This window comes from Tardiphaga sp. P9-11, from assembly GCF_008329525.1.
In the GTDB taxonomy this organism is placed as follows: Bacteria; Pseudomonadota; Alphaproteobacteria; order Rhizobiales; family Xanthobacteraceae; genus Tardiphaga.
On record NZ_NPKQ01000005.1, the window covers coordinates 1 to 113171 of the forward strand.

Sequence of the window (113171 nt, forward strand, 5' to 3'; positions counted from 1 at the left end):
TGGTACTATGGCTTAAGCCCTGGGAGAGTAGGTCGCTGCCAGGCCTGCAAAGGACAAAGTTATCCTCAATTACGATATCTCAAACAAAACGCCGCGCTCTCATGAGCGCGGCGTTTTGCGTTTGTGCAACTCTCAGTGCTGCGTCTCCCCCAGCACGGCGATCTGTCTGGAAAATACTACCGCTATCGCTGAACTATCCTGTCGATCGAGCGACTTACCGAGGACATCTACCAACAGGACCTCGGGATGAATCTGACCTTTCGTTGCGCTATCGCTCTGACATTCACCGCGACCGCCTTCTGCGTCTCGTTGCCTGCCAGCGAAGTTGCCCTCGCGCAGGCGTCCAGGCAGCAGGCACCCGCTGCGAAGCAACTGGCGCTGACTGAAAAGCAGATCGTGGCGCTACTGGCGGCCCAGAAAGATCTTGATGGATTCGTCGCCGCTGCCGGGTCGAACGCTGCGGTTCTCGCGCAGGTTAACGATGTCGCGAAGAAACACGGCTTCGCAAACTATGGCGACTACACGATCACGCTCGACAATATCGGTCTCGTCATGGCGGGCATCGATCCGACGACGAAGACCTATGTAGGTCCCGCTGCCGTGATCAAGCAGAAGATTGCCGCTGTTCAGGCGGACAAGAGCCTGTCGGCTGAAGACAAAAAAGAAGCGTTGGAGGAACTCAATGCCCGGATGGCATCGCCGCTGCCAGCGGTCGAGAACAAGGGAAATATCGACCTCGCCATCAAGCATTACGACAAACTCGCCGTCGCGCTGAAGGACGAATGACCCGGCGCGGAACGCCGCGTGCTGAAGAACTGGTGCATTCTCGCCCCCGCCAGGGTGCGAGCCAGATGGAAAGCCAGGTTCGCTGGCTCAAGATCCGATCGGCTGTTGCGATCATTCAGCCACGATTCAGCTGCAGCATTCCATCCTCTGCCAACCGGGCTCGTTGAACCGGATTCGCTCCGCGATCGACATTCACCGGTCGCACCAATTTGCCGAGGAGATCTTCATGCGTTCCATCCTTCGCCCTGCCATCGCCGCCCTGACCATCGCAGGCCTTGCGACGATTCCCGTCGCCGGCGCCGCATACGCGCAGGCGCAGAAACAGCCGGCCGTGAAACAGACCCCGCCCACGCCGGCACCCACTGCAGCACCCGCGCAAAATGCGCCGGCGCCAAAGCAGATTGCTCTGACGGACAAGCAGATCGAGCAGGTGCTGGCCGCGCAGAAGGATCTCGACGCGGTTACCGCCAAGCTGCCGCAGCAGGCGCCCGACAAGCCCGATCCCAAGGTGGTCGCGCAGCTCGATGACGTCGCCAAGAAAAACGGCTTTGCGAATTACGGCGATTACAACGACGTTGTCGAAAACATCATGCTGGTGCTGGGTGGCTTCGATCCGCAGACCAAGAAATATGTTGGCCCGGAAGCGGTCTTCAAGCAGCAGATCGCGGCCGTGCAGGCGGACAAGAAAATGCCGGCCAAGGACAAGAAGGCCGCGCTTGCCGATCTCAATGCCGCGCTAAAATCACCGCCGCCGGCGGTCGAGAACAAGGGCAATATCGACCTCGTTGAGAAATATTACGACAAGCTGGCCGCATCGATGCAGAACGACGAATAAGTCCGCCATTGCGATCGCATGGTCTGGATTTTTGAAGATCGGGGCTGCCAACGCGGCCCCGATTGTCATTGGAAGCCAAACCAGAGCTACGAAATAACGCCTTGGCGTCCCCCGAATTGTTGTCTAAGCCCTCGTTATTCCGGCTTTCACGAGCCTTTCACTGACGCGGGAGACCGACATGTCGAATCCGAAAGAAGTTCCCGCCCTCCCGCTGAAGGGCTACAGCCTGTTGGACTTCCAGCCTGATCCGACCGTGGTCGGCATCTCCTTCGACACCGAGGCGGGTGTGTTCATGTTCGTGGCCACCAAGGAAATCCTCGACGCTCTCGGCCAGGCCTTCATCCACAAGGCCGCCTCCATGCCGTCGCGCGAGCAGAGCTGAGACAAAGCTGTTCGCCATTTCCGGAAACGGGTGGCGAACAGGTCTGGATCGTCGCAAACTGCGGCAACCTCATCGCATGTCATCGCGGGTGATGGAGGCTTCTCATGACCGACGTTCAATATACATTGTTCGACACTGCCATTGGCCGCTGCGGAATCGCCTGGGCCAATCGCGGTATCATCGCCGTGCAACTGCCGCAGCCGGACGAAAAACAGACGCGCGTGCGCATCAAGCAGCGCCACGCCGATATCGTCGAAGCCGCACCGCCGCCGGCAGTGCAGGCCGCCATCGACGGCATCGTTGAATTGATGAACGGTAAGCCGGTTGATCTTCTGGAGATCGATCTCGATCTCTCCGACGTCCCCGAATTCAATCGCAACGTCTATGCGATCGCGCGCCAGATTCCGCCAGGTGCGACGCTGACTTATGGCGATATCGCCAAGAAGCTCGGCGGCGTCGAGCTGTCACGCAATGTCGGTCAGGCGATGGGGCAGAATCCGTGTCCGGTGATCGTGCCGTGTCACCGGGTGCTCGCCGCGGGCGGCAAGCCGGGTGGATTTTCGGCCAATGGCGGCGTCGAGACCAAGCTCAGGATGCTCGCCATCGAGGGCGCGTATGTGAATCACACGCCCTCGCTGTTCGATTAGGCCCGCCGCAAGAATGCCGTAGGTCCGACGCAGGATTTTCGCAAGCTGACGTGAAATTGCGTCAGGCCGCTTTTCGATCCTAACCCTTTGGCGGAACGGAGATCTTGACCGATTCCCGCTGCAGCATCTTGTTGTGGAAGGCGTCGAGTTTCGGAAACGCCTTGCGCCATCCACAATCCGGGAAGCGGAAGTCGGCATAGCCGAGCACGCAGACGAGCGCGATCTGCGCCGCATCCAGCGGACGCGTCAGGATGTCCGGATGATTTTCGAAGCGCGTGAGGCCCTCCCATGCACGATCCCACTGATCGTCATACCAAGCTTGCCACAGGAGTTCCTTCGGACGCACGCCGACTTCGTAGCGGCATAGCAGCATCGCGTCCGTCATGCCTTGCAGCATCGAATGCTCGCTCTTCACTTTCCAGCGCGCCGGACCCGAGGCCGGGATCAGCTTGTTGCCGCCGGCGAGCTCGTCGAGATATTCGGTGATGACGTAGGAATCGACGATGACATTGCCATCGTCGAGGATCAGCGCGGGTAGTTTCCTGACCGGGCTGATGTCATGGGAATAAGCCTCGTTCTTCTGCGTCGGCGCGACTGAAGCCGCCACCAGTTCGATCTTGTCGATCAGTCCGAGTTCGATCGCCGCTATACGCACCTTGCGTGCGAAGGGCGAACCCGGGGAGAAAGTGAGCTTCATGTTCAGTGTCTTTCATGAATGAAAAAGCGCGGACACGCCCCTGCATGTCCGCGCGAGATGAAGGGCGCTTAAGCCGCAACCACTTTCTGCTTCTGCTCGCCAAGCTTCTCGATGCCGAGCGTCATGACGTCGCCGACTTCGAGGAACTTCGGCGGCTTCATGCCGAGGCCGACGCCGGGCGGCGTGCCTGTGGTGATGATGTCGCCGGGCATCAGCGTCATCATGCCGGATAGATAGGACACAATCTGCGGCACATTGAAGATCATGGTCGCGGTCGAGCCGGTCTGGCAGCGCTTGCCGTTGACGTCGAGATACATGCTGAGCTTTTGCACGTCGCCGACTTCATCTGATGTGACCAGCCACGGGCCGAGCGGGCCGAACGTGTCGTGCGACTTGCCCTTGGTCCACTGGCCGCCGCGCTCGATCTGGAAGAAACGCTCGGAGACGTCGTTGCACACGCTGTAGCCTGCGACATGCTTGAGCGCGTCGGCTTCGGTCACGTATTTGGCTTTGGTGCCGATGATGATGGCGAGTTCGACTTCCCAGTCGAGCTTGGTGGAGCCGCGTGGCTTCTCCACGTCGTCATTCGGGCCGCACAGGCTGTTGAGAGCCTTCATGAAGACGATCGGCTCCGACGGAATCGGCATATTCGATTCAGCGGCGTGGTCGGCATAGTTCAGGCCGATGGCAATGAATTTCGGTTTGCCGCCAACGGGCGAGCCAATGCGCGGCGAGCCGCTTACGGCAGGCAGCGACGCCGGATCGAGCGCAGCGAGCTTGGCGAGATTGGCGGGAGCGAATGCGTCGTCAGCCAGATCCTTGATCTGTCCGGAGAGGTCGCGCAGCTTGCCGTCCTTATCGATCAGTCCCGGCTTTTCGCTGCCGAACGCGCCGTATCTTACGAGCTTCATTGTCGTCTCCCTTGGGGCTTGTCTGAAGGGTTGTGGAACAGGGCGCGAGGAAATTCAACCGCGGTACGGAAAGGTCAGAGCCGCAAAAACTAGTGCTGCAGTGCGGTAAATTTAAAGGCGTCTCCCTCGCGTATAATGCGCCCGGCGCCGAAGTGACCGCCGATCACCAGCGTCGGCGTATCCGCGAACCGCGAGAACAATGCGCGCCGTGATACGGCAGATTGCACCTGGTCGGAATCCGCCGTCGATGACCAGTCGAGATGCGCCATCTGTACCGGGTGATGCGCGGCATCGCCGGTCAGCAGCGCTTCCTCGCCTGCGGACTTGATGTGCACACTCATATGGCCGGGGCTGTGGCCCGGTGTCGGGATCAGCGTGATCTCATCCGAGAGCTGCGCGTCGCTGGCAACGAGATCCATCAGCCCGGCATCGGCGATCGGCTTCACGGAATCGTTGAACACGGCGAGATGCGCCGCTGTATCGCTATGGGCCTTCCAGCAATCATATTCGTTCCGGCCGAACACATAGCGTGCGTTCGGGAATGTCGGCACCCATTGGCCGTCGACCAGTTTCGTGTTCCAGCCGACATGATCGACATGCAGATGGGTGCACAGCACCGTGTCGATGCTTTCGGGCGCGAAGCCGGCTGCCGTCATGTTTTCGAGGAATGGCGTGTGCAGGTTATTCCAGGTCGGCACCGAGCGGTCCTGCTTGTCATTGCCGAGACAGGTATCGACGATGATCCTTTGCGTCGGCGTTTCCACGATCAGCGCATGGATCGACATTTTCAGCCGGCCTTCAGGGGATGCGAATTCCGGCATCAACCACGGCAGCGCCTGGACGTCATCGGGGCCGACCTGCGGGAGAATGAAGCGCGTGCTGCCAATCGTCTGGCCTTCGATGATCTGCGTGATCCTGACCTTGCCGACCGTCCATTGCATCAGGCGTTCATCCTACTGTTTTTTGGGGCTGGAAGATGCGGGTTTCCGGCGTGGCGCGCAATGGATCATCTTGCGGAGCTGCGCGTTGTCTGAGTGGAACACCAGGCCCTGCAGCAAGGAGCGTGCGATGCCAGAACTCGCGATTTCATCCGAGAAAGTGGGCTTTCTGATCGAGAAGGCGCGGCAGTTCGATGCCAAGGATATCGCCTCGGATCCCGATTCCGGCTCCAACGGCGCCGATGACGATATGATCGATGTGCTTGAGGACAATGGCGAGGATCCCGTGGCGCGGGAAATCGCGGGCTTCATCAGCGCGCTCACCGAGGACGAGCAGATCGATCTCGTCGCCCTGATGCGGCTGGGCCGCGGCGACGGCACCATCGAGGAATGGAGCGATTTGCGCCGCGAAGCCGCCGAAGGCCGTAATGGCCGCACCGCGCGCTATCTGCTGGGCGAGCCGTTGCTCGGCGATCTGCTCGCGGAAGGGCTGGAAGAATTCGGCGTGGATTGGTCAAGCGAACGCACCACGCCCGTCCACTGATGACGTCGCGCAAAGAAAAGGCGATCGGCCGCGAAGCCGATCGCCTTTTTGCGTCTTGAGATATCGCCGCTTACATCGTGCCGGGGAAAGCGCCGCCGTCGAGCACGATGTTCTGGCCGGTGATGAAGCCGGACTTCGCGCTGCAAAGCCACGCGCAGGCCTGACCGAATTCATCGGCATCGCCGAAGCGACCCGCCGGGTTTTCCGCTGCGCGCTTGGCCAGGATCTCGTCGATCGACAGGCCCGTGGCCTTGACCTGGCCGGCGGCAACGCCCTTCAGGCGATCGGTGTTGAACGGGCCGGGCAGCAGGCCGTTGATAGTGACATTCGCACGCACCGTCTTGCGCGACAGGCCGGCGATGAAGCCGGTGAGGCCGCTGCGCGCGCCGTTTGACAGGCCTAGCACGTCGATCGGTGCCTTCACGGCGGCCGAGGTGATGTTGACGATACGGCCGAACTTGCGCTCCATCATGCCGTCCACCGTCGCCTTGATCAGCTCGATCGGCGTCAGCATGTTGGCGTCGATAGCCTTGATCCAGTCGTCGCGGGTCCAGTTACGGAAATCGCCGGGTGGCGGGCCGCCGGCATTGTTGATGAGGATGTCGATCTGGCCGGCTGCCTTCAGCGCGGCTTCGCGGCCTTCGACCGTGGTGATGTCGCCGACGACTTCGGTGACCTCGACGCCCGGATAGGCCTTGCGGATATTGGCAGCGGCTGCCGCCAGCGCGTCGCCGCCCCGTGCGGTCATCGTGACATGCACGCCTTCTGCCGCCAGCGCTTCGGCGCAGCCACGGCCTAGGCCCTTGCTGGATGCGCACACCAGCGCGCGGCGGCCTTTGATTCCAAGATCCACGATATCACTCCTGACGTTGTCGAGATGGCGAAGAGAAGAAAGAGGCGGCCAGTCTAGCCCCTTGGATGCGGCCTGATAAGGGCGCTGATGTCAGAGCCGGTGCGCGCGTTTCCATTGCTCGATGGTAACGGTCACGTCCGGCGGCAGCGATTTGACGCCCTTCTGACCGGCCAACGACAGCAGCGGCCTCAAATGCGAGCCGGTCATATAGGCCGGCTGCATATTAGCCGGCACCAGCTGGTCGAAGATCAGCACCAATGTCACCGCGATCAGGCCGACGCGGACGGCCCCGAGCAGCGCGCCGCCGAGGCGGTCGCCGATTCCGATCTCGTGGCCGATCATGTCATTGATCGCCACGCGCAACAGCGAGCCGAGCACGATGCCGGACACCAGGAAGATCGCGAAGAACAGCAGTGAGTTCTGCGTGGTCGGGGCGCTCGCGCTGCCCGACAGTTGCGGCGCGATCAGCCCGGTGATCCAAACCGCCATCGGCATCGCGACCAGATAGCCCAGGATGGTGACCGCGCTGCGCAGCAGGCCGGCGCGGAAGCCGATGACCATGGCGATGATCAGGCCGACATAAACGACGACATCGAAACTGTTCATCGCGGCTTCGTCCCCATGTGGCAATTCCGCGTCAAAGAAATCGGCGGAGCGCGCCGGTTTGCGATCGCGGCAAGGCCGGGTATCACTAGGGCAAAATCAAAGGGAAATGCCATGTCTGCTAATGCGATGTCCGGGATATTCGACGTCAGTAAAGAAACCATCCTCATCACCGGAGCCTCGCAGGGCCTCGGCCGACAATTTGCGCGCGTGCTGTCCGCGCATGGCGCAGCTGTGGTGCTCGCAGCGCGGCAGATGGGCAAGCTGGAGAGCCTGCAGAAGGAAATCACGGACAAGGGAGGCCGCGCCGTCGCGGTGTCAATGGACGTCACCGACAATGCCTCGATCGCACAGGCGTTCGATGCCGCTGAAGCTGCGCTCGGGCCGGTCAGCGTGCTGATCAACAATGCCGGCATCGCGGTGGAGAAGATGGCCATCGATCAGACTGAGGCGGATTGGGACGCGGTGATCGGGGCCAATCTCAAGGGCGCCTATTTTGCGGCGACCGAAGCCGCGCGCCGCATGATCGCGCATAAAGTGGAAGGCAATATCGTCAATATCGCTTCGGTCCTCGGATTCGGGTTGACCAAGGCGGTGTCGCCTTATGCGATCTCCAAGGCCGGCATCGTGCAGGCGACCAGGGCACTGGCGCTGGAACTCGCCGCGCACCGCATTCGCGTCAATGCGCTGGCGCCAGGCTATATCGATACCGACATCAACCACGCCGCTTGGGACACGCCGGTAGGCGAGAAGCTGGTCAAGCGCATCGCGCAGCGCCGGGTCGGTCATGAATCCGACCTTGACGGTGCCATCCTGCTGCTGGCCTCGCAGGCCTCGCGTTACATGACCGGCAGCACCGTGACCGTCGATGGCGGCTTTCTGCTGAACTAGGGTGCCAGAGCCCGTCCAGCAGGCCTGAAAAGCCGTTTTCGGCGGTTGCATCCGTGCCGCGCCGGGTTGTGCCGACACAGGGCAGACTGGCGCGTTGCCGCACCGTCATAAAAGCGCAAAAAGATCGTCGCTGCCCCTTTCCAAAGCAGGCGGGCATTGGTACATACCCCTCGCACCGAGGGCTTTGCCCCGGTTGCCTTCTCAGGAAGCCTCCGGACTGGGATCGATCGACGCCTTGGCGTTGGCCGACTTCGTTTCGTTCTCCGGTTTTCCGAAAGGTTTGGCGCGGGGTGGAGCAGCCCGGTAGCTCGTCAGGCTCATAACCTGAAGGTCATAGGTTCAAATCCTATCCCCGCAACCAAACATTCTAAAAGAAATCAAAGGGTTGGACGCTAGTCCGACCCTTTCTTTTTGATCAAAACCCCTCAAGACGACCCAGTGACCTGCCGGGGCTTTTTGGAACAAGCTTTGTGAACAACTGAGCTTGGAAAAAAGTTTTGGGGATGCCGAAAAGGACGTTCACGACAGAGCAGATCGCGCTGCTGCTGCGCCAGATCGAAGTATTGATGTCGCAAGGCAAGGCAACGCCTGTCGCGAAGCGAGTATTTTGCCGCCTACCCTGTCGATCGGCAATTGAATGCGGCGCCTTAACCATATCGCTCGCTGGCAAAGTCGTGAACAGGCTGCACTTTTCGATCGGGGCAGGATGTGAGACCTTGGAATCGTGAAAAGGTCCGTTGTCCTTCGCTGTCTGCTCGCGCTGCTCGTAGTGTCCAGTCTGGTCACCGCGCCCTTGGCTGCGCCTGCCGCCGCTTCAGTGATGGCCGCCACGCAGATGGGCGATATGGCGGCGGACATGCCGTGCTGTCCGGACATGGCGGGCGACACGGCCCCTCACAAGAATGACTGCAAGGACTGCCCGTTGATGACGGTCTGCATCCTCAAGAGCATGCAGGGTGTCCCGGTTGCCGTTGAACGATCCCTGTTTGCTCCGGACATTTCGACCTTGATGGCGCCTTTCAGCGATGCCGTGGCGGACAGCCTCGGTTCCTCGCCTCCCGCGCGACCTCCTCGAAGCTTGGTGTAGCGGCTCACGCCGTTGTTGCCGCATGGCCATAGGCCTGCGGCGATACGCATGCCGCCGTCTGGCGGACCCCAAGCTTAAGAGGAAGATTCCAAATGAAGACGATCACATCCGCGCGCGCCATGACGGCTGCGTTCACCGGCCTTGCGATGGCTGGCCTTATCTCGACCGTTCGTGCCGACGTCAAGGACTACGAGTTCCAGCTCGTCGAACCTGCTGTCACCGTCGGACCGCAAGCCGTGTTCACAGTGCGGCTGCTCAACAAGAAGACCAACAAGGCCGTGCCTGATGCGGTGGTGTTCGCCACCCGTCTCGACATGGCGCCTGATGGCATGGGCGAAATGGTGACCAAGGTCACGCCGGTAAAGGGCGCCGAACCCGGCGTCTACAAGTTCACGGCCAATGTAAGCATGGCCGGTCGCTGGCAGCTGTCGCTCGGCGCCAAGGTGCAGGGTGAGACTGGCACCGTCGAAAATAAACTCGTTATCCCGGCGCAGAAATGAAACGCGTCTCTGTGACGATGGGCGTCCTCGCCGCCGTGACGGCGGCAGGGATCGGAGGGCTTTGGCTTACGCGACCTGACTTGCTGCCATTCTCCTCAAAGAAAATGGAGATGGAGCACCAGGTCCGTGCAGGCCAGCGGCCGCTCTACTATCAAGACCCCGATGGCAAACCTGCGTATGCGCTGGATGCCAGGTCGACGGCAGGTGGCCGTGCTTATCGGCCGGTCTATTCCAGCGAAGATAAAGTGAGTTTTGATACTGGCGAGGAGAGTGAGGTCCCTCAGGCCAGTAAAATCAAGTTCTACCGCAACCCGATGGGGCTGGCGGACACTTCGCCGGTGCCGAAGAAGGATTCGATGGGGATGGATTACATCCCCGTCTATGAGGGCGACGCCGCGGACGATGGTTCGGTCAGGCTGACGCTCGGCAAGCTCCAGCGCTCGGGTGTGAAATCCGTCGTCGCCGGGATGCGCGTCATCCGTACGGTGATCCGCGCACCGGGGACCATCCAGCTCGACGAGCGGCGCGTGTCGGTGATCTCGATGCGCTCGGAAAGTTGGCTGCAGAAAGTATCCGACGTCACCACCGGCAGCCATGTACGCAAGGGCGAGCCGCTGATGGAAATCTACAGTCCGGCCATCACGTCAGCCGCCGCGGAATATCTGGCGGTCAGAGGTTCGGGGTCCGTCAGCGATACGTTGAATGCGGGGGCACGCCAGCGGCTGATGAACCTCAACGTGCCGGAATCTGCCTTGGCCGCAATTGAAAAGGGAAAGGCTGCGCCTTTGGCGATCGCCTGGACCGCGCCACGGGACGGCATCGTGCTTGAACGCAATGCCACCGAGGGCATGCGGGTCGGACCAGGTGATGTGCTGTTTCGGCTGGCCGATACTTCCGTCGTGTGGACGATGATTGATGTGGCGGAGCGCGATTTGTCACTCGTCAAGGCAGGGCAGGCTGCGACGATGAGCGCCCGTGGTTTTCCGGGCCGGACTTTCGAGGGAAAGGTTGCGGTGGTCTATCCGCAACTGAACAAGGAAACGCGTACGGTTCGTGTTCGCATCGAATTGCCGAATGCTGACCTCGCACTGCTGCCGGACATGTATGTCGATGCCGAGATCGATGTCGGCAGTGGTCAAGCGGTGCTTGCCGTGCCCGACTCGGCGGTGCTGGATTCCGGCGAGCGGCAGGCCGTGTTCGTCGACAAGGGCAACGGCAGGCTTGAACCGCGACCGGTGAAACTCGGCGCGCGGGGAGGGGGCTATACCGAGATCCGTGATGGCGTCGTCGATGGCGAGGCGGTGGTCACTTCCGCCAATTTCCTGATCGATGCGGAAAGCAACATCAATGCAGCGCTGAAAGGCTACTCTGACGCAGGAAGCCAGCCATGATCGCGCGCCTGATCGCATGGTCCTCGCGAAACATCATGCTGGTGATGGTCGGCGTCGTGTTCGCCGTCGCCGGCGGTCTGTACGCGCTTCGCCATCTTCCACTTGATGCGATTCCCGACCTCTCCGACACCCAGGTCATTGTCTACACCGAATATCCGGGGCAGGCGCCGCAGGTGGTCGAGGACCAGGTCACCTATCCATTGACCACGGCGATGCTGACGGTGCCCAAGTCGAAGGTCGTCCGTGGGTTCTCGTTTTTTGGCGTGTCGTTCGTCTACATCATCTTCGAAGATGGCACTGATATCTATTGGGCGCGGTCGCGCGTGCTGGAGTTCCTCAACGGTGCGGCGACACGTTTGCCAGCGGGCGTCACTCCCTCGTTAGGGCCGGACGCTACAGGCGTGGGTTGGATCTACCAGTATGCCCTCAAGTCAAAAGACCTGAGTCTCGCCGACACCAGGACCTTACAGGACTGGACCATGCGTTTTGGGTTGGCCAAGGCGGAGGGCGTTGCGGAAGTCGCGCCGGTGGGTGGCTTCGTCCGCCAGTACAACGTGATCCTAGATCCCCAGCGCATGCGTGACCTCGGCATCACCATGCAGAAAGTGCGCGAGGCTATCCGCGCCAGCAACGCAGACGTCGGTGGTCGCACCGTCGAGCTCTCCGAGTTCGAATATGTCATCCGCGGTCGTGGTTACCTCAGGGGTATCGGCGACATCGGCGACGTGGTCCTGAAAAGTAATAGCGGCACGCCGGTGCTGGTGCGTGATATTGCGCGCGTGGAGCCCGGCCCCGATGAGCGGCGCGGCATCGCCGAGCTTAACGGAGAAGGGGAGGTCGCCAGTGGCATCGTGTTGCAGCGTTTCGGCGCCAACGCGTTGGATGTCATTGAGAGCGTCAAGAAGCGGATCGCGGAGCTTGCGGGCAGTCTTCCGGCATCGGTTGAGATCATCCCGGTCTATGACCGTTCAGGGCTGATCAATGCTGCCATCGAGACCTTGAAGAGCACGCTGTTCGAGGAAAGCGTGGTCGTCGCGCTGGTGTGCATTGTCTTCCTGCTGCATGTCCGCAGTGCGCTGGTGGCTATCCTGATGCTGCCGGTGGGTGTGCTGATGGCGTTTGGTGCCATGAAGATGTTGGGGCTGGGCTCCAACATCATGAGTCTCGGCGGAATCGCGATCGCCATCGGTGCGATGGTGGATGCGGCAATCGTCATGATCGAGAACGCGCATAAGCACCTGGAGCGAGCCGGGCCGGACAAGAACCGGGTGGAGGTGTTGATCGAGGCTGCGTCCGAAGTGGGGCCAGCCCTGTTTTTCAGTCTGTTGATTATCACCGTGTCCTTCCTGCCGATCTTCACCCTGGAATCCCAAGAAGGACGACTGTTCAGTCCGCTGGCTTTCACCAAGACGTTTGCCATGGCCGCGGCTGCGATTCTGTCGATCACGCTGGTACCAGCGCTGATGATCATCTTTGTCAGGGGGCGGATCGTTCCCGAGCACAAGAACCCCATCAACCGCTTTCTGATCTGGGTCTATCGGCCGCTGATCAGGGGAGTATTGCAAGCCAAGGCATTGGTGATCGTCGCTGCGCTGGCGGTCCTGGTCGTGAGTGTCTGGCCCGCCCGCCAACTGGGCTCCGAGTTCATGCCCAACCTCAATGAAGGCACGTTGATGTACATGCCGACGACGTTGCCGGGCATTTCGGTGACGAAGGCGGCAGAACTGATGCAGATGCAGGACCGCATCATCAAGTCATTCCCTGAAGTCGAGACGGTCTTCGGCAAGGCGGGGCGCGCGGCGACCGCGACCGATCCCGCGCCAAGCGAAATGTTCGAGACCATCATTGCATTGAAGCCCAAGGAAACATGGCGGCCGGGCGTGACCATCGACAGCCTCACAGCAAAAATGGACAAGGCGTTGCAGTTTCCCGGGGTGTCCAATGCGTGGACCATGCCGATCAAGGCACGCATCGACATGCTCTCGACGGGCATCCGCACACCGGTGGGCGTAAAGGTGATGGGGACTGACCTCGCAAGCATGGAGAAGACCGCCCGTCAGGTAGAGACGGTGCTCAAGGCGGTGCCCGGGACCTCGTCCGCCTATGCCGAGCGCGTAACCGGTGGTTATTATCTCGACATCATTCCCGACCGGGCGGCGATGGCGCGTTACGGCATCATGATCCAGGACGTGCAGGATATCATCGGCATGGCACTGGGCGGGCAGACCGTGACCACGACGGTGGAAGGTCGCCAGCGTTTCGGTGTGAATGTGCGCTACCCCCGTGACCTGCGTGGCGATCCTCAGACCATAGCGCGTGACGTGCTGGTGCCGATGCCTTCCGGCGGCGCGGTGCCGCTGGGCGAGATTACCAAAGTCAGCCTCGCGCGAGGGCCATCGTCCATTCGCACCGAGAACGGCCAGCTCGCGGTTTATATCTATGTCGATGTCCGCGATCGCGACATTGGCAGCTATGTGGCCGACGCCCAGGCGGCGGTAAAGGCCAGCGTGGTGTTTCCTCCAGGCACATACGTCACGTGGAGTGGACAGTATGAATATCTGGAGCGTGCCACGGCCCGGCTCAAGGTGGTGGTGCCACTCACGCTGCTGATCATCTTCCTGCTGCTTTACCTGAACTTCCGTTCTCTGACCGACACACTCATCGTGATGCTCTCACTACCGTTCGCCTTGGTTGGTGGGCTCTGGCTGATGTGGTGGCTTGGGTTCAATCTCTCCGTTGCGGTGGTCGTGGGGTTCATAGCGCTCGCGGGTGTCGCGGCAGAAACGGGGGTGGTCATGTTGATCTACCTCAACCACGCCCTGGAGGAGGTGAGGGCTGAGCGACTGGCTGCGAGCAAGCCCTTTACGGAGGAAGATCTCTACAGGGCCATCATGCTGGGCGCCGTCGAACGGGTGCGACCGAAGATGATGACCGTGGTGGCGATCATGGCGGGGCTGCTTCCCATCATGTGGAGCACAGGCACCGGTTCGGAAATCATGCAGCGGATTGCCGTGCCGATGATTGGCGGAATGGTGTCGTCCACCATTCTCACCCTGGTCGTGATTCCTGCCATTTATGCCGTGGTGAAGGTCGGCATGGCACGACGTTCCCCAGCAATTCATGCGGCAGCGGCTGCTCACATTGAGCGGTAAAGCTCCTGGTGGACTACACCGACCTGTCGGGGCGTTCCGAATACTCGATCCAAGTTTGCCGGCGAAGATCTCGCAGGTTTATTGGCGGATTGTCGTGGTGGTGCGCTGGCCGTTCTCGGTGCTCGACCGGCCACGGCGACGCAGCACGTAGAGCGTGCCGAGGGCAGGGCGCCCGGCTTCGAGGCGTAGCTCTGAATTATTCTTGCTCACGATTTCGAAGCCTTTTGCGGCGCAGGCCTCGAAATATGTCTCGCTATGCGCGAACCGGCCCGACGTGAGTAACGCGAAGTCGCCGTTTTCTACGCGCTCGATGCTCGCGGCGAAAAGACCACCCGCGGGCAGCACCCGAGCGATCAGCTCAAAGAGCTCGTCCAGCCGGCCGAGATAGATCAGAAGATCGGCGGCGAAGACGAGATCGAAGCTGCGTGGGCTGTCCGCGAGATAGCTCGTGACGTCGGCCTTGATGAGGTCGTGATAGGCATTCCGCCCTGCCGCAACTGCGAGCATCTTCTCCGACAGGTCGATGCCGGTCAGTCGTGCGGCGAATTGTCGGAGCGGCTCGGCTGCGAGCCCGGTGCCACAGCCGAGATCAAGGATGGTCGCGAGTGTCGGCCGGCAGGATGCGACCATATCGGCGAGTTGCTGTGGCACCTTGTAGCCGAGAACATCGACCAGCTTGCTGTCGAAGCCCTCGGCGAATTCGTCGAAATGCGCTTCGACATAGGCCGCCGGTGCGCGGTCATGACTCTGTCCGCCAACGGCATCCAGCAAGTAGCGCTGGACAGGATCGTCCGGCTGGGTTTCCAGCCGCAGGCGCCCGACAGTGGCTGCGGCATCGTGCATGCCATAGGCGCTGAATAACGCGAATGCGGTGCGCAAGACCTCGTCCAGGGACTCGCTCTCTTGTCCTGCAAGCGTCGGGTAGCGGGCGATGGCGCCTCGAATGTCGCCGTCCAGCATCGCGGCAAAGGTCCGTGCACGGGCGTAGAGACGCAGCGTCACGCCTTCCAGCGGCACAAAGCCGTTTGCCGCTGCCAAGGCATCGGCGCTCTCGCCGAAACGGCCGGCCATGTAGAACGCCTGTCCGAGGCAGAGATGCGTGACCGCGTCGAGGCCGCCCCAGGACAGCGCGTGTTGCAGATGGGCGATGGCCTGTTCGGGACGGCGGGAGCCGAGATACAGCACGCCCAGGCCGAGATGCGCGTCGCCGAGCGCGGGATCGCGGGACAAAACCTGCAGATAGGCCGTTTCCGCATCGTCGATGCGCTGCAGCCGGTAGGCAAGACTCGCATATTGCAGCCGTGTCGCGGCGTGATCCGGATCGATAGCAAGTGCGCGCAGTGCACATGTTTCCGCCAGTTCGTCGCGGCCGCTGAGTTGGTAGTCCGTCGCAAGGTCACGCCAGGCGACAATATCGGCCGGCATCAGTGCAAGCGCAGCCAGCAGCGCGTCGATGGCGATGTCGCTCTGGCCATGCGCGCGGTTGATCGCTGCAAACTGCCGCAGCGCAGAATTGGTGCTGTCGGATTGTTCCATCAGCAGCGCAAACACCGCATGCTCCATGGCCCAGCGATCGATCTGATCGGCGGCATACTGGGTATCGGGGACTGTGAGCGTGATCGAGTTCATCGAGGCGGTCGGGAAATCTTGATCCGGAGTCGTGCGCTATCTTGCTTCTGCTCAATGTGCGTCGCGAAAACAAGGTGGCGATTGTATCGCAGAGGTTGTGTTTCTGCTACCAGGTTGCGCGATGCGTAGTCGTCTAAGGTCGCATCATCTGATCTGTTGCCGCCGGTTCCAATCCGTATAAGCTGTCCTGAAAGCAAGACGACTACTGGGCGGAAATAAGATGGAGAGGGCGCGGTGAAATCACCCGTCGTAAAGCGATCGATCGTCGTCGCCGGACACAAGACGAGCGTCAGCCTCGAAGAGGCATTCTGGACGGCGCTGAAAGAGATCGCCGGCATGCGCCGGATCACGATGTCGCAGCTCGTCGGCGAGATCGACAAGAACCGCCAGCAGAATAACCTCTCCTCGGCGATCAGGCTTTACGCGCTGGCCCATTACCAGGCCCTCGTCCCGCAGCCCGCGTCGTCATAGGCGCTCGGCAAGCCTTGCGGCGGACCGGCTGGCGGCAAGGCGCATCTGCGCCTACATTCGGATCAGCCACTTCCACACTAGCCAGGGCCTCTGCATGACCGTTCACCACCGCAATATCTCCGCCCCCATCGATTCCGTGAAGCTCGACCGTCTGGCCGAAGTCGCCGTGAAAGTCGGGCTGCAACTGGCGCCGGGACAGGATTTGCTGCTGACCGGCCCGGCCGCAGCGTTGCCGCTGGTGCGCAAGATCGCCGAACACGCCTACAAAGCCGGCGCAGGCCTGGTGACGCCGTTCTTCTCCGATGAAGAGATGACGCTGGCGCGCTATCGCTACGGCCATGATCTGTCGTTCGACCGCGCCGCCGGCTGGCTCTATGAGGGCATGGCCAAGGCGCTCGGCAACAACACCGCACGCCTCGCCATCGTCGGCGATAATCCGATGCTGCTGTCCAACGAAGATCCGGCCAAGGTGTCGCGCGCGAGCAAGGCCAATTCCATCGCTTATCAGCCTGCGCTGCAGAAGATTGCCGGCTTCGACATCAACTGGAATATCATCGCCTATCCCACGCTCTCATGGGCCAAGCAGGTGTTTCCCGGCGATGAGGATGATGTCGCCGTGCAGAAGCTTGCGGACGCGATCTTTGCAGCGTCGCGCGTCGACAATGCCGATCCCATCGCCGCCTGGGCGAAGCACAATGCTGCTTTGCGCAGCCGCACCGAATGGCTGAACGCCCAGCGCTTCCACGCACTGCATTTCACCGGACCGGGTACCGATCTCGTGGTCGGCCTTGCCGATGGACATGAATGGGAAGGCGGCGCCTCCACCGCCAAGAACGGCATCATCTGCAATGCCAATATTCCGACCGAGGAAGTCTTCACCACGCCGCATGCAGCGCGGGTGAATGGCCATGTCCGCTCGACCAAGCCGCTGTCCTATCAGGGCACGCTGATCGACGATATCGCGGTGCGTTTCGAGGACGGCCGGATCGTCGAGGCCAAGGCGTCGCGCGGCGAGGAAGTGCTGAACAAGGTGCTCGACACCGATGAGGGCTCGCGCCGGCTCGGCGAAGTGGCGCTGGTGCCGCATTCGTCGCCGATCTCGGCCAGCGGTCTCCTGTTCTACAACACGCTGTTCGACGAGAACGCCGCCTGCCATATCGCGCTCGGCCAGTGCTATTCGAAGTGCTTCGTCAATGGCAGCGACCTGACGCCCGAGCAGATTGCGGCGCAGGGCGGCAACAAGAGCTTCATCCATATCGACTGGATGATCGGCTCAGGCGAGATCGATATCGATGGCGTGCATAGTGATGGCCGCCGCGTGCCGGTGTTCCGCAAGGGCGAGTGGGCATAACGCTGCGACACGCATGACCTGAACCGGCGTGGAAACTGAGTCTTCAAATCTATGGCCCAGCCCCACCGCGTCGGCTTTCTCCTGATCGACGGTTTCGCGCTGATGTCGTTTGCGTCGGCGATAGAGCCGCTGCGCGCGGCCAATGTGCTGGCCGGCAAGAAACTGTACCAATGGCTGCAGATCTCCACCGGCGCTGATGCGATCCTCGCCTCCAACGGATTGTCGGTGTCGTCCGATCACACCATTGCGGACAGCGTGCGTTACGACACCGTGCTGGTCTGTGCCGGTGGCAATCCTGCGACATTCACTGACACCAGGACGCTCGCGTGGCTGCGTCGTTTGGCGCGCTCGGGCTGCGCCATTGGCGGCGTCTCCGGTGGGCCCTTCATTCTCGCGAGAGCCGGCATTCTCAACGATGTTCGCTGCACGATCCATTGGGAGCATCTCGATGCGTTCATCGAAGCCTTTCCCGACATCGAGCCGACGCGGACCTTGTTCGAGATCGACGGCAACAGGCTAACCTGCGCCGGCGGTGTCGCCGCGCTCGACATGATGCATGCGATCATCCGCCGGGACCACGGCCAGGCGCTGGCGGCGAAGGTCAGCGACTGGTTCTTGCAGACCGCCGTGCGGCTCGGCGATGACAGCCAGCGCATTTCATTGCGCGAGCGTCTCGGTACCAGCAATCGCGCCGTGCTTTCGGCGATCACCGTGATGGAGCGGCGGCTGGCCAGCCCCGCGCCGCGCGACGAACTCGCAAAGGCGGCCGGTGTGTCTGTGCGGCAACTCGAGCGGTTGTTCACCGCGCATCTCGGCGTGACCATCGAGCAGCATTACCTGACCCTGCGTCTCGCCAAGGCCCGCGCGCTGTTGCAGCAGACCAGTATGCCGGTGGTCGAGGTGTCAGCCGAATGCGGCTTCGCCAGCGCCAGCCATTTCGCGCGGATATATCGGCGGGCCTTCGATGTGGCGCCGTCTCAGGACCGGATGTCGGGGAAGAGCAAGGCGAAGTGAGACCTAGCTCCGTCGCGGATAAATGATCACCGACAGATACGTCATCGGTGCTTTCACCAGTTCTTCCGGTCCGTGCCGCGCGGCGGCATCGAAGAACAGTGTATCGCCGGGCTCCATCAGATAGCTCTGGTCGGCATGACGATAGCGCACCTTGCCTGACAGCATGTAGATCATCTCGACGCCGGCATGGCGGAAGTTGGTATAGGCCTCGGCGTCTTCGTTGAGCGTAATCAAATAGGGCTCGACGGCGAGCTCGCCGTGAACCGATTGCCCGAGCAGCTGATAATTGTGCCCGGACTTGGTGCCGCGCCGCTCGATTTTGACGCCCGCGCCCGCCTTGACGAAGGAGCAATCGCGCTCTTCCTCTGTCTCGCGAAAGAATCTGGAGATTGGCACGTTCAGCGCTTTTGACAGTGCATTCAGCGTGCCCAGCGATGCGGAGATGCTGCCGGTCTCGATCTTCGACAGCATGCCCGTGGAGATGCCCGCCGATGTGCTGAGCTCGGCCACCGTCAGCTCCAGCTCCTTGCGCAGCTGCCGCACTTCATTGCCGATCTTGGATTCCAGCGAGCCGCCGACTTCCAGCGGCGCGTTGGAGCCGGTGCGCAGCTCCTCCGGCTTCGGTCGCGCGGGTGGTGATGATTTGGTCTTCTTCGGTTTCGCTTTCACGGTGGCGTTTCCTGCGTGCGGTGATTTCCCGACAATAGCGATATTTCCTGTCAAGAAAACTATTTTCTCTATGGTTGACATGGCGGTTTTGTTTCGGGCAAGGTCCACGCGCATTCAACGAGTGAGATGTTCCTCATGTGCGGCATTGCAGGTCTGTTCCTGAAAGATCAAAAGTTGGCCCCCGAATTGGGCGGGCTGCTGTCCGGCATGCTGGAAGCGCTGAGCGATCGCGGTCCCGACTCTGCAGGCTTCGCGGTCTATGGCGATAGAGATAACGGCCAGATCAAGCTGACGCTGCGCGCTGCGCCGTCATTCGATTTCGCTGAACTGATGGCATCGCTGGGCAAAGTCGCCGGCGCGCCGATTTCCTATCAGGTACACGACACCCACGCCGTCATCAGCATTTCCACCGATCGCGAGGCTGCCGTCGCGTCTGCGCTCGTCGGCATGAAAGACGTCGATATGGTCGCGCGCGGCAAGCGCATGGCCGTGTTCAAGGAAGTCGGCCTGCCTGCCGATGTGGCGAAGCGTTTCGGCCTGAACACGATGACCGGCACCCACGCAGTCGGTCACACACGGATGGCAACCGAGTCAGCCGTGACGACCAACGGTGCGCATCCTTTCACGACCGGCACCGACCAGTGCCTGGTGCATAACGGCTCGCTGTCGAACCACAATGATGTGCGCCGCGAGCTGATCCGCCAGGGCATGACGTTCCGGACCGAAAACGATTCCGAAGTCGCCGCCGGCTATATCTCGTCGCAGATGGCCGCGGGTGCGTCGCTGCAGGATGCGATGACATCGTCGCTGTCCGCGCTGGACGGCTTCTACACATTCGTTATCGGCACCGAGACCGGGTTCGGCGTGCTGCGCGATCCCATCGCCTGCAAGCCGGCCGTGATGGCCGAGACTGATCGCTGGGTTGCGTTCGGTACCGAATATCGTGCGCTGGTGGATCTGCCGGGCATCGATAGCGCAAAAGTCTGGGAGCCGGAGCCGGCCCGCGTCTATCTGTGGGAGCGACACTGATGCCCACAGTCGATATTGCATCATCGCCGTTGCGTGAGCTCAATAGCGCGCTCCACAAGCTCACGCCGAATACCAACGAGACGCACTGGACCGTCAGCAACCCGCGTGGCCAGCATAATATCGCGGTGGGTCTCGACTTTCCCGTGGAGATCGAGATCGACGGTCACGTCGGCTATTACTGCGCAGGCATGAACAAGCAGGCGCGCGTCACCGTGCGCGGCAATGCCGGGCAGGGCGTTGCGGAGAATATGATGTCGGGCCGTGTGCATGTCACTGGCGATGCGTCGCAGGCGGCGGGCGCGTCAGGCAATGGCGGTCTGCTGGTGATCGACGGCAATGCGTCCGCGCGTTGCGGCATCTCCATGAAGGGCATCGATATCGTCGTGAAGGGCTCAGTCGGCCATCTCTCCGCCTTTATGGCGCAGGCCGGCAAGCTCGTGGTGCTCGGCGATGCCGGCGAGGCGCTCGGCGACTCCATCTATGAAGCGCAGCTCTTTGTGCGCGGCACGGTCACGAGCCTCGGCGCCGATTGCATCGAGAAGCCGCTCAAGGACGAACACAAGGTTGAGCTGAAAAAGCTGCTGGATGATGCGGGCGTCGAAGGTGTCAGCCCCGATGAGTTCAAGCGCTATGGTTCAGCGCGCAAACTCTATCACTTCCACATCGACAACGTCGGATCATACTGATGAGCGCGCAAGACCGCTGGATCCACACGCCGCCGCGCAAGTCGGCGACCTTCGATGACGCTGCGATCGCGGAAATCCGCCGCGCCGCCGCGACGGGCATCTATGACATTCGCGGCGCCGGCGCCAAGCGTAAGCTGCCGCATTTCGACGATCTGCTGTTTCTCGGCGCCTCGATCAGCCGCTATCCACTCGAAGGCTACCGCGAGAAATGCGCCACCGATGTCGTGATCGGTGCGCGCTTCGCCAAGAAGCCGATCCATCTGAAGATTCCGATCACTATCGCCGGCATGAGCTTCGGTGCGCTGTCCGGCCCGGCCAAGGAAGCCCTCGGCCGCGGGGCGTCCTCGGTGGGCACGTCGACGACGACGGGCGACGGCGGCATGACGCCGGAAGAGCGTGGTCATTCCGATCTGTTGGTCTATCAGGTGCTGCCATCACGCTATGGCATGAATCCGGATGACCTGCGCAAGGCCGATGCGATCGAGGTCGTGGTCGGGCAAGGCGCCAAGCCCGGCGGCGGCGGCATGCTGCTGGGCCAGAAGATCACCGAGCGTGTCGCCGGCATGCGCCGTTTGCCGGTGGGGATCGACCAGCGCTCGGCGTGCCGACATCCGGACTGGACCGGGCCCGACGATCTCGAAATCAAGATCCAGGAGCTGCGCGAGATCACCGACTGGCAGATCCCGATCTATGTGAAGGTCGGTGCCTCACGCCCGTATTACGACATCGCGCTTGCCGTGAAATCCGGCGCCGATGCCATTGTGCTCGATGGCATGCAAGGCGGGACGGCTGCGACGCAGGACGTATTCATCGAGAATGTCGGCCTGCCCACCATGTGCGCGATTCCGCCCGCGGTGAAGGCGCTGCAGGATCTGGGCATGCATCGCAAGGTACAGCTCATCGTCTCCGGCGGCATCCGCAACGGCGCTGACGTGGCCAAGTGTCTTGCGCTCGGCGCAGATGCTGTCGCGATCGGCACGGCAGCCTTGATCGCGCTCGGCGATAACGATCCCGCGCTGGAAGCGGAGTACCAGAAGCTCGGCACCACCGCCGGCGCCTATGACGACTGGCACGAAGGCCGCGATCCCGCAGGCATCACCACGCAGGATCCGGTGCTTGCTGCGCGGCTCGATCCGGTGATCGCGGGCCGCAAGCTGGCGAACTACCTGTCGGTGATGACGCTGGAAGCGCAGACCATCGCGCGTGCCTGCGGCAAGAGCCATGTCCACAATCTCGAACCGGAAGATCTGGTGGCGCTGACAATGGAGTCGGCGGCCATGGCGAGGGTCCCTCTCGCCGGAACGAACTGGATTCCCGGCAGCAATATCTAACAGGCCGTAATGGCTGGTTTACTTTCGGAGATGTCAATGACGACCTGGACCGAACTAGCCAAACAACACGACCTCAAATACTTCCTCATCGCCTTCGTCGACCTGTTCGGCGGCATGCGCGCCAAGCTGGTGCCGGCGACGGCGATGGACGGCGTGGCAAAGGCCGGTGCGGGTTTTGCGGGATTTGCAGCCTGGTTCGATATGACGCCGGCCGATCCCGATGTGCTTGTTATGCCGGACATGGACACGCTGACGCTGCTGCCATGGAAGCCCGGCGTCGCGTGGGTCACCGGCGATCTCTATATGGGCGGCAAGCCGGTCGCGCAGAATCCACGCCAGGTGCTGAAAGGCCTGATTGCCAAGGCCGCCGAACAGGGCGTTGAACTCAAGACCGGCGTCGAATGCGAGTACTTTTTGATTTCGCCGGACGGCACTGCGATTTCCGATCCAGCCGATCAGCAAGCGAAGCCGTGTTACGACCAGCAGGCGCTGATGCGCCGCTACGAAATCGTCGCCGAAATCTGCGATGCGATGATTACGCTCGGCTGGAAGCCGTATCAAAACGATCACGAAGACGCCAACGGCCAGTTCGAGATGAACTGGGAGTTCGATACGGCGCTGAAGACCGCCGATCGTCACGCCTTCTTCAAGTTCATGGTGAAGTCGATCGCCGAGAAGCACGGTTACAAGGCGACCTTCATGCCGAAGCCCTTCGCCAATCTCACCGGCAACGGCTGCCACGTCCATGCATCGCTATGGTCGATCAAGGACGGCTCGAATGTGTTCGAGGACGAGGCCGGCGAACTCGGTCTGTCCAAGGCCGCCTATCACTTCATCGGCGGCCTCGTGCATTCGGCCGAGGCGGTCTGCGCCATCACCAATCCCACGGTGAATTCCTACAAGCGCATCAATGCGCCGCGCACGCTCTCCGGCGCCACCTGGTCGCCGAATACGGTGACCCATGGCGGCAACAACCGCACCCATATGATCCGCATTCCCGATGCCGGCCGTTTTGAATTCCGCTTGCCCGACGGTGCGGTGAATCCGTATCTGTTGCCAGCCGCTCTGCTGGCCGCCGGGCTTGACGGCATGGCCAATAGCCGCGACCCCGGTCCGCGGCTCGACATCAACATGTATACCGAGCGCGATGCGACCACGAAGGTGAAGCAACTACCGCTGAATCTGCTCGATGCGCTGCGTGCGCTTGAGGCGTCCGAGGTGCTGAAGACGCAGCTCGGCGAGGTGGTCGTGTCGTCCTATCTCAAGCTCAAGCATGGCGACTGGAACGAGCACTGCCGCCAGCTCACGGAGTGGGAGCGACAGACGACTTTGGATTGCTGATATCGCGCGTCCATCGAAATTGCATGCTATGAGTCCGGGCTCAGGGGCGTCATTGGGTTGACGCAACGCTGCCGCAGGATCATTTTCGCATCATGACAACCGGTGCCAGTGCGTTTTATAGCGGCATTTCAATATTTTACGGCTTCGACCGGGTGATGGACCCGGCGCTCTACGCGGCTTTGCCGGATGACTGGATCATCGGTGTCGCCGATATCGTCGAATCCACCAAGGCGATCGCCGAACAGCGCTACAAGGCCGTCAACATGGCCGGCGCCGCCGTCATCGCTGCCGTGACCAATGCATTGGACGGTCGTGAATTTCCCTTCGTGTTCGGCGGCGATGGCGCCAGTTTCGCAGTCCCGCCGGATGATCGCGAACGCGCATGCGAAGCGTTGGCGGCGACCGCGACATGGGTCAAGCACGATCTTGATCTCGTGATGCGCGTGGCCCTGGTGCCTATCAGGGATATCCGCGCGCAGGGTCTGGATGTGCGCGTGGCGCGCTTCGGTCCGTCGAAGAACGTGTCCTATGCGATGTTTTCCGGTGGTGGGTTGGGCTGGGCGGAAGCTGCGATGAAGCGCGGCGAATTCGTTGTGGCGCCAGCGCCCGTCGGGACCTATCCCGATCTCTCCGGGCTCTCATGTCGCTTCGAGGAAATCCCATCGGCGCGCGGTTTGATCCTGTCGGTGCTGGTGACGGCTGCAGCGGGCGCCGACACATCCGCTTTTCGTCGCGTCATCGAAGACATTATCGCGCTGGTCGAACGCAGTCCAAATGCGGCGCGGCCCGTGCCTGCCGGCGGTCCTGCGATGACATGGCCGCCCGCGGGGCTCGGCTATGAAATCCGGGCCGGCCGCGGCGCGAAATCGCTGTCGCGCTTTCGTATCTGGGTGACGACGCGAACGCTGTTTGTTTTTGTGTTGATGCGTTTTGGTATCAGCGTGGGCGGCTTTGTGCCGAAGACCTATGTGCAGCAGTTGGTCGAGAACTCGGATTTCCGCAAATACGACGACAGCCTGCGCATGATCCTGGACTGCACACCCGATCTCGAACACGCGCTGGAGCAACGCCTTGTTGCGGCGGCTTCGGAAGGAACGGTGCGCTATGGTCTGCACCGGCAGGATGCGGCGATGATGACGTGCTTCACACCGTCAGCCATTCGCAGCGATCACGTCCATTTCATCGACGGCGCGCGCGGTGGTTATGCCTCGGCGGCCACCGCGTTGAAAGCCATGTCAGTCTGAGAGAAGCGAACTGGGTTACCGGCCGACGCGGGTCCAGTTTTCGCCGCCGCAGAACGCGCCGACGCAGCCCTCGACCTTCAGCGTGTTAGGGCCGGTCAGCGCGACATTGCTGGTATAGATCTTCCCGTCATCGGCATTGTAGATCCGGCCCGACCATGTGTTCGCTCCGGTGGGGCGCATGTCGTAGAACAGGTGAACGCCGATCATCGAGCGCTTGGCCAGCGCGGGATCGGGATTCTTGTCGTCGATCGCCGGCTTGCCGGTCTGCGGGTCGATCTTGTCACGCAGCGAGACGATGGTGCCGCACAGGATGGTGCCGCATTTGCTGACGCGCACTTGCGCATCGCCGGCCTGGGTCTGCCAGACGCCTGTTGCTTCGCCACCTGATTGGGCTTGCGCAGCAGAACCTGCAAACACCGCACCCAGCAATGCGATCATAACAGTGAATCTGGCGGCCATGCGTGTCTCCTCGGATCAGGCGGTCTGCATAACAAGAAATGGGATTTGTGCAATGCCGCGGCGATGCGTTGGGTTTATCCAGCGTCTCAAATGAATATGATCGATTCAATTTGACGCAGTTTGCCAAGGTCCACCGGTGCTGTTCACCATGGCAATCCGCATAGGTCCATCTCGCCTTCATGCGGCGCGCGCTTCAGGTAGGAGACCAACGGGGTCATGACATCGAAGCGCACCCGCTCACCATGCTGTTCGGCATAGACCTCACCGATGAACGGCTTCCAGTTGCGGCGGGTGTAGAAGTCCAGATTGTGCGGCTCGCAGAACAGCAGCGCAAAATCTGTGGCGCGTTCATCCTTCAGCGTATGCAATGCTGCGGTCAGGGCTACACTGGCGAGGCCACGCTTGCGATAGTCAGGGTGGGTGATGACGCCGCCGACGCCGCCAATCCGTGTCGCGCGGCCCTTCCACATGCCTTCGCGCCGATACAGGCCGACATGGCAGACCGGCTGCCCGTCGTCCTCCACGATGACGCGCAATTCCGGGTAGGCGAAGACTGTGTGACGCCAGGCCAGCTTGTCGATGACCTCCGGCGGCCAGACCAGGTCGAACAGCGGCTTGACGCTCGGCCATGAGGCGTCGCCGGTCACGATCTCGATTTCGATGCTCATTTCGGTCGCCACCTCTGCGCTTTGTGCAGCCCTTATAGGTCGGTCCGAGGGTAGTAAACCTGTCGAATCCCATGCTTATCTCAGAATAATATTCTAGGAATTGGGGAAATGCTGGAATGACCGAGGCGGAGCTTACCAAATACCAGCGTTGGGCGATTTTGGCCGGCGCGGCGACGCTGCTCAGCCTGGCCATGGGCATGCGCCAGAGCTTCGGGCTGTTTCAGCCCTCGATCCTGCGTGACACTGCTATCACGACCGCGGACTTCTCATTGGCCACGGCTCTGCAGAACGTCATCTGGGGCATCTCGCAGCCCTTCATTGGCGCCATCGCCGATCGTTTCGGTACTCGCCACGTGATGATGTCAGGCGTTTTGATCTATGCGGCCGGTCTCGTCTTCATGATGTTCGCGACCACGCCGCTGGTGTTCACCCTTGGCGCCGGCCTTTGCGTCGGCCTCGCGCTGTCCTGCACGGCCTCGAGCATGACCATGACGGTGGCCTCGCGCAGCGTGTCCGCCGCCAAGCGCAGCGTCACCATGGGAGCGGTTTCGGCCGCCGGGTCGCTTGGCCTCGTGATCGCGTCGCCCCTGGCGCAGACGCTGATCTCGACCGCCGGCTGGCAGGTCGCGTTGATCGGCTTCTTGGGTCTTGCCGCTGTCATGATCCCTGCCGCGCTGTTTGCCGGCCAATCCGACAAGCTCGAACGCGCTCCGAGCGACGAGCCGCAGCAGTCGCTGGGCGAAGTGGTGCAATCCGCTCTCGGCCATTCCGGCTATATCGTACTGGCGCTGTCGTTCTTCGTTTGCGGTCTGCAGCTCGTCTTCATCACCACGCATCTGCCAAATTATCTGGCCATCTGCGGGCTCGACGCGTCGCTCGGCGCCACTGCGCTGGCGCTGGTCGGCTTGTTCAACGTGTTCGGCTCCTACGCCTTTGGCTGGCTCGGTGGCCGTTATCCGAAGCAGATTTTGCTCGGCGGAATTTACATCGTTCGCTCGCTGGCGCTCGCCACCTATTTCTATTTTCCGGCAACGCCGACCACGACCATGATTTTCGCGGCCGTGCTGGGCTCGCTATGGCTTGGCGTGGTGCCGCTGGTGAACGGCCTCGTCGCACAACTGTTCGGCCTGCGCTTTATGGCAACGCTCACCGGCATCGCCTTTCTCAGCCATCAGGCAGGATCTTTCCTCGGCGCCTGGGGCGGTGGCATGATCTTCGCGCATCTCGGCAATTACGACCGCGCCTGGCAGTTCGCCGTGGTGATCGGGATGATCGCTGGCTGCTTCCAGATGCTGATGAATGTGAAGCCGCCGGTGCGACGCGATGCCGTCCCCGCCGCCATGCCAAGTGCGGCCTGATCGCGCAGCGATCGGGATTGCAAAGAGAAGCGATCGGGATCGCGAAGATGGGAGTGTCGGAGCCGGACGGAACCTTCTATAAGGGTCCCCGTTAAGCCAACTCTCCCATTATTGCGGATCTGGACCCATGACCTTCACGCTTCCCAACCTACCTTACGCCTATGACGCGCTCGCGCCGCATATGTCGAAGGAAACGCTGGAATTCCATCACGATAAGCACCATCAGGCTTACGTGACCAACGGCAACAACCTGCTGAAGGGCACCGAATTCGAAGGCAAATCGCTTGAAGAAATCGTGAAGGGCTCGTTCGGCAAGAATGCCGCGCTCTTCAACAATGCCGGCCAGCACTACAACCATCTCCACTTCTGGAACTGGATGAAGCCGAATGGCGGCGGCTCCAAGCTTCCGGGACGTCTGGAGAAGAAGATCACCGAGGATCTCGGCGGTCTCGAGAAGTTCAAGACCGACTTCGCAGCGGCAGGCGTCGGCCAGTTCGGCTCCGGCTGGGCCTGGCTCTCGGTCAAGAACGGCAAGCTGGAGATTTCCAAGACCGCGAATGGCGAAAGCCCGCTGGTCCATGGCGCGACCCCGATCCTCGGCGTCGACGTCTGGGAGCACTCCTACTACATCGACTATCGCAACCGTCGCCCCGACTATCTCAAGGCGTTTGTCGATCACCTCGTGAACTGGGAATATGTCGACGAGCAGTTCGGCAAGGCTGTCTGATCGCATTCGATCTGCGCTTCATGGCGCGCGGGAAGGGCGGTGGCGCAAGCTGCCGCCCTTTTTCGTTGTCGTGACGTTTTCGTGTCTTGGTCGGCCTGCTGCGACTTGCCGCCGCAGACGCGCTGCGGCAGAACGAAATGACGTGAGCTACCAAGCGCAGTGGGTGTTCGATGAATTATGTTCTGGTTTTTCTCGGCGGCGGCCTTGGCGCCACCTTGCGCTATGTCATCAACATGACCTGTGCCCGCTGCATGGGAACGGCGTTCCCATGGGGTACCTTCATTATCAACGTCACCGGCTCTACGGTGATGGGCCTGATTGCCGGCTATCTCGCGTTCAAGGGCGAGGCGTCGCAGCCCTGGCGCCTGTTCCTGATGACCGGCATTCTCGGCGGCTACACGACCTTTTCGGCCTTTTCACTGGATACGGCATTGCTCTATGAGCGCGGCGAACTGGGTCTCGCTCTGGCCTATGTGCTGGGGTCGGTGGTGCTGTCGATTGCCGGGCTTTTTGCCGGTCTTGCGCTGGTGCGCCACTTCGCCTGAGTTCCTCCCGGGCTTGCAGAATGTTATAATATAACATAAATGGATATGAGGCGTTTTGGCGCCGGATCTTCATTGGCCAGGCCCCGAATTCATGGCGCATTCCCATTCCCACGATCATGACCACTCTCATGGTCACGCGCACGATCACACCCACAGCCACGTTCACACCCATGGGCCGACAAGCCCGCATCCGGCCCAGCCAGCGCCGTGGTCGATCCTGCGCATGACATTGCCGGCACGGCTTGGCGCCGCGCTGGCGGTCTCTGCAGCGCTCTGGGCGGTGGTTCTGCTGGCTATGAGGCCGTCATGAGCGCGCAGCTGTCATTTCGCGATGTCACGCTGGGTTATGACCGGCATCCGGCCGTGCATCACCTCAATGGCGAGATCGCGGCGGGCAGCTTGCTGGCGGTAGTCGGGCCGAATGGCGCCGGCAAGTCGACGCTGTTTCGCGGCATCGTTGGCATTCTGAAGCCGCTGACGGGGGCGATCGCGCTTGGCGGGCTCAAGCCGCGCGATATCGCCTACCTGCCGCAGAGCGTCGATATCGACCGTACATTCCCCATTTCGGTGTTCGATTTCGTCGGCACCGGGCTTTGGCGCACGACGGGCATCTTCGGCGGCCTTGGCAAGAAGGCGCGCGCGCAGATCGGACAGGCGCTCGCTGCGGTCGGCCTCAATGGATTCGAGAATCGCAATATCGGCACGCTGTCCGGCGGCCAGATGCAGCGCATGCTATTCGCGCGCGTCCTGCTGCAGGATGCGCGTGTGATCGTGCTCGACGAGCCGTTCAATGCGATTGACACCAAGACGTCGGCGGATCTGATCGCGCTGGTTCGTCACTGGCATGCCGAGAAGCGCACGGTGTTGGCGGCGCTGCACGATATGGAGATGGTGCGCGCGCATTTCCCGGAGGCGCTGCTGCTCGCCCGCGGCTCTGTGGCCTGGGGGCCAACCCAGCAGGTGCTGACATCAGATAATCTGCTCGAAGCACGGCGCATGTGCGAGGCCTTTGACGATGGCGCCGGCACCTGCGTCGTCGATGCCACGCAGTCGCGGGCGGCCTGATCGACATGCTTTACGATGCGCTGATCGCACCTTTTCTCGAATTCGAATTCATGCGCCGTGCATTGGCCGGCGTGGTGGCGCTGGCGCTGGGCGGCGCGCCGATCGGCGTGTTCCTGATGCTGCGGCGGATGAGCCTTGTCGGCGATGCCATGGCGCATGCGATCCTGCCGGGCGCTGCGATCGGCTTCCTGTTCTCGGGGCTCAACCTGTTTGCGATGACGTTTGGTGGCCTGATTGCAGGCTTTTCGGTCGCACTGCTGGCGGGCCTCGTCTCGCGCGTCACAGTTATCAAGGAAGATGCGTCGCTTGCTGCCTTCTATCTTGTCTCGCTGGCAGTCGGCGTCACCATCGTCTCGATGCGCGGCACCAATATCGATCTGCTGCATGTGCTGTTCGGCAATATTCTCGCGCTCGACGACCAGACGCTGTTGGTGATCGCGTTCAACGCGACGATCACGCTGGTGGTGATGGCGGTGATCTATCGGCCGCTGGTGATCGAATGCGTCGATCCGGTCTTCTTGCGGACGGTGTCGCGCGCCGGTGCACCCGCGCATCTGGCGTTTCTCGCGCTCGTCGTCGTCAATCTCGTCAACGGCTTTCACGCGCTTGGCACGCTGCTCGCGGTGGGGCTGATGATCCTGCCGGCGGGCATCGCGCGGTTCTGGTCGCGCGATATCACGGGGATGATGATGATCTCTGTCGCGAGCGCGATGGTCTCCGGTTACTTCGGTCTGGTGCTGTCGTTCCAGACCAAGGTGCCATCCGGCCCGGCGATCATCCTGGTCGCTGCGGTGCTGTATGTATTTTCGGTTTTGTTCGGCAATGTCAGTGGCTTGGTGAGGCAGTTGTTTCCCGGCCGGCATCTTGAGGCGTAGGTGTGTCAGTCATGCGGAAATCTTGCGTTTTGCTCCTTTGCGCCGTGACTTCACTGATCACTGCGATCCTTCCGGCGCATGCACAGGACAAGGTCGATGTCGTCGCGAGTTTCTCCATCCTGGGTGACCTCGTGCGCAATGTCGGCGGCGAGCGGATAGCTGTCACGACCCTGGTCGGCCCGAATGGCGATGCGCATGTCTACACACCGACACCGCGTGACGCTAAAAAGATCGCCGATGCGAAGCTCGTTGTCGTCAATGGTCTCGGCTTCGAGGGCTGGTTGCCGCGGCTGGTGAAATCATCCGGCGGCAAGGCTGTCATCGTCACCGCAACCCAGGGCATTGCACCGCGCAAGCTCGACTCCCATGAAGATCCCCACGCCTGGCAATCGCTGGCCAATGCCAAGGTCTACGTCGCAAACATTCGCGATGCGCTGGCCAAGGCCGATCCGGCCGGTGCCGACATCTACAAGGCGAATGCCGAGGCCTATCTCGCGAAGCTGGCGGCCCTCGACAGCGATGTGAAGGCGGCCATCGCCACCATTCCCGCGGCACACCGCAAGGTGATCTCGACCCATGACGCCTTCGGCTATTTCGCGGCTGCCTATGGGATCGAATTTATTGCGCCGCAGGGCGTTTCGACGGATTCAGAGCCCAGCGCGAAGGATATCGCGGTCATCATCACCCAGCTCAAGATCTCGAAAATTCCAGCGGTTTTTCTGGAAAACATCGCCGATCCCCGGCTGATGCGCCGGATTGCCGCCGAGACCGGGGCAAAAATCGGCGGAACGCTGTATTCCGACAGCCTGACACCCGAAAACGGCGATGCACCCACTTACATTGATATGGTCAGGCACAATATAAAGGCGCTGACGAGCGCGCTGACCAGTTAGCGCAGGGGCACCCCTGCTGCCGGCGCTGCCCAAGACCCCGCCGGAGTGATCATGTCTGAAGCGACTGCCAACAAAATTCCCGTGACCGTGCTGACCGGCTATCTCGGCGCCGGCAAGACCACGCTGCTGAACCGCATCCTGTCGGAAAAACACGGCAAGAAATACGCCGTGATCGTCAACGAATTCGGCGAGATCGGCATCGACAACGATCTCATCATCGGTGCGGACGAAGAAGTGTTCGAGATGAACAACGGCTGCGTCTGCTGCACCGTGCGCGGCGACCTCGTGCGCATTCTCGACGGTCTCATGAAGCGCAAGGGCAAGTTCGACGCCATCATCGTCGAGACCACGGGGCTCGCCGATCCGGCGCCTGTCGCGCAAACCTTCTTCGTCGACGAGGACGTGCAGGCCCATGCGCGGCTCGATGCGGTGGTGACCGTTGCCGACGCCAAGTGGCTGAGCGACCGCCTCAAGGATGCGCCGGAAGCCAAGAACCAGATCGCCTTTGCCGATGTCATCGTGCTCAACAAGATCGATCTGGTCTCGAAGGCCGAACTGGCCGAAGTCGAGGCGCGCATCCGCGCGATCAATCCCTACGCCAAGCTGCACAAGACCGAACGCGCGCAGGTGAAGCTGTCCGACGTGCTGGAGCGTGGCGCCTTCGATCTCGATCGCATTCTGGAGATCGAGCCGGAATTCCTCAATGCGGATGACGGTCATGATCATCACGGCCATGACCACGATCACGGCCATCATCATCACCACGATCATGACCACGGTCACGGCGGGCTGAAGCACTATCACGACGAGGACATGCATTCGATGTCGCTGCGCACCGACAAGGCGCTCGATGCCTCGACCTTCATGCCGTGGCTGCAGGACCTGATGGCCAAGGAGGGCGGCAAGATCCTGCGCTCCAAGGGCATCCTGTCCTTCTCCGGCGATGACGACCGCTATGTGTTCCAGGGCGTCCACATGATGCTGGAAGGCGATCACCAGCGGCCATGGAAGGACGGCGAGAAGCGCGAAAGCCGCCTCGTCTTCATTGGTCGCGATCTGCCCGAGCAGCTGATCCGCGACGGCTTCGAAAACGTCATTCCATCCTGATGTCCGATTTCAATCCGCTGCAGGAGCAGGAATCCATCGTCTCGGTCACCGACCGCGTGCTGCCGGTAGCCATCGGTGCGTCGGTCACATCGGTGCATTTTCTCGGCGACAAGGCGGCCTTCGTCGGCGTCGAGGAGAAAGTCACGCTGGTCGATCCGGCAGGCGCGATGTCGCCGGTCGAGGTCGCGTTCGGCGGCATCCTGTGCTCGACCTCGGATGGCAAGCGCATCGTGATGGGCTGTGACGACGGCAAGGTCGTCGTGCTCGATCGCGACGGTGCCGTCTCGACCTTCGCGACCGATGCCAAACGGCGCTGGATCGACAGTGTTGCGCTACATCCCGACGGCGCAGTGGCGTGGTCGGCAGGCAAGACGGCCTTCGTGCAGGCGCCAAAGGGTGAGGTGAAGAGCTTCGAGGTGCCGTCCACCGTTGGCGGCCTCGCTTTCGCCCCCAAGGGTCTGCGGCTCGCAATCGCCCACTACAACGGCGTGACGCTGTGGTTTCCCAACATGGCCGGCAATGCCGAAGTGCTGGAATGGGCCGGCTCACATCTCGGCGTGACGTTCAGTCCGGACAACAAGTTTCTGGTCACCGCGATGCACGAGCCCGCGCTGCATGGCTGGCGTCTCGTCGACGGCAAGCACATGCGCATGACCGGCTATCCCGCGCGCGTGCGCTCGATCTCGTGGAGCGCCGGCGGCAAGGGCCTCGCGACCTCGGGCGCCGATACGGTCATCATCTGGCCGTTCGCCAGCAAGGACGGCCCGATGGGCAAGGAGCCGGCGATGCTGGCGCCGCTCAAGGCCAAGGTCACCATGGTCGCTTGCCATCCCAAGCAGGACATTCTCGCCGCCGGCTACAGCGATGGCACTATCCTGATGGTGCGGATGACCGATGGCGCGGAGATTCTGGTGCGCGCCAACAAGGGCCAGCCGGTGACGGCGCTCGGCTGGAACGCCAAGGGGACGCTGCTGGCCTTTGCGGATCAGGATGGGGATGCGGGGTTGCTAGAACTCTAGCTCTGTCCTCACCGGGAGGAGTGCGCTCTTCGCGCGTCCCGAAGGATGGCTACAGGCTCCAACCCCTCGGCCTCATGGTTCGAGGCGGCGCTGAAGAATGCTTTCTCACCATGAGGGGCCGGCAGCGGATCTGTCGTGCCTGGTCCGGAGGCGGTCGAGCTTACAGGCGCTGCTTCCGGAACGAGTTCTTCAACGCGATCTTGTCGCCGCGAAACCGAAACAGGTCACAGCCGGCGACTTCGATCGTCTTCCCGTCCCTGTCTGTCCCCTTGAAGATCCAGTCTGACGCGCCTCGGTCGCCGCTGACAAAGTGGCGCGCGTCATTCCAGCTTGCATCCGGGTAAAGCTGCCACGCGTACATGAAGCCGCGGCGAACGTCGTCGCGACCGCGAAAGCAGGTGCCGACCACATCTGGTCCGGCATTGGACTCGAACACGCAGTCGTCGGTCATGAACGACATCAGTGCATCGATGTCGTGCCTGTTCCAGGCGGCGGCGAAATCTTCCAGCGTCGTTACTGTAACGTGATCCATTGTTTTCAAATTTCGGTCGTGAGCGTTAAGCGGCAGCTTCAGCGAGCGATGCGAGCGCGAGCTCGTCATACAGGAAATCGGCGATCAGATCTTCCAACGTTGTCGTGCGACCATCGGCGACCGCAGCTACAGCGCTGCGTAAGTAGAAGTGATTGGCATTAGGGACGCGGATGAATCGGTTGGCGACGCCGACCTTGTCGAAGTGAGCGTGCATCTCCTCGATGCCGCCGAGAATGACCGGAAGATCGTTGTCGCCATAGGAGACCAGTGCGGCAGGCAGGTTTGCGCGCGGCTTCAGATGCGCCTGCATCGTCATTCCGGCGATCCGGCCCGACAGGGCGATCACGGCAGCAACAGGCGCATGTTCGGCAAAGCCCGAATTCAGCGCGAGAGCTGCGCCGGCGGAGAAGCCGCCGATCACGATTCGCGAGACATCGACGCCAAACCGTCCAGATTGGCTGCGCACGAAATTGACGGCCTTGGTCATATCATCGGTGGCGGCTTCCAGCGTGTCGTTCATCATCTCGAACGTGCTGGGCGGCATGCCGAGAATGCTGCGCACGAAGTCGATGCGGTCGCGGTTTTGCGGCTGGCCGGGCAGCAAGAACGGCGTTACGCCGGGATCCGGAGCTTCCTGCATCAGGCGATAGTCGATCGAGAAGCAGACGTAGCCGCGGCGGGCGAATTCGCGGCAGTACTCCGCCATCGCCGTGCTCGGATTCTCGCCTTCGAACACCTCGACGCCCTTGGAGCCGCGATGAAACGCGCCACCAAATGCAAGGATAAGCGCGGGTCGAGCCTCGTTGCGATCGTCGACCGGTTGATAGACATCGAGCTTGAGGTCGCGATATCGTGCCGACCCGCAACCGGCAACGTAACCGACGCCGCCGATGCCGTAGGTGACGTCTTCTGTCAGACTGACATCGTAGATTTTGCTCAAATAGGGCGCTGCTGTCTGCTGCACGGACTCGACGTTCATCGCTGTCTCCAAGTCAGTTTCGTTTTGGTCCGGTTGATTTTGCCGGGCCGGTGCTGCCGCGCACGATCAGTTCGGTCGTGAGTTCGATATGTTTGAGGCCGTCCTCCCCCGCGAGTGTCGTCAGCAGGGTGCTGGCCGCGAGACGTCCCATCTCGTGGGCCGGCGTGCGCACGGTCGTGATGGCCGGATTCATCGCTGCCGCAATATCGAGATCGCCATAACCGACCACGGAAATGTCGCGCGGCACCGAGAGGCCGCGCGCTGCGCATTCCATCATGGTGCCGGCAGCCAGTAGGTCGTTGGCGCAGATGACGGCCGTAACATCGGGAAAACGCGCCAACGCGGTGCGGAAGGCGTTACGGCCGTCCTGCAGGCCGCTGTTGCCGGCATAGATCACGCGCTCCGCGGGAAACGGCAGGCCGCGCTGCGCGAACGCATCCTCGATACCTGCCAGTCGGTCGCGTTCGCGATCGCTGACATTCAGGAAGGCCATCGTCGCGACCATGTCACGATGGCCAAGGTCGAGCAGATGATTGACCACCGGCTGGATCGCCTTGCGGTGATCGAAACCGACCGAAGCGACCGTCTCGTTATAGGACCAGGTGATGACGAATGGCTTGCCGAGATCGCGTAACAGCGGCAGTAGCGCCGCATCGTGCCGCATGCCGACCAGCACGAAACCATCGACGCCCTGGCGGATCATCGAGCGTACCGCAGCCAGCTCCGTCGCCTCGTCGAAATCCGAGATCGCAAGCAGCAGCGTGTAACCGCGCTTGGCTATTTCCGACTGTAGTCCTTCGACGGTGCTGGCGAAATAAGCGTGACGCAGCGCCGGCATGACGGCGCCGATCACCATGCTGCGGTTGCGGCGAAGCGAACGGGCGAGGCCGTCCGGAGTGTAGTTCAGCTGCGTCGCGGCTTCCGTCACCCGCCGTAACGTATCGGCGTTAAGCAGGTCGGGCGTGTTGAAGGCGCGCGACACCGTCGCCGGCGAAACCGAGGCCAGACGGGCGACTTCGGCCAATCGGGAGGTGCTACCCTGCGGTTTGCTTTTGACGGTGGTCATGGCCGTTTCTGATATCTATTTCAGTTAAAAAGATCAGTTTGGGTCGTGCGGGGTGTCAAGCGCCCAGCCCGAGAGATGCGGAAATGTATTAATCCTAGCGAGTTTTCATGCATTCTACGCGGATTGCTTGCGATTTGGTCGCCGTGGCCTCTTGACGAAATAATCAGCTTGGCGCTCTCTATATGAAATTGATTTCATAAACAAGGTGGGGACCATGTCGAAGCAGTCCTACTTCCCCGGCTGGAATGTCGTGATCGGATCCGGCGTCGGTATCGCCTTCGGATCGGTGCCGTTCTTCGCCGCGGGCTTTGCGCTGCTGGCAGGGGCGATGGCCAAGGATTACGGCTGGACCCAGTCGGACGTCGCCAAGGCGGCCTCAATCTATCTCCTGATGCAGACGATCGCCTATCCGTTGTGCGGGCCGCCGCTGGATCGCTGGGGCTCGCGCAAGTTCGCCATGCTCAGCATCGTGCTGTTCGCGGTGTCGCTGGTGATCCTCAGCCAGATCCAGGGATCGCTGTTGCAGCTCTATCTGGCTTTCGCGCTGATGGGTTTCATCGCGGCGGGCACCAATGTTGTGTCCTATGCCCGTGCCATTGCACTGTGGTTCAACCGTAAGCGCGGCCTCGCGCTGGGTCTTGCGGCAAGCGCCCAAGCGGTCGGTTCGTTCCTGATCCCGATTCTCGCGCACAAGTTCATCACGGCCTATGGCTGGTCCTGGAGCCTGATCGCGTTCGCGGCGTTTGAGATCATAGTGTGCCTGCCGCTGGTGGCGCTGCTGATCAAGGACAGTCCGAAACCTTACGGATTCTTGCCCGACGGGGACATCGCCGTCACCGAAACGGCGGCGGCCGACGCTGCTGACGAGGGCATGAAGGTCGGCGAGATCCTACGCACCGGCGTATTCTGGAAACTGGCGATCTGCTTTGCGATCATGGGCATGTCATTCTACGCCATCGCGCCGAACATCGTGTACATCCTGACCAAGAAGGCCGGCATGAGCCTTGGCGATGTGGCGCTGATCCAGGCCATCTCCGGCGCCGCCGTGCTGTTCGGCCGGATCGGCTTCGGCTATCTGCTCGATCGCATTCATGCGCCGATCGTAGGACTGATGGCGCTGGCGCTGTCGGCGGCCTGCGCGGCGATCTATTCGATGACAGTGGTGCCTGCGCTGATCGTGATTGCAACGGTCCTCAACGGTCTGGCGATTGGCGGCGATACGGATTTGATGCCCTATCTGGCGAGTCGCTATTTCGGCAACCGTGCGGTGTCGCGTATCTTCGGCTGGTTCCTGTTCGCATTTTTCCTCGGTGCCGCGGTCGGTCCGGTGGCCTTCGCGCAACTCAGTGCGAGCTATGGCGGCGCGGAAACCCCGCTGCTGATGCTGGCAGTGTTGCAGATCGTGCCAGCGGCGCTATTTCTCTCGATGGGGCGTTATCGCGCGACACCCACCGTGGGCGCAAAGCTCGGCGCGGCCGCGGTCTCGCAGTAACGCGCTCTTACGCTACGCCGAAGGGATGCCCACGAGCCAGGCTCGGGGTGCGTTGCAGGTCTATCGCAGGGGCGGAAAAAGCTCTGCTGTCATCCGCCCGTCACTTCCTGTACGCATGCAGGTATCATGCGATTTCTGGCAACATTTCATTCATACGATTTCCTCGACACGTTGCTCAGCCTGGCGACTGCCTTTGTGCTGGGCACGCTGATCGGCGCCGAGCGGCAATATCGCCAGCGCACTGCGGGCCTGCGCACCAATGTTCTGGTGGCCGTGGGGGCGGCGGCCTTCGTCGATCTGGCCATGCAATTGGCCGGCGCGGATGGCGCCGTGCGCGTCATCGCTTATGTGGTCTCCGGCATCGGTTTCCTCGGCGCCGGCGTCATCATGAAGGAAGGCACCAATGTGCGCGGGCTCAACACCGCGGCGACGCTGTGGAGTTCGGCGGCCGTCGGGTCTTGCGCCGGCGCGGATATGATCGCGCAGGCGGCCGCGCTCACGGTGTTCGTGCTCGCCGGCAATACGCTGCTGCGGCCGCTGGTCAACGCAATCAACCGGGCTCCGCTCGACGCGAAGTCGTCGGAAGTGACCTATTACGTGCGGCTCACGGTCTCGCCCGAGGTGGTGCCCGAGATGCGCGAGCGCCTGCAGGACGCGCTGGAAGCTGCGAAGTATCCGGTCGGCGATGTCGACGTCGTCGAATTGAGCGAGACCCAGCAGGAGATCGTGGCAACGCTGGTCTCGACCGCGGTCGATCCCCGGGAATTGGACGCTGTCGTGGCAAAGCTCGAGGTGCTTCCTGGTGTGCGCAACGCGACCTGGGACGTGAGCACGAAGGACTAGGGTTTACCCTGCATCAGTGCCGGAACTCGCGACGTTCTGGCGCTGGAACCTTGCGGCCCGGGTCTCGTTGTTACCGCAGATCAATAGCGGTGGATGCCATGACCCCAACGACCAAGATGACTGCGCCCCGGAAGCAATTCGCGATGGCGGCATTGGCGTTGGCTGTCATAACGGGCGCATCTACTTCGGCCATGGCGCGCCTGACCTTGACCCCGCATCCCACACGACTGGCACAGGCGACGCCGCCGCTGCAATCGACGCCGGGCGCCGAGAGCAAACCTTCTGTACCATCGGAGCCGACCACGACCGGCCAGCGCCCGCAGGAAACTCCGCCGCAGCCGGCCCGCCCGGATGCAGAAGCGCGGGATGCAGGCGCGAAGCCCGCATTGCCGCCGGCACCGGCTGAAAAGGTCGCCCCGCCGATTACGGCGAAGTAGTTGCGCGACCATTGGCGTGTATTTGACTGCATTCCTGTCGGGAACGGACATGCTATTCGCGACATTGCAGTTCGTCCCGGAATGAAGTTCCGAGTTTATTGACGTTGCCCGCAATCTGATCTCGCCAGTTTCATCGACCGCCCCCATACTCCCTGCCAACCAGATAAGAGGGGGCTGCTCATGAAGATCGACGACGTTCGCCGCAATGCCTATTCCATGCCGCTGACCAATCCGTCGTTTCCGCGTGGCCCCTATCGCTTCTACGACCGCGAATATTTCATCATCAGCTATCGTACCGATATGGAAGCGCTGCAGGCTGTGGTGCCGGAGCCGCTGGAGATCGTTGATAATATCGTCAAATACGAATTCATCCGCATGCCGGATTCCACCGGCTTCGGCGATTACACCGAAACCGGGCAGGCGATCCCGGTGCGTCTCAATGGCGTCGAGGGAGTTTACATCCACTCCATGTATCTCGACGACGATGCGCCAATTGCCGGCGGCCGCGAGCTCTGGGGTTTTCCGAAGAAGCGCGCGACGCCGAAGATCGTGGTCGAAAGTGATGTGCTGGTCGGCACGCTGCATTACGGCTCTGTGCTCTGCGCGTCAGGCACCATGGGCTACAAGCACCGCCCGGTGGACCATGACACAGTGATGCACGCGCTGCAGGTACCGAACTTCATTTTGAAGATCATCCCGCATGTCGACGGCACACCGCGCATCTGCGAGCTGGTGCGCTATCACCTGGAAGAGATCAATCTGAAGGAAGCCTGGACTGGCCCCGCCGCGCTCGGCCTGTTTCCGCATGCACTCGCGGACGTGGCGCGTTTGCCGGTGAAGGAAATCGTGTCAGCACTGCACTTCAAGTGCGACCTGACGCTGGGATTGGGCGAAGTGGCGTTTGATTATTTGGCGAAGTAGAGCTCGTCATTCCGGGGCGCGTCGGAATCCCGAGATGAGTCCGCCTCTCACTCGCCCGGGATTGGCAGGTGATGAACATATCGGGATTCCGGATTCGCGGCCGGCTTGCGCTGGCCACGCCCCGGAATGACGAGTGTGGGTTCAAACACAAAAGGCGGCAGTGTCTGACACTGCCGCCTTCATTGTTATGCATTCAAGCTAAATGCGCGTTTCAGCGCACCAGCACGTTCTTGAACTGCCACGGATCTGACGTGTCGATATCTTCCGGGAACAGGCCCGGGCGGCCTTCCAGCGGAGTCCAGTCGGTGTAGTAGCCCTTCACCGGGCCGAGATACGGTCCCTGGATTTCCAGCAGGCGGTGGAAATCCATTTCGTCGGCCTCGACGATACCTTCGGTCGGGTTCTCCAGCGCCCAGACCATGCCGCCGAGCACGGCGGAGGTCACCTGCAAGGCGGTGGCGTTCTGATAGGGGGCCAGTTCACGTGTCTCCTCGATGGAAAGCTGCGAGCCGAACCAGTAGGCGTTTTTGCCGTGGCCATAGAGAAGGACACCTAGTTCGTCGATGCCATCGATGATCTCCTCCTCTTCGAGGATGTGATGCTTCTCCTGCATCTTGGCGGCGCGGCCGAACATTTCATGCAGCGACAGCACGGCGTCGTCAGCCGGATGGTAGGCGTAGTGGCAGGTCGGCCGGTAGACGGCGGTGCCCGATGCGTCGCGCACCGTGAAATAATCGGAGATAGAGATCGACTCGTTATGGGTGACCAGGAAGCCGTATTGCGCGCCACGGGTCGGGCACCAGGTATGTACGCGCGTGTTGGCGCCGGGCTGCATCAGGTAGATCGCAGCACCACAGCCGGTCTCGTGGGTGTGCGCATTCGCTGGCATCCATTTTTCATGGGTGCCCCAGCCCAGTTCGGACGGCTGCACGCCTTCCGACAGGAAGCCTTCCACCGACCATGTGTTGACGAACACGTCCGGCTCTTTCGGGTTCTTGGAGCGCTGCGTGTCGCGCTCGGCGATGTGGATGCCCTTGACGCCGGTCTGGCGCATCAGATCGGCCCATTCGGCCTTGGTCTTCGGCTCCGGCGCATTGAGTTGCAAATCAGCAGCGACGTTCAAGAGCGCCTGCTTGACGAAGAAGGAGACCATGCCGGGATTGGCGCCGCAGCAGGAGACGGCTGTCGTCGAGCCGGGCGCGCGCGCCTTCTTGGCGGCCAGCGTCGCTTCGCGCAAAGCATAGTTGGAGCGTGCGGCGGCACCTTTCGAGGCGTCGAAATAGAAACCGAGCCACGGCTCGTTGACGGTGTCGATATAGAGCGCGCCGAGCTCGTTGCAGAGCTCCATGATGTCCTTCGAGCCGGTATCGACCGAGAGATTGACGCAGAAACCCTGGCCGCCGCCTTCGGTGAGCAGCGGCGTCAGCAGCTCGCGATAGTTCTCCTTGGTGACGCCCTGCTGGATGAAGCGCACATTGTGCTTCTCGCAATGCGCCTTGCGGCCCTCATCCTTGGGATCGAGCACGGTGATGCGCGACTTGTCGTAATCGAGGTGTCGCTCGATCAACGGCAGCGTGCCTTTGCCGATCGAGCCGAAGCCGACCATCACGATGGGGCCAGTGATCTTCGCGTAGATCGGCGAGGCGGGGGATGTGGACATCAGCTTCTAACTCCGGACAGGGATCGAGATGAACGCGCTGCTTCGCGCGCGGTTGAGAATGGATAGTGACGATGTGACATCGGAATGAAACCCGGGAATGAATCTTGGGACCGAAATCCCGATGTCAGTATTATCTTACGCTCAGCTCCGTTCGCTGACCGCGAGCACGGTTAGCGAACGTGGTTCCCCCGAGGGCGTCTCGAAAGTGATGGACTGCCCGGCAGAAAGGCCGATAAGCGCCGCTCCGATCGGGGTCAATACCGAAATTCGCCCGGCTTCCACGTCGGCGGAGGTCGGATAGACCAGTGTGACGTGCTTTTCCTGCCCGCTGATATCGTCGCGGAACGTCAGGTCGGACTCCATGCCGACGATCCCGGGCAACGGGTCCGTGTCCGGCACGATGGTCGCGCGCTCGATTTCGTCGGCGAGAAAATCGGCGGTCGCTGGATACTTCGTTGCGGCGGCTTCGGCCAACACGCTGAGGCGTTCGCGGTCGCTGTATCGGAGGGTGATGGGCGGCAGCTCCGTGCGCGGGGAGTGGATCATGAGTTTCACAGCCAAATGACGCCCGGTGCGCAGCGCGCACGAGCATGTCGGAAAATGATGAGAATGTTGAAATCGAACAAGCCCGGACCGCACGCGCGCGTGCGCCCGGGTCACATTCCTGCTTGAAGGTGACCGGCGCGGAGCAGTAAGCGGTTGCGGGGCAGGTTCGTCATGATGGCCGAAACCTATGTATCCTGCAGTGAAAGTCAACCGGCGATGGTGCCGTTGATAGCAGCGACGTCCAACGAGCTTATCTGATGCGCGGTTGACGATCAGCTGCGCCGCTTGGCGGTCACTTCGATTTCGACTTTCATCTCGGGCTTGTAGAGCCCGGAGACCACGAGAAGCGTGGCAGCGGGCCTGATCTCGCCGAGATGGGCGCCAGTCACCGCGAACACCTTGTCGGCGTCGCCGGCGTCCGTAATGTAGTAGATCGCGCGCACGATATCGGCCATGGCAAAGCCGGCCTCCTTCAGTGCGGCTTCAATGGTCTTGAAGCAGTTCTGTGTCTGTGCCGTGACATCGGCCGGCAAGATCATGGTGGTGTAATCGTAGCCGGTGGTGCCGGACACGAAGCAGAAATCGCCGTCGACCACTGCACGGCTGTAGCCAGCGGTCTTTTCGAATGGCGATCCGGTGGAAATCAGTTTGCGCGTCATTACGGGGCTCTCCTGCAGAGGCGAGCCCCGCAATGCCGTGTCTTGGTGGTCAAATCAAGCTGCGTGGGCCAGATCGGCAGGCTCAACAGCTTTGCGGACCCATTTACCGCTTCCGAAGATGATGCCGCGGGCGCCATCCAGCGCTCCGGGCTTCAGCTCGAGGCCGAGCAGGCGATCGCGCTCGAACGGCCCCGGCAGCGCCAGATCGGTCATTTTCCGGGGCATGAAGCCGAAGCGGGCGTAATAAGGCGCATCGCCGAGCAGCACGATGGCGCCATGGCCGCGCGCCGAGGCCTCGGCGATCGCGTGATTCATCAACGCGGCGCCAAGGCCAAGGTCGCGGGCACCCGGATCGACCGCCAGGGGGCCGAGCATCAGTGCAGCTCGGCCCCCGGCGTCGACATGCCAAAGCCTGATCGTGCCGACCAGCCTGCCTTGCACCACCGCCGAGAAGGCCAGGCCTTCGGCGGGCAGTCGTCCGTCACGCAGTCGCTGGCAGGTGCGGGCATGGCGCGAAGCGCCGAAGCACACATCCAGCAGAGATTCACGGGCGGCGACGTCGGAGCCACGTTCCGCACGGATCTCGTACGAAGGGGCTGCGATAGGCAGGGCAACAGTGTTGTTAGTGGCGGTCTCGTGCAGATTGGTCATGGCATGTCGGTCCCCACTCCGTTTTTCACACGGAGTGTTGTCATCCAGAATTGGAAGGTGACGGGATGAGAGCCGGCAGACCGGCTCTCCGATTAGTCATATCCGGGGTGGATGCCGGATATAGTGAGCGAAATCAGATATGCAACGCTCAGATATGGAAGGTGCGGAGCGGCGGGAAGCCGTTGAACGCCACTGCCGAGTAGGTCGACGTATAGGCACCGGTGCCTTCGATCAGCAGCTTGTCGCCGATCTCGAGAGTCACGGGCAGCGGATACGGCAGCTTCTCATACATCACATCGGCCGAATCGCAGGTCGGGCCGGCGAGCACGCAGGGCGTCATCTCGGCGCCGTCATGCGGCGTCTTGATGGCGTAGCGGATCGACTCGTCCATCGTCTCGGCGAGACCGCCGAACTTGCCGATGTCCAGGTACACCCAGCGCACTTCGTCCTCGTCGCTCTTCTTCGATATCAGCACGACTTCGGCTTCGATGATGCCGGCATTGCCGACCATGCCGCGACCCGGCTCGATGATGGTCTCCGGGATCGCGTTGCCGAAGTGCTTGCGCAGCGCACGGAAGATCGAACGGCCGTACTGCACGACCGCCGGGACCTCCTTGAGGTACTTGGTTGGGAAGCCGCCGCCCATGTTGACCATGGACAGGTTGATCCCGCGCTCGGCGCAGTCACGGAACACCGACGAGGCCATCGCCAGCGCACGGTCCCATGCCTTCACCTTGCGCTGCTGCGAGCCGACATGGAACGAAATGCCATAGGGCTCCAGGCCAAGACGCTTGGCGAGGTCGAGCACGTCGACAGCCATTTCCGGATCGCAGCCGAACTTGCGCGACAGCGGCCACTCGGCGCCGGCGCAATCGTAGAGGATGCGGCAGAACACGCGGGCGCCAGGAGCAGCGCGCGCGATCTTCTCGACCTCAGCGGCGCAGTCGACCGAGAACAGGCCGATGCCGAGCGCGTGGGCGCGCGCGATGTCGCGTTCCTTCTTGATGGTGTTGCCGAAGGAGATGCGGTCCGGCGTGGCGCCAGCAGCGAGCGCCATCTGGATTTCCTGCACCGACGCGCAGTCGAAGCACGAGCCCATCGAGGCCAGCAGCGACAGCACTTCCGGCGCCGGGTTTGCCTTCACCGCGTAGAACACGCGGCTGTCGGGCAAAGCCTTCGCAAAGCTCTGGAAGTTGTCGCGCACGACTTCGAGATCGACGACGAGGCACGGCTCGATGTCGCTGCCCTCGTTGCGGCGGGCGCGGAGGAATTCCTGAATACGTTCGGTCATAGCACTCTCCCAAACGGCCCGGCTGAGGGACACGTTCAAAAAATGATGACGGTTCAGCACTTCCGGACCCAGACACGCGATGGAGGCGTGACAAAGCCAAAAGTACAGACCGTAAGTGCTGCCGTGGATTGGTTGGGAGTGACCCTACCGCACACCTGGCAATGAAGGACAAGCCTCTTCGGTATTCGCGCTGGCTGTTGGAAAGCCAGCAGAGACCAAAAAAGCCCGCTCCGTCGTTGCTTTAAGTCGCGTCCCCCGTTGAGAACGAGGTGCGCCGGTTCGCCTCCGGCTGCCAGTCACGGTTGCAAAGAACAAAGTCACCTTCAACGGCATCTCTGGAGAGAGATGCTGGCCTTTCGCAATATCTCCTTGAACAAGAGATTGGCGAACGACCCTCGGCTTCTTCATCCCTTGGCGGCTGTCCGGCCTCTTGTCCGGATACCTACCGACTGACACACGACCACAGGCACGTGCGAAATTGGGCAAGACCGGAAATAGGTTCTTTGACCCTGGGGTGCAACAACTTTTTTGGACTGTGAGGTGATTAATTCAACACACGCCCGCAACGTTGCAAACGAGACGCACTCAGCGCGTTCAACATGAACGGATGTTAAGCTCGGTTAATGAATTGGAGTGGGTTGAGGCCGACTCCGAGCGCTGAACTACACCAGAGTCATGGTTCTGTAATCGTCCTCTCGTCCTGCTGTCATCTCACCCTCGTTGTCGTCCTTCGCGAAGGCGGAGAATCCAGTAGAGGCTGTAGCCAGCAACGAATCGCGAGCCGCGCCGGTAACTGGGGCGCCCAATCCAAGCACGCAATTGCGCGCCCGGCAGGCGATGACAGTTGAGGTGAGGAAGCCGGAGAGTGAAACAGCTGTGCGATCGCGCAGCGATCAGCCGCGGCGCGTGAACGGCTCGATCCGTGAGGCAGTGCGCAGGAAGGCCACCATGATGGCAACGCCGCACAGGAACAGGCAGACCTGCAGGATGTGCTCGCCGGTGGTGGAGAGGCCGAACAGGATCGACAGCGCCCAGCCGCCTGCGAAGGCAGCGCCGAACACTTCCGCGCCGATCAGGATCGCCGCCGAGATGACGGTGATGACGCTGGGCCAGTGGATGCGGCGAGGGGCGGTGGAGGTGGTCATAATCTCAAGGTCCTGTTTCGGGCCGCAATCTCTCCGAAAAAGCCTGCTGCGGCAAGCACTAAAGGGCCCAAAAAAGCCCCATCGCGTGGTATAGATCGGCGCATTCTATGGGCTTCAAAGCAGGATTTCTTATGTCAGAAACGTCGGTCTCGCCGGTTGCGTCGAAAGGTCTCGAAAATCCGCTTCTGAAGGCGAATCCTTTGTTGAAGGCATGGCAGACCCCGTTCGAGACCCCGCCATTCGACGAGATTAAGCCCGAGCACTTCATGCCGGCCTTCGAACAGGCATTTTTCGACCATTCGGCCGAGATCGCGGCAATCGTGAACGATCCGACCGTGCCCGACTTCGCCAACACGATCACGGCGCTGGAGCGCTCCGGCAAGCTGCTCTCGCGGGTCGCGTCGGTGTTCTACGATCTGGTGTCGGCGCATTCGAACCCGGCGATTCTCGAGATCGACAAGGACGTGTCGTCGCGGATGGCGCGGCACTGGAATCCGATCATGATGAATGCCGTGCTGTTCGGCCGCATCGTGGCGCTGCACGACAGGCGCGCCGAGCTTGGCCTTACCACAGAGCAGATGCGCCTGCTGGAGCGTACCTATACCCGCTTCCACCGCTCCGGCGCTGGCCTCGACGAGGCTGCCAAGGCGCGGATGGCCGAGATCAATGAGCGCCTGGCGCATCTCGGCACCAGCTTTAGTCATCATCTGCTCGGCGACGAGCAGGAGTGGTTCATGGAGTTGGGCGAGGGCGATCTGGACGGGCTTGCGGAGAGCTTCGTCGCTTCGGCCAAAGCCTCGGCCGATGAGCGCGGCTTGACCGGCAAGGCCATCATCACCACCTCGCGCTCCTCGATGGAGCCGTTCCTGAAGAGCTCGGCGCGGCGCGACCTGCGCGAGAAGGCCTACAAGGCCTTCATCCAGCGCGGCAACAACGGCAATGCCAATGACAACAACGAGACCATCGTCGAGATCCTGAGGCTGCGCGAGGAGACTGCGAAGATACTGGGTTTCCCGACCTTCGCGGCCTATCGCCTCGAAGATTCCATGGCGAAGACGCCGGAGGCGGTACGTGGGTTGCTGGAGCGGGTCTGGAAGCCGGCACGGGCTCGGGCGCTGGCCGATCGCGACGCATTGCAGGAGCTGATCGCGGAGGAGGGCGGCAACTTCAAGCTCGCCGCCTGGGATTGGCGCTATTACGCCGAAAAGCTGCGCCAGCGCCGCGCCAATTTCGACGACGCCGCGATCAAGCCGTATCTGACCCTCGATAACATGATTGCCGCGCAGTTCGACACCGCGACCCGGCTGTTCGGCATCACTTTCGCCGAACGCAAGGACGTCCCGGTCTGGCATCCGGATGTGCGCGTCTGGGAGGTCAAGGATGCCTCGGGCGCGCTCAAGGCCATCTTCTATGGTGATTACTTTGCCCGACCCTCGAAGCGCTCCGGCGCCTGGATGACCTCGCTGCGCGACCAGCAGAAACTTGACGGCGACGTGGCGCCGCTGGTGCTGAACATCTGTAACTTTGCCAAGGGCACCGACGGTCAGCCATCGCTGCTGTCGCCGGACGATGCGCGCACGCTGTTCCATGAATTCGGCCATGGCCTGCACGGCATGCTGTCCAACGTCACCTACCCCTCGCTGTCGGGCACGTCGGTATTCACCGACTTCGTCGAACTGCCGTCGCAGCTATACGAGCACTGGCAGGAACAGCCGCAGGTGCTGCAGACCTTTGCCAAGCATTACCAGACTGGTGAGCCGCTGCCGAACGATCTCCTCAAGCGCTTCATCGCCGCGCGCAAATTCAATCAGGGCTTTGCCACGGTGGAATTCGTCTCTTCGGCGCTGATCGATCTCGAATTCCACACCCAGCCGGCCTTGGCTTCGGCGGATGTCGCAGCCTTCGAGAAGAAGGAGCTGGAGAAGATCGGCATGCCCGAGGAAATCGCGTTGCGGCACCGGCCGACGCAGTTCGGACACATCTTCTCCGGCGATCACTATGCATCGGGCTATTACAGCTACATGTGGTCGGAAGTGATGGATGCCGACGCCTTCGGCGCCTTCGAGGAAGCCGGCAATATCTTCGATCCTGCGACGGCCAAGCGGCTGCATGACGACATCTATTCGTCGGGCGGTTCGGTCGATCCGGAAGCGGCCTATATCGCGTTCCGCGGCCGTGCCCCGGCGCCGGATGCGCTGTTGCGGCGGCGCGGGTTGCTGGAAGAGCCGGAAGCGGCGTGAGGTAATGCTTCTGATGAACCGCTTTTTCGGTCTGATCGCGATCGTTGTTGCGCTGGCTGGCAATGTGGGTGCCGCTTCCGCCCACCCGCATGTCTTCGTCACGGCGTCGAGCGAATTGATGTACGCGCCGGACGGCACCATCACCGGCGTGCGCCACGCCTGGGTGTTCGACGACATGTTCTCGACCTATGCGCTGCAGGGTATCGAGAGCAAGACGAAGGGCGTCTATACCCGTGAGGAACTGGCGCCGCTGGCCCAGACCAATGTGGAGTCGCTGAAGGAGTTTGCCTTCTTCACCTTCGCCAAGGTGGAGGGCAAGAAGCAGCGCTTCAACGATCCCGTCGACTACTATCTGGAGAAGCGCGACGCGGCTCTGGTGCTGCACTTCACGCTGCCGTTCAAGACGCCGTTCAAGGCCAGGAAGATGGAGCTCGAAATCTTCGATCCGAGCTTCTTCGTCGATTTCGGTCTGGAGAAGAAAGACCCGATCAAGCTGGCCGGCGCACCGGCCACTTGCACGATGGCGATCCAGCGTCCCTCGGACGGCGCCGCCAAGGCGCAGACCATGAATGAAGATACTTTCATGAATGGCGAGAACAGTAATTACGGCGCCATGTTCGCCAACAAGATCACGGTCGATTGCCCATGATGATCGAGAAGACGACGATGCGCCGCCTGCTGTGGGCCAGCGCCGCGCTGGTGGCGGTGTCGTTGATCGCGGATGGCGCGCTGCATGACACATTGGCGCAGAATCCGTTCGGGGCGCCGAAGGGCGTGCCGGACTCGCAGGTCGGCGGCATTATCGGCTGGCTGCTCACCAAACAGTCCGAATTCTACCGGGCGATGTCATCCACCATCCGCGCCGCAAAATCCGACGGCAGCGCCGTCTGGACGCTGCTGGCGATCTCATTTGCCTACGGCATTTTTCACGCCGCCGGACCGGGCCACGGCAAGGCGGTGATCTCGTCCTATCTGGTCGCCAATGAAGAGACCGCCAGGCGCGGCATCGCGCTGTCCTTTGTTTCGGCACTGATGCAGGCGCTGGTGGCGGTGCTGATCGTCGGCATCGGCGCATGGCTGCTGAATGTCACGGCCAAGACCATGTGCAGCACCGAACGCTGGGTAGAGATCGCCAGCTACGGCCTGATCGCGGCCTTCGGCGCACGGCTGGTCTGGAGCAAGGGGCGTGGCCTTGTCCGTGCCTTGCGGCCGGCTGTTCCTACTGCGGGGCCGCAGCTCGCGATGGCGCATGCCAGCGCGTCCGCACACGATCATGGCCATGACCACCATCACCATGACCACCATCATGGCCACGGACATGCTCATGCGCACGCCCATGCGGCTCACGCGGAGGCTTCAGCCTCGGCGCATGCGCATCACGATCACAGCCATCACGACCATGGCCACGTCCACGACGAGCATTGCGGCCATTCCCACGGCCCGACACCGGATCAGCTCGCGGGCCCCGGCGGCTGGGCGCGCGGATTGTCGGCGGTATTCACCGTGGGCATCCGCCCGTGTTCCGGCGCGATCCTGGTGCTGGTATTCGCGCTGGCGCAGGGCATGTTTTGGGCCGGCATTGCCGCCACCTTTGTGATGGGTCTCGGAACCGCAATTACGGTTGCGACCATCGCCGTCATCGCCGTTTCCGCCAAGGGCCTCGCCGGCCGTTTGGCCGGTGGCCGAGACGGCAGCGGTGCGCTGGTCATGCGCGGGATCGAATTCGGCGCGGCCGCGCTGGTGATGCTGTTCGGCGTCGGCCTGCTGCTGGGCTATGTCGCTGCCGAACGCGTCACCTGTTTCTGATCGCTGCCCGGCCCCTGATGGACGGTCCGTCGTCTTGACAAGGTCCAGACAAAGCGCGAAGCCACCGGCATCATGACAAATGTTGTTTCCTTCGAACAGCCACCGGCCTCCGTCGCAGAGACGCCGGAGCGCGTCGGTGTTCTGCTGGTCAATCTGGGAACACCCGACACCGCGGACACCCGCGGCGTGCGCGTCTATCTGCGCGAGTTCCTGTCCGATCCGCGCGTGATCGAGAACCAGGGCCTGCTGTGGAAGCTGATCCTCAACGGCATCATCCTGACTACGCGGCCACGCCGCAAGGCCAAGGACTATCTCAAGATCTGGAACACGGAGAAGAACGAGTCTCCGCTGAAGACGATCACTCGCGCGCAGTCCGACAAGCTGGCGGCGTCATTGGGCAGTCACACCCATCTCACTGTCGACTGGGCGATGCGCTACGGCAATCCATCGATCCGCTCCCGTATTGCTGACCTGACCGCAAAGGGCTGTGACCGGATTCTGGTCGTGCCGCTCTATCCGCAATATTCGGCGGCGACCTCTGCGACCGTCTGCGACGAAGTGTTCCGCGTGCTCGGCACGATGCGCGCACAGCCGACGCTGCGTGTTACGCCACCTTATTATGACGAGCCGGAATATATCAGCGCGCTGGCGATCTCGATCGAGAAGCACCTGGCGACGCTGTCATTCGTGCCGGAAATGATCGTGGCGTCGTTCCACGGCATGCCGCAGAAATACATCGATAAGGGCGACCCCTATCAGGCGCAATGCGTGGCCACGACCGAAGCGCTGCGCAAGCGGCTCGGGCCGGATGCGCCAAAACTGCTGCTGACCTTCCAGTCGCGTTTCGGCTTCGACGCCTGGCTGCAGCCCTACACGGACAAGACCATCGAGCAACTGGCCAAGGATGGCGTCCGGCGCATCGCCGTGGTGATGCCCGGCTTCTCGGCGGACTGCCTGGAGACGCTGGAAGAGATCGCGCAGGAGAATTGCGAGATCTTCATGCATAATGGCGGCGAGCAGTTCTCCGCGATCCCCTGCCTCAATGACAGCGACGAGGGCATGGATACGATCCGTCAGCTGGTGCTGCGTGAGCTGCAGGGCTGGATCTAGAAGACTGGATTTAACGGCCTGATTTAGAGAGCTTCCGGGCAGCGCTCCGGCGTGCTCTCGCTTTTCCCGGTTTCGAACCTTAAAATCCGCCACGCCGACAAAACAACGAGGCGCCATGTGTTGCGCGTCCATTTTGCCGCAGGGAGACTTTGATGTCCGGTTTCGACATTTTCGCCATTGCCGTTGTGCTGCTGATTATCTTCACCCTGTTTGCCGGCGTGAAGACCGTGCCGCAGGGCTATGACTGGACCATCGAGCGCTTCGGCAAGTTCACGCGTACGCTGTCGCCGGGCCTCAACCTCATCATCCCGTATTTCGACCGCGTCGGTCGCAAGATGAACATGATGGAACAGGTGATCAGCATTCCCGAGCAGGAAGTGATCACCAAGGACAACGCCACGGTGACGGTGGACGGCGTCGCGTTCTATCAGGTGTTCGATGCGGCCAAGGCGAGCTACGAGGTGTCGGATCTCAATCAGGCGATCATCGTGCTGACCATGACCAATATCCGTTCGGTGATGGGCTCGATGGATCTCGACCAGGTGCTGTCACATCGTGATGAGATCAATGAGCGTCTGCTGCGCGTCGTCGATGCCGCTGTCTCCCCATGGGGCCTCAAGGTTAACCGGATCGAGATCAAGGACATCGTGCCGCCGGCGGATCTGGTCGAGGCCATGGGCCGGCAGATGAAGGCCGAGCGCGTCAAGCGCGCAGATATTCTGCAGGCTGAAGGCCAGCGCCAGTCGGAAATTCTTCGTGCCGAAGGCGCCAAGCAGGGCCAGATCCTGCAGGCCGAAGGCCGCCGCGAGGCTGCGTTCCGTGACGCAGAAGCGCGCGAGCGCGCCGCAGAGGCCGAAGCCAACGCAACGCGGGTGGTATCGGAAGCGATTTCCAAGGGCGACGTTGCGGCGCTGAATTACTTTATTGCCGATAAATACATCAAGGCCTTCGGTCAGCTCGCGGAATCGCCGAACCAGAAGGTCATCATGCTGCCGGTGGAAGCGATGAGCATGCTTGGCTCGCTGGCGGGCATCGGCGAGATCGCCAAGGCGACCTTTGGCGAAAGCGCAGCGTCGGCGCAGGCTGCGGCTCGCCGCGGCGGCTCGGTGCCGCCGGCTGGTTCGACACCGCCGTCACCGCAACGCTGAGGGACGAACGAATGGCCGAGATGTTCGTCACTTTGGGCACCTGGAACTGGCTGATCTTCGGCGTGCTGCTGATGGCGCTGGAGCTGCTGGCGCCCGGCGTCTTCATGTTCTGGCTCGGGCTGTCAGCGTTTCTCGTCGGTGTGCTCTCGTTCATCGTCACGCCGTCCTGGCAGGTGCAGATCCTGCTGTTCGGATTGTTCGCGCTCGCTGCCGTCCCGCTGTGGCGGCGGATCGCGCGTCAGAAGCCCGGCGTCAACCCCAACCCGTTCCTCAACAAGCGCAGCGATGCGCTGGTCGGCCGCGTCTGCACGCTGGACCGGCCGATCATCGACGGCGAGGGTATCGTGCGGGTCGACGACACGGTCTGGCGCGTCAGCGGTCCGGACGCGCCGGCGGGAACCAAGGTGAAGATCGTCAAGGCGGATGGCGCAAGTCTGACGGTAGCGGTGGCCTGATCAATCAGCCGCGAGCGATTTGCTCCACCGCTCCGCGAAACGATGCAGCGGCAGGAACGTGTCCTTCAACTCCCGTCCTGTATCCGTTAGTCCGTAGCCGTCCGGCTGCAGCGCAATCAGACCCGCATCTCTGAGATCGCTCAGGCGGGCCTGCAGCACGGTCGGCGAGGCATCGTCACAGGCTTCGCGCAGCGCCCGCGAGGTCAGGGACCGCTCCCGCAACTCCCAGAGAATGCGCAATGTCCAGCGCCGGCCGAGCAGGTCGAGCAGCGCCATGATCGGTCGGCCGGATGTCGAGCCGCGCACGACGCGTTTGGGCGGCTTGGAAACCGACTTTGCCATCACATTCCCTCTTGCTGGTTGCTACATAATATGTAGCATGTCGCTACGATTATTGTAGCGCAGGAGTTGGCTATGTCACGTATCGCGCCGCTGCAGCCGCCTTATGATCCTGACATTCAGGCGCAATTCGATGCGATCATGCGCGGCGCGCCGCCGCTGACGTTGTTCCGCGTGATTGCAGGGCATCCGAGGGCATGGAGCAAGTTTCGTGCGGCGGGCCTGCTCGATCGCGGGCCGCTTTCGCTACGGGAGCGCGAGATCGTCATCGATAGAACCTGCGCACTGACCGGCTGCGAATACGAATGGGGCGTCCATGTTGCGGTTTTTGCAGACGCGGCGAAATTGACGGATGCAGAGGTGAGGGCGACCGTCGATGACAACGCACAAGGGGCCTGCTGGTCGGCAGCCGAACAGGCTCTGATCGCTGCAGTCGATGCGCTGCATCACCGCGCCACGCTGAGCGGTGAGGAATTCAAGGTGCTGGCCACTCACTACGATGACGCGAAGATCTTCGAGATCATCCTGCTTTGCGGGTTCTATCGCACGGTCTCATACATCGCGAACGGGTTAGCGTTGCCGCTCGAAGCGAATGCGGCAAGGTTCCCGCGGGTTGCGAGCTGACGTTGCTTAGGCCACGCCTGCCCGCAGCAGATCATGTAGATGCACGATGCCAACGGGCTTCCGCGCATCCGTCACCAGCAGCGCGGTGATCTTCGACGAGTTGAGGATTTCCAACGCCTCGCCAGCGAGCAGGTCGCGGCTGATGGTCTTGGGGTTTCTGGTCATGACGTCGTCCACCGACACGGTCATGAGATCGGCGCGCATGTGACGGCGGAGGTCGCCGTCGGTGACGATGCCGACCACATGGCCGTTGCCGTCGACGATGCCGACGCAGCCAAAGCCTTTCGACGACATTTCCACCAGCGCATCGGACATCTTGGTGCCGAGCGGCTTCAGTGGTACGGCGTCGCCTGAATGCATGAGGTCGCGGGTGTATTTGAGCATCGCGCCCAGCTTGCCGCCGGGATGCAGCACGCTGAAATCCACCGAGGTGAAGCCGCGGCCTTCCAGGAGGGCGATCGCCAGCGCGTCGCCCATCGCCAGCATCATCAGCGACGAGGTCGTGGGGGCGAGATTGTGTGGACAGGCCTCGCGCGCCTTCGGCAGCGTCAGCGCGACATCGGCGGCCTCGGCCAGTGTCGAGGTAGCTTCGGAGGTGATCGCGACCACGCCGATCTTGAACCGCTTGGCATAGGTGATGAGGTTCTTCATCTCCGGCTGCTCGCCGGACCACGACAGCGCCATGATGACGTCGTCGGGCGTGATCATGCCGAGATCGCCATGGCTGGCTTCAGCGGCGTGGACGAAGAAAGCCGGCGTGCCGGTTGAGGCGAAAGTCGCGGCGATCTTGCGGCCGATATGGCCGGATTTGCCCAGACCCGTGATGATCAGGCGGCCTTTGGCTTTGAGGATCAGGTCGGCGGCCGCAACGAAGGCCGGGCCAAGGTCCGACTGGAGTGCGGCGGCCAGCGCGGTAACGCCGCTGGCTTCAGCCTCCAGCGTACGGAGCGCCGAGGCAATCGCTTCAATGGCCTGATCGCTCATCGCTGCCGTCGTTTTCGTCGGAAGGCCGGGTGTCTTGGAGAGGGGCATCAATCGCATCCTGGGGCCGGAAATTGTCCGGCTGTGTTGCTCCCCTCTTAGCACGGCTGGGTCTGCCTGGCGAAACCCCGCCGACGCGATCTCAACGGGCCATTAACCATAAGTGTTTTAACTCCCTTAACCATGAGTTGTCGTGCGCGCCTCCAGCGTTGCTCTCGGTGTTCTTTGGTAAGATTTTGATAATGTTGGAGTTTTTCTGATCGTGAGGACAGGTCGAGTACGCGACCGCCGCAACCGCGCCTGGCCCAACGGCGTGGTTTCAGCATGTCTGTGCCTGAGCCTCCTCGCACCATCTCCGGCATTCTCGCAAGCATTGACATCAGACCTCCTGGCGCCGGTCCCGGGTGGTTTCGTCTCACCGCAAAATCTGCCGACGCGCCGGACGACGGATGCGCCGCTCCAGCCAACTGGAACGCTGCAGACCAGCCAGTTGTCGCCGGATCGCATTCCGCAATCGATCATCACGCCGCCGGTGCCCGCTGCATCGGGCGCCGCCGGCACTGGGTTCGATGCGCTCAACCGCAAGCGCAAGCAGATCAAATATTATCCGGGCGCGAAGAAGCCAAAGCCGCCGGTGGGGCCTGGCAGTCCGCCGCCGCCGCTGGTGCCCGAAACGCGGCCAGCGCCGCCATCGGCCAAGGCTGCCAAGCCTCCCGTCGCTCCATCGGTTGCCGGCACGGTGGTCGGTCAGCCGACGCGCCGGCGATTGCCGGTGGATCCGGATCCTTACGCGCCGACCGGCGTGCGCGTCGGCAGCTTCCTCGTGAAGTCGGCCGTGGAAATCTATGGCGGCTATGACAACAACCCGGCGCGCTTCGTGCAACCGAGGGGATCGGCGTTCTACAAGGTCGCGCCGGAATTGCTGGCCGCGACCGACTGGACGCGGCATTCGATCATCGTTGATCTGCGCGGCTCCTTCACCGGCTACGAGAAGGAGTTTCCGGCGGCACCATTCCAGATTTCACCGGCGCCCGAGAATGTCGACCGCACCGAGTTCAACGGCAAGATCTCCGGCCGCCTTGACGTCGCGCGCGATCTGCGCGTCAACAGCGAGGCGCGCATGCGCGTCGGTGCGGATAATCCAGGCAGTCCGAACATTCAGGCCGGATTGAAGGATTTCCCGCTGTTCACGACCACCGGCGGTTCGCTGGGAGTCGAGAAGGACTTCAATCGCCTTCAGATCAAGGTCGACGGCCTCGTCGATCGCACCGTCTATCAGGATTCCAAACTGACCGACGGCACCCAGACCAACAACAACGACCGTAATTTCAACCAGTATGGTGGCGTGGGCCGCGCCACCTATGAAGTGCTGCCGGGTCTGAAGCCCTTCGCCGAAGTCCAGGGCGATGTCCGCGTGCACGACGATCGGGCGGATCGCTTCGGCTATCTCCGCGACTCCAGTGGTGGCTATATCAAGGCCGGCACCACGTTCGAATTCACGCGGCTGCTGACGGGCGAAGCCTCGATCGGCTATGCGGCGCGCAGCTATACGGATACGCGGCTGGAGGTTCTCAAGGGTCTGCTGACGTCAGCGTCGCTGATCTGGTCGGTCTCGCCGCTGACAACGGCCAAGTTCGTTTCGACGACATCGATCGATGAGACCACCGTGCCCGGCGTTCCCGGTATTCTGACGCGCACTTACACCGTGGAAGCCAGCCACGATTTCCGGCGCTGGCTCACGGCCGTGGGCAAGTTCACTTATGTCACGCAGGATTATCAGGAGAACTTCCGCTTCGATAAGATCTACTCGCTGCAGGGTGATCTCGTTTACAAGCTGAACCGTGAGATCCAGCTCAAGGCGCAGGTGCGCCGGGATATCCTGAATTCGAATGTCATTGGCGCGAGCACTGCGTCGACGGTGGTGATGCTGGGCGTGAGACTGCAGCGATAGTGGTCAGAAATCGCTGGGAGCTACGCCGCTCGTTCTAATTCCACTTCCGCATGAACTTGGCCGTCTTCCGGCGAAATTTCACGCCGGAGCCATCCGGCAACCGCGTGGCGATGAAGCCGGCTGCGATACAGGCCTCGCGTTGCGGCATGTGCTCATCGGGCGCGCGTTCGGTTTCCCACCACGAGGCCCGGTGCGATGCGCGCGGCAGTGCATCGTCGATGATTTCCTCGATCGCATCCATAGTAAGTACGCATTCATCCTTGGTCTGGCTGGCCAGGTAGGCGCGGAGCAGGTCGTAGTCAGGCACGGAATTGTCCTCGGAATAATCTCGCAATCGTCTTACGCGCCCGCGCGATCCGGCGCTACAGCGCGGATTCGGTAAATAAGCACCGGGAGCGCCTCATCCGAGCATTTTCTGCAACCGTTCGTTAACGCCGTGTGGAACCCAAAGCCGGTATTTAAGCGCTCGGCAAGCATTCGCATGCGATCCGTGGGGCACGGAGCACGTGATGAAGTTGGGGAATACAGGCACGGGAATTCGACGCTGGCCGCTATCGGCCAAGCTGTTGATTCTGTCGTCGCTGGTCACGATCCTCGGTTTCTCTGCCGTTTGCGGCAGCGTGATGCTCGATATGCGCCGCGGCGAGGAAGCGCTGGCGCGGCAGACCGCGGAGAACCTCGCCACCTCCATCGATTCCGATATCGGCCGCACCATCGAACAATATGATCTTTCGCTTCGTGCCGTTGTCTCCGGCGTCAACACGCCCGAGATCGGACAGCTCAGCAAGAAAATGCGCCACTTGATCCTGTTCGACAACGCGGCGGCGTCGCGCCAGTTCGCCGCCATTCAAGTGTTCGATGCCTATGGCGATCTCACCATCGATGCGGCGTCGCTCGATCCGGTCAAGCAGAACAGCGCCGACGAAGAGTTCTTCCAGGTGCACAAGCTCGATGGCGAGCGCGGGCTGTATATCAGCAAACCGATGCTGCATCGGGGGGCCTATTCCGTCGTGCTCAGCCGCCGCATCACCGACAGTGACGGCAATTTTGCCGGCGTCGTCGTGGGCGCGATCCGGTTCGCCTATTTTCACGACTTGTTCAGCCGTCTCAGGCTGAACAAGGACGACAACATCACGGTGATCCGCCGCGACGGCGTCGTCATCATGCGCACGCCGTTCGATCTCGATGTGATCGGTAGGGATCTGAGCAAGACCGCGGGCGTGATGCGTGTGTTGACGCGCGCCAACGGGTCGTATTCAGGCGTCGGTGTCGTCGACAAGATCGAGCGTCTTTATGTCTGGCGCGACAGCGGTCGGCCGCTGCTCGTGATCGTCGGCCGGCCGTGGTCAGGCATCTACAGCCTCTGGTATCAGCAGGCGATCAAGATCGGCGGCATCATACTGGCGCTCATCGTCTTCATCATGGCAGTGACGCTGTTCCTGGCTCGCGAAATCGGTCGTCGCGCGCGGGCCGAGCACAAGCTTGAAGAACTGGCCACTACCGACGGTCTCACCGGATTGCGCAATCGCCGTAAGCTCGATACGGCAATGGAGTTGGAGTGGCGTCGTGCCATCAGGCATTCGCGCTCGATGGCGCTGCTGCTGATCGACGCCGACCATTTTAAGGTTTTCAACGACAGCTTCGGTCATCAATCCGGAGACACGGCCTTGATAGCGATCGCGAACTGCATCGCCGGAGCGGCGAAGCGTGCCGGCGATTGCGCTGCGCGCTATGGCGGCGAGGAGTTCGCCGTGCTGCTGCCCGGTGCAACGGCGCAAGATGCCTACAAGGTTGCCGAGGCCATTCGGCGTCGCGTCGAGCAGGTACCGGCCGATCCTGCGATGCTCACGGTTAGTATCGGCGTAGCCAGCGTGAAGCCGTTGGTGACGATGGAGTGGACGGAACTGGTAGAGGCCGCCGACAAGGCGCTCTATGCGGCGAAAGCCGCAGGTCGCAACCAGTGCGTCATCGCAGGCGATGCGCATCAGGCGATCGCGGCCTAGCGCTTATTCTCCGAGATAACGTAGCATTTCGGCGCGCAGGCCTTCGCGCAGGTCGGGACGCTGCAGGCCGAAGGCGATGTTGGCGCGCAGGAAGCCCGACTTCGAACCGCAGTCGTGCCGCTCGCCTTCGAATTCCACGCCGTAGAACGACTGGCTCCTGGCGAGGCCGATCATGGCATCGGTGAGCTGGATTTCGCCGCCGGCGCCGCGCTCCTGGGTCTCCAGGATCTTGAAGATTTCCGGCTGGAGAATGTAGCGGCCAGTGATCGACAGGTTGGACGGTGCCGTGCCCTTCGGCGGCTTCTCGACCATGCCGTCGATACTGAAGGCGGCCTTGTTGGTCGGGTGACGCTCGCCGACACCGCAGATACCGTATTGATGCGTCATGTCCATCGGGACTTCCTCGACAGCGACGAGGTTGGACTTGTCGCCGAGGCTATTGGCAATATCGACCATCTGCTTCAGGCAGCCCGGCGAATTCAGCACCAGCTCGTCCGGCAGCACCACGGCGAAGGGCTCATTGCCAACGATGTCGCGGGCACACCAGACAGCGTGGCCAAGGCCGAGCGGCGCCTGCTGGCGCGTGAAGCTCATGGCGCCGGCGGCTGGCTGGGACAGCGCCAGCTGTTCGATCTCGGCAGACTTGTTGCGGCTCTTCAGTGTCTCGTCGAGCTCGAACATACGGTCGAAGTGATCTTCGATGATGCCCTTGTTGCGGCCGGTGACGAAGATGAAGTGTTCGATGCCAGCCTCGCGGGCTTCGTCGACCACATACTGGATCAACGGCCGGTCGACGATGGTCAGCATTTCCTTCGGCATTGCCTTGGTGGCGGGAAGAACGCGGGTGCCAAGACCGGCGACCGGGAAGACGGCTTTGCGAATTTTCATCGGGGACTTTGCAATGACCTTGGAGGGGAGCGACGCAGGCAAGCAAACGAAGATTGCGCTTGCTGGTTCCGTTTGCAACCGGGAACAACGGCGGATGTGTGGTGCCGGGCTACATGGCAGCAATTATCCGGTCCGGCGGCGATGCCGCATTCGCCGGGATGGCTGAAATTGGGTAGTGTTAAGTGGATGGAAACCCCGACCGGGCCTCCTGTCATCGCACAGTCATGGCTGGGTTCCGGCCGGCTTCTTGAGATGGATAATGATGAAATCTGCGACGAAGATGGCGCGTAGCCTGACATGCGGTGTAGCTGCGTTCGGCGTGGTTTTGCTCGTCGGTGGGTGGCCCGATGCGGCGCAGGCGCAGGGCAAGAGCGGCCCTTTCAGCCTGTTCGACAACATCTTCACGGGATCGTCCCAGACCCAGGATCCGCCGCCGCAGGCGGCCGTGCCCGGCGCGCAGGGTGCGCAACCGTGGAGCGGCGAGGACGGCGCATCCGGCCATCCGCTGATGACTGCACAGGCGATCCGCGAAGCTGCCAATAATTTCGACAACTGCATTGCCGGGCTGTGGCCTGATGCCGCACGCCGCGGCATCTCGCAGGACAGCTACCAGCGCTTCACGGCCGGGCTGACGCCGGATCTCCGAATCATGGACCTGATGGATTCGCAGCCGGAATTCACCAAGGCGATCTGGGAATATCTCGACATTCTGGTGAACGACAACCGCATGGCCAAGGGTCGTGAGGTGCTGGCGAAATACAAGACGATCTTCGATGCGGCCGAGAAGGCTTATGGCGTCGATCGCTACATCGTCGCGTCGATCTGGGGCATCGAGTCGAACTACTCGACGATGATCGGCGATCGCAGCGTTCTGCGCTCGACGGCGACGCTGGCCTGCGTTGGCCGCCGCCAGGCCTATTTCAAGGATGAGTTTCTGGTTGCTCTGGAAATCCTGCATCGCGGCGACCTGCGGGTCGAACAGATGCGCGGCTCTTGGGCTGGCGCATTCGGTCCGACCCAGTTCATGCCGACCGCTTTCAAGCGCTTCGCGGTGGACGGCGATGGCGATGGCCGCCGCGACGTGGTCGACAACCCGACCGATCTGATTTTCTCGACCGCCAACAATCTCAAGAAGGACGGCTGGCAGAGTGGTCAGACCTGGGGCTACGAGGTCGTGGTGCCACAGGGCTTCAACTACATGCTGGCCGACAAGGCAAAGGCAATGACGCTGCCGCAATGGGAGCAACTCGGCCTCAAGCGCGCCAACAACCAGCCGTTTCCGCGCATGACGGAGAAGGCCTATCTGCTCGCACCCGCCGGCGCCCAGGGGCCGGGCTTCCTGATGCTGACGAATTTTCGCGTCATCATGAAATACAATCCCGCCGAGGCCTATGCGATGGCCATCGGCCATTTCGCCGATCGGCTGCGCGGCGGTTCGCCTTTCGTGCAGCCATGGCCGCGTCAGGAGCGCGTGCTGTCTCGCGCCGAGCGGCTGGAGCTGCAGCAGATGCTGGCGCAGCGCGGCCTCTATAAGGGCACGCCGGACGGCCAGTTCGGCGGCCAGACCCGTGAAGCCTTGCGCAACTTCCAGGCCTCCGTCGGCGCGCCGGCCGACGGCTTCGCGTCGTCGGAGATGCTGGATCGTCTCAGGGCGAGATAAGCGCCCTGAGCTGAGGTTTACGGCGCGTAATATTATACCGTAGCGCTGGAGCGAGTGCTGGGAAACACAAACGGGCGCGCTGCATCGCGCAGCGCACCCGTTCCTGAATCCAGGGCTATTCCGCGGCCTGCTGCGCCACGGTCGGCGCATTGCCTGCGACTGTGGCCCGTCGCATGTCGCGCGGCTGCGACTGGTCGTAGCGGCGGACGCGATGCATGGTCTGGCGATTGTCCCATATCACGAGGTCATGCAGCGTCCATTTGTGGACATAAACGAATTGCGGCTGCGTCGCGTGCTCGTTGAGATCGCGCAATAGTACGCGGGCTTCCGGCACCGACATGCCATGGATCGCGCCGGCGTGGGATGAAAGATATAGCGACTTGCGGCCATGCACCGGATGCGTGCGCACCAGCCGTTGCAGCACCGGTTTGAACATCTCCTTCTCTTCGTCGGTGTAGTCGAGAAAGCCGAGCGCGCCGCGCGAGGTCATCAGCGAATGCTCGCAGATCATGTCCTCGATCTCGGCCTTGGTATCGCTGTCGAGGGCATCATAGGCGGCGCGCATGTCGGCGAATTCGGTATTGCCGCCTTTCGGATTGACGACGCGCGCCGACAGCAGCGAGAATTTTGCCGGGATCGGCCGGAAGGAACTGTCGGAATGCCACAGGCAGTTGCCGAGATTGAACAGGTGTGTCCGGCTGTCTTTCGGCAGCGGTTTGCCGTCCTTGCCGAGATTGGATACGTCGGCGAGCCCCGATGTCAGCCGGTAGTCTTCCTTCTTGGTGACGGAGCCGCCTTTTCGATTTTCGCGCTCGCCGAAATTCTGCGCGAAAGCGAGTTGCTGCTCGTCGGTGATATCCTGCTTCGGGAATATCAGGACGGCATAGTCATCCATACCGCGCTCGATGGCTTCGGCGTCGTCGGGGCTGATTGGTCTGGTCAGATCGATGCCGGTCACTTCGCCGACGAACAGGGGATGCAGTTTGCGGATCGTCACGGGCATTGCAAATTTCCTCCGTGTGGAATGGTTGACCCATTCGATTGCGGCTTCCGGTCATCAATTCCAGTGACTTCGGCCGCTTGAGAAAAATGCTACGCCCGCAAAGTGTGAAGTCAACCGGCGCAAACGCCGTCATGCATTGCGGGCCATCAGGCCTCCGTCGACGGGAATGATTGCGCCGGTGATGTAGGACGCCGCCGGCAAGCAAAGGCTCAGCGTCATGTGTGCGACCTCTTCCGGATCTCCGTAGCGGCGCAGCACGGTGCGGCGTTTGGCGAAGATCACCTTGTGCTCGTCGCTGATACGCTCGGTGATTCCCGTCGTGATCGGGCCGGGACAGATGCAGTTGACTGTAATGCCATCGCGGCCGAGTTCCACTGCGAGCGAACGCGTGAGGCCGGTGACGCCGGCTTTCGCTGCGGAATAGGGACTGTGCAGTGCAGTGGCGCCAAGCGCTTCGGTGGAGGCGATATTCACGATCCGCGGCGAGGGCGATTTGCGCAAGTGCGGCAGCGCCGCGCGGATGATGCGCTGGTGCGAGGTCAGCATCACGGCGATGGCACGATCCCATGCGGCGTCATAACCATCCTGGTCGATCGCGGTGCTCACCGAGATGCCGGCATTGTTGACGATGATATCGAGGCCGCCGAAATGCGCGGCGACGTCGCTGACCACTGTGCGGATGCGATCGGGATCGGCAACGTCGAGCGTCCATGCATGCGCACTGCCGCCGCCCGATGTGATCGCATCCGACACTGCGGCAATCCCGTCCGCCGAAATATCCGTGACGGCAACATTAGCGCCTTCGTCGCCGAATACGCGTGCCGTCGCGCGGCCCATGCCGCTTGCAGCGCCGGTGACGAGGACTGTAAGGCCGCGCACCGAGCGGCTGAGTTGTTTGAAATCCGGCTGTTTGAAATCCGACAAGGCATCCTCCGAATGTGCGCCTTCATGATGAGGCTTGATTGAAGGCTTGCACCGATCGACGGCGCGGTCAAACATGCGCTGATAAAATCAAGAAGGACAATCAGGGATGAACGAACTCGATTTCAGCGGCCAGCAGGTGCTCATCGTCGGCGGATCCAGCGGCATCGGCAACGGCATGGCGCAGGCGTTTCGTGCGCGCGGCGCAAGCGTGCATGTGTGCGGTACGCGCGCGAAGGCCAGCGACTACACGGTCGATGAGGGTTCCGATCTCGACGGGCTCGGCTACAGCCAGCTCGATGTGAGCAGTGCAGCGGCCATCGAGGTATTCGATCCGAAGCTCGCGCGGGTCGATGTGCTGATCCTCGCGCAGGGTGCGGTGATCTATCGTCGCGGCGAGTTCGAGATGGATGGCTTTCGCAAGGTGATGGAAGTCAACCTGATGAGCCTGATGGGCTGCGCGACGAAGTTTCATGCACAGTTGAAGGCGAGCAAGGGGCGATTGATCATCGTCAGCTCGACCGCGGCCTATCACGCCACCAAGGGCAATCCCTCCTACAACGCATCGAAGACCGGCGCGGTTGGTCTCACGCGCACATTGGCGCAGGCGTGGTCGGAAGACGGCATTCGCGTCAACGGCATCGCGCCGGGGCTCGTTGACACCAAGATGACAAAGGTCACGACAGCGAATCCGAAGCGGTTGGAAGGTGCGATTGCCAGGATCCCGCTGCAGCGTCTTGGCACGCCTGCCGATATGGCCGGCGCCGCATTGTTCCTGGCGTCGCCGTTGTCATCCTATGTTTGCGGTCACACGCTCGTCGTCGATGGCGGTTTGATCCTTTAAATTCGCGGCGCCTACATCGCGACGGAACCAGTACTGGCTTCAGGCATTACACCGGCGAGAATTTCCTCACGGAGTAATGGACATGGACAAGGACCGTATTGCGGGCGCAGCCAAGGATGCCGCCGGCAAGATCGAAGGCGTCATCGGCAGTGCGACGGGCGATGCGAGGACCGAAGCATCGGGCCGCGCGCGCGAAGCCTCCGGCACCGTGCAGAACCTGTACGGTCAGGCCAAGGACGCCGTGCGCGACGCATCGGACGCGGCCACCAGCTATGCCAAGGATGCGCTCGACAGCGACGTCTATCGCGACGGGACGCAGGCGATCACCGACAAGGTCCGCGACAATCCGCTGGGCTCGCTGCTGATCGCAGGCGGTATCGGTTTTGCGCTGGCGATGCTGATGACGCGTCCGCCGCGCCGTCGTCCGAACCGTTTCGGCTACTGATCGCGCATCGCGGCTGACACAACGAACGCCGCAGAAGCGTCAGCAGTCGCAACCGAGAAAGCGTCCAACTACGATCCAAAAGCAAAATCCCTCATCCTGAAAAGGCTGAGGGATTTTTTTTGTTGTCGAATTTTCGCGCGGTCAGCGCGTGAAGAAACCGGAGGGGGCGGAGGCGGCGGGGCCGACATTGGCCGGTGGGCGCGGGCCGGGTGGCTGGGCCGGGCGGGGGCGCTGGGGCGCCTGCTGGACGGGCGCGCGCCGCGGCTCGTCGAACCCGAAGAAGCTACCGAAGGATGACGGCGTTTCGGTGGCGATGACGGGCTTCGGCTTTTTCTTCGGCGCGGCGGGTGGTGTCATCACGGGGACGATTCCATCCGGCCCTGTGGCCGCAGCAGTGCCTGAAGTGCCCGAGGTCGCTGGTGTGACGGCAGCGACAGGAACGTCGCCCTTGGCCTGTTCGCGGCCGATCTCGCGGCGCGGCCAGGCAAAATCATCGGCGCGGCCGGCGGGCGCTGAGAGCGGCTCGCCTTTCACCAGCACCCGCGCCACCAGCGCATCGACATTCACCGGCTTCACGCCGGGGCCGCCGAGCAGTTGATCGGTGCCGACCGAGGAGGCGACCAATGGTACGATGGGTCCAGCCAGCGGACGCGGCGGCGGCGCGCCGGGCACGGCATTGAGGTCGGGCGTCGCTGGCTCGCTCGGCAGCGCGATCGGTGCGGAGCGGCCGGACAGCAGGCGGGTGATCTCGCGCTCGACGTAATGCGCCATCTTGCGGGCGCCGGCCTTGGTGAAATAGACGCCGTCGGCGGAGCGCAGCCGGCGGATCTGGCCTTCGAAATCCGGGCCTTGCTGCAGGAAGCGGCCGGCTTCGTCGACGAAGCCGTCCCAGATATCGACATAGGTGATGCCGGCCTTGGTCGCGGCGTCGCGATAGAGATTGTCGAGATAGAGCATGTCGGCGGTCGCCTTGGTGCCGCGCACTGCCGGCAGGCCGACCCACAGCACGGGCACGCCCTTCGCCTTCACGACGTTGATCATCTCCTCGATCTTCTTCGAGTACAGTTCGCCCCAGCGCTCGTCGCGGAAATCGACCATGCCGCCGGTGCGCGCGCCGCGCTCGACGACGATCGAGCCGGGATCGGGAATGTCTGCATCGTCCGCCTCGGGCTCCGCCGGCTTGTCACCGGGCTTCACCTCGGCCGCGCTGTCCTTCTTCTCGTCCTTTTTGGCGCCCTTCTTTTCGGCCGCCTTGTCGGGTTCGCGGATCGCGACACGGTCATTGAGGCCGAGCATGACGACGATCGCATCGGGCTTCTCGGTGGCGAGAATGCCCTTGGCCGCTGCCGCCCAGTCCGCGGGATCGCCCTTCGGTTGATAGCGCAGCAGGCCGGAGACGGTCTTGTGTTTGCGGATCACGCCCATGTCGGGCTGTTCGGAATAGGCGTCCTCAAGGCCGTAAGCGAGCCAGTCGGCCATGCTGTCGCCGAGCACCAGCACATTGCGCTCGGCCGCGGCATCGCGTTTTTCCGGCGAGGGCGCGCGCGAATAGTCCTCACGCGGCGCGGCCCGCTTCGGCGCCTGCTGCTGCTGGAACGGCGCAAAAAACGGGGTGTCATTGCCGCCGCCGAACCAGCCGAAGCCGCCACCGCCGCCTTGCGGCACATTGCGTTGCGGACGCGGCGGAGGTTGCTGCGGACCGCCGAAACCAAAAAATTGCGCGGAGGCGGGAGCCACGATGCCGATCAGCAGGCCCAATGCCACGGCGAGCACCATCAGCGTGCCCTTTTCGGCACGCCAGTGGTCGATCCGCCATCTCGGCAAGTTGGGCTTCTGTGACATGCGCCTCGACCGCAATCGCTGGGTTCGCAGACCCGGGTTCCCGCTCGACATACTACCGGATTCGGGCCGCAAGCGGGCAGCCGCAATCCCGCCATCAAGCGCCGCCCGCCGTTAACGTCAAGCAAATCCCGGAACTTTTAGCGGCAGGGTGAACGGCGTCAGGCCGCAGCCAAGGCCTGTGCCGAACAAAGCGGCAATCCCGGAGTTGTCGTGATAAATCAGGGAGGTTTGCCACGAAGTCACCGCTACTCGCCGTTGCGCTCGTTTTCGCGCTGCCCTCATGGGCTTCCGCAGATACCCCCGGCAAGGACTGGATGACCGCACAGCAGGTCACCGAAAAGCTGCACAGCCTCGGCTATACCGAGGTCAGGGAGCTCGAGGCCGACGATGGCCATTGGGAAGCCGATGTCGTGAAGGACGGCCGGACCTTCGAGGTCCATGTCGATCCGCATAGCGGTGCGCTCACCAAGAACGAACCCAAGCACTGACGCCGGCAGACTCGTCTATTTCCAGAGCCCCAAGGACTGCCATTTGGCCTGCGGAATCGCCGCGCCCGTCTTGTAGGTGAAATCCAGCACCGTCTTGTGGTCCGGCGTCGCCTTGCAGGTGAAGGCGACCTGCATCCATTTGCCGCCTGCGCGATAGGCGCCGCCCTTGGCGATCATCGTATTGCCGAGATGCTGCGGCGGCATCAGCGCGTCGGATTTGGCGCGCTCGACGCGCGGGCCACCTTTGCTGATCCGGCGCATCGCCTCGAAGTCGCAGACCTGCTCCAGTCGGGTCTTGGGATCGAGCTTGCCGAGGGCCGCCATGAAGCGGGCATCGCTGGCATGGGCCTGCGGGACAAGCGCCACGAGGCCGAGCGGAAGAAGCAGGAATTTCATGCGGGAAGGGACAACACGTTTGGAAGGTAAGAGATCGGCGGGATGATACCGCTTAGCGTGTCCGGAGGTTGCTGGCTACCCACTCTGGGATGCGCTGCGCGGCCGGTCGCGCTGTGCGAGTCCCGGTCATGAATGGGTGCGACGCGCGCACGCGCCGTCTGTCCCGCGCCGCCGCGCAGGTTGGCCTTCCGGTGATCCCCCGCCTGAAGTGAGGGGGATAGAGCGCCGAAAGGCGCAACATTGTAGTTCGTAGCGCGTCCCGTTGGCTGCCTGCGACAGCGACCTTCGGTGCGCGCACGCCTTTCGGCGCTCCATCGCGGCGATTTCTGTCCAGAGGACCGTTCTTCCGGGCAAAGGCACGAACCCGCAGGTTCGTCATCCCGACGGTTTCCCGCCGTTCGCCAGTGCCACGTCCAGCCGCACGCTAGCGGCAGAGCCCCGTAGTGGGCCCGGACGGTGACCCCTGACCTCCCGAGTCCGTGCTTGCGAGGCACGTCCGCGGGCGCCGCACCCTGTCCCACCTCCAAAGACGCCCTCGAGAAGCGCCCCTCGTTGGACAGGGTTAGGAGAATATAAGCCTAGTTCGATGGGGTGTCAATCAGGGTGTTGAGATTGGATTGCTTTGCTCAGCGCGCTTGGGCCCCCCGGACCCCACTCCGCTGTGCTTGAGGGAGGGAGAAGAAGGTGCGCCAAATTAAGCGACCTTTCATTCGATGGGATCGGTGCAACGTCGATAAAAGTCATGTGAGACAACTACACTTTCTGATCCTTGCGGACTTCGCTAGAACATGTCGCCGGGTGCTTTCTTATCCCTCCCTCAAGCGCAGCGAAGCTGCGCGCAGTGGGGAGGGTGGCGCGGTGCGAGCGTTCAGCGAGCAACGTGACGGGTGGGGTGTTGCAACAAAGCGAGAACTGCGTGGCCAATTCGTTCGCGCGTGCACTCCGGAAAAACCTGACGCCGCAGGAGGTCAGGCTGTGGGTGAAGCTGCGCGAGCTGAAGCCGCTTGGCTTTCACTTTCGACGGCAGGCTCCGATCAAGCACATCATCGTGGACTTCGTGTCGTTTCGTGAGTGTCTGGTTATCGAAGTCGATGGCGGGCAGCATAATTTCGATGAGGCGGTGCGTCGGGATGAAGCGCGGGATGCGTTCTTGGGCGGCGAGGGATTTCGCGTGATGCGGTTCTGGAATTTCGAGGTGGATCGGAATCTAGACGGCGTGATGGAGTCGATAGTCGGAGCTCTGGGCTACCCCCACCCGGCCGGCCTTACGGCCGTCCACCCTCCCCACAAGGGGGAGGGATAAGAAAGGAGCCCCGACACTTTCGTGTCGAGGCCCTTGAAGATCGAAAACGCTAGAAACTTGGACTCAAACAGCCCGCTCTTACCTCGGCAGCGTCGTGGTCCCCATCAGCGCCTGATCGATGGCGCGGGCGCACAACCGGCCTTCGCGGATCGCCCAGACCACCAACGACTGGCCACGGCGCATGTCGCCGGCGGAGTACACTTTCGGCAGCGAGGTCGCGAAGTCGGTCGTTGGGGCGCGGACGTTGCCACGCTGGTCGAGTTCGACGCCGAGGGTCTTCAGCATGCCTTCGTGGACCGGATGGACGAAGCCCATCGCCAGCAGAACGAGATCGGCCTGCAGCGAGAACTCGCTGCCGGGGATCGGCTTGAACTTGTCGTCGACCTGCACGCAGTTCAGCTTGGTGACCTTGCCGTCGGCGCCTTCGAAGCTCTGGGTCAGCACGGCGAATTCGCGCTTGGCGCCTTCGGCCTGGCTCGACGAGGTCCGCATCTTCAGCGGCCAGTTCGGCCAGGTCAGGCCCTTGTTCTCCTGCTCGGGCGGAGCCGGCATGATTTCGAGCTGGGTCACCGACAGCGCGCCCTGACGCAGCGAGGTGCCGATGCAATCGGAGCCGGTGTCGCCGCCGCCAATGACGACGACATGCTTGCCGCCGGCCAGGATCTCCTTGACGTCGCCGAGCGGCTCGTTGCCGACGCGACGGTTTTGTTGCGGCAGGAAGTCCATCGCGAAATGGATGCCATCGAATTCGCGGCCGGGGATCGGCAGGTCGCGACCGTGCTCGGCGCCGCCGGTCAGCGCGATGGCTTCATAGTCCTTCAGCAGTTCGGCGGGATCGATCGCGCCGGGGGAGGTGCCGCCGACGGCCTTGCCATAATGGAAGGTGACGCCTTCGCCTTCCATCTGCGCGACGCGCCGGTCGATGACGTGCTTCTCCATCTTGAAGTCGGGAATGCCGTAACGCATCAAGCCGCCGGCCTTGGCGAATTTCTCATAGACATGGACGTCGTGTCCGGCGCGCGCGAGCTGCTGCGCGCAGGCCATGCCGGCCGGGCCGGCGCCGATCACGGCGACCTTGCGGCCGGTCTTCACGGCGGAGACTTGCGGCTTCAGCCAGCCATTGTCCCATGCCTTGTCGACGATGGCGCACTCGATGGTCTTGATGGTGACCGGGTTGTCATCGATGTTCAGCGTGCATGAGGCTTCGCACGGCGCCGGGCAGATGCGGCCGGTGAATTCCGGGAAGTTGTTGGTGGAGTGCAGGTTGCGCGAGGCTTCTTCCCAGTTGCCGGTATAGACGAGGTCGTTCCAGTCCGGGATCTGGTTGTTGACCGGGCAGCCGGGCGTGCCGGGCTGAACCGAGCCGGTGCCGTGGCAATAGGGAATGCCGCAATTCATGCAGCGCGCGGCCTGGTCGCGGGTGTCTTTCTCGCTGAGCGGAATGACGAACTCGTTATAGCCCTTCAAACGCTCGGTAACCGGCGTGTACTTGCGGTCGTGACGATCGATTTCCAGAAAACCCGTGATCTTGCCCATTACAACTGACGCCTCTGCAGTCTGTCCCACCGTCATCCCGAGCGTTACGCATTGGCGCGCCTCGAAGGATGATTTGCTTGTTTCGATCTCAGTCCCGCCGCCCTTTTGGGCGGCGGTTCAGTCCGTGTCCTAGGCGCCGATCGCGATCTGCGGTTCGGCTTCGGCATTTTTCGCTTTCAACTCGCGCAGTGCGCGGCGGTATTCGACCGGCATCACCTTGCGGAATTTCGGCAGCCAGGTTTTCCAGTCTGCGAGGATCATCGCAGCCTTGGCCGAGCCGGCATATTTCGCGTGGCGCGTGATCAGCACATGCAGGCGCTCGATGTCGCTATCGAGCAGGTTGGCGAATACGTCGACTTTGCCGTGGGCTTCGAGATCGCCGGAGTGGTGATAGGTGTTCTCGGCGATCATCTCTTCCGAGAGGACCGGTTCGAGTTCGACCATCGCCATGTTGCAAAGCTTCGGGAAGTCGCCGGTTTCGTCGAGCACGTAAGCCACGCCGCCGGACATGCCGGCCGCGAAGTTACGGCCGGTCTTGCCGAGCACCACGACGATGCCGCCGGTCATGTATTCGCAGCAGTGATCGCCGGCGCCTTCGACGACGGCCACGGCACCGGAGTTACGTACGGCGAAACGCTCGCCGGCGACGCCACGGAAGTAGCATTCGCCCTCGATCGCGCCATACATCACGGTGTTGCCGACGATGATCGACTCTTCCGGAACGATGGCGGAGTGCGCCGGCGGGCGGACGATGATCTTGCCGCCCGAGAGGCCCTTGCCGACATAGTCGTTGCCTTCGCCTTCGAGATCGAAGGTGATGCCCTTGCACAGCCAGGCGCCGAAGGCCTGACCGGCGGTGCCTTTCAGCGACACCTTGATGGTGTCGTCGGGCAGGCCGGCATGGCCGTAGATCTTGGCCACCGCGCCCGCCAGCATGGCGCCGGCCGAACGGTTGGTGCTGTTGATCTTGGTGTCGATCTTCACCGGCGCGCCGCGGTCGAGTGCGGGCTGCGCCTGCTTGATCAACTCGCGATCGAGCACGGCTTCCAGGTGATGGTCCTGATCCTCGGTGTGATAGATCTTCTGGCCGGGCAGTTCGGGCTGGCGCACGAACAGCTTGGAGAAGTCGAGACCCTTGGCCTTCCAGTGTGACACGAGCGCCGACTGGTCGAGCATCTGCACCTGGCCGACCATCTCGTCGAAGTTGCGATAGCCGAGCTGGGCCATGATCTCGCGGACTTCCTCGGCGACGAAGAAGAAGTAGTTGATCACGTGCTCGGGCTGGCCGGTGAAGCGCTTCCGCAGCACCGGGTCTTGCGTCGCGACGCCGACCGGGCAGGTGTTGAGATGGCACTTGCGCATCATGATGCAGCCGGCGGCAATCAAAGGCGCGGTGGCGAAGCCGAATTCGTCGGCACCCAGAAGTGCGCCGATGACGACGTCACGGCCGGTGCGGAAGCCGCCATCGACCTGAACGATGATGCGGCTACGCAGCCGTTCACGCACGAGCGTCTGGTGGGTTTCGGCGAGGCCGATTTCCCATGGCGAACCCGCATGCTTGATCGAGGTCAGCGGCGACGCGCCGGTGCCGCCTTCGAAGCCGGCGATGGTCACATGGTCGGCGCGTGCCTTGGCAACGCCCGCGGCAACCGTGCCGACGCCGATTTCCGACACCAGCTTGACCGAGACCTGGCCCGTCGGATTGACGTTCTTGAGGTCGTAGATCAGCTGCGCGATGTCTTCGATCGAATAGATGTCATGATGCGGCGGTGGCGAGATCAGGCCAACACCGGGCGTCGAGTGGCGCACGGCGGCAATCGTCGCGTCGACCTTGTGGCCGGGCAACTGACCGCCTTCCCCGGGCTTCGCGCCCTGCGCCATCTTGATCTGCATCATGTCGGAATTGACGAGATATTCCGTGGTGACGCCAAAACGTCCCGACGCGACCTGCTTGATCGCCGAACGCATGCTGTCGCCATTCGGCATCGGCTTGTAGCGATCCGACTCTTCGCCGCCTTCGCCGGTGTTCGACTTGCCGCCGATCCGGTTCATGGCGATGGCCAGCGTCGTATGCGCCTCGCGCGAGATCGAGCCGTAGGACATCGCGCCAGTCGCAAAGCGCTTGACGATGTCAGCGGCGGATTCGACCTGGTCGAGCGGCACGGGCTTGCGCTTCTCGTCTTCGGCCGTCTTGATCTTGAACAGGCCGCGCAGCGTCAGCAGACGCTCGGACTGTTCGTTGAGGATCTTGGCGAAGGCGCGATAACGATCCTGCGAGTTGCCGCGCACGGCATGCTGCAGCAGCGATACCGACTCGGCGTTCCAGGCGTGGTCTTCGCCGCGGCTGCGATAGGCGTATTCGCCGCCGACATCGAGGGCGGTCTTGTAGATCTCGATCTCACCGAACGCCTCGTTGTGGCGACGCACGGTCTCCTCGGCGATTTCGGCGAGGCCGACACCCTCGATCTTGGTGTGGGTGCCGGTGAAGTACTTGGTGACGAATTCCTGACGCAGGCCGACGGCGTCGAAGATCTGCGCGCCGCAATAGGACTGGTAGGTCGAGATGCCCATCTTCGACATGACCTTGAGCAGGCCCTTGCCGATCGACTTGATGAAACGCTTGACGATTTCGTAGTCGTCGAGCTGCACCGGCAGCCGGTCCTTCATCGCGATGATGGATTCGAAGGCCAGATACGGGTTGATCGCTTCCGCGCCATAGCCGGCGAGGCAGGCGAAGTGATGCACTTCGCGCGGTTCGCCGGATTCGACGACCAGGCCCACTGACGTGCGCAGGCCGGTACGGATCAGGTGGTGATGCACCGAGGCGCAGGCCAGCAGCGACGGGATCGGAATGCGATCCGAGCCCGCCATGCGGTCGGACAGGATGATGATGTTGACGCCTTCACGCACCGCAGCTTCCGCGCGGGCGCAGAGTTCGTCCAGCACCTGCTCCATGCCCGCCGCGCCGAAACCGGCATGGAAGGTGGTGTCGAGGGTGCGCGAGACGAAGTGCGACTCGGCGACGTCGGTGATCGAGCGGATCTTTTCGAGATCCTGGTCGGTGAGGATCGGCTGACGGACTTCAAGGCGCTTGGTGGTGGCGACGCCCTGCAGGTCGAACAGGTTCGGCCGCGGTCCGATAATCGAGACGAGGCTCATGACGAGCTCTTCGCGGATCGGGTCGATCGGCGGGTTGGTGACCTGCGCGAAGTTCTGCTTGAAGTAGGTGAACAGCGGCTTCGGCTTGCTCGACAGCGCCGAGATCGGCGTGTCGGTACCCATGGAGCCCGACGCCTCCTCGCCCTGCGACGCCATCGGCGTCAGCAGGATGGTGACGTCCTCCTGAGTGTAGCCGAAGGCCTGCTGGCGATCGAGCAGCGGCAGGTTGGAACGCTGGCCCTTGGCGAGCGCGTCCGGGAGTTCTTCCAGAACGATCTGGGTGTGTTCGAGCCAGTCACGATACGGATGGCTGGCAGCCAGCGTTGCCTTGATCTCGTCGTCAGGGATCAGACGGCCCTGGACGAGGTCGACCAGCAGCATCTTGCCAGGCTGCAGACGCCACTTGGTGATGATGTCTTCTTCCGGAATCGCCAGCACGCCCATTTCGGACGCCATCACGATGCGGTCGTCCTTGGTGACGAGATAACGTGCGGGGCGCAGACCATTACGGTCCAGCGTCGCGCCGATCTGGCGACCGTCGGTGAAAGCGAGCGCAGCGGGACCGTCCCATGGCTCCATCATCGCGGCGTGATATTCGTAGAAGGCGCGGCGCTGCTCATCCATCAGGGGATTGCCGGCCCAGGCTTCCGGAATCATCATCATCACGGCGTGGGGCAGCGAGTAGCCACCCTGCACCAGGAATTCGAGCGCGTTGTCGAAGCAGGCGGTGTCCGACTGGCCTTCATAGGAGATCGGCCACAGACGGCTGATGTCCTTGCCGTACAGCTCGGATTCGATAGAGGCCTGACGCGCCGCCATCCAGTTGACGTTGCCGCGCAGCGTGTTGATTTCGCCGTTATGCGCGACCATGCGGTAGGGATGCGCCAGCGACCAGGTCGGGAAGGTGTTGGTCGAGAAGCGCTGATGCACCAGCGCCAGCGCGCTTTCGAAATCCTCTTCGTGCAGGTCGGCATAGTAGCTGCCGAGCTGATCGGCGAGGAACATGCCCTTATAGATGATCGTGCGGCACGACATCGAGCACGGATAGTAGCCGGCAAGGCCGCGGTCGCGGCGCTGATAGATCGCCTGCGAGATCGACTTGCGGAGAATATAGAGCCGGCGCTCGAACTCGTCTTCATCGGCGATCTTGGCTTTGCCGATGCCGATGAAGACCTGCATATTGGCAGGCTCGGTCGGCTTCACGCTCTCGCCGAGCGAGGAATTGTCGGTCGGCACATTGCGCCAACCGAGCAGCTTCAGGCCTTCGGCCTTGATCTGGTCGGCGATGATGCCCTTGATGACCTGACGCCAGGCGTTGTCGCGCGGCATGAACAGCGCGCCGATGGCGTATTGGCCGGGCGCGGGCAGGCTGAAGCCGAGTTCCGCAGTCTTGCGGACGAAGAACTTATGCGGGATCTGCACCAGAATACCGGCGCCGTCGCCGAAACGCGGATCTGCGCCGGTGGCGCCGCGGTGCTCAAGGTTGCAGAGGATGCTGATCGCGTCAGACACGATCTGATGCGACTTGTGGCCTTTGATATTCGCGATGAAGCCGACGCCGCAGGCGTCCTTTTCCTGCGACGGGTCGTAGAGGCCCAGCGCCGGTGGACGGTAAGTGTGCAATTCCGGTTTGATGGCGGTGTCTTTCACGTGAGCCGATTTGATAGCCGGGGCCGCCGAATGCGTGCCGGTTTCGATCAATTGGCGCTCGTGCTCTGATCCGCTCATCTTTGTCCTCTCAACCCCAACCGGGGTTCTGCCACCCTTGTCGGCGCACTTTTGGCGCAAGCGGAACCCTTAAGGGTCACCGCTCGCGCATAGCGCGCCTCGATTTCAGAATTCAGACTGGTAGTGCCCGTCGTCCCCGGCGGTCGCCCCATGTCTTGCCTATAAGGATCCTGCCTTATTCGGCTCTCGTCGTAGCAGGCGTGTTTTTAGTCGCGACGCCTGCTTATGTTGCAAACCCCGTGCCGGATTTGCCACCAAAAATTGCGACAGTGATGCTGTCCTAACCAGGACTTTGCCAAATTTTTATCTAGCACACAAGCGCGTGTGAGTCCGTCGTCGCATGGCAACAACGCATGCCAAATCGTCCATGCCGCGAAGACACATTCGGGCGGGTGGTGCCGTGATCCGGCCCAAGGCCGGCCCAAGGGCTGCCGGATTCAGCGGTGAGGTTGCGCACCGTCCGTTAACGCCTGTGGCAGCGGTGGTTGCTGCAGCGGCGCGGATGAGAGCGTGAGGTTCCAGGAGACTGGACACACTCCGGGCGCGGGGGCGTCGAAGGAGCATGCAATGAAGGTAGTTATGGGATGTCTGGCCTCGGCCGGTCTGTTGCTGGCGAGCGGTGTCGCTCAGGCGCAAGCGTTGCCGCCGATGCGCGGCGACGTTGCCCCTCCGGTGCGTGTATCGGATGTCGGCGGTCCCTATGCGGCCATGCCGCCGGTGGAATATGCGGAGCCGCGCCCCTATGGCGTCTTGCGCCGTGGCTATGATCTAGCGGTGCTGCCGCTGCGCGAGGTCTATTCGATCCTGCGCGAGGCCGGCTTCTCGGCGCTCGGCATGCCGCAGCAGCGCGGCCTCATCTACACGGTCGCAGCGATCGACCTCGACGGCGAGGACGGCCGGCTGGTGATCGATGCCCGCAGCGGGCGCATCCTGCGCTTCATTCCGGCCTATCGCATGGGTGACCGGATGAGTGAGGAGATCGACACGCGCTACGGCCCGCAAGGCGCAGTGCCGACCCTGCCGCAATATCGCCGCCCGCCGTTTACGGCCGGGACGGCTACACCCGCGCCGAAAGTCGCCAGCCGCACGACGACAGTGCCGTTGCCGAAGCGACCACCGGTGCGCGCGGTTGCGGCACCGGCCAAGCCTGTCACTCCGGCCGAGACCAAGCCGGTCGCAGTCACACCTGAAACGCCGCCGGCCGCAGCGCCCGTGCAGCAATCGGCCGTGACTGAGCAGAAGCCGGCTGAGACGAAGGCGCCGGAAACGACAGGGACTGCTCCGGCAACACCCGAGAAGAAGGATGCTGTTGCTCCGACAGTTGCTGCGCCCGCGACAGAAGCAAAGCCTGCGACACCGGCGGCTGCGGAAACGCCGCCGCCTGCCCAAGGGCTGGAATAATTATACGATATTGACCGACCCCTTCCCGAGCTACGTGATGTCGCAGCTCGGGAAGGGGCGGCGCCGTTTTACATCTCGATAACAATCTTGCCGGCCGCGGCTTGTGTGCGCAGAGCGTCATGCGCTTCGTTGACGTCGGCGAATGTAAAGTGCCGGCTATCGAGCTTCGGTACGAGCTTGCCGGCCTCCGCCAGCTTCGTTGCCATACGCAGGATCTCCCCGTGATGAGCGCGACCTTCACCGGTCAACAACGGCAGCAGCGTGAATACGCCGGAATATGACGCGGCACGAAACGACAGCGGTGCCAGCGCATGCGTGCCCCAGCCAAGTGCGCTGACCACATGCCCGAAGCGCGTGACAGCGTTGAACGAGGCATCCAGCACAGCGCCGCCCACGGTGTCATAGATAACGTCGAAGCCACGGCCAGCCGTATGGGCTGCGACATAGTCGGCAACCGATGTGCTGCTGTAGTCGATGAAGCGTGCGCCACGACTTTCGATATATGCTCTGTCCTTGGCTGCTCCGGTCGCAAATACATCTGCGCCCAAGGCCCGTCCGATCTGGATGGCCATCTGGCCGACACCACCGGCGCCGCCATGGACGAGCAGCTTTTGTCCGGCGCGAAGAGTTGCGCGATCCACCAGGCCTTCCCATGCGGTGATGAATACCAACGGCAATGCCGCAGCTTCGCGCATCGACAGCCTGCTCGGCTTTAACGCCAACAGGTGGGCATCGGCCGCAATGAATTCCGCCAGCGTGCCCTGATGTCCGCCGACGCCACCGGTCATGCCATAGACTTCATCGCCAATGCTGAACTGCGTGACGCCGGGGCCCAGCTCTTCGACGATCCCGGCCATGTCGATACCGAGGATGGCCGGGAACGGATGGCGCGCATGCGCCGCTTCGCCCTTGGCAATCTTGAGGTCGAGCGGATTGACGGCGCTCGCCTTGATCCGCACGAGCACCTGTCCCGCTACCGGGCGAGGACGGGGAATGTCTGTGAGCTGCAGCGGCGCGCCTGCTTTGTCCAGAATGGCTGCCTTCATTGTGTTTGGTGATGTCATCGTAGTGCCCTTTCGTTTCTGGTCATTAGATGGGCGTGTTAGAGCTTGCAGGAAATCGACAAGGCTGCACGGCCTCCAAACAGAATTGAACGAGCGATCGTGTGATGGAATGGAGCGACATCAGGGTCTTTCTGGCGATTGCGCGTGAGGGCACGCTCGCCGGCGCGGCCCAGAAGCTGGGCCAAAGCCAGCCCACTATGGGGCGCCGCCTGCGTGCGCTCGAACAGGCGGTCGGCCAGACGCTGTTTCAACGGACCGGTGATGGATTCGTGCTGACGGATGAAGGCGAGGCCGTGCTGGCTCATGCCGAGCGTATCGAGGAAGCGGCATTGGCGTTTCAACGCCGGCTCGATGGCAGCGATGGAGCCCTCGAGGGCTTGCTTCGCGTATCGTCATCCGACTGGTTCGGCGCGCATTTGCTGGCGCCGGTGTTTGCCGAATTCGCGCAGATGCATCCCGGTGTCGTCATCGAACTGCTGACCAGCCAGACGCGTTTCAGCCTGCCGCGGCGCGAGGCCGATCTGGTGTTCCGCATCAGGCCTTTCGACGAGCCTGAAGTGATCGCGAGGCGGCTGATGACAATCCCCTATGGCGTCTATCTGAAATCGGATCTGTCGGCGCCCAAATCGGGCGACGGGGTCGGTACCGCGCTGATCACGATGGATACGAATTTCGTCGGGATGCCTGACGCGGTCTGGCTGCGCAGAGTGCTGCCGAATGCCCACGTCGTGTCCCGCAGCAATAATCGCGATGTTCAGGCGCGGATGTGCATTGCCGGTGCCGGGGTCGCCGTGCTCCCGCGGCCGCTCGGTGATGCTCTGACCGGTGTGACCCGGATTGATCTCGGCGAAGCGCCGCCCAGCCGCGATACCTGGGTCGGCTATCACCGCGACCTCAAGAAGCTGGCCCGCCTCCGCACGCTGCTGGATCTGGTGGTGGAGCGACTGGGGAACTAGGCACCACAAAAAAGAAGCGCCCCGGTTTCCCGGAGCGCTTCGGACGCAGTCACATCTACAACTTCAGTTTAAAGTCGCAGTTACGCGGCGACTTTCTCGGCCGAGCCGTCGACCACCTGCGGCGCGCTCACGGCGCTGGTGGAAATCGGAATGCTGCGCGGTTTCTTGGCTTCCGGGATCTCACGGACGAGGTCCACATGAAGCAGGCCGTTCTCAAGCGAGGCGTTCTTCACCTGTACGAAATCGGCAAGCTGGAAGGCGCGTTCGAAAGCGCGTGCGGCGATGCCACGATAGAGCACTTCGGCCTTGCTGCCGTTCTCGTTGGCGGCTTTCTCGCCCTTGATCGTCAGCGTGTTTTCTTTCGCGACGATGGAGAGCTCGTTCTGCGCAAAGCCGGAAACGGCGACGCTGATACGGTATTCGTTCTCGCCGGTGCGCTCGATATTATAGGGCGGATAGCCCGGCGCTGCGTCACTTGTGCTCTGATCGAGCAGACTGAACAGGCGGTCGAAACCGACGGTGGAACGATAAAACGGGGTCAGATCGTAGGTACGCATAGGGTAGTCCTCCATTGAGCGACTGTTGCAATAACCCGCCCGCCATAGGGGCCGGGCTTTCGTGTCATGCAGCCTAGAGAGGCCTGCATGAAGCTGATATGGGAGGGGTCTGCCGGCTCGCAAGGGGGGCCGAAAGATTCGCGCCGACCTGTCTTCCGCCCTTGAAATCCCGCGTTTTTCGCCTAACCGGTCCCCGCCATGACGCTCGTCTCCATTCCCGCCAACCCCGTTCCCGAGGGTGCCGTGTCCGGCACCATCAAGACGCCGGACGGCATTGACCTGCGCTTTGCACGCTGGGCACCGACGACCGGGCGCAAGGGCACGGTCTGCGTCTTCGCCGGGCGCGGCGAATATATCGAGAAGTATTTCGAGACCGTACGCGATCTGCGCGACCGCGGCTTTGCGGTGGCGATGATCGACTGGCGCGGGCAGGGCCATTCGTCGCGGCAGTTGCGCGATGGCCGCAAGGGTTATGTGCGCAATTTCTCCGATTTCGAGATCGACGTCGAAGCCTTCGTGCAGCAGGTGGTGATGCCGGATTGCCCGCCGCCATACTTTGCGCTGGCGCATTCGATGGGCGGCGCGGTGATGCTGCGTGTGGCGCATTCCGGCAAGCGCTGGTTCGACCGCATGGTGCTGTCGGCGCCGATGATCGATCTGCCCGGCCGTGCGACCTCGCTGCCGGCCCGCCTGCTGCTGCGCGTCATGCGCTGGACCGGGCAGGGCAGCAACTATATTCCCGGCGGCAATGGCGAACTGGTCGGGACCTCGTCATTCCCCAACAACAAGCTGACCAGCGATCCCGTACGCTATGCGCGCAATGCGGCGATCCTCGAGGAAGATCCGACGCTCGGCATCGGCTCGCCGACGGTGGCCTGGGCCGATACGGCGATCCGCGGCATGCACGGCTTTCGTGGGGCCAGCTATCCCGTGAAGATCCGCCAGCCGATCCTGATGCTGGCTGCCAGCAACGACCAGGTCGTGTCGACGCCGGCCATCGAGGAATTCGCCTATCACCTGCGTGCTGGCTCGCATCTGGTGATCGCCGGCTCCCGCCACGAAATCCTGCAGGAGCAGGATCGCTACCGGCAGCAATTCTGGGCGGCGTTCGATGCGTTCGTGCCGGGCACGCCTCTGTTCAAATAACGAAAGCCTCTCATGCTCGGCATCCACGGCCTTTGGCTCTTCATCCTCTCCGGCATCCTGCTCAACGTCACGCCGGGACCGGACACCGCCTATATCGTCGGGCGCAGCGTGCAGATGGGGTGGCGCGGCGGCGTGGCGGCGGCTTTGGGGATCAGTGCGGGATGTCTGGTCCACGTGTTCGCCGCCGCAGTCGGACTGTCGGCGTTGCTGGCGGCATCGTCCTACGCCTTCACCGCGGTGAAATGGATCGGCGCGGCCTACCTGCTCTACACCGGCGTCCAGATGCTGCGCTCGCGGCCGTCAGTGGCGACGGATGACGTTGCCGAAAGGCCGCCGCTGTCGCTGCGACAGGTGTTCTGGCAGGGCGCGTTCACGAACGCGCTGAACCCGAAAGTGGCGCTGTTCTTTCTGGCTTTCCTGCCGCAATTCGTCGACGTGGATGCACCCAGCAAGGCGCTGGCCTTCATCGTGCTTGGGCTGATCTTCATCAGCACGGGCACCATCTGGGGGCTCGGCACGGCTATTGTCGCGGCCAAGGCCGCCAGCCGCGTGCGGCAATCCAGTCAGGCAATGGTCTGGATCAATCGCGCGCTCGGCGGCGTGTTCATCTATCTCGGCATCCGCGTGGCGATGCTGGAAACGCGCTAGTTACTTCAGCACCGCGAAGGTGGCGGTGACGGCAAGATAGATCCCGAGCAGCAGCATGGCGATCAGGAACCAGCGGCGGAACTGCTCGGGCTCCATGCGGTCGCGCACCGCCTGGCCGATGAACATGCCGGCAAAGGCGGTGATCATTGCCACGATGCCGGGCACCGCCGTCGCGGCCGTGAGCAGGCCGGCGCTGGTGAGGTTGAACGCCTGGGCCATCGTGGCGACCGTGAAATAGAGCCCGAGCGCCTGCACCAGCTCGTTCTTCTCCATGCCGATCGACTGCATGAATGGCATCGAGGGAATGACCTGCACGCCTGTAGCTGCGGAGACGACGCCGGTCAGCGCACCGGCAATGCCACCGACCCATTTTTCGTTTTGCGGCGCGGTCTTGAACTGGAATTTCACCAGCGTGACCACGGCATAGATCACCAGCAGCACGCCGAGGACGATCGAGCCGTATTTGGCATAGGGCCCGGTCATCAGGCTGCCGCAGAGCCAGATGGCGATCGCGGTGCCGAGCAGCAGCGGCCACAGCCGGCGGATGATGTCGCGCAGATAGGGACCGGCGAAAGTCTGCCAGATATTGGTGACGATGGCGGGCACGATGACGATGGTCAGCGCCTGCACCGGACTCATGGTCACCGCGAGCAAGCCTATCGAGACAGTGGGCAGGCCGAGGCCGATGACGCCTTTGACGAAGCCTGCGAGCGCAAACACCGCGGCAATGAGAATGAGCATGGAATCGATCATGGTGCGACACATTGACCGATCCAGCAGGGCGGCACAATGTGGAGGTTACGGAGAGTGCCTTCGGTTATAACGAAGGCTGGAGGGCCGAGCATGCATGCCGATATGGTCGATCTCAAACTCTTTGCGGCGGTCGCCGAGGCGCGCAGCATTACCGGCGGCGCAAATGCGGCCAATCTGGCGCTGGCCTCGGCAAGCGCCCGGATCAAGGGCCTGGAAGCGACGGTCGGTGTGCCACTGCTGAAACGGGGGCGACGCGGGGTCACGCTGACGACCGCCGGCGAAAGTCTGCTCGGCCATGCCCGCATCATCATGCAGAATGTCGAGACCATGCGCGGTGACATGGCGGCCTATGCCAATGGCATGAAGGCCAGCGTGTCGATGCTGGCCAATACGGTGGGTCTGTCCGAACATCTACCGAAGGCGCTGGCGAGTTTCCTGCGCGAGCACCCCAATGTCAGCCTTGAGGTCGAGGAGCGCGAAAGCGCCGATATCGCGCAAGCGATTGCCGCCGGCATCGCCGATCTCGGCTTCGCGGCCGAGCATACGCTGCCGGACAGTCTCGAACGCTTCACCTTCAACGAAGACCGCCTGATGCTGGTGACAGCGCCGCGCAGCGATCTTGCCGGCCGGCGTCACATCGATTTCCATGAGATCATTGATCGCGACTTTGTCGGGCTGACCAACGCGACGGCGCTGCAAAACCACATCGGGAAATATGCGGCGCAACTCGGCGCACGGCTGCGCTATCGGGCACAGATGCGAGATTTCGATGCGATGTGCCAGATGGCGGCGGCGGGCGTCGGCATTGCGATCGTGCCGGAAGTCGCGGCCCGGCGCTGCGCACGATCGACCGCGCTGGCGCTGATCCGGATTCGCGACCCCTGGGCGAACCGCAAGCTTGCGATCTGCTTTCGCAGCCTGAAGACGTTGTCGCGGCCCGCGCAGCAGATGATTGAGCATCTGCGGGCTGCTGCGCGAGCTTAGCAGTGTCCGATCAGGCGTTCAGGATCTTCAGCGCCGCCTCGTGCACGCGCGGATCGCCGGCGGCGACGATGCGGCCGCCGCTTTGTGCGGGCTTGCCCTCCCAGGTGGTGACCACGCCGCCGGCACCGGTGATAATCGGGATCAGCGCCGCGATGTCGTAGGGCTTCAGCTCGGTCTCGATGACGAGATCGAGATGGCCAGCGGCGAGCATGCAATACGAGTAGCAATCGCCGCCGTAGCGCGTCAGTCGCACGCCTTTTTCGACGTCCTGAAATTTCGCACGATCGGCATCGCCCATCAGCCGCGGGCTGGTGGTGAACAGCGTGGCATCTTTCAGCGATGCGCAGCGCCGCACGGCCAGCTTGCGGGTGGTGTTGTTGGCGCCTTGATAGCGCGCTGAGCCGCTGTCGCCGCTGAAACGCTCACCGATATAGGGCTGGTGCATCATGCCATAGACGGGCGTGCCCTTGTGCAGGAGTGCGATGAGCGTGCCCCAGATCGGAAAGCCGGAGATGAAGGATTTGGTGCCGTCGATCGGGTCGAGCACCCAGACATATTCGGCGTCTTCGCGCTCGGTGCCGAATTCCTCGCCGACAATGCCGTGCTGCGGGAAGTTTGCCTTGATCAGTCGGCGCATCACCGCTTCGGCCGCGCGATCGGCTTCCGTGACGGGGTCAAAATCGGCGCTATTCTTGTTGTCGACACTCAGCGAAGTGCGAAAGAACGGCAAGATGGTCTCGCCCGACGAGGTCGCAAGGCGACCAATGAAGGCGTTGAAGTCAATGACCGTCACGGAGAGGTCCTTTGTTGCGGCGGCTAGATAGGGACGCGTCGCTTCCTATACAGGGCGGAAGAACAACCCGCATCTCCGCTGATCTAAATCCCTCAGCGATTCCCCCAAACCATCGCGCTGAATCGGATTGCGATTTCCCTAAGATTTCTGATGTCTGACATCAGAAATTGGCAAATGGAATGAATTTTTATTCATCTCTTTAATAGGTCAAGACTACTGTCGTTTATGTAATATATTGATATCGCTTATAAAAATTATGACGCCTATGCCTGAATGATGCGATCACCATGCGAAAATTGCATGGAAATTTGCCCGAAAAGCCTTGCACTTGGTGCGTCGCGGCTGCATATTGTTGCGGTGCGGTAGCGCTTGCGCTATCGCTGCCCTCCTTGGGCGTTTCCTCCCTAGACTTGGGCCGCTTGCTATCGCAAGCGGCCCTTTTTTCTTGTCCGAGGAGTTTTGCATCAAGCGGGCCGACGTGGTCGCTGGCGATTGTCTTGTGTCGCCTGGCCTGTTCGTCGTCTGGCACCCCGACAGCCTCGGGCCCATTGCGACGTCAGTCATCAAGCAAGACTTAGTCGGCTGAGAACCTCAAGCCGCTGTCCACGTCGTGGAGGTTACTTCAGCGACGTATTGATGTCGGTGAACTTGGTATTGAGGGTGGTGCCGAGGCCGTTGACGACCGCAATGATCGCCAGCGAGATTCCGGCGGCGATCAGCCCGTATTCGATCGCAGTCGCTCCCGATTCGTCCGACCAGAATTTCCTGATCATGTTCTTCATGTTCTCTCCTGCCATTTTGCGCGGTTCCAATCCGCGGAACTACGTTGGTGGGAAGAACCTAAAGTTGCATGAATCCCGATGGCAAAACCTTGCCTTACTCTCTGCGTCCTACAAAAATTGCCAATTTGTCGCAGGAAATAAGCACCTATGAGCCGGCGGTCACGGTTCCAAATACCACATCTGGTTGAGTTGACTGTTCGAGCCCCGATGGGGCCTGGCCTATTCGGCGGCGGCCTGGAACGGGCCGAGGCTGTCCAGCGGGATCTTCGCCAGCGCATCCGCCAAAACGGTGAAATCGGCAGCAATCTGATCGAAGCGGGCGGTTCTCTCACGGCGGCGTTCGTCCATATAGATCGCCCGGTTCAGCTCGATCTGGATGGCGTGCAGCCCGCTGGCCGGGTTGCCGTAATGCTCGGTAATGAAGCCGCCGGCATAGGGCTTGTTACGGCCCAGCGAATAGCCGAGGCCACCAAATGTCTCTTCGACCACCTCCGCCAGGATGCTGGCGCAGCTGGTGCCATAGCGGTCGCCGACGACCACGTCCGGGCGCCGGGGCTCCTCGCGTGAGATCCCGATCGAGGGCATCGAATGGCAATCCACCAGGATCACCGTACCGAAAGTCTGGTGCGCCTTGTTGATCAGGCGACGGAGGGCGCGGTGGTACGGCTTGTACAGCGCCTCGATGCGGGTGAGGGCGTCATCGACGTCGAGCCGCTCGCGGTAAATCTCCTGGCCGTCGCCCACCACCCGGGGAATCGTGCCGAGGCCGCCGGCCACGCGCATCGAGCGGGTATTGGCAAAACTGGGCAGCCGACCGTTGAACATCCGCGGATCGAGCTCGTAGGGCTCGCGATTGACGTCCACATAGGAGCGCGGAAAGTGCACCCGAACCACCGGGAAGCCGCGATCGCTCAATCCGGCGATCAATTCGTCCATGAACGAATCTTCCGAGCGGCGCAGCGCTGTTACATCGATGCGGGAGGTGCGCAGGAAGTCGGCCGGATAGACCGAGCCGGAATGCGGCGAATTAAAAATGATCGGAGCGCGCCAGTTGGCGGGCTCGACGATCTCGAAGGGAGGCGACAGCTCACCGTCAAACTGGGTCATCGTCGCGCATCGTCCCTGCAGCCGCGTTCTTCGGTTTGCCCAGTCTGGCAGAAAACCGGCGCTTTGTGAGGCTGCATTGTCGATAACTGAAACAAGTCTGCCAAGTTAAAAACCTTCCGCAGGCGTGGCGATCGCGAGAAACGCGCTCATTTGTTGTGTTTCACCGCGTTCTGGCGCACCATTCTGAAACGCTTATGCACAGCCTGCGCTAATCACCTTCACCCGAAATTTACCAGACCTCGGGCTTAGTGGGCGAACAGGTCCTCTCATTCAGGTTCGACGTCCAACCGCCATGCACAAAATCCTTCTCGCAGAAGACGACAACGACATGCGCCGCTTCCTGGTGAAGGCGTTGGAAAACGCCGGCTTTCAGGTGTCGCCCCACGATAACGGGATGTCAGCCTATCAGAGACTCCGCGAGGAACCCTTTGAAATGCTTCTAACGGACATCGTGATGCCGGAGATGGACGGGATCGAACTGGCACGCCGCGCCAGCGAACTCGACCCCGACATCAAGATCATGTTCATCACCGGCTTCGCTGCCGTGGCGCTGAATTCCGACTCGGAAGCACCGAAAAACGCCAAGGTGCTGGCCAAGCCGGTTCACCTGCGCGAATTGGTCAGCGAAGTGAACAAGATGCTGGCGGCCTGAGGACGACCGGCTTTCTTGCCAGTCTGCTCCGATTTTCCTGTAAATGAGGCAAGGATTGGCCCTTCGGCATCCTTGCTTGTCCGGGTTTGACCCGTTATAGACCCCACACCCGTAACGACCGGTTCTTAGGGCGCGTAGCTCAGCGGGAGAGCACTTCCTTGACATGGAAGGGGTCACAGGTTCGATCCCTGTCGCGCCCACCATCCTGAACGGTCACCTGCCCCCTCCAAACTGCCGAATTGATGTCATTCAAGCGCCGGGAGACGTTTCTTTCCCGAATGCTTCGATGGATGACAGTTTTGTTTCGGAACCAGTCGTGTTCGCGCCGTGACTCGGCTATAGCTCAACGGTCCAGCACTTTTCGACCGGAAGCTGATGCCAACGAAGACCCGGCCGGTAATCGGCGTGATCGGCAACGCGTATCGCATTGAGAACAGGTTCTCCGTCCAGGCGGTCGGAGAAAACAATCTTCGTGCGGTCGCTGAAGTGGCCAATGCCCTGCCGATGATGTTTGCCGGCACCCCCGACATTACCGATATTAGCCAGGTGCTCGATCTGGTCGATGGCATCCTGTTGACTGGAGCCCGTGCCAATGTCCATCCGACCCGGTTCGGCATGGAAGCCCATGTCCGTCATGAGCCCTATGACAATGGCCGCGACGCGGTCGCTCTCTCCATGATCGAAGCCTGTGTGGCACGCGGCGTCCCGATCTTCGGAATCTGTCGCGGATTGCAAGAGATGAACGTAGCCTTCGGCGGTTCGCTGCACCCCGAGATTCGTGAGATTCCCGGCCGCATCAATCATCGCATGCCGCGGCTTGAGAATGGCGATATCCATCCCGATCCTGCCGTCGTATTCGCCGATCGTCACGACGTGCATCTGACCAGCAACGGCACTTTCGCCAGTCTGCTGGGCCGCGATACCATCACGGTCAATTCCCTGCATGGCCAGGGCATCGATATCCCCGGTGAACGGGTGGTGATCGAGGGCATCGCCGAGGACGGCACGATCGAAGCCATTCGTATTGCCGATGCGCCGAGCTTCGCGCTCGGTGTTCAATGGCATGCCGAATATGACCCGCAGATCAATCCGATCAACCGCACGCTCTTTCAGGCCTTCGGCGATGCGGTAGCGGCCCACAAGCAACGTGGGTCCCTCACGGCTGCGGTCGCACCGCTATCAGCAGGAACGCGCTGAGCGCGGCTGCGACACAAAGTACGGCACCTGCGACCGTCGCTGCTGCAAATGCGCTGATTAGCGCGGGTCCCTTTGCCGCAATGACCGATCCGATCAGCGCCGTGACCACAAGCCCGCCCGTGCGTGCGACCGCGCTGTTAAAGCCGGAGGCAGATCCCGTGTGACGCGCATCGACTGACATCAGCACGGCCGTGGTCAGGGGAGCGACGGCGCCGGCCATGCCGATAGCGATGACAAACATGGCGGGGAGCACGCTGGTCCAGTAGCTGGCGCCGGGACCGATCCTGAGCGCGAGCAGAAAACCCAGCGCGACAATCACCGGACCCAGAGTCAGCATGATCCGCGGGCCGGTCCGGGCCGCGAGCGAGCCAGCGAGCGGTGATGTCAAAGAGATGACAAGCGGCAAAGGCAGCAGCGCGGCACCGGCCTGTGTCGCCGTGTAGCCGGCAGCTTCGATCAGCAGATAAGGCATCAGGACGAACAGCCCGCCGAGTGCGCCGTATAACAAGAATGTCAGCAGCGTCAGGCCGACGAAGCTGGCGGATCCGAACAATGCGAGCGGCATCATTGCGTGCTCGCCCTTGCGGCCTTCGACCCACACGAACACCAGCAAGAGCAGGAGGCCTGCGACAAGCGCGCCAGGCGTGAAACCCGCCCAATCATGTGATGTAGCTTCGGTCAGACTCCAGGTGGTCAGGCCAAGTCCCGCAGTCGCGAGGATGGCGCCGAAACTATCGAGCGGTTCATCCCCGTCGTGTCGATCGCGGGGGATGCCAAGCCAGGCAAGCGCCATCGCCGCCAGCGCAATCGGCACATTGATAAGAAAGATGAGATGCCAGCTGCCGATGTCGATCAGCCATCCACCCAACACCGGGCCGAGCGCGCCCGCTGCAGCGCCGCTGGCAGCCCAGATCCCTATGGCGCGCCCCTTGGCTTCGCCGGAAAACGTCTGGCCGAGGATCGCCAGGCTGTTCGGCATCAGCATCGCCGCGCTGACACCCTGCAGAAAACGCGCGGCCAACAGCAGACGAAGGCTGGGCGCCACAGCGCAAGCCAGCGAGGCCAGTGCAAACAGGCCAACGCCCCAGATCAGAAGTCTGCGGCGGCCGAAGCGGTCGCCTGCTGCACCGCCGAGCAAAAGAAGTGCACTAAGCGGCAACAGATAGGCATTGATCACCCATTGCAGGTCGACGGCATCGGCCTGAAAACTCGCTGCAATGGCAGGAAGTCCGACATTCACCACCGATCCGTCGATGAAGGCCAGGCTGGAGGCCAGAATCGTGGTGGCGATTATCAGGCGGGGATGGCTGATATCGTCAATCTTTTCCGTGGCGCTGGCGGCGCCGGCGTCACAAAGCGCATGCAGGGCGTTGCTCATGACCGGGTTGTACGGGAACGGGAGCTCGGAACAAACTATTGTCGCCCGATCGGGCAATTCCGTTTTGGCCTCGATTGTGCAAGCATCCCGGGCGGTCGCGCCGGGGCGCTCGGAAAGAGAGTCGTTCGACGTGAGATCGGACTGTGTTGAGGAGAGGGACTATGAAACGAATTTTTCTGTTGGGGACCATGATCGCCGCGGCGGTCTGCACGACGCAGGCGGGCGCTCAGGAGCTCACCGGCACGCTCAAGAAGATAAAGGACAGCGGCGCCATCACCATCGGCTTCCGCGATTCCTCGGTGCCGTTTTCTTATCTGGATGACAACCAGAAGCCCGTCGGCTTCGCCATGGACATCTGCTACAAGATCGTCGATGCGGTGAAGAAAGAGCTGAAGAACGACAAGATCGAGGTGAAGCTCAATCCGGTCACCTCGGCCACGCGTATTCCGCTGATCGCCAACGGCACCGTCGATCTCGAATGCGGTTCGACCACCAACAATGCCGATCGCCAGAAGCAGGTTGCCTTCACCAACACGCACTTCCTGACCGCCAGCCGCTTCGTCTCGAAGAAGGCCAGCAAGCTCGACAAGATCGACGATCTGAAGGGCAAGTCGGTGGTTTCGACCTCCGGCACCACCAATATCAAGCAGCTCACCGAAGCCAATGCCGCCCGCAATCTCGGCATCAACGTCATTCCCGCCAAGGATCACGCCGAGGCGTTCCTGATGGTCGAGACCGACCGCGCGGTAGCCTTCGTGATGGATGATATTCTGCTCGCCAGCCTTGCCGCCGGTGCGCGCGATCCGAACGCCTACGTCATCTCCAAGGATGCGTTCTCCAAGCCTGAGCCCTACGGCATCATGCTGCGCAAGGACGATGCGCCGTTCAAGAAGGTCGTCGATGCCGCCACCGCCGAACTCTACAAGAGCCCGGAAGGCGCGAAGATCTACGACAAGTGGTTCACGCAGAAGATCCCGCCGAAGGGCCTCAATCTGAACGTTCCGATGGGAGCCGAGCAGAAGAAGGCGTTCGCCAGCCCGTCGGATTCGCCGGATCCGGACGCCTACACAGCCAACTAAAACCATCTGCCCATGCAATGGCCCGGCCATTGCATGGGTTTTAGCTTGAGGTTGCCAGGTTTTCGCGAGGGACGGCGCGTGGGGGTGAATGCGTGAACTATAACTGGAACTGGGGAATCTTCTGGGACCAGACGCCTGATGCGACGGGGACCTATTTCGGCTCGCTGATGAGCGGCCTTCAGGTCACGATCCTGCTCGCACTTTGCGCCTGGTTCATCGCTTTCGTGATGGGCTCTCTGATCGGCATCATGCGGACACTGCCTGCGCGCTGGGCGGTGTTCGTCGGCAACGCCTATATCGAGATGTTCCGCAACATCCCGCTGCTGGTGCAGCTGTTCATCTGGTTTTTCGTCGTTCCCGAACTTTTGCCCGGCGATCTCGGCATCTGGATCAAGCAGTTGCGCAACGGGCCGTTCATTGCCGCGATGCTCGGACTTGGCTTCTATATGTCGTCGCGCGTCGCGGCGCAGATCACTGCCGGCATCAATGCGCTGCCGAAGGGCCAGCGCATGGCCGGCACGGCGATCGGACTCACGACGTGGCAGACCTATCGCTACATCCTGTTGCCGCTGGCCTATCGCATCATATTCCCGCCGCTGACCTCTGAATTCCTCAACACCATCAAGAACACGGCGCCGGCGCTGACCATCGGTGTGCTCGAACTGACGGCACGGGCGCGCTCCATGCAGGAATTCTCGTTCCAGGTGTTTGAGGCCTTCTCGGCTGCCGCAGCCATCTACCTCGTCCTCAGTGCCGTCGTGACGATCGGAATGCGCATCATCGAAAAGCGCCTGGCGATCCCCGGCTTCAACGGGGGGAAATAAACGATGTTCAGCAATTTCGATTACGACGTCATCTGGCGCAGCCTGCCCTATCTGTTTCAGCAGGGCATGGTGTTCACCCTCACTTTGACGGCGATTGCCACCGTCTTCGGCCTCATCCTCGGCACCTTGATTGCAATGATGCGGCTGTCGTCCAGTGCCGTGCTGTCGGGCTTCGCTGTGAGCTACGTCAATCTGATGCGCTCGCTGCCGCTCGTGCTGGTGATCTTCCTGTTCTACTTCCTGATGCCCTATGTCGGGCAGTGGATCATCCGGTCCGATCAACCGGTGCAGGTTGGCGCCTATGCCTCGACCATCGTCACCTTCACGCTGTTCGAGGCCGCCTACTTCTCGGAGATCATGCGGGCCGGCATCCAGTCGGTGCCGCGGGGGCAGGTGATGGCGGGCTACGCCATCGGGCTCAACTATCGCGAAGTGATGCGCCGCGTTGTGCTGCCGCAGGCGTTCCGCAACATGCTGCCTGTGATCTTCACCCAGACCATCGTGCTGTTTCAGGACACGTCGCTGGTCTACGTGCTGTCGATTACTGACTTTCTTGGTGCGGCCTCGAAGGTCGCGCAGCGCGACGGGCGTCTCACCGAAATGTATCTGTTCGCGGCGCTCGTCTACTTCCTGATCTGCTTCACCGCCTCGTTCTTCGTGAAGCGCTTGCAGAAGCGCATCAGTATCATCCGCTAATCACTCGCTTTCAGTCTTCGCTCCAACTGTCGGTCGCTCATCATGCCCATGATCACCATCGAAAAAGTCAGCAAGTGGTACAATCCGCAGTTCCAGGTGCTGAAGAATTGCACGACGACCGTCGAGAAAGGCGAAGTGGTCGTCGTCTGCGGTCCGTCGGGTTCGGGGAAGTCGACGCTGATCAAGACCGTGAATGCACTGGAGCCCGTGCAGGAGGGCACCATCACCGTCGATGGACTGAACGTCACGACGATGAAGAAGGATCTGCCGAAGCTGCGCTCGCGCGTGGGTATGGTGTTTCAGCACTTCGAGCTGTTTCCGCATCTGAAGATCGTCGAGAACCTGTGTCTCGGCCAGACCATCGTGCTTGGTCGCTCGGAAGATGCGGCGAAGACCAAGGCCATGAAGATGCTGGAGCGTGTTGGCCTGACTGCGCATGCGCAGAAATATCCCGGCCAGCTCTCCGGCGGTCAGCAGCAGCGCGTCGCTATTGCGCGTGCACTGGTGATGGATCCGATCTGCATGCTGTTCGACGAGCCGACCTCTGCGCTCGATCCCGAAATGATCAACGAGGTGCTCGACGTCATGGTCGAACTCGCCAAGGAAGGCATGACCATGATGGTGGTGACCCACGAAATGGGCTTCGCCAAGAAGGTCGCCAATCGCGTCATCTTCATGGATGCAGGCGAGATCGTCGAAGACGCGCAGAAGGAAGACTTCTTCGGTCATCCGCGTAGCGATCGCGCGCAGCATTTCCTGTCCAAGATCCTCGCGCACTGACGTAAAAGCAGGCGCATACACCATCGTGCAAGCGCCTCAAATTTATGCAGGTTCTTGAATGCTGCGTGACGGGGCAATTAACGAATGTGTCAGAAATGAAGTGGTATCTTTCAACCGTGAGGGCGAGGGCCTGTTGGTCCGCTGATTGAACTCCACCGGAGCAATCGGGTCTTTGTCCTCACGGACAATCCGTGTCGCCACGTTCTCAGTTTCTGCCCGAATGCCTCTCTGACCGTCTTCCAACAACCCGAGCCGATGTTGCGCGAGCCGTGCTTGCGCGCGCCTTGACTTGGCCCCTTCCTGGAAAGTGCATCGCATGATCAAGATCAACAGCGTCGGCAACAAGTTGGGGCTTGCCGGTCTCGTTGGCATCTTGCTCTCGGTGGGTGTCGTGGCGAACCAGATGAGAACCGAGACCGCGATCTCGGAGGTCAACCGTCTGGCGGATGTGCAGCAGAAGATCGCTGACAGCGCGCTCGATGCCGAAGGCCAGATGCGCGGCATGCAACTGGCCAGCCAGAGCCTGCGCATGGCTATCACGACTCCGGAAATCGACAAGAACGCTGCTGAGATCCGGGCAACCAAGGCCGCGCAGGACCGCATCATCGATGCCGCGTCCGCGCTGGCGACCAGACCGGAATACAAGGACAATTTCACGAAGATCAAAGCGCTGACATCGACCTATGCCGCCGCCGCCGACGAGATCGCCGGTCTGCAGAAGAAACTGCTCGAACTCTATCGCAACCGCAACGTTGCGGTGATCGACTGGAATCGGCATCTCGACCAGATGCGCCTCACCACCGCTGTAACGGAGGCGACGAACTGGCCCGAGGTCGATGGACAACTCAAGATCGCGGACAATGCCATTAGTGCCGTGCAGGCCGCCGCATGGCGCTACGCCTCGATGAATGAAGTCACACAGAAGGCCCAGATCATCACCCGTGCGAAGGTGCTGACCGATGCGCTGGCGAAAGCCAGCGTGTTCGAGGACGGCGAACTCGTGCAGAATGGCTTGATCCAGCTCGGCGCCGACATGAAGAAGTTCATGGCGGCCACCGATGAAGCGATCAGCAACAACGACCAGAAGACCGATATCGTCCGCACCAGGATTACTCCCACCGCTGCGACAGCGTCTCAACTGGTGGCGCAATCGGTATCGTCGGCCAAGGCTGCGGTGGCGGAGGCCCGGGCGCAGGCCGCCGAGGAAATGACACGCTCCGGCCAAGTCAATCTCGCGCTTGGACTCGCGGTCGTGCTGGTGCTGATCTGCACCATGGTGTTCTCCTTCATCGGCGTTGCCCGGCCGATGACGCGTCTAAATGGCGCCATGGGCAAGATGGCGGCCGGCGATCTCGATGTCGTCATTCCCGGCGCCAAGCGTGGCGACGAAATCGGCGACATCGCCAAGACCGTTACGGTCATTCGTGCAAATGCCGAACAGAAGGCACGCGACGAGGCTGCGGCGCGGGTCGACCAGGACAGTCTTGCAGCGGCGTCGCGCAAGCGCGAAATGGTTGATCTCGCCGATACATTCGAACGCGCCGTCGGTAACATCGTCGACAATGTCTCCTCGGCATCGAGCCAGCTCGAGGAATCGGCCGGCGCGCTGACGGCGACAGCCGAACAGGCCAAGGAATTGACGGCTGCGGTCGCTGCCGCATCGGATGAGGCGTCGACTAATGTCCAGGCAGTGGCGTCGTCGACCGAAGAGATGTCGTCGTCGGTGAACGAGATCAGCCGGCAGGTGCAGGAGTCGGCGAATATCGCCAACTCCGCCGTGGCGCAGGCGCGCAAGACCAATGACCGTGTGGCAGAGCTCGCCAAGGCAGCGGCGCGGATCGGCGACGTGGTCGAACTGATCAACACGATTGCCGGTCAGACCAATCTGCTGGCGCTCAATGCCACCATCGAGGCGGCGCGTGCCGGCGACGCCGGCCGCGGCTTTGCGGTGGTCGCATCCGAAGTGAAGGCGCTGGCCGAGCAGACGGCCAGGGCGACGGGCGATATCAGCCACCAGATCAACGGCATCCAGGCGGCGACCGAAGAGTCGGTCGGCGCCATCAAGGAAATCGGCGACACGATTGGTCGCATGTCGGAGATTGCGTCGACCATCGCCTCTGCCGTCGAGCAACAGGGCGCGGCGACGCAGGAGATCTCCCGCAATGTTCAGCAGGCGGCGCACGGCACGATGCAGGTGACGTCGAACATCACTGATGTGCAGCGCGGTGCCAGCGAGACCGGATCGGCCTCGACGCAGGTGCTGTCGGCGGCGCAGTCGCTGTCCGGCGAAAGCGCGCGGCTCAAGCTCGAAGTCGGCAAGTTCCTGGACTCCGTCCGGGCCGCATAAATTCATGTATCTCCCACGATGGGGGAAGCAGCAACCAAGACGGCGTCCTTCGCCGAAGCCAGATGAAGTCCTAGCTAGGAAGCCAATGATGTCGCTGCTCAATCTCCGTATCCGCGGTCGCCTCTATGGTGGTTTTGGCGCGTTGGTCCTGTTCGGTCTCGCCAGTTCCGGTTTTGCCGTCTGGCAGATGACGGAAGTTGGAACACAGGTCGATTCTCTGAGTATCCTGTCGTCCAATACGATCCGGGCCGCGGAGATCGCCTCCGAACTGCACGCGATCCGTGGTGCGGTCCTGCGCTATTCGTTCGATCAGGATGAGGCGGCGCTTGCGGATGCCGACAAGCGTCTCGCCGGCGTCACCACCAGCCTGGAGACGGTGATCAAGGCCAGCCGTTCGGAAGAGCGCCGCGCCGCCTATCGCACCATCGAGAAGGACGTTGCCGATGTGAAAGCGCAGCGCCAGGCGCTCGGCGATGCGATCAAGCAGGTGGTCGCCGGCCGGGAAGTGCTGCAGGAGGCTGGCGACAAGCTGTCATCCAGCCTGCGCAAGCTGGTGATCAGCACGCGCAACACCATGTATGGGCAGGGTTCGACCAAGCTCGAATCCGATACGCTGATGGTGCAGATTGCGAATTGGCGCTTCTTCGTCAGCCGCGACGAGAAGCATATCGAAGCCTTCAAGGATCATGTCCGGATTGCGGAGCAGCAGATCGGCGAGATGGAGAAGATGCAGATGCCGCCGACGCTCAGTGCGTTGTTCGGCACCATCCGCAGCAACCTGAAGAGCTACGCCGCCCAGTTCGAGAAGACCGCCGCCAGCCTGCAGACGGCAGATGGCATCTTCAACAAGTCGATCAGCCCGATCGTCGTGAAAGCGATCGGCAAGGTCGAGACCGTCAAGTCCGGCATCCAGCAGACCCAGTCGCAGACCGTCGCCGCGACCAGCAATCGCGTGTCGGCGACGAGCATGCTGCAGCAGATCGTGGCCGGCGTCGCCACCGTGGTCGGTCTCGCAATCGCCTTCCTGATCGCGCGCGGAATCATCGGTCCGTTGTCGGGCCTGACAGCCGGCATGAAGCGCCTGGCGGACGGCGATTTCAGCGTGGTATTGCCTGGTCTCGCCCGCAAGGACGAGGTCGGCGACATGGCGCGGGCGGTCGAGACCTTCAAGGTGCGGGCCGAGGAAAAGGCACGCGCCGAGGCCGAAGCCAAGCTGACGCAGGGCCAGCAGGCGGCCCTTCAGCGCCGCAAGGACATGATCCGTCTCGCGGACGATTTCGAAGGCGCGGTCGGGAGTATCGTCGAGAACGTGTCTTCAGCCTCGACCCAGCTCGAAGAATCTGCGGGCGGACTGACCGCGACTGCCGAACAATCCCGCCAGCTCACCGCCATGGTGGCCGCTGCCTCCAACGAGGCGTCGACCAATGTGCAGGCGGTGGCATCCTCCACTGAAGAGATGTCGTCATCGGTCAACGAGATCAGCCGCCAGGTCCAGGAGTCTGCCAACATCGCCAATTCGGCCGTGGCACAGGCCCGCAAGACCAATGATCGCGTGGCTGAGCTTGCCAAGGCGGCGGCACGCATCGGCGATGTCGTCGAACTGATCAATACCATTGCCGGTCAGACCAATCTGCTGGCGCTCAACGCCACGATCGAAGCCGCGCGCGCTGGCGACGCCGGTCGCGGCTTCGCTGTGGTCGCATCGGAAGTGAAGGCGCTCGCCGAACAGACGGCCAAGGCAACTGGCGATATCAGCCACCAGATCAACGGCATCCAGGCAGCGACCCAGGAATCCGTCGGCGCGATCAAGGAAATCGGCGACACCATCGGCCGCATGTCGGAGATCGCCTCGACCATCGCATCTGCTGTCGAGGAGCAGGGCGCAGCGACGCAGGAGATCTCCCGCAATGTTCAGCAGGCCGCACAGGGCACGATGCAGGTGAGCTCCAACATCATGGATGTTCAGCGTGGTGCGAGCGACACCGGCTCTGCGTCGTCGCAGGTACTTTCCGCCGCGCGTTTGCTGTCATCGGACAGTGCGCGTCTCAAGAATGAGGTGGGCAAGTTCCTGAATTCGGTGCGCGCTGCCTAACTGACCTGGCCGCAAGTCTACAATGCAGAAGCTGGCGCGTGAGCGCCGGCTTCTCTGTGTAACTGTGTTGTTATGCGTGTACGCTAGATCTAACTGAAGAGCTATGCGCACGAAACAGCCACGATGCACTGCTCCTTAACCTTATCCGGACAATCTGGATCACGAGATCGTTGATCGCTGAATGTGATCATTGCTCGGCCGGCAGCTCCAATGCATGCCGCGTCCTCAAACCCAGAAAATGCCATTCGTGCAGTTACGCGCCAACGGTCGAAAACCGAGGGACCATCACCTATGTTTGCCAGCCTGTCCATTCGTACCAAGATTACCATCGTCGTTTCATTCCTGCTCCTCGCCATGTCAGCGATGGGCGCGCTGGCTATCAAGCAGATGTACACCATCAACGGGGCGACATCCGACATCGTCATGAGCTGGCTGCCGAGCGTGCGCGCTCTGGGCGAAGTCCGGGCTGCAACGATCAGCTATCGTTCGGTGGTTCGTGGACATCTGCTTGCGACTGATGCCGCAGATACGAAGGTCCAGGACGACACGCTGGTGCGTTATGCCGAGATGCTCGACAAGGCGCGCAAGAGCTATGAGCCGATGATTTCGTCTCCCGAGGAGCGCGCGATGTACAGCGAATTCAGCAAGCTCTGGAGCGAATACATTGTGGCGTTGCAGCCGGTTCTTGCGTTGTCGCGCAAGAACGCCCGCGATGAAGCGCGAGATATGAACGTGAAGGTCAACTTGATTGGCTTCAAGGCGGACGATGCCCTGCAGAAGGATGTCGAGCTCAACAACAAGGGAGCTTTGACGGCCGGTGAACTGGCGACGGACAGCTTTGGGGCCGCCGTCAAGATGGTGATCGGTTCGCTCGTGCTTGCGGTTGTTGTCGGCGTCGGTGCGGCAATCCTGCTTGTGCGCGATGTTTCGGCCGGCATTACTTCGATCGTGCTGCCGATGCAGGCGCTTGGTAAAGGAGATCTGACAGCAAATGTTCCGCATCAGGGTGAGAAGACCGAGATGGGTACGATGGCGGACTCGCTTCAGGTGTTCAAGCAGGCGCTGATCGACAAGCGGGCGGCGGATGAAGCCGCAGCGGCCGATGCCGAAGCCAAGATCGAGCGCGGTCGCCGCGTCGACAGCATCACCCGCAACTTCGAATCGATGATCGGTGAGATCGTCGAGACGGTGTCGTCCGCATCGACCGAACTGGAAGCCTCGGCAGGTACGCTAACTGCCACGGCAGAACGTTCACAGGAGTTGACCACGACAGTTGCCGCGGCCTCCGAAGAAGCATCGGCCAATGTACAGTCAGTGGCATCGGCAACCGAAGAAATGGCCTCGTCGGTCAACGAGATCAGCCGTCAGGTTCAGGAATCGGCTGTCATCGCAGGACAGGCGGTCGATCAGGCACGCAAGACCAATGATCGCGTCGGCGAACTTGCCAGCGCTGCATCGCGCATCGGCGATGTGGTCGAGTTGATCAACAACATCGCAGGGCAGACAAACCTGCTGGCGCTCAACGCGACTATCGAGGCAGCACGGGCCGGCGAAGCCGGTCGCGGTTTTGCAGTGGTGGCCTCTGAAGTGAAGGCACTCGCTGAGCAGACTGCCAAGGCGACGGGTGAGATCTCGACGCAGATCTCCGGTATCCAGGCGGCGACGCAGGAATCGGTTGGCGCTATCAAGGAGATCGGAGACACCATCGGCCGCATGTCCGAGATTGCCTCGACCATCGCATCGGCGGTGGAAGAGCAGGGCGCCGCGACGCAGGAGATTTCCCGCAACGTTCAACAGGCGGCGCAGGGCACGATGCAGGTCTCGTCGAACATCGTTGATGTGCAGCGCGGAGCGACAGAAACCGGATCTGCCTCGACTCAGGTTCTCGCCGCGGCGCAATCGCTGTCCTCGGACAGCACGCGGTTGAAGGACGAAGTCAGCAAATTCCTGAACGCAGTGCGGGCAGCGTAATACTCGCGCTCTCCCCGCATACTGGGAGAGCGCGAGATCGCTACTTCACATTCGACATGACCAGTCCCGCGACGTCCATATAGGTCCGCACCAGCGGGGCGACGAAACGATGCGCTGATGTCTTCGACACCAGCGTGTCGTGCAGGATCAGGTGGTCGATGCCGGTATTGATGAAACACGCCATGGCGTCGCGCGGAGTCTCGACGATCGGTTCGCCCTTCACGTTGAATGACGTGTTGAGCAGCACCGGGACGCCGGTGAGCGCATCGAATTCCTTCAGCAGCCGATAGAGCACCGGATTGGTGTCTTCCGTGACTGTCTGGATTCGCGCCGTTCCATCGACGTGCACGATGGCCGGAATCTTTTCGCGCCATTCCGGTCGCACCGGGGCAGCGATCAGCATAAACGGCGAATCCTGATCGCCTTCGAAAATCTCTCTGGCACGCTCGGCCAGCACGATCGGCGCGAATGGCCGGAACGGCTGGCGATGTTTGACGCGTGAATTGAGGATATCTTTCATCTCCGGCCGGCGCGGATCGGCGATGATGCTGCGATTGCCGAGCGCACGTGGGCCGTATTCCGATCGACCCTGAAACCAGCCGATTACTTTTTGATCGGCGAGCAGTTTGGCCGTGTCGCGGCAGATATTGTCGCTGTGGGCCGCGCTGGTCTGTGCCTTGACGAGTGTGCGTTGGGTGGCTGCCGCGATGTCGCGATCGGTGTATGTCTTTCCCGTGTAGGAATGTGTCATCACATAGGAGCGCGGCTGCTTCTGTAGCTCCAGCAGGCCGTAATAGGCGCAGCCGATGGCGATGCCGTTGTCGCCGGCAGCGGGCTGGATCCAGACATTTTCGAAGCCGGCTTCGCGGGCGATGCGACCATTGGCAACGCAGTTCAGCGCGACGCCGCCGGCGATGCAAAGGTTCTTCGCGCCGGTCGTCTCGCGAAGCCAGCGCGCGCGGGCCAGCAGCACCTTCTCGGTGTCGTCCTGCACGCGCCAAGCGAGATCCTCCCAATGCCGCATGGACGGATGGGTGTCCCACTTGCCGTCGCTGTCGGCGATATAGGGCTGGTTATATTCAGGGGTCCAGCGCGGCACGCTGAGGACATTGTCGGTGATATTCATTAGCGGCTTGATCTGATCGCGGCGGCCGTAAGGCGCCAGACCCATCAGCTCGCCGCATTTGTTCCAGTCGCCGAACACATAGGTTGAGGCGCGGCTGTAGAGCGCGCCAAGGCCCGGCATATTGTAAAATTCGTCGCTGAGAAAGCCGCGGTCCGGCTCCATCCAGACCTTCTTCAGGCAATCGAGCTGCGTGCCCTTGAACGTGTAGTAACTCTCGGATTCTCTGGCGAGCTTTGAGCCCGGCTCGTCGTCCGGATAGGTCTCCATGACGTCAGAGCGGTAGCTGCCGACGCCGTCGACGATCATGATCGCCCCCTCTTCGAAGGGGCTGACGGCAAACGCGCTATAGGCGTGCGCCAGATGATGCGAGATCGTTTTGACCTTGCCGGTACGGGAGCGGAACAGCGGATGGATGCTGGCGTCCTGCCGTTCATATTCAGGCAGGAAGCCCGGCATGTCCTGATAGATCAGGCGGTCTTCCATCTCCGGAACCGGCAGGATGTAGCAATTGCTCACCACCAGCTCGACGTCGTCGAGAGTGATGCCTTCGGCATCGAGGACGTAGTCGATCACTTCCTTGTAGAATCCGGTCGCGTGCTTGTCGCGGGTAATTCGCTCCTTCTCGATCGCATAGGCCAGCGCGCCGTCGCGCAGCAGGCAGGCGCTGACGTCGTGATCGTAGGTGTTGAGACCGAGGATATAGCTGGGTTTGGGCATGAATCAGCTTCTGACAATTCGCGGGAAGGGACGAACAACGGGATCGAGCTGCTGACGCAGGCGCTGTGGGTGGGACGGACCGCATATTCGCAGGTGCGAGGTGCAACAACCAGCATAGTGCGAGGCAATATGAAGAGAAGATGAACGGCGGGAGGTCAAAAGCGAGGTGACGCGTGAAGGTGCGCATTCGTTCGTTGTGACAGCGCTGCCGGCAACTTGACCCACGTTCGAGCTTGCCCCTATTGTAAAGTCGTTCGTGCGTGCACGCCTTGTGATGGCCATATTACTATTCTGGTTTCAGCACCTGTGTGAATCAGGAATTGATCACTGAACGATTCGACGTAGGAAGCATTTTAAAGCCGTGCTTCTGCAGAATGGGAGATCCTAAAAATGGCTCAAACCAAAACGACGCGCCATAACATCGTAACCCGCTGCCTGGCAGCGATGGCGCTTGTGTCAGTCTATTGTGTCGGCCTGATCGGCGCGTCCACCGTGTTGCTCACCACGGGCAGCACCTCGGCTCAAGCCCGCGGTGGCGGTCGTGGTGGCGGCGGTCGTGGCTGGGGTGGTGGCGGCCGCGGACGCGGTGGTGGGTTCTACCGCGGTGGCGGTCGTGGCTATGGTCGCGGCTATGGCTTCTATGGTGGGCCGCGTTTCGTGGCGCCGGGCTGCTATTTCAGCCGTCGCTGGGGCCGGGTGGTCTGCCCGTACTAAGCCATAGGCGCTGCGGCGTCGAGCTATGAGATCAAGAGGCGCTCCAGGTAACCGGGGCGCCTTTTGCTTTCTAGGCTCGCCTTTTCCGAGAAACGGGCACCTCCTTCGGGAATGATTTGCCGATAGCTACACTCCTTGCACAATGCTGAGGTCGCTTTTGGCATGCCATCTTGTGTTTTCTCATCCAAGTTCCAATGTCGGGATGGCAAGCCGGCGTTCCCGCGCATGGCAATTCGGTCCTCCCACCCTGGAACCTTCATGAGCGCCCTGTTCTCTCCCTTCAAGCTGCGCGATCTCACGCTGCCGAACCGCATCGTCATTGCGCCGATGTGCCAGTATTCTGCCGAAGATGGCCGGGCCACCGACTGGCACATGATCCATCTCGGCAATATGGCGCTGTCGGGCGCCGCCATGCTGGTGATCGAAGCAACCGCCGTGGAAGCCATCGGCCGCATCACACCTGGCGATCTCGGGCTCTATAACGACGCGACCGAAGCCGCGTTGAAGCCCGTGCTGGCGGCAATCCGCAAGCATTCGAACATTGCCGTTGCCATGCAGATCGCCCATGCCGGCCGGAAGGCGTCGAGCCACGCCCCATGGGATGGCGGCCAGCAAGTCCCGCTCGACAACGGCGGCTGGGTCGCCCACGCCCCGTCCGCCATTCCGCAGAAGTCCGGCGAATTGCCGCCGCAGGAGATCGATGCCGCAGGCCTCGTGCGCATCCGCGACGCCTTTGTCGCGACCGCCAAGCGGGCTGAACGGCTTGGTATCGATGCGCTCGAGATTCACGGTGCACATGGCTATCTGCTGCACGAGTTCCTTTCACCGATCTCCAACCAGCGCACGGATAATTACGGTGGTTCGCTAGAGAACCGGATCCGGTTTCCACTCGAAGTGTTCGATGCGGTACGCGCGGCTTTTCCCGCGCACAAGCCTGTGGGCGTACGCGTATCGGCTTCGGACTGGGTCGAGGGCGGTTGGGATATCGAGCAGACCATCGTCTTCGCCAATGAGTTGAAGAAGCGTGGTGTCGACTGGATGGACGTTTCGTCCGGCGGTGTCTCGCCGCAGCAGAAAATCACGCTCGGACCGGGCTATCAGGTGCCGTTCGCCGAAGCGGTGAAAGCGGCGACAGGATTGCCGACGATTGCGGTGGGGTTGATCACCGACGCGCAGCAGGCTGAAGACATCGTGGCCTCCGGCAAGGCCGATCTCGTCGCTATCGCACGTGGCATTCTCTACGATCCGCGCTGGCCGTGGCACGCGGCGGCGCAGCTCGGCGGTCAGGTGCAGGCGCCGCCGCAATACTGGCGCTCGCAGCCATCGACGCAAAAGGCGCTGTTCGGCGATACGACGTTCGGCGGCCGCTGAGCCACTTCAATACGTCTCAGAATCAACACCCACACACCGTCCCGCGAGCCGGGAGCGATGTGTGGGTGTTTCTGCACTGCAGCACGCCGATCAAGGTTCTATGCCCGCTCTGCGAATGGCAGCCCTGCGGCAGCATCGTGTTTACATGACAGAATGTCGCACCTACACAGCGCAAAATTCTGCGCCGTAAAATAATCGTGGCATCCGGCGCTGCCCGCCTATCGAGAGGAGCCCCGCCATGGCCCGCCATTTCTTATGGCTTCTGCTGATCCCGTTCGTCGGCCTGCTCTGGGTCCCGTTCTACAACTTTCATGATCCGGTGCTGTTCGGCTTTCCGTTCTTCTACTGGTACCAGCTCGCCTGGGTGCCGATGACCGCCTTTCTGACCTGGCTCGCTTACCGGACCTACCCCAATGAAGACTGAGCTCGATATTCCCGCCGTTGCGGTCTTTCTGTTTTTCTTCGCGCTCGTCACCGTGATGGGCTTCGTCGCCTCGAAGTGGCGTCGCCCGAAGACCCTCGCGAGCCTCGACGAATGGGGCCTTGGTGGCCGCCAGTTCGGCACCTGGATCACCTGGTTTCTGGTCGGCGGCGATTTCTATACCGCCTATACGGTGATCGCGGTGCCGGCACTGGTCTATTCGGTCGGTGCTTATGGCTTCTTCGCGCTGCCTTACACGATCCTGGTCTATCCCATCGTATTCATGGTGATGCCGAAGCTGTGGCAGGTCGCCAAGGACAACGGCCATGTCACCGCCGCCGACGTCGTGCATGGCCGCTACGGTTCGCGCCTGCTGGAAGCAGCCGTCGCCATCACCGGCGTCGTCGCGACCATGCCCTATATAGCGCTGCAGCTGATCGGCATGGCTACGGCTGTGAAGGCGCTCGGTTTCCAAGGTGAATTACCCTTGATCGCGGCCTTTGTCGTGCTGGCACTCTACACCTACTCGTCGGGGCTGCGTGCTCCGGCGCTGATCGCCTTCGTCAAGGATATCATGATCTATATCGCCGTGATCGCGGCAGTGTCAGTGATCCCCGGCAAGCTCGGCGGCTATGCCGCAGTGTTCGACGCCGCCGATCAGGCATTCAAGGCCAAGGGCTCGGGCAGCATCCTGCTGCAGCCTAGCCAGTATGTCGCTTACGCCACACTGGCACTTGGTTCGGCGCTCGCAGCCTTCATGTATCCGCACACGCTGACCGGCATCTTCGCCAGCAAGAGCGCCACGACCATCCGCAAGAATGCGGTGCTGTTGCCGGCCTATACGCTGATGCTCGGCCTGCTGGCGTTGCTGGGCTATATGGGCCACGCTGCCAAGCTGAAGCTCGCCAGCAACAATGACGTGGTACCGGCGCTGTTCCAGACGCTGTTTCCGAGCTGGTTCGCTGGCTTCGCCTTTGCTGCGATCGCCATCGGCGCGCTGGTCCCTGCGGCCGTGATGAGCATCGGTGCTGCCAATCTCTTCACCCGTAATTTCTGGAAGGCCTATGTCAATCCGCAGGTCGATACAGCGGGCGAAGCCGCGGTGGCAAAGATCGCGTCGCTGGTGGTGAAGGTCGGCGCGCTGCTGGTCATCATCTATCTGCCGACGCAGTTCGCGCTCGACCTGCAGCTTCTCGGAGGCCTGTGGATTCTGCAGACGCTGCCGGCCTTGATCTTCGGCCTGTTCACCCGCTGGTTCACGGCACCGGCACTTTTGGTTGGATGGGTGGTCGGCCTGTTCGGCGGCACATATCTGGCCTGGACGGACGGCCTCAAGCCGCTGCACATGCTGTCGATTGGCAGCTTCCAGGCGACGGTCTATGTCGGCCTGATTGCCCTCGTCGCGAATATCGTGGTCGCGATGCTGGTCAATCTCGTGGTGCCGAAGCCGATGGTAACGGCCGAGGCGGCGGGCACTTAAGGGTCTCATTGTAAAGCCCGCGCGCGCATTGTTTCCGGCGCGCGCTGGCTTTATTGTCCGCGCGAACGCCCGCCACTCTGCCGGGACCGTGGATGGAGCTTGCCTGAGTTGACCGAATCGATGCGCATCGGCACGCGCAAAAGCACCATGGCGCTGGCCCAGACCGAAGAGATTGCGCGCCGCCTTGCGGTGGCTGCGCCGGAACTGGCCGTCGAGATCGTCAAATTCGAGCCGGTCGGCGACCGCGACCAGACCAGCAATCTCCTGAAGCATGGCGGCAAGGGTGGCGCTTTCGTCGGCGAGATTCGCGCGGCCGTGCTCAAGGGCGCGCTGCATGCGGCAATGCATTCGCTGAAGGACATGCCGGGCAATGAAGACACGCCGGGCCTCGTGATTGGCGCTACGCTGGTGCGCGATCCTCCGACCGACTCGCTGGTCCTGCGCAAGGGCGTCAGCCTCGACGATCTCAAGCGCACTCATGGCAAAGGCTTCAAGATCGGCACCAACGCCGTGCGCCGCGCGGCCTATATTCGGCGGCTGTTTCCCGAGATTGAGGTGATCCACTTCCGCGGCGCTGCCGATACGCGCGTGCGCAAACTCGACAATGGCGAGATGCAGCGGCTGCCTGAGGGCGACGAGGTCGGCCCCGCCGACGCACTGATCATGGCGCGTTCAGGCCTTGAGCGTGTTGGATTGGCGAGCCGTATCGCACGCGATTTCACGCCGCAGGAAATGTTACCGGCCGTGGGGCAGGGCATCGTCGCCGTCGAATGCGCGGCAAATGATTGGGCCACGCGGCGCCATCTGTCGCTGATCGACGATCCTGCGGCACATCTATCCTGCGATGCCGAGCGCGAGGTGCTGTGGGTGCTGAACGGCCATTGCAATTCGCCGATCGCCGGTTATTCGGTGATTTCAGGCCATGAGATGTCGTTGACGGCGTCGGTGCTCGATGAAGCCGGCGGGCAATTCATCGAGGTGACGCGCGTAGGGCCGGCGGATCGTCCGCGCGAGCTGGGGCGCGCTGTCGGGCTGGAGCTGCTGAACAAGGGCGCCGGTGTGCTGATTGAGGGTAATAGGCCGGCGGAATAGTCCTTCCGAACCTCTCCCCGCAAGCGGGGAGAAGGAAGAAAGGGCCGCCTTAGCCCTCCGCCATCCCCACCGACCACAGTGCAAACGCATAGACGATCGCGATCTCATCCAGCCGGTTGAACCGTCCGGACGCGCCGCCGTGGCCGGCGCCCATATTGGTCCGGAGCAGCACCGGGCCGCCACCCGTCATCGTCGCGCGCAGCCGTGCGATCCATTTTGCGGGCTCCCAATAGGTCACGCGCGGATCGGTGAGGCCGCCCATCGCGAGGATCTTCGGATAGGGCTTGGCCACCACCTGATCGTAAGGCGAATAAGACAGGATGGTCTTGAAATCCGCCTCGCTCTCGATCGGGTTGCCCCATTCGGGCCATTCCGGCGGCGTCAGCGGCAGCGTGTCATCGAGCATGGTGTTGAGCACATCGACGAATGGCACTTCGGCGACAATCCCTGAGAACAATTCGCCCGAGCGATTGGCGACCGCGCCCATCAGCATGCCGCCAGCGCTGCCGCCGTGACCGACGATCTTCTTTTCGGATGTGTACTTAGCATCGATCAGTGCGCGCGCAGCTGCTGCGAAGTCGTCGAACGAATTCGTCTTCTTGTCGCGCTTGCCGTCGAGGTACCAGCCCCAGCCCTTGTCTGCGCCGCCGCGGATATGGGCGATGGCGTAGACGAAGCCACGATCGACCAGCGACAGCCGGTTGGCGGAGAAAGAGGCCGGCATCGCCATGCCATAGGAGCCGTAGCCATAGAGCAGCAACGGTGCTTGCCCGTCCTGCTTGAGGTCTTTGCGATGCAGGATCGACACCGGCACTTCGGCGCCGTCATGGGCCTTGGCTAGAATGCGCGTGGTGACATAGTCGGCGGGATTGTGGCCCGAAGGGATTTCCTGACGCTTGCGCAAGGTGCGCTCGCGGGTTGCCATGTCGTAGTCGTAGACTTCCGACGGCGTCGTCATCGACGAATAGGAAAACCTCAGCGTGGTCGTGTCGAATTCGTAGCCGCCCATGGTGTCGAGCGAATATGCCGCCTCGTCGAAGGCGATGGCGTGTTCGTCCTTCGTGGTGAGATCGCGGATCACGATCGACGGCAGCGCATTGGCCCGCTCCAACCGGACCATGTGATGGGCCGTGAGCTCCATATCTATGAGATAGATGCCTTCGCGATACGGGATCAGATCTTTCCAATTGGCGCGTCCGGGAGACGTCAGCGGAGCGGTGACGATCTTGAAGTCGATGGCGCTGCCGGCATTGGTCAGGATGAACAATTCGTCGCCGCGATCGGCCAGCGAATATTGCACGCCTTCTTCGCGCTTTGCCACGAGGCGCGGTGGCGCGTCCGGCGCGGCGAGGTCGATCAGTTGCTGCTCGGATGTTTCATGATCGCCGCCGGCGATGACGCAGAAGCGTCCGCTGGCGCTTTCATGGATGTGGGTGAACCAGCCGGAATCCTGCTCCTCGAAGATGAGCTTGTCATCCGCTTGCTTGGTGCCGAGCCGGTGCAGCCAGACCTGCATCGGGCGATGGTTGTCGTCGAGCTTCACATAGAAGAAAGCCTTGCAGTCGAGCGTCCAGACCACGCCACCATCGGTTTCCTCGACCACGTCGTCGAAGTCCTTGCCCGTGGCCCAGTCGCGCACGCGGATGGTGAAATATTCCGAGCCCTTGACGTCGGCGCTCCAGGCTTCCAACGCATGGTCGGGGGAATGGCGGGCGCCGCCGAACTTGAAATATTTGTGGTCGGCGGCAAGTTTGTCGCCATCGAGAATGATCGCGGCCTCGCCGCCGTCCCGTGGCATGCGGCCGAATAATTCGTGCTGGCCGCCCTCGCGGAATTTCCGCAAATAAGCATAGGGGCCATCCGGCGATGGGACGCTGGAATCGTCCTCCTTGATGCGGCCGCGCATTTCCGCGACCAGCCTTGCCTGCAGCGCTGCCGTGCCGCCGAGCAGGCTGTCGGTATAGGCATTCTCGGCGTCGAGATAGGTGCGAATCTCCGGCTCCAGCACGCTGGGGTCGCGCAGCACCTCCTGCCATTTGGCGTCTTTCAACCAGGCGTAATCATCTGACACGGTGATGCCGTGGGTCGTGAAGGAATGTGGATGACGCGGCGCAACCGGCGCGGGCTTGGAGGATGTCTGCTTTGTCATGAACGCTCTTTTCGCGGAAGCCTGATCGGATATGATCGCGGAACACGCACGCATCGGCGCCTGCCCCGCTTATTGGATATTCCATGGATATAGAGATTATCGACCGCCTTGCCATCCGCGATCTCATTGAAAACTGGGTGGTTTGGCGCGACGCTGGCGATTGGGATCGCTTCCGCACTGTCTGGTTCGACGATGGTCGCATGGTGGCGACCTGGACTCAGGGCACCGCCGACGAATTCATCGCCATGAGCAAGGCCGGTTGGGCCAAGGGCGTCTCGATCATGCATTTCCTCGGCGCGCAATCGATCGATCTCGCTGGCAACCGCGCAATTTCGCAGACCAAGATGACCATTGCTCAGCGCGCGCTGGTGCATGGCGTCAATGTCGACGTGATGCTGACCGGACGCTTCTATGATTTCCTCGAAAAACGCGACGGCAAATGGGGCATGGTGCTGCGCCAGCCGATCTATGAGAAGGACCGCATGGATCCCGTGGTGCCCGGCGCGCCGTTGAAGCTCGATGCCGACCTGCTCGCGAGCTTCCCGGAAGGTTATCGCCATCTTGCCTATCTGCAGAGCCAGATCGGCTATCAGATCAAGCCGGATATGCCCGGCCTGCGCGGCGCCGCGGTGGAAGCGCTGTATGCCAGCGGCAAGAAATGGCTGAATGGTGAGGCGCTGGATCGGTAGCTTTCTGACCTCTCCTGGAGAGGGGAGGTCAAGCAAAGATAATCAAGTAAGAACAAAAACGAGGAAATACATGCCCGACTTCATCACCCTCGATGCACTGGTCCGTAACACCGCCGCGTCCAAGCCGACCAAGATCGCCGTGATCGATGCCGATCGCCAGATCGATTACGCGGCCTTCGATGCGCTGATCGATCGTATCGCTGCATCACTGCAGGCGAGCGGCCTCCAGCCGCGCGACGTAATCTCGATCTGCGCACTATCATCGATCGAATATGCCGCCGTGTTTCTTGGCGCGCTACGTGCCGGCGTCGCGGTCGCGCCGCTGGCGCCGTCATCGACGTCCGTAGATTTCGCCGCAATGGTGAAGGATGCCGCGGCAAAAATCCTGTTCATGGATGACGTGACAGCGGCGTCTTTTGCAGATGCTGCGATCGACCCATCGGTTCAACGCGTCGCGCTGGATGACGGCAAGGCGGGCAAGCCGTTCGCACAGTGGCTGGCGCCTGCAGGCGCGAAGCCTCAACCGGTGGCCATCGATCCGGAATGGGTCTTCAACATCATCTATTCCTCGGGCACTACGGGGACGCCGAAAGGCATCGTCCACACCAACCTCATGCGCTGGCGCCAGTATGGCCAGCTCGATCCGCTCGGCTATGGGCCGGATGCCGTCACCGTGCTGTCGACGCCGCTTTATTCCAACACCACGTTGGTCTGTTTCAATCCGACCCTCGCCGGTGGCGGGACGCTGGTACTGATGAAGAAATTCGATGCGCGTGGATTTCTGGAGCTCAGTGCCAAACATCGTGCGACCCATGCGATGCTGGTGCCGGTGCAGTATCGTCGCATCATGGGCGTTGAGGATTTTGACAGTTTCGATCTCAAATCCTTTGTGATGAAATTCTCTACCTCGGCGCCATTCGGCGGCACGCTGAAGGCCGACGTGCTGAAGCGCTGGCCGGGCGGGTTGACCGAGTATTATGGCATGACCGAAGGCGGCGGCACCTGCGTGTTGCTGGCGCATGAACACCCGACCAAGCTGCACACCGTCGGTCAGCCGGCGCCCGATCACGACATTCGCCTGATCGACGAGGATGGCAATTTCGTCGCCCAAGGCGAGATCGGCGAAGTGGTCGGACATTCACCGACCATCATGCATGGTTATCTCAACCAGCCCGGCAAGACGGCCGAAACATTCTGGCACGATGCATCAGGCAAGCGCTATGTCCGCACCGGCGATGTCGGTCGATTCGATGAGGAGGGGTTCCTCACGCTGATGGACCGCAAGAAGGACATGATCATCTCCGGCGGTTTCAACATCTATCCAAGCGATCTGGAAGCGGTGCTGGGCGCGCACGGCGACGTCGTCGAGGCCGCGGTCGTCGCGATGCCTTCGGAAGAGTGGGGCGAGACGCCGGTGGCTTTCGTAGTGCTGAAAGCGGGGGCTGCTGTCGATGCGGCGTCGCTGAAGGCCTGGACCAATGAGCGCGTCGGAAAATTCCAGCGTCTGAATGATGTCGTTCTGGCCGACGTACTGCCGCGAAGTGCCATAGGCAAGGTGCTGAAGCGGGAGTTACGGGATCGCAAGCTGGCGGCGGATTTGTCGGCTTAGCGTCTTCGTTTTTCCCACTCCCCTAGTGCAGCAAAGCTGCGCGCCGCGGGAGAGGGAAAAGGATGGGCTCAATAATGCGGTGGCGGCTCGTTGCGCGGTGCGCCTGAGTTGCTTTCGGCTTCCTGCAGCCGCTCGCCGAGCGAGCCGACCTGCCGCGTCAGCATGTCGATCTGTTTCCACTGGGCGGTGATCGTCGCATTCAGCGTCTCGATCGTGTCGTCCTGATAGGCGACACGAGTTTCGAGTGCGTCGATACGTTCGCGCAAGCCTGTCAGGTCTTTTGCGGTCTCACTCATCGGATGCGCTCTCCCGCAGCATCGCAAAATCTTCCGAATTGATCGGCAGGTCAGGCTTGATCGACTGGCTTTCGACGAGGCCATGACCGAGCGCGACGCGCTGGTCGAACACGAAGCATTCGCCGCGCCAGCGGGTCTCGGCCTCGGGGATCTCCTCGAGATATTTCAGGATGCCGCCTTTGAGATGATAGACGTCGGCGAAGCCGCGCGACAGCAGATAGGAACTCGCCTTCTCGCAGCGGATGCCACCGGTGCAGAACATCGCGATCTTGGTGTGCTTGGCGGGATCGAGCGTGCGCGCCACGAAATCCTTGAACTGGCCGAAGCTTGCGATCTCCGGATCGACCGCGCCCTCAAATGTGCCCATGGCCACTTCGAACGCATTGCGCGTGTCGAGCACCAGCGTGTTCTCGTCGGCGATCAGATCGTTCCAGTCGGCCGCGTCCACATACGTGCCAACCGTCCTGGTCGGGTCGGTCTGGGGATCGCCGAGGGTGACAATCTCTTTCTTCAGCCGCACCTTCATGTGGAGGAACGGCATCAGGCTGGCGCGGGAGAATTTCAGCTCGAGATGGTTCAGCCGGTTGCTGAACATCACGCCGGTCTCGAGTTCGCGCACCAGTGCATCGATGGCGGCATCGGTCCCGGCCACGGTGCCGTTGATGCCTTCCTCGGCCAGCAGGATCGAGCCTTTGATGCCGAGATTGACGCAGAATGCGCGCAGCGGCTCGCGCAATTGCCGGAAATCCGGCAGTGCGGCGAATTGATAGAGGGCGGCGACCTTGAACATGGCGGGGGTTTACCAGCCGGACCAGCGAGGGGGAAGTCCGGGAACTGGCCGAAATATCGTTGCATCAGGGCTTTGGGCCGGATGCTCGCCCTGTGCAGGTATTGACCTATGCCATTCGGGGCGGGTTGGCGTAACGATCCGACGGACAGTAAAAAAACCGGCCCCTCTTGGGACCGGCTTCTTTTGCAGCGTCACCTGCGACCGGCGGGGAGTCAAAACTCCGCCGGTTGGGATTGGTTAAAGTTTGCGGTTCACTAAATCCGACGCCTTGTCGGCGGCGTCCTTGGCGGCCTGCTTGGCATCGCCGACAGCCTTCTGCGCATGGCCCTTACCTTCCTGGATCAGGCCTTCGCCCTGCAGGCGATCCGAACCGACGGCTTCACCGACGCCCTGCTTGGCCTTGCCGATGGCTTCGTTTGCGGTTCCCTTGATCTTGTCTGCGGTGGCACCCATGGGATACTCCTGTCATGCTGCAGACGCAGTTCCGAGACCATTCTCGATACGCGCTGCTTGAGCTTCGCAGAGACAATTGCCAGCTCAATTGAATGTTCCTCACTCCCGGGGACGTGATGCCGCACGATGTGGCGTCATTTCCGCGGAACCCAAGAAGGCATTGAAATGTCCGGTCACGACCACGATCACACCCATCCGCATGATCATTCACACGACCACGATCACTCCCACGATCATGATTCGGATCGCTGGAAGCATGACGGCATTCGCGTCATTCCGGCCGACAACCTCGATACCAACGTACCCTCGACAAAGGGCATGGACCGCGCAGCCGCGATTAATTTCGCGCGCGTCGGTGCGCAGAAATTGTGGGCAGGCACCGTGTCGATCCAGCCGGATGCCAAGACCGGCGCGCATCATCACGGCCATCTCGAAAGCGTGATCTATGTGGTGAAGGGCAAGGCGCGGATGCGTTGGGGCGATCGCCTCCAGTTCACGGGAGAAGCAGGCCCGGGCGATTTCATCTTCGTGCCGCCTTACGTGCCGCATCAGGAAATCAACGCAAGCCGTGACGAAGTGCTGGAATGCGTGCTGGTGCGCAGCGACGGCGAGGCGGTCGCCATCAATATCGATATCGAGCCGGTCGAGAAGCCCGAGACCGTGCTCTGGGTCGATCCCACGCATCCCGACGGCGCGGTGAAGAAGTAAGTATTGAGCTGAAGCCCTTGCCTGAGACCGGGCGAGGGCTTCTTGCTATTTGATCTCCGGCAATCCCGGCGAAAACGCCAGTGCACTCTCGATCCATTTTGCCACGCGCAATGTGCGCAGGTCGTTCAGATAGGGGCCGACCACTTGCAGGCCGAGCGGCAGATGGTTCTTGCCGAACCCGGCCGGCAGCGACAGCGCGGGCACGCCGATCAGCGTCCATGGTGCGCAATATTCGGCGTCGCCAGTATAGCTCAGCCCTTCCGGTGCTTCGCCATAGGCCGGCAGTGTCAACACCGCATCATAGTTTGCCATCTGTGCAGTGAAATCCACACGCAGCTTCGTCTGCAAAGACTTGGCCTTGAGATAGGCTGCTGCGCTGATGGCGCTGCCAGTCTCGACCAGCTTCTTCAGATGATCGCTGGTCTTGTCGGGATAACGCGCGACAAGATCGCCGAAGATCACGGCACCCTCAGCGGCGAGAATGATGTTGATTGCATCCCAGTTGCTGCGATCCAATTCGGGCAGTTCAAGTTCTTCGATTATCGCGCCGGCTCCGCGCAGCCTGGTGACGGAGGCTTCGAACACCTGCTGCTGCTCGCTCTCCGCTTTGGCGAATTTGGCAAAGCGCACCACCGCGAGACGCGGCGACGGCAGCGGTGGCACGCCGCGTTCGACGGAGATCTCGAAGGCGGGCACCGGCGCGCCATGCAGATCGCTGTCACTGGTGCCTGCGATCAGTGACAGTGCATAGGCGATGTCATCGACCTTGCGTGCGAAGAAGCCGATGTGGTCGAGCGACTGGCTGAGATGATGCGCGCCGCTGCGTGGGATCGCGCCGAAGCTTGGCTTGAAGCCGACGACGCCGTTAAAGGCAGCGGGACGGATGATGGAGCCCAGCGTCTGCGTGCCAAGCGCCAGGGGCACGATGCCGGCAGCGACGGAGGCGGCCGAGCCCGAAGACGAGCCGCCCGGTGTGTGCTTGCTGTTCCATGGATTGGTGGTCGGGCCGGGGTGGCGCCAGGCGAATTCGGTGGAGACCGTCTTGCCGAAGATGGTGGCGCCGAGATTGCGCAATCGTTCGACCACCCAGGCGTCGGCTGATGGTACGTGATCGGCATAGACGGCCGAGCCGTTGGTTGTCGGCATGTCGGTGGTGGCGATGATGTCCTTGACGGCGACGGGGATGCCGGAGAGCGGCCCCGGTTTGCGCACGGTGTCGGTGGGGAGGACTTCGAAGGCCCTTAGCACCGGCTCGGCAGTCTTGGCCTGCGCGAGGCGCTCGGATGCGTAATGGTCTGCGGCGGAGGCGTTGCCCTTGAACAGCCGCAGCAGGTCCAGAACCCCCGCGCCAGATGTTGCGGTGCGCGCGGTTGCATTCGTCATGTCGTATCGTCCTGAACGTTTCTTCTGAAATCGCGAAAGGTGCGCAGCCGCCGGGCTGCGCACCTTTCGATGTTACTTCATCGCCAGTGCAGGCTCGATGTATTTCTTCACCACAAACTTGTCATAGTCCGGCTGTGCCGCGAGATTGCCGAGCGCGATCTGGGTGTCCATGGAGA

At 61.9% G+C, this 113171-nt stretch carries 109 protein-coding genes and 2 tRNA genes (1 of these 111 running past the window's edge); 69 read left to right on the forward strand and 42 right to left on the reverse strand.

Going from position 1 to position 113171, the window contains the following annotated elements; all coding sequences use genetic code 11:
- The first annotated feature begins 246 nt into the window (after nt 1-246).
- From CIW50_RS17725 to CIW50_RS17740, 4 genes are all read left to right on the forward strand, one after another.
- Nucleotides 247-786, forward strand: a complete 540-nt coding sequence (locus CIW50_RS17725; protein ID WP_149532541.1) for a hypothetical protein — start codon at nt 247-249, stop codon at nt 784-786.
- A gap of 226 nt (nt 787-1012) precedes the next feature.
- A complete protein-coding gene (locus tag CIW50_RS17730) occupies nt 1013-1621 on the forward strand; it encodes a hypothetical protein (protein ID WP_149532542.1) in 609 nt (202 codons plus the stop codon).
- Between the two features lie 178 nt (nt 1622-1799).
- Nucleotides 1800-2003 (forward strand): hypothetical protein, encoded by a 204-nt coding sequence (locus CIW50_RS17735; RefSeq protein ID WP_149532543.1) that lies wholly within the window; start codon nt 1800-1802, stop codon nt 2001-2003.
- A 104-nt stretch (nt 2004-2107) separates the two neighbouring features.
- Nucleotides 2108-2650 (forward strand): methylated-DNA--[protein]-cysteine S-methyltransferase, encoded by a 543-nt coding sequence (locus CIW50_RS17740; RefSeq protein ID WP_149532544.1) that lies wholly within the window; start codon nt 2108-2110, stop codon nt 2648-2650.
- A 79-nt stretch (nt 2651-2729) separates the two neighbouring features.
- Here the strand turns inward: CIW50_RS17740 and CIW50_RS17745 are convergent, their stop codons facing one another.
- The 3 genes from CIW50_RS17745 to CIW50_RS17755 all read right to left on the reverse strand — a co-directional run bounded on the left by CIW50_RS17745 (nt 2730) and on the right by CIW50_RS17755 (nt 5199).
- On the reverse strand, nt 2730-3347 hold the full coding sequence (locus tag CIW50_RS17745; RefSeq protein WP_149532545.1) for a glutathione S-transferase family protein: 618 nt from the start codon (nt 3345-3347) through the stop codon (nt 2730-2732).
- A 68-nt stretch (nt 3348-3415) separates the two neighbouring features.
- Entirely contained in the window at nt 3416-4258 is an 843-nt protein-coding gene (locus CIW50_RS17750; protein ID WP_149532546.1) for a fumarylacetoacetate hydrolase family protein, read from the reverse strand.
- An 89-nt stretch (nt 4259-4347) separates the two neighbouring features.
- Nucleotides 4348-5199: an MBL fold metallo-hydrolase gene (locus tag CIW50_RS17755; RefSeq protein ID WP_149532547.1), complete on the reverse strand. Its 852-nt coding sequence runs from the start codon at nt 5197-5199 to the stop codon at nt 4348-4350.
- 127 nt (nt 5200-5326) lie between these two features.
- Here CIW50_RS17755 and CIW50_RS17760 point away from each other — a divergent pair, with 127 nt between their 5' ends.
- Nucleotides 5327-5740, forward strand: a complete 414-nt coding sequence (locus CIW50_RS17760) for a DUF3775 domain-containing protein (protein ID WP_149532548.1) — start codon at nt 5327-5329, stop codon at nt 5738-5740.
- Between the two features lie 70 nt (nt 5741-5810).
- Here the strand turns inward: CIW50_RS17760 and CIW50_RS17765 are convergent, their stop codons facing one another.
- Together CIW50_RS17765 and CIW50_RS17770 are read right to left on the reverse strand one after the other, a co-directional pair.
- A complete protein-coding gene (locus tag CIW50_RS17765; RefSeq protein WP_149532549.1) occupies nt 5811-6593 on the reverse strand; it encodes an SDR family oxidoreductase in 783 nt (260 codons plus the stop codon).
- 90 nt (nt 6594-6683) lie between these two features.
- Entirely contained in the window at nt 6684-7199 is a 516-nt protein-coding gene (locus CIW50_RS17770) for a CvpA family protein (protein WP_149532550.1), read from the reverse strand.
- A gap of 126 nt (nt 7200-7325) precedes the next feature.
- On the opposite strand from CIW50_RS17770, the gene CIW50_RS17775 reads away from it, so the two are divergent.
- From CIW50_RS17775 to CIW50_RS17800, 6 genes are all read left to right on the forward strand, one after another.
- The gene (locus CIW50_RS17775) at nt 7326-8087 is read left to right on the forward strand and encodes an SDR family NAD(P)-dependent oxidoreductase (protein ID WP_149532841.1); all 762 of its coding nucleotides are present in this window, start codon (nt 7326-7328) and stop codon (nt 8085-8087) included.
- A gap of 284 nt (nt 8088-8371) precedes the next feature.
- Nucleotides 8372-8448: transfer RNA gene (locus CIW50_RS17780), tRNA-Met, on the forward strand.
- A gap of 459 nt (nt 8449-8907) precedes the next feature.
- Nucleotides 8908-9174 carry a hypothetical protein gene (locus tag CIW50_RS17785; RefSeq protein ID WP_246664333.1) on the forward strand — a complete coding sequence of 89 codons (267 nt, stop codon included), beginning with the start codon at nt 8908-8910 and terminating at the stop codon, nt 9172-9174.
- A 92-nt stretch (nt 9175-9266) separates the two neighbouring features.
- Nucleotides 9267-9674 (forward strand): FixH family protein, encoded by a 408-nt coding sequence (locus tag CIW50_RS17790; protein WP_149532552.1) that lies wholly within the window; start codon nt 9267-9269, stop codon nt 9672-9674.
- On the forward strand, nt 9671-11065 hold the full coding sequence (locus CIW50_RS17795) for an efflux RND transporter periplasmic adaptor subunit (protein ID WP_149532553.1): 1395 nt from the start codon (nt 9671-9673) through the stop codon (nt 11063-11065). Before CIW50_RS17790 ends, CIW50_RS17795 begins: the two co-directional genes overlap by 4 nt.
- The gene (locus CIW50_RS17800) at nt 11062-14217 is read left to right on the forward strand and encodes an efflux RND transporter permease subunit (RefSeq protein ID WP_149532554.1); all 3156 of its coding nucleotides are present in this window, start codon (nt 11062-11064) and stop codon (nt 14215-14217) included. Before CIW50_RS17795 ends, CIW50_RS17800 begins: the two co-directional genes overlap by 4 nt.
- Before the next feature lie 78 nt (nt 14218-14295).
- On the opposite strand, the gene CIW50_RS17805 is transcribed toward CIW50_RS17800, so the two are convergent.
- Complete coding sequence (locus CIW50_RS17805; protein WP_149532555.1) at nt 14296-15846, reverse strand: methyltransferase domain-containing protein; 1551 nt, start codon at nt 15844-15846, stop codon at nt 14296-14298.
- Between the two features lie 234 nt (nt 15847-16080).
- Here CIW50_RS17805 and CIW50_RS17810 point away from each other — a divergent pair, with 234 nt between their 5' ends.
- From CIW50_RS17810 to CIW50_RS17820, 3 genes are all read left to right on the forward strand, one after another.
- Nucleotides 16081-16317, forward strand: a complete 237-nt coding sequence (locus CIW50_RS17810) for a ribbon-helix-helix domain-containing protein (protein WP_149532556.1) — start codon at nt 16081-16083, stop codon at nt 16315-16317.
- Between the two features lie 94 nt (nt 16318-16411).
- Nucleotides 16412-17668 carry an aminopeptidase gene (locus tag CIW50_RS17815; protein ID WP_149532557.1) on the forward strand — a complete coding sequence of 419 codons (1257 nt, stop codon included), beginning with the start codon at nt 16412-16414 and terminating at the stop codon, nt 17666-17668.
- 51 nt (nt 17669-17719) lie between these two features.
- Nucleotides 17720-18682: a GlxA family transcriptional regulator gene (locus CIW50_RS17820; RefSeq protein WP_149532558.1), complete on the forward strand. Its 963-nt coding sequence runs from the start codon at nt 17720-17722 to the stop codon at nt 18680-18682.
- Between the two features lie 3 nt (nt 18683-18685).
- Here the strand turns inward: CIW50_RS17820 and CIW50_RS17825 are convergent, their stop codons facing one another.
- A complete protein-coding gene (locus CIW50_RS17825; protein WP_246664334.1) occupies nt 18686-19351 on the reverse strand; it encodes a helix-turn-helix domain-containing protein in 666 nt (221 codons plus the stop codon).
- 135 nt (nt 19352-19486) lie between these two features.
- On the opposite strand from CIW50_RS17825, the gene CIW50_RS17830 reads away from it, so the two are divergent.
- The 5 genes from CIW50_RS17830 (at nt 19487) to CIW50_RS17850 (ending at nt 24982) form a co-directional block, all read left to right on the forward strand.
- Nucleotides 19487-20380 (forward strand): class II glutamine amidotransferase, encoded by an 894-nt coding sequence (locus tag CIW50_RS17830; protein ID WP_149532560.1) that lies wholly within the window; start codon nt 19487-19489, stop codon nt 20378-20380.
- Entirely contained in the window at nt 20380-21066 is a 687-nt protein-coding gene (locus tag CIW50_RS17835; RefSeq protein ID WP_149532561.1) for a GltB/FmdC/FwdC-like GXGXG domain-containing protein, read from the forward strand. The genes CIW50_RS17830 and CIW50_RS17835 overlap by 1 nt, the downstream gene beginning before the upstream one ends.
- On the forward strand, nt 21066-22397 hold the full coding sequence (locus tag CIW50_RS17840) for an FMN-binding glutamate synthase family protein (RefSeq protein ID WP_149532562.1): 1332 nt from the start codon (nt 21066-21068) through the stop codon (nt 22395-22397). The genes CIW50_RS17835 and CIW50_RS17840 overlap by 1 nt, the downstream gene beginning before the upstream one ends.
- A 36-nt stretch (nt 22398-22433) precedes the next feature.
- Nucleotides 22434-23738 (forward strand): type III glutamate--ammonia ligase, encoded by a 1305-nt coding sequence (gene glnT, locus CIW50_RS17845; RefSeq protein ID WP_149532563.1) that lies wholly within the window; start codon nt 22434-22436, stop codon nt 23736-23738.
- A gap of 92 nt (nt 23739-23830) precedes the next feature.
- Complete coding sequence (locus CIW50_RS17850) at nt 23831-24982, forward strand: DUF3095 domain-containing protein (RefSeq protein ID WP_149532564.1); 1152 nt, start codon at nt 23831-23833, stop codon at nt 24980-24982.
- A 15-nt stretch (nt 24983-24997) separates the two neighbouring features.
- Here CIW50_RS17850 and CIW50_RS17855 read toward each other — a convergent pair whose 3' ends face one another.
- Both CIW50_RS17855 and CIW50_RS17860 read right to left on the reverse strand, forming a co-directional pair.
- A complete protein-coding gene (locus tag CIW50_RS17855) occupies nt 24998-25441 on the reverse strand; it encodes a DUF2147 domain-containing protein (RefSeq protein ID WP_149532565.1) in 444 nt (147 codons plus the stop codon).
- A 143-nt stretch (nt 25442-25584) separates the two neighbouring features.
- Nucleotides 25585-26109 carry a GNAT family N-acetyltransferase gene (locus CIW50_RS17860; protein ID WP_149532566.1) on the reverse strand — a complete coding sequence of 175 codons (525 nt, stop codon included), beginning with the start codon at nt 26107-26109 and terminating at the stop codon, nt 25585-25587.
- A gap of 116 nt (nt 26110-26225) precedes the next feature.
- On the opposite strand from CIW50_RS17860, the gene CIW50_RS17865 reads away from it, so the two are divergent.
- The 9 genes from CIW50_RS17865 (at nt 26226) to CIW50_RS17905 (ending at nt 33698) form a co-directional block, all read left to right on the forward strand.
- The gene (locus tag CIW50_RS17865) at nt 26226-27467 is read left to right on the forward strand and encodes an MFS transporter (protein WP_149532567.1); all 1242 of its coding nucleotides are present in this window, start codon (nt 26226-26228) and stop codon (nt 27465-27467) included.
- A gap of 127 nt (nt 27468-27594) precedes the next feature.
- Nucleotides 27595-28194 (forward strand): superoxide dismutase, encoded by a 600-nt coding sequence (locus tag CIW50_RS17870; RefSeq protein WP_149532568.1) that lies wholly within the window; start codon nt 27595-27597, stop codon nt 28192-28194.
- A 170-nt stretch (nt 28195-28364) separates the two neighbouring features.
- Nucleotides 28365-28739 carry a fluoride efflux transporter CrcB gene (crcB, locus tag CIW50_RS17875; protein WP_149532569.1) on the forward strand — a complete coding sequence of 125 codons (375 nt, stop codon included), beginning with the start codon at nt 28365-28367 and terminating at the stop codon, nt 28737-28739.
- A gap of 91 nt (nt 28740-28830) precedes the next feature.
- Nucleotides 28831-29049 carry a hypothetical protein gene (locus CIW50_RS29540; RefSeq protein ID WP_149532570.1) on the forward strand — a complete coding sequence of 73 codons (219 nt, stop codon included), beginning with the start codon at nt 28831-28833 and terminating at the stop codon, nt 29047-29049.
- Complete coding sequence (locus tag CIW50_RS17885; protein WP_149532571.1) at nt 29046-29804, forward strand: metal ABC transporter ATP-binding protein; 759 nt, start codon at nt 29046-29048, stop codon at nt 29802-29804. The genes CIW50_RS29540 and CIW50_RS17885 overlap by 4 nt, the downstream gene beginning before the upstream one ends.
- Nucleotides 29805-29809: 5 nt before the next feature.
- Nucleotides 29810-30679, forward strand: coding sequence for a metal ABC transporter permease (locus CIW50_RS17890; RefSeq protein WP_089265777.1), 870 nt, complete (start codon nt 29810-29812; stop codon nt 30677-30679).
- An 11-nt stretch (nt 30680-30690) separates the two neighbouring features.
- A complete protein-coding gene (locus tag CIW50_RS17895) occupies nt 30691-31572 on the forward strand; it encodes a metal ABC transporter substrate-binding protein (RefSeq protein ID WP_149532572.1) in 882 nt (293 codons plus the stop codon).
- A 51-nt stretch (nt 31573-31623) separates the two neighbouring features.
- Entirely contained in the window at nt 31624-32679 is a 1056-nt protein-coding gene (locus tag CIW50_RS17900) for a CobW family GTP-binding protein (protein ID WP_149532573.1), read from the forward strand.
- On the forward strand, nt 32679-33698 hold the full coding sequence (locus tag CIW50_RS17905) for a WD40 repeat domain-containing protein (protein WP_172980369.1): 1020 nt from the start codon (nt 32679-32681) through the stop codon (nt 33696-33698). The genes CIW50_RS17900 and CIW50_RS17905 overlap by 1 nt, the downstream gene beginning before the upstream one ends.
- 160 nt (nt 33699-33858) lie before the next feature.
- On the opposite strand, the gene CIW50_RS17910 is transcribed toward CIW50_RS17905, so the two are convergent.
- Genes CIW50_RS17910 through CIW50_RS17920 form a run of 3 tightly spaced genes read right to left on the reverse strand, consistent with a single transcriptional unit; the run spans nt 33859 to nt 36275 of the window.
- Nucleotides 33859-34230 (reverse strand): nuclear transport factor 2 family protein, encoded by a 372-nt coding sequence (locus tag CIW50_RS17910; RefSeq protein ID WP_149532574.1) that lies wholly within the window; start codon nt 34228-34230, stop codon nt 33859-33861.
- Between the two features lie 25 nt (nt 34231-34255).
- Nucleotides 34256-35209 carry an alpha/beta hydrolase gene (locus CIW50_RS17915; RefSeq protein WP_149532575.1) on the reverse strand — a complete coding sequence of 318 codons (954 nt, stop codon included), beginning with the start codon at nt 35207-35209 and terminating at the stop codon, nt 34256-34258.
- Between the two features lie 13 nt (nt 35210-35222).
- On the reverse strand, nt 35223-36275 hold the full coding sequence (locus CIW50_RS17920; protein WP_149532576.1) for a LacI family DNA-binding transcriptional regulator: 1053 nt from the start codon (nt 36273-36275) through the stop codon (nt 35223-35225).
- A 214-nt stretch (nt 36276-36489) separates the two neighbouring features.
- Between CIW50_RS17920 and CIW50_RS17925 the strand changes: the two genes are divergently transcribed.
- From CIW50_RS17925 to CIW50_RS17940, 4 genes are all read left to right on the forward strand, one after another.
- On the forward strand, nt 36490-37767 hold the full coding sequence (locus tag CIW50_RS17925) for an MFS transporter (protein ID WP_149532577.1): 1278 nt from the start codon (nt 36490-36492) through the stop codon (nt 37765-37767).
- 126 nt (nt 37768-37893) lie between these two features.
- Nucleotides 37894-38610, forward strand: coding sequence for an MgtC/SapB family protein (locus CIW50_RS17930; RefSeq protein ID WP_149532578.1), 717 nt, complete (start codon nt 37894-37896; stop codon nt 38608-38610).
- Between the two features lie 98 nt (nt 38611-38708).
- Entirely contained in the window at nt 38709-39047 is a 339-nt protein-coding gene (locus CIW50_RS17935; protein ID WP_149532579.1) for a superantigen-like protein SSL4, read from the forward strand.
- Between the two features lie 180 nt (nt 39048-39227).
- Complete coding sequence (locus CIW50_RS17940; protein WP_149532580.1) at nt 39228-39968, forward strand: acetoacetate decarboxylase; 741 nt, start codon at nt 39228-39230, stop codon at nt 39966-39968.
- Between the two features lie 211 nt (nt 39969-40179).
- On the opposite strand, the gene CIW50_RS17945 is transcribed toward CIW50_RS17940, so the two are convergent.
- The 6 genes from CIW50_RS17945 to CIW50_RS17975 form a co-directional block, all read right to left on the reverse strand.
- Nucleotides 40180-41628, reverse strand: a complete 1449-nt coding sequence (locus tag CIW50_RS17945; RefSeq protein ID WP_149532581.1) for a homospermidine synthase — start codon at nt 41626-41628, stop codon at nt 40180-40182.
- A 141-nt stretch (nt 41629-41769) separates the two neighbouring features.
- Nucleotides 41770-42174, reverse strand: a complete 405-nt coding sequence (gene rnk, locus CIW50_RS17950; RefSeq protein ID WP_149532582.1) for a nucleoside diphosphate kinase regulator — start codon at nt 42172-42174, stop codon at nt 41770-41772.
- A 272-nt stretch (nt 42175-42446) separates the two neighbouring features.
- Entirely contained in the window at nt 42447-42833 is a 387-nt protein-coding gene (locus CIW50_RS17955) for a RidA family protein (RefSeq protein WP_149532583.1), read from the reverse strand.
- Between the two features lie 54 nt (nt 42834-42887).
- A complete protein-coding gene (locus CIW50_RS17960; protein ID WP_149532584.1) occupies nt 42888-43484 on the reverse strand; it encodes a GNAT family N-acetyltransferase in 597 nt (198 codons plus the stop codon).
- 148 nt (nt 43485-43632) lie between these two features.
- Nucleotides 43633-44775: a type III PLP-dependent enzyme gene (locus tag CIW50_RS17965; protein WP_149532585.1), complete on the reverse strand. Its 1143-nt coding sequence runs from the start codon at nt 44773-44775 to the stop codon at nt 43633-43635.
- A gap of 893 nt (nt 44776-45668) precedes the next feature.
- Nucleotides 45669-45920 carry a hypothetical protein gene (locus CIW50_RS17975; RefSeq protein ID WP_149532586.1) on the reverse strand — a complete coding sequence of 84 codons (252 nt, stop codon included), beginning with the start codon at nt 45918-45920 and terminating at the stop codon, nt 45669-45671.
- Between the two features lie 131 nt (nt 45921-46051).
- On the opposite strand from CIW50_RS17975, the gene CIW50_RS17980 reads away from it, so the two are divergent.
- From CIW50_RS17980 to CIW50_RS18005, 6 genes are all read left to right on the forward strand, one after another.
- Nucleotides 46052-48160: a M3 family metallopeptidase gene (locus tag CIW50_RS17980; RefSeq protein WP_149532587.1), complete on the forward strand. Its 2109-nt coding sequence runs from the start codon at nt 46052-46054 to the stop codon at nt 48158-48160.
- 13 nt (nt 48161-48173) lie between these two features.
- Nucleotides 48174-48809: a DUF1007 family protein gene (locus tag CIW50_RS17985; protein WP_246664335.1), complete on the forward strand. Its 636-nt coding sequence runs from the start codon at nt 48174-48176 to the stop codon at nt 48807-48809.
- Nucleotides 48800-49966 (forward strand): nickel/cobalt transporter, encoded by a 1167-nt coding sequence (locus tag CIW50_RS17990; protein WP_502707499.1) that lies wholly within the window; start codon nt 48800-48802, stop codon nt 49964-49966. The genes CIW50_RS17985 and CIW50_RS17990 overlap by 10 nt, the downstream gene beginning before the upstream one ends.
- Before the next feature lie 72 nt (nt 49967-50038).
- Nucleotides 50039-51076, forward strand: coding sequence for a ferrochelatase (gene hemH, locus CIW50_RS17995; RefSeq protein WP_149532590.1), 1038 nt, complete (start codon nt 50039-50041; stop codon nt 51074-51076).
- 152 nt (nt 51077-51228) lie between these two features.
- Complete coding sequence (locus tag CIW50_RS18000) at nt 51229-52224, forward strand: SPFH domain-containing protein (RefSeq protein ID WP_149532591.1); 996 nt, start codon at nt 51229-51231, stop codon at nt 52222-52224.
- An 11-nt stretch (nt 52225-52235) separates the two neighbouring features.
- Nucleotides 52236-52679 (forward strand): NfeD family protein, encoded by a 444-nt coding sequence (locus CIW50_RS18005; RefSeq protein WP_149532592.1) that lies wholly within the window; start codon nt 52236-52238, stop codon nt 52677-52679.
- On the opposite strand, the gene CIW50_RS18010 is transcribed toward CIW50_RS18005, so the two are convergent.
- Nucleotides 52680-53021 (reverse strand): winged helix-turn-helix transcriptional regulator, encoded by a 342-nt coding sequence (locus CIW50_RS18010; protein ID WP_149532593.1) that lies wholly within the window; start codon nt 53019-53021, stop codon nt 52680-52682.
- Between the two features lie 72 nt (nt 53022-53093).
- Here CIW50_RS18010 and CIW50_RS18015 point away from each other — a divergent pair, with 72 nt between their 5' ends.
- Complete coding sequence (locus CIW50_RS18015) at nt 53094-53642, forward strand: carboxymuconolactone decarboxylase family protein (RefSeq protein WP_149532594.1); 549 nt, start codon at nt 53094-53096, stop codon at nt 53640-53642.
- Nucleotides 53643-53648: 6 nt separating this feature from the next.
- Here the strand turns inward: CIW50_RS18015 and CIW50_RS18020 are convergent, their stop codons facing one another.
- Nucleotides 53649-54626, reverse strand: coding sequence for a KpsF/GutQ family sugar-phosphate isomerase (locus CIW50_RS18020; RefSeq protein WP_502707506.1), 978 nt, complete (start codon nt 54624-54626; stop codon nt 53649-53651).
- A 370-nt stretch (nt 54627-54996) separates the two neighbouring features.
- Between CIW50_RS18020 and CIW50_RS18025 the strand changes: the two genes are divergently transcribed.
- Nucleotides 54997-56574 carry an outer membrane beta-barrel protein gene (locus CIW50_RS18025; RefSeq protein ID WP_246664336.1) on the forward strand — a complete coding sequence of 526 codons (1578 nt, stop codon included), beginning with the start codon at nt 54997-54999 and terminating at the stop codon, nt 56572-56574.
- 34 nt (nt 56575-56608) lie between these two features.
- On the opposite strand, the gene CIW50_RS18030 is transcribed toward CIW50_RS18025, so the two are convergent.
- Nucleotides 56609-56881, reverse strand: a complete 273-nt coding sequence (locus tag CIW50_RS18030) for a hypothetical protein (protein WP_149532596.1) — start codon at nt 56879-56881, stop codon at nt 56609-56611.
- Nucleotides 56882-57083: 202 nt separating this feature from the next.
- Between CIW50_RS18030 and CIW50_RS18035 the strand changes: the two genes are divergently transcribed.
- Entirely contained in the window at nt 57084-58577 is a 1494-nt protein-coding gene (locus tag CIW50_RS18035) for a sensor domain-containing diguanylate cyclase (RefSeq protein WP_149532597.1), read from the forward strand.
- Between the two features lie 3 nt (nt 58578-58580).
- On the opposite strand, the gene CIW50_RS18040 is transcribed toward CIW50_RS18035, so the two are convergent.
- Nucleotides 58581-59465, reverse strand: coding sequence for a UTP--glucose-1-phosphate uridylyltransferase (locus tag CIW50_RS18040; protein ID WP_149532598.1), 885 nt, complete (start codon nt 59463-59465; stop codon nt 58581-58583).
- Between the two features lie 259 nt (nt 59466-59724).
- Here CIW50_RS18040 and CIW50_RS18045 point away from each other — a divergent pair, with 259 nt between their 5' ends.
- A complete protein-coding gene (locus CIW50_RS18045) occupies nt 59725-61125 on the forward strand; it encodes a lytic murein transglycosylase (protein WP_502707500.1) in 1401 nt (466 codons plus the stop codon).
- Between the two features lie 115 nt (nt 61126-61240).
- Here the strand turns inward: CIW50_RS18045 and CIW50_RS18050 are convergent, their stop codons facing one another.
- Both CIW50_RS18050 and CIW50_RS18055 read right to left on the reverse strand, forming a co-directional pair.
- Nucleotides 61241-62128, reverse strand: coding sequence for a TauD/TfdA dioxygenase family protein (locus CIW50_RS18050; protein ID WP_149532600.1), 888 nt, complete (start codon nt 62126-62128; stop codon nt 61241-61243).
- A gap of 129 nt (nt 62129-62257) precedes the next feature.
- Nucleotides 62258-63052, reverse strand: a complete 795-nt coding sequence (locus CIW50_RS18055) for an SDR family NAD(P)-dependent oxidoreductase (protein ID WP_246664337.1) — start codon at nt 63050-63052, stop codon at nt 62258-62260.
- Nucleotides 63053-63158: 106 nt separating this feature from the next.
- Between CIW50_RS18055 and CIW50_RS18060 the strand changes: the two genes are divergently transcribed.
- The gene (locus CIW50_RS18060) at nt 63159-63893 is read left to right on the forward strand and encodes an SDR family NAD(P)-dependent oxidoreductase (RefSeq protein WP_149532601.1); all 735 of its coding nucleotides are present in this window, start codon (nt 63159-63161) and stop codon (nt 63891-63893) included.
- 82 nt (nt 63894-63975) lie between these two features.
- Nucleotides 63976-64338 carry a CsbD family protein gene (locus CIW50_RS18065; RefSeq protein ID WP_149532602.1) on the forward strand — a complete coding sequence of 121 codons (363 nt, stop codon included), beginning with the start codon at nt 63976-63978 and terminating at the stop codon, nt 64336-64338.
- 141 nt (nt 64339-64479) lie between these two features.
- Here the strand turns inward: CIW50_RS18065 and CIW50_RS18070 are convergent, their stop codons facing one another.
- Nucleotides 64480-66180 (reverse strand): SGNH/GDSL hydrolase family protein, encoded by a 1701-nt coding sequence (locus CIW50_RS18070; RefSeq protein ID WP_149532603.1) that lies wholly within the window; start codon nt 66178-66180, stop codon nt 64480-64482.
- A 176-nt stretch (nt 66181-66356) separates the two neighbouring features.
- Between CIW50_RS18070 and CIW50_RS18075 the strand changes: the two genes are divergently transcribed.
- Nucleotides 66357-66668 carry a PepSY domain-containing protein gene (locus CIW50_RS18075; RefSeq protein WP_149532604.1) on the forward strand — a complete coding sequence of 104 codons (312 nt, stop codon included), beginning with the start codon at nt 66357-66359 and terminating at the stop codon, nt 66666-66668.
- 15 nt (nt 66669-66683) lie between these two features.
- Here the strand turns inward: CIW50_RS18075 and CIW50_RS18080 are convergent, their stop codons facing one another.
- Nucleotides 66684-67064: a DUF930 domain-containing protein gene (locus tag CIW50_RS18080; RefSeq protein WP_149532605.1), complete on the reverse strand. Its 381-nt coding sequence runs from the start codon at nt 67062-67064 to the stop codon at nt 66684-66686.
- Between the two features lie 916 nt (nt 67065-67980).
- On the opposite strand from CIW50_RS18080, the gene CIW50_RS18085 reads away from it, so the two are divergent.
- On the forward strand, nt 67981-68367 hold the full coding sequence (locus tag CIW50_RS18085; RefSeq protein ID WP_149532606.1) for an endonuclease domain-containing protein: 387 nt from the start codon (nt 67981-67983) through the stop codon (nt 68365-68367).
- A gap of 78 nt (nt 68368-68445) precedes the next feature.
- Here the strand turns inward: CIW50_RS18085 and CIW50_RS18090 are convergent, their stop codons facing one another.
- Both CIW50_RS18090 and gltB read right to left on the reverse strand, forming a co-directional pair.
- On the reverse strand, nt 68446-69903 hold the full coding sequence (locus tag CIW50_RS18090) for a glutamate synthase subunit beta (RefSeq protein ID WP_149532845.1): 1458 nt from the start codon (nt 69901-69903) through the stop codon (nt 68446-68448).
- 129 nt (nt 69904-70032) lie between these two features.
- Entirely contained in the window at nt 70033-74790 is a 4758-nt protein-coding gene (gltB, locus tag CIW50_RS18095) for a glutamate synthase large subunit (RefSeq protein WP_149532607.1), read from the reverse strand.
- A 567-nt stretch (nt 74791-75357) separates the two neighbouring features.
- Between gltB and CIW50_RS18100 the strand changes: the two genes are divergently transcribed.
- Complete coding sequence (locus CIW50_RS18100; RefSeq protein ID WP_149532608.1) at nt 75358-76191, forward strand: hypothetical protein; 834 nt, start codon at nt 75358-75360, stop codon at nt 76189-76191.
- A gap of 68 nt (nt 76192-76259) precedes the next feature.
- Here CIW50_RS18100 and CIW50_RS18105 read toward each other — a convergent pair whose 3' ends face one another.
- A complete protein-coding gene (locus CIW50_RS18105; RefSeq protein WP_149532609.1) occupies nt 76260-77255 on the reverse strand; it encodes a zinc-dependent alcohol dehydrogenase family protein in 996 nt (331 codons plus the stop codon).
- A 104-nt stretch (nt 77256-77359) separates the two neighbouring features.
- Between CIW50_RS18105 and CIW50_RS18110 the strand changes: the two genes are divergently transcribed.
- On the forward strand, nt 77360-78211 hold the full coding sequence (locus CIW50_RS18110) for a LysR family transcriptional regulator (protein WP_149532610.1): 852 nt from the start codon (nt 77360-77362) through the stop codon (nt 78209-78211).
- 80 nt (nt 78212-78291) lie between these two features.
- Here CIW50_RS18110 and CIW50_RS18115 read toward each other — a convergent pair whose 3' ends face one another.
- Nucleotides 78292-78768 (reverse strand): Hsp20 family protein, encoded by a 477-nt coding sequence (locus CIW50_RS18115; RefSeq protein ID WP_172980372.1) that lies wholly within the window; start codon nt 78766-78768, stop codon nt 78292-78294.
- A gap of 198 nt (nt 78769-78966) precedes the next feature.
- Between CIW50_RS18115 and CIW50_RS18120 the strand changes: the two genes are divergently transcribed.
- Both CIW50_RS18120 and CIW50_RS18125 read left to right on the forward strand, forming a co-directional pair.
- Nucleotides 78967-79914 (forward strand): alpha/beta fold hydrolase, encoded by a 948-nt coding sequence (locus CIW50_RS18120; RefSeq protein ID WP_149532612.1) that lies wholly within the window; start codon nt 78967-78969, stop codon nt 79912-79914.
- Nucleotides 79915-79926: 12 nt separating this feature from the next.
- Nucleotides 79927-80562, forward strand: coding sequence for a LysE family translocator (locus CIW50_RS18125; protein WP_149532613.1), 636 nt, complete (start codon nt 79927-79929; stop codon nt 80560-80562).
- On the opposite strand, the gene CIW50_RS18130 is transcribed toward CIW50_RS18125, so the two are convergent.
- Nucleotides 80563-81315, reverse strand: a complete 753-nt coding sequence (locus CIW50_RS18130) for a sulfite exporter TauE/SafE family protein (RefSeq protein WP_149532614.1) — start codon at nt 81313-81315, stop codon at nt 80563-80565.
- A gap of 90 nt (nt 81316-81405) precedes the next feature.
- On the opposite strand from CIW50_RS18130, the gene CIW50_RS18135 reads away from it, so the two are divergent.
- A complete protein-coding gene (locus CIW50_RS18135; protein WP_149532615.1) occupies nt 81406-82299 on the forward strand; it encodes a LysR family transcriptional regulator in 894 nt (297 codons plus the stop codon).
- Nucleotides 82300-82309: 10 nt separating this feature from the next.
- Here the strand turns inward: CIW50_RS18135 and hisN are convergent, their stop codons facing one another.
- The 3 genes from hisN to CIW50_RS18150 form a co-directional block, all read right to left on the reverse strand.
- Nucleotides 82310-83092, reverse strand: coding sequence for a histidinol-phosphatase (gene hisN / locus CIW50_RS18140; protein WP_149532616.1), 783 nt, complete (start codon nt 83090-83092; stop codon nt 82310-82312).
- Between the two features lie 617 nt (nt 83093-83709).
- Nucleotides 83710-83874, reverse strand: coding sequence for a Flp family type IVb pilin (locus CIW50_RS18145; RefSeq protein WP_172980373.1), 165 nt, complete (start codon nt 83872-83874; stop codon nt 83710-83712).
- Between the two features lie 219 nt (nt 83875-84093).
- Nucleotides 84094-84981, reverse strand: coding sequence for an N-formylglutamate amidohydrolase (locus tag CIW50_RS18150; RefSeq protein WP_149532617.1), 888 nt, complete (start codon nt 84979-84981; stop codon nt 84094-84096).
- A 292-nt stretch (nt 84982-85273) separates the two neighbouring features.
- Here CIW50_RS18150 and cpdR point away from each other — a divergent pair, with 292 nt between their 5' ends.
- The 3 genes from cpdR (at nt 85274) to CIW50_RS18165 (ending at nt 86830) form a co-directional block, all read left to right on the forward strand.
- The gene (cpdR, locus tag CIW50_RS18155) at nt 85274-85633 is read left to right on the forward strand and encodes a cell cycle two-component system response regulator CpdR (RefSeq protein ID WP_027539837.1); all 360 of its coding nucleotides are present in this window, start codon (nt 85274-85276) and stop codon (nt 85631-85633) included.
- Between the two features lie 128 nt (nt 85634-85761).
- Nucleotides 85762-85836: transfer RNA gene (locus tag CIW50_RS18160), tRNA-Val, on the forward strand.
- 172 nt (nt 85837-86008) lie between these two features.
- A complete protein-coding gene (locus CIW50_RS18165) occupies nt 86009-86830 on the forward strand; it encodes a gamma-glutamyl-gamma-aminobutyrate hydrolase family protein (RefSeq protein WP_149532618.1) in 822 nt (273 codons plus the stop codon).
- Here CIW50_RS18165 and CIW50_RS18170 read toward each other — a convergent pair.
- Nucleotides 86790-88208, reverse strand: a complete 1419-nt coding sequence (locus tag CIW50_RS18170) for a DHA2 family efflux MFS transporter permease subunit (protein WP_149532619.1) — start codon at nt 88206-88208, stop codon at nt 86790-86792. The genes CIW50_RS18165 and CIW50_RS18170 overlap by 41 nt on opposite strands.
- A 161-nt stretch (nt 88209-88369) precedes the next feature.
- On the opposite strand from CIW50_RS18170, the gene CIW50_RS18175 reads away from it, so the two are divergent.
- From CIW50_RS18175 to CIW50_RS18205, 7 genes are all read left to right on the forward strand, one after another.
- The gene (locus CIW50_RS18175) at nt 88370-89287 is read left to right on the forward strand and encodes an amino acid ABC transporter substrate-binding protein (protein ID WP_149532620.1); all 918 of its coding nucleotides are present in this window, start codon (nt 88370-88372) and stop codon (nt 89285-89287) included.
- Between the two features lie 92 nt (nt 89288-89379).
- Nucleotides 89380-90111 (forward strand): amino acid ABC transporter permease, encoded by a 732-nt coding sequence (locus CIW50_RS18180; RefSeq protein WP_149532621.1) that lies wholly within the window; start codon nt 89380-89382, stop codon nt 90109-90111.
- 3 nt (nt 90112-90114) lie between these two features.
- Nucleotides 90115-90807 carry an amino acid ABC transporter permease gene (locus tag CIW50_RS18185; protein ID WP_149532622.1) on the forward strand — a complete coding sequence of 231 codons (693 nt, stop codon included), beginning with the start codon at nt 90115-90117 and terminating at the stop codon, nt 90805-90807.
- A gap of 48 nt (nt 90808-90855) precedes the next feature.
- Nucleotides 90856-91587, forward strand: a complete 732-nt coding sequence (locus CIW50_RS18190) for an amino acid ABC transporter ATP-binding protein (RefSeq protein WP_149532847.1) — start codon at nt 90856-90858, stop codon at nt 91585-91587.
- Between the two features lie 316 nt (nt 91588-91903).
- Entirely contained in the window at nt 91904-93934 is a 2031-nt protein-coding gene (locus CIW50_RS18195) for a methyl-accepting chemotaxis protein (RefSeq protein WP_149532623.1), read from the forward strand.
- A gap of 88 nt (nt 93935-94022) precedes the next feature.
- Nucleotides 94023-96026: a HAMP domain-containing methyl-accepting chemotaxis protein gene (locus CIW50_RS18200; RefSeq protein ID WP_149532624.1), complete on the forward strand. Its 2004-nt coding sequence runs from the start codon at nt 94023-94025 to the stop codon at nt 96024-96026.
- A gap of 291 nt (nt 96027-96317) precedes the next feature.
- The gene (locus tag CIW50_RS18205) at nt 96318-97997 is read left to right on the forward strand and encodes a methyl-accepting chemotaxis protein (protein WP_149532625.1); all 1680 of its coding nucleotides are present in this window, start codon (nt 96318-96320) and stop codon (nt 97995-97997) included.
- A gap of 40 nt (nt 97998-98037) precedes the next feature.
- Here the strand turns inward: CIW50_RS18205 and CIW50_RS18210 are convergent, their stop codons facing one another.
- Entirely contained in the window at nt 98038-99840 is a 1803-nt protein-coding gene (locus CIW50_RS18210) for a carbamoyltransferase family protein (protein WP_149532626.1), read from the reverse strand.
- Nucleotides 99841-100230: 390 nt separating this feature from the next.
- On the opposite strand from CIW50_RS18210, the gene CIW50_RS18215 reads away from it, so the two are divergent.
- From CIW50_RS18215 to hemC, 5 genes are all read left to right on the forward strand, one after another.
- A complete protein-coding gene (locus CIW50_RS18215; RefSeq protein ID WP_149532627.1) occupies nt 100231-100554 on the forward strand; it encodes a hypothetical protein in 324 nt (107 codons plus the stop codon).
- Nucleotides 100555-100812: 258 nt separating this feature from the next.
- Nucleotides 100813-101925 (forward strand): NADH:flavin oxidoreductase/NADH oxidase, encoded by a 1113-nt coding sequence (locus tag CIW50_RS18220; protein ID WP_149532628.1) that lies wholly within the window; start codon nt 100813-100815, stop codon nt 101923-101925.
- A 238-nt stretch (nt 101926-102163) separates the two neighbouring features.
- Entirely contained in the window at nt 102164-102349 is a 186-nt protein-coding gene (locus tag CIW50_RS18225) for a DUF3311 domain-containing protein (RefSeq protein ID WP_092145849.1), read from the forward strand.
- Complete coding sequence (gene mctP / locus CIW50_RS18230) at nt 102339-103826, forward strand: monocarboxylate uptake permease MctP (RefSeq protein WP_149532629.1); 1488 nt, start codon at nt 102339-102341, stop codon at nt 103824-103826. Before CIW50_RS18225 ends, mctP begins: the two co-directional genes overlap by 11 nt.
- Nucleotides 103827-103934: 108 nt before the next feature.
- Nucleotides 103935-104918 carry a hydroxymethylbilane synthase gene (hemC, locus tag CIW50_RS18235; protein WP_172980375.1) on the forward strand — a complete coding sequence of 328 codons (984 nt, stop codon included), beginning with the start codon at nt 103935-103937 and terminating at the stop codon, nt 104916-104918.
- 49 nt (nt 104919-104967) lie between these two features.
- Here hemC and CIW50_RS18240 read toward each other — a convergent pair whose 3' ends face one another.
- Nucleotides 104968-107067, reverse strand: a complete 2100-nt coding sequence (locus CIW50_RS18240) for a S9 family peptidase (RefSeq protein WP_149532630.1) — start codon at nt 107065-107067, stop codon at nt 104968-104970.
- An 83-nt stretch (nt 107068-107150) separates the two neighbouring features.
- On the opposite strand from CIW50_RS18240, the gene CIW50_RS18245 reads away from it, so the two are divergent.
- Nucleotides 107151-107756 (forward strand): nuclear transport factor 2 family protein, encoded by a 606-nt coding sequence (locus tag CIW50_RS18245; protein WP_149532631.1) that lies wholly within the window; start codon nt 107151-107153, stop codon nt 107754-107756.
- A 70-nt stretch (nt 107757-107826) separates the two neighbouring features.
- Complete coding sequence (locus tag CIW50_RS18250; protein ID WP_149532632.1) at nt 107827-109365, forward strand: class I adenylate-forming enzyme family protein; 1539 nt, start codon at nt 107827-107829, stop codon at nt 109363-109365.
- A gap of 68 nt (nt 109366-109433) precedes the next feature.
- Here CIW50_RS18250 and CIW50_RS18255 read toward each other — a convergent pair whose 3' ends face one another.
- The 3 genes from CIW50_RS18255 to CIW50_RS18265 all read right to left on the reverse strand — a co-directional run bounded on the left by CIW50_RS18255 (nt 109434) and on the right by CIW50_RS18265 (nt 110904).
- Complete coding sequence (locus CIW50_RS18255; RefSeq protein WP_149532633.1) at nt 109434-109661, reverse strand: SlyX family protein; 228 nt, start codon at nt 109659-109661, stop codon at nt 109434-109436.
- Nucleotides 109654-110451 (reverse strand): oxygen-dependent tRNA uridine(34) hydroxylase TrhO, encoded by a 798-nt coding sequence (gene trhO, locus CIW50_RS18260; protein ID WP_149532634.1) that lies wholly within the window; start codon nt 110449-110451, stop codon nt 109654-109656. Before trhO ends, CIW50_RS18255 begins: the two co-directional genes overlap by 8 nt.
- Nucleotides 110452-110688: 237 nt before the next feature.
- The gene (locus CIW50_RS18265) at nt 110689-110904 is read right to left on the reverse strand and encodes a CsbD family protein (RefSeq protein ID WP_149532635.1); all 216 of its coding nucleotides are present in this window, start codon (nt 110902-110904) and stop codon (nt 110689-110691) included.
- A 165-nt stretch (nt 110905-111069) separates the two neighbouring features.
- Between CIW50_RS18265 and CIW50_RS18270 the strand changes: the two genes are divergently transcribed.
- Nucleotides 111070-111612, forward strand: a complete 543-nt coding sequence (locus CIW50_RS18270; RefSeq protein WP_149532636.1) for a cupin domain-containing protein — start codon at nt 111070-111072, stop codon at nt 111610-111612.
- 45 nt (nt 111613-111657) lie between these two features.
- On the opposite strand, the gene CIW50_RS18275 is transcribed toward CIW50_RS18270, so the two are convergent.
- Nucleotides 111658-112995, reverse strand: coding sequence for an amidase (locus CIW50_RS18275; protein ID WP_149532637.1), 1338 nt, complete (start codon nt 112993-112995; stop codon nt 111658-111660).
- A gap of 72 nt (nt 112996-113067) precedes the next feature.
- Nucleotides 113068-113171 carry the end of an ABC transporter substrate-binding protein gene (locus CIW50_RS18280; protein ID WP_149532638.1) on the reverse strand. 865 nt of this gene lie beyond the right edge of the window, so only the last 104 of its 969 coding nucleotides appear in the window; its start codon lies beyond the right edge, outside the window; the stop codon is at nt 113068-113070.

Bases quoted from the DNA above. Each gene is read 5' to 3' on its own strand.
- CIW50_RS17745 (WP_149532545.1), bottom strand. From the start codon at position 3,347: ATGAAGCTCACTTTCTCCCCGGGTTCGCCCTTCGCACGCAAGGTGCGT.
- CIW50_RS17835 (WP_149532561.1), top strand. From the start codon at position 20,380: ATGCCCACAGTCGATATTGCATCATCGCCGTTGCGTGAGCTCAATAGC.
- CIW50_RS17940 (WP_149532580.1), top strand. From the start codon at position 39,228: ATGAAGATCGACGACGTTCGCCGCAATGCCTATTCCATGCCGCTGACC.
- CIW50_RS17775 (WP_149532841.1), top strand. From the start codon at position 7,326: ATGTCCGGGATATTCGACGTCAGTAAAGAAACCATCCTCATCACCGGA.
- CIW50_RS18120 (WP_149532612.1), top strand. From the start codon at position 78,967: ATGACGCTCGTCTCCATTCCCGCCAACCCCGTTCCCGAGGGTGCCGTG.
- CIW50_RS18060 (WP_149532601.1), top strand. From the start codon at position 63,159: ATGAACGAACTCGATTTCAGCGGCCAGCAGGTGCTCATCGTCGGCGGA.
- CIW50_RS17985 (WP_246664335.1), top strand. From the start codon at position 48,174: ATGAACCGCTTTTTCGGTCTGATCGCGATCGTTGTTGCGCTGGCTGGC.
- CIW50_RS17815 (WP_149532557.1), top strand. From the start codon at position 16,412: ATGACCGTTCACCACCGCAATATCTCCGCCCCCATCGATTCCGTGAAG.
- CIW50_RS18100 (WP_149532608.1), top strand. From the start codon at position 75,358: ATGAAGGTAGTTATGGGATGTCTGGCCTCGGCCGGTCTGTTGCTGGCG.
- CIW50_RS17840 (WP_149532562.1), top strand. From the start codon at position 21,066: ATGAGCGCGCAAGACCGCTGGATCCACACGCCGCCGCGCAAGTCGGCG.
- CIW50_RS18035 (WP_149532597.1), top strand. From the start codon at position 57,084: ATGAAGTTGGGGAATACAGGCACGGGAATTCGACGCTGGCCGCTATCG.
- CIW50_RS18015 (WP_149532594.1), top strand. From the start codon at position 53,094: ATGTCACGTATCGCGCCGCTGCAGCCGCCTTATGATCCTGACATTCAG.
- CIW50_RS17925 (WP_149532577.1), top strand. From the start codon at position 36,490: ATGTCGAAGCAGTCCTACTTCCCCGGCTGGAATGTCGTGATCGGATCC.
- CIW50_RS29540 (WP_149532570.1), top strand. From the start codon at position 28,831: ATGGCGCATTCCCATTCCCACGATCATGACCACTCTCATGGTCACGCG.
- CIW50_RS18270 (WP_149532636.1), top strand. From the start codon at position 111,070: ATGTCCGGTCACGACCACGATCACACCCATCCGCATGATCATTCACAC.
- CIW50_RS18125 (WP_149532613.1), top strand. From the start codon at position 79,927: ATGCTCGGCATCCACGGCCTTTGGCTCTTCATCCTCTCCGGCATCCTG.
- CIW50_RS17850 (WP_149532564.1), top strand. From the start codon at position 23,831: ATGACAACCGGTGCCAGTGCGTTTTATAGCGGCATTTCAATATTTTAC.
- CIW50_RS18040 (WP_149532598.1), bottom strand. From the start codon at position 59,465: ATGAAAATTCGCAAAGCCGTCTTCCCGGTCGCCGGTCTTGGCACCCGC.
- glnT (WP_149532563.1), top strand. From the start codon at position 22,434: ATGACGACCTGGACCGAACTAGCCAAACAACACGACCTCAAATACTTC.
- CIW50_RS18210 (WP_149532626.1), bottom strand. From the start codon at position 99,840: ATGCCCAAACCCAGCTATATCCTCGGTCTCAACACCTACGATCACGAC.
- CIW50_RS18205 (WP_149532625.1), top strand. From the start codon at position 96,318: ATGTTTGCCAGCCTGTCCATTCGTACCAAGATTACCATCGTCGTTTCA.
- CIW50_RS18165 (WP_149532618.1), top strand. From the start codon at position 86,009: ATGCCAACGAAGACCCGGCCGGTAATCGGCGTGATCGGCAACGCGTAT.
- CIW50_RS17855 (WP_149532565.1), bottom strand. From the start codon at position 25,441: ATGGCCGCCAGATTCACTGTTATGATCGCATTGCTGGGTGCGGTGTTT.
- CIW50_RS17760 (WP_149532548.1), top strand. From the start codon at position 5,327: ATGCCAGAACTCGCGATTTCATCCGAGAAAGTGGGCTTTCTGATCGAG.
- CIW50_RS18105 (WP_149532609.1), bottom strand. From the start codon at position 77,255: ATGACATCACCAAACACAATGAAGGCAGCCATTCTGGACAAAGCAGGC.
- CIW50_RS17915 (WP_149532575.1), bottom strand. From the start codon at position 35,209: ATGAACGTCGAGTCCGTGCAGCAGACAGCAGCGCCCTATTTGAGCAAA.
- CIW50_RS18195 (WP_149532623.1), top strand. From the start codon at position 91,904: ATGATCAAGATCAACAGCGTCGGCAACAAGTTGGGGCTTGCCGGTCTC.
- CIW50_RS17910 (WP_149532574.1), bottom strand. From the start codon at position 34,230: ATGGATCACGTTACAGTAACGACGCTGGAAGATTTCGCCGCCGCCTGG.
- CIW50_RS18010 (WP_149532593.1), bottom strand. From the start codon at position 53,021: ATGGCAAAGTCGGTTTCCAAGCCGCCCAAACGCGTCGTGCGCGGCTCG.
- CIW50_RS18080 (WP_149532605.1), bottom strand. From the start codon at position 67,064: ATGAAATTCCTGCTTCTTCCGCTCGGCCTCGTGGCGCTTGTCCCGCAG.
- CIW50_RS17785 (WP_246664333.1), top strand. From the start codon at position 8,908: ATGGCCGCCACGCAGATGGGCGATATGGCGGCGGACATGCCGTGCTGT.
- rnk (WP_149532582.1), bottom strand. From the start codon at position 42,174: ATGATCCACTCCCCGCGCACGGAGCTGCCGCCCATCACCCTCCGATAC.
- cpdR (WP_027539837.1), top strand. From the start codon at position 85,274: ATGCACAAAATCCTTCTCGCAGAAGACGACAACGACATGCGCCGCTTC.
- CIW50_RS18115 (WP_172980372.1), bottom strand. From the start codon at position 78,768: ATGCGTACCTACGATCTGACCCCGTTTTATCGTTCCACCGTCGGTTTC.
- CIW50_RS17885 (WP_149532571.1), top strand. From the start codon at position 29,046: ATGAGCGCGCAGCTGTCATTTCGCGATGTCACGCTGGGTTATGACCGG.
- CIW50_RS17890 (WP_089265777.1), top strand. From the start codon at position 29,810: ATGCTTTACGATGCGCTGATCGCACCTTTTCTCGAATTCGAATTCATG.
- CIW50_RS18275 (WP_149532637.1), bottom strand. From the start codon at position 112,995: ATGACGAATGCAACCGCGCGCACCGCAACATCTGGCGCGGGGGTTCTG.
- CIW50_RS17980 (WP_149532587.1), top strand. From the start codon at position 46,052: ATGTCAGAAACGTCGGTCTCGCCGGTTGCGTCGAAAGGTCTCGAAAAT.
- CIW50_RS18185 (WP_149532622.1), top strand. From the start codon at position 90,115: ATGTTCAGCAATTTCGATTACGACGTCATCTGGCGCAGCCTGCCCTAT.
- CIW50_RS18000 (WP_149532591.1), top strand. From the start codon at position 51,229: ATGTCCGGTTTCGACATTTTCGCCATTGCCGTTGTGCTGCTGATTATC.
- CIW50_RS17900 (WP_149532573.1), top strand. From the start codon at position 31,624: ATGTCTGAAGCGACTGCCAACAAAATTCCCGTGACCGTGCTGACCGGC.
- CIW50_RS18200 (WP_149532624.1), top strand. From the start codon at position 94,023: ATGTCGCTGCTCAATCTCCGTATCCGCGGTCGCCTCTATGGTGGTTTT.
- CIW50_RS17955 (WP_149532583.1), bottom strand. From the start codon at position 42,833: ATGACGCGCAAACTGATTTCCACCGGATCGCCATTCGAAAAGACCGCT.
- CIW50_RS17750 (WP_149532546.1), bottom strand. From the start codon at position 4,258: ATGAAGCTCGTAAGATACGGCGCGTTCGGCAGCGAAAAGCCGGGACTG.
- CIW50_RS18065 (WP_149532602.1), top strand. From the start codon at position 63,976: ATGGACAAGGACCGTATTGCGGGCGCAGCCAAGGATGCCGCCGGCAAG.
- CIW50_RS17790 (WP_149532552.1), top strand. From the start codon at position 9,267: ATGAAGACGATCACATCCGCGCGCGCCATGACGGCTGCGTTCACCGGC.
- CIW50_RS17965 (WP_149532585.1), bottom strand. From the start codon at position 44,775: ATGACCGAACGTATTCAGGAATTCCTCCGCGCCCGCCGCAACGAGGGC.
- CIW50_RS18005 (WP_149532592.1), top strand. From the start codon at position 52,236: ATGGCCGAGATGTTCGTCACTTTGGGCACCTGGAACTGGCTGATCTTC.
- hemH (WP_149532590.1), top strand. From the start codon at position 50,039: ATGACAAATGTTGTTTCCTTCGAACAGCCACCGGCCTCCGTCGCAGAG.
- CIW50_RS17830 (WP_149532560.1), top strand. From the start codon at position 19,487: ATGTGCGGCATTGCAGGTCTGTTCCTGAAAGATCAAAAGTTGGCCCCC.
- gltB (WP_149532607.1), bottom strand. From the start codon at position 74,790: ATGAGCGGATCAGAGCACGAGCGCCAATTGATCGAAACCGGCACGCAT.
- CIW50_RS18110 (WP_149532610.1), top strand. From the start codon at position 77,360: ATGGAATGGAGCGACATCAGGGTCTTTCTGGCGATTGCGCGTGAGGGC.
- CIW50_RS17860 (WP_149532566.1), bottom strand. From the start codon at position 26,109: ATGAGCATCGAAATCGAGATCGTGACCGGCGACGCCTCATGGCCGAGC.
- CIW50_RS17920 (WP_149532576.1), bottom strand. From the start codon at position 36,275: ATGACCACCGTCAAAAGCAAACCGCAGGGTAGCACCTCCCGATTGGCC.
- CIW50_RS17800 (WP_149532554.1), top strand. From the start codon at position 11,062: ATGATCGCGCGCCTGATCGCATGGTCCTCGCGAAACATCATGCTGGTG.
- CIW50_RS17735 (WP_149532543.1), top strand. From the start codon at position 1,800: ATGTCGAATCCGAAAGAAGTTCCCGCCCTCCCGCTGAAGGGCTACAGC.
- CIW50_RS18250 (WP_149532632.1), top strand. From the start codon at position 107,827: ATGCCCGACTTCATCACCCTCGATGCACTGGTCCGTAACACCGCCGCG.
- CIW50_RS18215 (WP_149532627.1), top strand. From the start codon at position 100,231: ATGGCTCAAACCAAAACGACGCGCCATAACATCGTAACCCGCTGCCTG.
- CIW50_RS17975 (WP_149532586.1), bottom strand. From the start codon at position 45,920: ATGACCACCTCCACCGCCCCTCGCCGCATCCACTGGCCCAGCGTCATC.
- CIW50_RS18170 (WP_149532619.1), bottom strand. From the start codon at position 88,208: ATGAGCAACGCCCTGCATGCGCTTTGTGACGCCGGCGCCGCCAGCGCC.
- CIW50_RS18150 (WP_149532617.1), bottom strand. From the start codon at position 84,981: ATGACCCAGTTTGACGGTGAGCTGTCGCCTCCCTTCGAGATCGTCGAG.
- CIW50_RS18175 (WP_149532620.1), top strand. From the start codon at position 88,370: ATGAAACGAATTTTTCTGTTGGGGACCATGATCGCCGCGGCGGTCTGC.
- CIW50_RS18020 (WP_502707506.1), bottom strand. From the start codon at position 54,626: ATGAGCGATCAGGCCATTGAAGCGATTGCCTCGGCGCTCCGTACGCTG.
- CIW50_RS18090 (WP_149532845.1), bottom strand. From the start codon at position 69,903: ATGGGCAAGATCACGGGTTTTCTGGAAATCGATCGTCACGACCGCAAG.
- mctP (WP_149532629.1), top strand. From the start codon at position 102,339: ATGAAGACTGAGCTCGATATTCCCGCCGTTGCGGTCTTTCTGTTTTTC.
- CIW50_RS17960 (WP_149532584.1), bottom strand. From the start codon at position 43,484: ATGACCAATCTGCACGAGACCGCCACTAACAACACTGTTGCCCTGCCT.
- CIW50_RS17770 (WP_149532550.1), bottom strand. From the start codon at position 7,199: ATGAACAGTTTCGATGTCGTCGTTTATGTCGGCCTGATCATCGCCATG.
- CIW50_RS17820 (WP_149532558.1), top strand. From the start codon at position 17,720: ATGGCCCAGCCCCACCGCGTCGGCTTTCTCCTGATCGACGGTTTCGCG.
- CIW50_RS17865 (WP_149532567.1), top strand. From the start codon at position 26,226: ATGACCGAGGCGGAGCTTACCAAATACCAGCGTTGGGCGATTTTGGCC.
- CIW50_RS18050 (WP_149532600.1), bottom strand. From the start codon at position 62,128: ATGCCCGTGACGATCCGCAAACTGCATCCCCTGTTCGTCGGCGAAGTG.
- CIW50_RS17905 (WP_172980369.1), top strand. From the start codon at position 32,679: ATGTCCGATTTCAATCCGCTGCAGGAGCAGGAATCCATCGTCTCGGTC.
- trhO (WP_149532634.1), bottom strand. From the start codon at position 110,451: ATGTTCAAGGTCGCCGCCCTCTATCAATTCGCCGCACTGCCGGATTTC.
- CIW50_RS17730 (WP_149532542.1), top strand. From the start codon at position 1,013: ATGCGTTCCATCCTTCGCCCTGCCATCGCCGCCCTGACCATCGCAGGC.
- CIW50_RS17795 (WP_149532553.1), top strand. From the start codon at position 9,671: ATGAAACGCGTCTCTGTGACGATGGGCGTCCTCGCCGCCGTGACGGCG.
- crcB (WP_149532569.1), top strand. From the start codon at position 28,365: ATGAATTATGTTCTGGTTTTTCTCGGCGGCGGCCTTGGCGCCACCTTG.
- CIW50_RS18255 (WP_149532633.1), bottom strand. From the start codon at position 109,661: ATGAGTGAGACCGCAAAAGACCTGACAGGCTTGCGCGAACGTATCGAC.
- CIW50_RS17935 (WP_149532579.1), top strand. From the start codon at position 38,709: ATGACCCCAACGACCAAGATGACTGCGCCCCGGAAGCAATTCGCGATG.
- CIW50_RS17755 (WP_149532547.1), bottom strand. From the start codon at position 5,199: ATGCAATGGACGGTCGGCAAGGTCAGGATCACGCAGATCATCGAAGGC.
- CIW50_RS18245 (WP_149532631.1), top strand. From the start codon at position 107,151: ATGGATATAGAGATTATCGACCGCCTTGCCATCCGCGATCTCATTGAA.
- CIW50_RS17870 (WP_149532568.1), top strand. From the start codon at position 27,595: ATGACCTTCACGCTTCCCAACCTACCTTACGCCTATGACGCGCTCGCG.
- CIW50_RS18070 (WP_149532603.1), bottom strand. From the start codon at position 66,180: ATGTCACAGAAGCCCAACTTGCCGAGATGGCGGATCGACCACTGGCGT.
- CIW50_RS18240 (WP_149532630.1), bottom strand. From the start codon at position 107,067: ATGACAAAGCAGACATCCTCCAAGCCCGCGCCGGTTGCGCCGCGTCAT.
- CIW50_RS18220 (WP_149532628.1), top strand. From the start codon at position 100,813: ATGAGCGCCCTGTTCTCTCCCTTCAAGCTGCGCGATCTCACGCTGCCG.
- CIW50_RS17740 (WP_149532544.1), top strand. From the start codon at position 2,108: ATGACCGACGTTCAATATACATTGTTCGACACTGCCATTGGCCGCTGC.
- CIW50_RS18225 (WP_092145849.1), top strand. From the start codon at position 102,164: ATGGCCCGCCATTTCTTATGGCTTCTGCTGATCCCGTTCGTCGGCCTG.
- CIW50_RS18130 (WP_149532614.1), bottom strand. From the start codon at position 81,315: ATGATCGATTCCATGCTCATTCTCATTGCCGCGGTGTTTGCGCTCGCA.
- CIW50_RS18045 (WP_502707500.1), top strand. From the start codon at position 59,725: ATGATGAAATCTGCGACGAAGATGGCGCGTAGCCTGACATGCGGTGTA.
- CIW50_RS18145 (WP_172980373.1), bottom strand. From the start codon at position 83,874: ATGAAGAACATGATCAGGAAATTCTGGTCGGACGAATCGGGAGCGACT.
- CIW50_RS18265 (WP_149532635.1), bottom strand. From the start codon at position 110,904: ATGGGTGCCACCGCAGACAAGATCAAGGGAACCGCAAACGAAGCCATC.
- CIW50_RS18190 (WP_149532847.1), top strand. From the start codon at position 90,856: ATGATCACCATCGAAAAAGTCAGCAAGTGGTACAATCCGCAGTTCCAG.
- CIW50_RS17725 (WP_149532541.1), top strand. From the start codon at position 247: ATGAATCTGACCTTTCGTTGCGCTATCGCTCTGACATTCACCGCGACC.
- CIW50_RS18135 (WP_149532615.1), top strand. From the start codon at position 81,406: ATGCATGCCGATATGGTCGATCTCAAACTCTTTGCGGCGGTCGCCGAG.
- CIW50_RS17945 (WP_149532581.1), bottom strand. From the start codon at position 41,628: ATGTCCACATCCCCCGCCTCGCCGATCTACGCGAAGATCACTGGCCCC.
- CIW50_RS17930 (WP_149532578.1), top strand. From the start codon at position 37,894: ATGCGATTTCTGGCAACATTTCATTCATACGATTTCCTCGACACGTTG.
- CIW50_RS17895 (WP_149532572.1), top strand. From the start codon at position 30,691: ATGCGGAAATCTTGCGTTTTGCTCCTTTGCGCCGTGACTTCACTGATC.
- CIW50_RS17805 (WP_149532555.1), bottom strand. From the start codon at position 15,846: ATGAACTCGATCACGCTCACAGTCCCCGATACCCAGTATGCCGCCGAT.